The sequence below is a fragment of the Vreelandella nanhaiensis genome, from assembly GCF_003990185.1.
In the GTDB taxonomy this organism is placed as follows: domain Bacteria; phylum Pseudomonadota; class Gammaproteobacteria; order Pseudomonadales; family Halomonadaceae; genus Vreelandella; species Vreelandella nanhaiensis.
Map to the genome: position 1 here is coordinate 146,286 of NZ_RZHF01000006.1, position 112,448 is coordinate 258,733.

The window sequence follows — 112,448 nt, forward strand, 5'->3', positions numbered from 1 at the left end:
TGCCCGCATGCCACAAGGTTATCTGGTAACCGCCTCGGGCCGCGATAAAACCCGCATTCAGGCCGATGACTTGCTGCTTTGCGACCTTGAAGGCCAAGTGCTTGAAGGCAATGGTAAACCCAGCGCTGAGAGCGATCTTCACGCGGCGCTCTACCGCCTGGACCCGACGATTGGCTGTATATTACACACTCACACCGTGGCCAGTACCGTTCTGTCGCGCCGCTTTCCTGAAGGCATCAAGCTAAACGGCTTCGAGATGCAAAAAGCGCTGCAGGGCAATCACACCCACGACGCCACGGTCCACCTGCCGGTTGTACCCAATTCTCAAGATATGAATGAGCTGGCGGATCATGTGCGTACAGGCTGGCCAATGCCGTGGGGCTTTCTTGTGGCTGGACACGGCATCTATGCCGTCGGCGAAACCATTGCCGCCTGCCGCCGTCATCTGGAAGCCATTGAGTTTTTACTTGCCTGTGTACTTGAAGAGAGTCGGTGGTCTAAATGATAAATAATCCAGGTCTTGATAACACAAACATTCGCGCCGTGGTAACCGATATCGAAGGCACCACCACGGATATCAACTTTGTGCATAAGGTGCTGTTTCCCTATGCTCACGACCAGCTTCCCGAATTTGTCTACACTCACTCAGCGCAACCCGATATAGAAGAGCAGATAGCCGCGGTGCGCGATGAGCTAAAGGAACCGGATGCCTCGCTGGATAAAGTGATCGAAACGCTGCTTCATTGGATCGAGACCGATCAGAAGGTCACGCCGCTTAAAGCGCTTCAGGGCATGATGTGGGCCGATGGCTATCAGCGCGGCGCCTTCAAGGGACATTTGTATAAAGATGTCGCCCCACGCCTTCGCCAGTGGGCAGAGGCCGGAAAACAGCTTTACGTCTACTCGTCAGGCTCCATGCAAGCGCAAAAAATGCTGTTTGGCTACAGCACAGAGGGCGATCTAACACCGCTGTTCAGCGGCTATTTCGATACCCATATCGGTCACAAGCGCGAAGCCGAGGCGTATCAGCACATTGTCAGCAAGCTACAGCTCCCCGCCGACGAAATCCTGTTTCTATCCGATGTCGTGGAAGAGCTGGATGCCGCCAAACAGGCGGGCATGCAGACGCTGCAACTGGTGCGTGAAGGTACCCAGGCTGGCACCGAGCACGCTTGCGTGACAAGCTTCGCTGAGATCGATCTTTAACTGTTCAAGCGTTAACTAGTGGAGAGCGCCTTAATGTCACAACTCAAAGTATTTGCCGATCAAGACCCAAACAACGCGCTAATCGATACCACCGATGGCGAGCAGATCAAAGCCGAGCTAAACCGTGTTGGCGTGCTGTTTGAGCGCTGGGCAACACCGGGCGAAATTGCCGATGACGCCACCCAGGACGACATACTGGCGCTCTACCAAGAGGATATCGAGCGGCTAAAGGCCCAGGGTGGTTACCAGACGGTCGATGTGCTGCATATGGTGCCCACGCATCCTGAAAAAGACGCCATGCGCCAGAAATTCCTGAATGAGCACCGCCATCATGAAGACGAAGTACGCTTTTTTGTGAAGGGTCAGGGACTTTTCTGCCTGCATATCGAGGACAAGGTGTACCAAGTACTATGCACCCGCAATGACCTGATCAGCGTACCCGCCAATACGCCGCACTGGTTCGATATGGGACCTAATCCGGAATTCACCGCGCTGCGCTTTTTCGATAACGTGGAAGGCTGGGTACCCCACTGGACCGAGAGCGATATCGCTGGCAGGTTTGATCGTATTGATCAGCTGTAAATATCGGCAATGACTTTAAGGACGCGGGTTCAATTCCCGCGCTCTTTTATTTCTTTCATTTAAACAAATTGGGTGTAGCTTTCCCTGTAAATTTAAGCCAGGATCTTATAGAAACTTAAACCAGATTTTAGCTTTCTCCCTATACAAAAATATCAATATAGCCTTTTATTCACCTCACTGAGCAAACGATCTAAGTCATTTTGAGATTTCTTCAACTCTGTCATAAGATGAAAATTAACGTTCTTACTTTTTATGTTTTTCATAATCAAAATTGGATTAAACTGAGACCAAGCTTCTGGCTAAAAATCTTTTTTAGTTTTTTCTAACGATACTTCCATTTCTTTTATTATAGTCTTTAAATTATCAACCTCATCATTTCCTAATAAACTCTCACCCGTTAGCTCGTAATATTCATTAGCTTTCGTCTGAAAATTATAAAAAGCTCTCTTAAAGCTCTTAAAATCTTTTTCACATGAGTAAACTTGATTCAGAAAACCATCATAAAATGATAAGAAGGAGAAAAAATACCCAACTAAAAGCGATAATATAGCTACTACTAAGGCAATACATGATATTAAAATAGCCATATTAAAACTCCGAAAACCAATAAATAAAGACGCGGGCTTAATTCCCGCGTCACTTTCAAAGCACACCGCTTTATAGAACATCCTGGCGGTTATAGGCCTGGGCTAGATCGATCAGTGCCGATATATCGCAGGCTGCCTCAGGATTCAGAATCAAGGCTTGGCCCATCAGCACGTTGCGGGCTTCAAGCCTGGCGCGTAGCGCAGTGTCTTCGATCTCTTCAAAATCGGCGTTGTGGGCAAGTGAAAGCACCCGGCGGTGCATCTCGATGCCGCAATAAGCCAGCGCATCCAGGCGAATCTCGCCCAGCAGCGCATCACAAGCGTCGTCCGCACTGTTGCCCTGCTCTTCAAACAACGCTCTGGGAAACAGAATGCCAGTGCGCTCGGTTTGCCATAAATGACGGAACTCAGCATCAAAGCTTGTGAAGCACGCCTCAATCACCTCGAGAATCCACGCCTGGTAAGCGGCCAGATCATCTTCTTGACGGTGGGCGGGCTGGCTGAAATACGCCATCAGGAAGTTGGCAACCGCCATCCCCAGGTCAAACGCCATCGGCCCGTACTGGGAAAATTCAGGGTCGATCACGCGCACGTCGGTATCGGTCGCCATGATCGAGCCCGAATGTAAGTCACCGTGGAGCATGGTTTCGGTATTGGCGGTGAACTTCATCAATAGCCGCTGCACCTTGGCTTTTAATGGCGCATTACGGCGCAGCTCATCCACCACCGGCGAAAGCTCCGGCGTATGGTGGTTCATCTCGGCGCCGTAATAGGGGTCAGTGAACACCAGCGATTCGGTAATGGCGGGAATCGCCACGTTGCCGGAAAACAGCCCCACATCCTGCTTTTTCTCAGGGCTTGCCAAGGAAAGCTCCGAGCCGCGAAACGCCGTGCGCGCGCAGAACTGACCGATGGTTTCCCCAAGCTGAGCCACCCGCTCGCCCTTGATCAGCTTGCGTCGTAAAATCGTGTGCGGGTAGAGATACTCCATCACGATCAGGGCCTGGGGCTTATCAAAGTAAAATACTTCAGGCGCAATGCCTGGGGCGCGCTTGGCCTGGCGCACAAGCGCATAGTACTCAAAGTGCGCGCGATAAAGCGGCAGTGGCCAGCTTTCGCCCACCATACGTACGTAGGGCAGTGCCTGCTTGACCACCACGCTGCCCGTGGCGCCTGTCACAATAAACACTAGGTTCAAGTTACCGTCGCCCACCTCGCGAATTTCCCAGCTCGCGGGGTCACCACCTACACGGCTGGCCACTTCGTGTACATCTCCCAGGCGCGCTGCCAAGGTATCGACTGTTAGCGCTGCATAACGCAAGGCCGCTTCTGGTTGACCGTTTTCCACAGCGTGCTCCTCAAGCAGAATTTTTGCGTATTTGTCATCACCAGAGAGCCAATGTCAAATAGATGTTCGAGCATGCGGATTGCCGTTAACCAGCAGATTTTCCGCTTCTCGGTCCTGTCTCGCTTTAGTAGTGCACGCTGCGGTAACGCCACTACACTGTGTGGAAACCGCCAACGTTATTGAAAGGAGGAAGCAATGCAGCGCCAGCAGGACCCTCAAACGCACGACTGGACCTTTACTATCGGGCATCAGGAACTTGTGATTCACCGGCGCTATGAAGCGTTCAGTATGCTCAACGACTTCCTGCTGGGCATCTGGTTTACCTTCGGCAGCATTTGCTTCTTTTTTGAGGGCACCGTAAAAACGGTGGGCGTGTGTCTTTTCGTCGTTGGCAGCCTTCAGCTGTTGATTCGCCCAGCGATTCGCTTGCACCGCTATATTTACTTTAAACAGCTTCCAGATACCGACCAGGACGCTTAGTGTCCTTTTATCCCAGAAACCTGACGCCTCTGGCGGCGAGCGGGCTGCGTAATCGGTCGGGTAAAGGAGCATCGGTCACAACTGCGTCGTAGTCGGCCAGTTGTCCGGCGGCGCAGCGCAGCGGTAAATCGAACTTGGTTTTATCCAGCACCAGGACGCGATAGGCCGCATTGGCCAAGAGCGCTTCGCGGGCCATAACCTCATCGTCGTTGTAATCAAAAAGGCTGCCCTGGGCGTCCATTCCGCCTACCGAGACAATGCCTACATCTACCCGGTAGCGTTGAAAAAAGCGCCACGCGTCACCGCCAATCACGTCCTGATCGCGGCGGCGTACCCGGCCGCCCGCGACCACCAGCTCACATTCCAGGGCGGATAGCTTGATAAGTGCGTGAAGGTTATTGGTCATGATATGCAGCCCCTTTTTATCGTGCAGCGCGTCGGCCAGCTGTTCAACGGTAGTGCCGGTACCTAAAAACAGAGACTGATGGTGCTGAATCAACGAGGCGGCCTGGCGCGCAATATGCCGTTTTCCAGCTTCATTGACGATCTGGCGCTGGTCATAGCCGATATTTTCACGGTCAGGAAACGGCAATACCTCGCCATGGCGACGTAGCACCATCCCCTTTTCGGCAAGAAAGCGGATATCACCTCGCAGCGTTTGTACTGATACACCAAACTGGCTGGCCAGTGCCTCTAGGGAGTGGCGTCCCTCCTGGCGCACCCGCTCAAGCAGTGCCTGGCGACGCTCGTTTAAGCCTTTCATCGTGCTCTCATTCCCCCTCATTTTTTGCTAACGAAAGCCTTGTTGAAGTTTTCGAAAGCTCGACCCCATCAAACGAAAGCGTACTGTCACGATGTTGTAAGGTGATGACAGTAGTGTGAGCAGGGTTAACTCACTGGAGATTTCTGATGTTCAAGCGCTCACTCTGCACCGCTATCGCTCTTACCAGCACGATTGCAAGCCTGGCTATTTCAGCAAATGCCATTGCCGACGATAAGCTCGTGCTCTATACCAGCCAGCCCAACAGCGACGCCCAGCAAACGGTCGATGCTTTCCAGGCGGCTTATCCGGATATCGAGGTGGAGTGGGTACGCGACGGCACCACGCGGTTGATGACCCGCCTGCGCTCCGAGCTTGCCGCCGGGGTCAGTAACCCCGATGTGCTGCTGATTGCCGACAGCATGACCATGGAGTCGCTAAAGCAGGAAGGCCAGCTTCAGGCTTACCTGAGCCCTGAACGCGATGCCTTTGATGCCGAGCTTTTCGACCCGGAAGGTTACTACTACGGCACCAAGCTGATCACCACCGGGATCGTCTATAACACCGGCGCGGAAGAACAGCCGCAAAGCTGGCAGGATCTGCTCAAGCCTGAGTACGAAGGACTGGTCACGATGCCCAGCCCGCTCTACTCGGGTGCAGCGCTGATTCACATGGCGGCGATTAGCGAGAACCCCGCCCTGGGTGAGAGCTATTACGATGCCCTGCATGACAACCGCACCGAAGCCCAGGGTGGTAACGGTGGTGTATTCAACGCAGTGGCGGCTGGCACCAAGCCTTACGGAATCGTAGTGGACTTCCTGCCCATCCGCGAAGCGGCCAAAGGCTCGCCGGTTGAGTTTGTTTTCCCTGAAGAGGGCGTAAGCGCGGTCACCGAGCCCGTCGCTATTATGGCAGGCGCCAAAAACGTCGATGCGGCTCAGAAGTTTGTCGATTTTGTGCTCTCGGAAGAGGGCCAGCAGCTTGTCAGCGAGCAGGGTTATCTACCTGCCCACCCCGATGTTACACCGCCGGAAGGCTTCCCCGCCCGTGACACTATTGAGCTGATGCCCGTCGATATCGCCCAGGCGCTTGAGCAGGAAGAAGCCCTGAAGCAACGTTTCAGCGATCTGTTCGGCGGCTGATTATGTCACCGAGTCTTACCCAAGGCAGCCAGCACCGCTGGCTGCTTACCCTTCTGACGCTTACCGTCGTCCTGCTGAGCCTGGCACCTAGCCTGCGCCTTCTGGTCGAAGCGTTAAGCGATCTGACGCAAGGGGGCAACGCGCCGCTATGGCGTGTGCTCCAATCAGCGAGTACCTGGCGGGCCCTGTCGCACAGTCTCTACACCTCGGGGTTGGGCATGTTGATTGCCCTTACGCTAGGCAGCCTGTTTGCGTTTGTCATCACCCTGACCGACATTCGCGGCAAGGCGTGGCTGGTGTTCTGCTTTATGTTGCCGATGATGATTCCGCCCCAGGTCACGGCGCTTAGCTGGCTACAGCTATTTGGCCCGGCAAGCCCGTTACTCAAAAGCATCGGTATGGCACCGCCGCTGGGCAGCCCGCAGCCGCTCTACTCGGCGGAAGGCATCGCGCTACTGTTAGGTATTCAAAGTGCCCCGCTGGTATTTCTGGCCCTGCGCACCTCGCTACTTTCACTACCCCGCGAACTTGTCGAAGCCGCCCGCATCAGTGGCGCCCGGCAAAACCAGGTATGGCGGCATATCGTACTGCCCGTGACGAGAAGTGGCCTGGTAGCAGGTAGCGCCATGGCGTTTATCTCAAGTCTGGGTAACTTTGGCATTCCGGCCATGCTGGGCATTCCTGCGGGCTATTACGTTCTACCCACGCTGATCTACCAGCGCATGGCCAGTTTTGGCACCGGCGTCCTCGCTGAGATGGCCGCGCTTTCACTATTGATCGGCGTGCTGGCGCTGGCGGGTGTGGCGCTTCAGCAACACTGGATGGGCCGCAGCCGTTTCGGGCTGGTGGGGCATAGCGGGCGCGCCCATGATTTCTCACTCGGCCGCTTTCGCGCGCTGGTCACGGTGCTGCTGGTAAGCGTGTTACTGGTCATTCTTGTCGCGCCGCTGGTGGCACTGGTAGTCAGCTCGCTGGTGCCGGCCATGGGCGTACCGCTTAATGCCGATACCGCCACTCTAAATGCCTACCATGAAGTGATTGGCCGCCAGGGCGCTACGTGGCGCGCCATGCGCAATAGCTTTTGGCTCGCCGGTGGCGCAGCCGTGGTGCTCATGCTGTGCAGTCTGCCGCTGGCGTACCGCCTCCAGCGGCTTCCAGCGCGCCTGCAAAATCTGACGCTGAGTATTATCGAGCTACCTTACGCCCTGCCTGGCGTGGTACTCGCAATTGCCTGCATTCTACTGTTCGTGCGGCCATTGCCCATTATCAACGTCGCACTGTACGGCACGCTGGGGCTGATCTTCGTGGCCTATCTGGCGCGTTTTCTGGTGGTGTGCCTAAAGCCGGTCAGCGCAAGCCTCGCCCAGTTAGACCCTTCCCTTGAAGAAGCCGCCCAGCTCGCCGGTGCCGGCCCGTGGCGCCGCCTTACCACTATCGTCATGCCGCTGATTGCACCCGCGCTGTTTGCTGGCGGGCTTTTGGTGTTTCTGCTGGCTGTCAACGAGCTGACCGTCTCGGCGCTTTTATGGAGTGCGGGCAACGAAACCCTGGGCGTACTGATTTTCAACCTCGATGAAGGTGGCGAAAGCGTGCTGGCCTCAGCGGTGTCCGTGCTGGTCGTGCTGATGGTCGCTTCACTCATGCTCTCGCTTAGCCTTTTGGCCCCGCGTTTACCCAAAGGAGTCGTGCCATGGCAGGGCTAACCCTTAAGCAAGTTACCAAGCAGTTTGGCGAACACAAGGCCGTGGATGGGCTTTCATTAACGGTTGAACCGGGTGAGTTCGTCGCCCTGCTCGGCCCCAGCGGCTGCGGAAAAACCACCATGCTACGTATGCTGGCCGGGTTCGAGCAGGTCAGTGCCGGGGAGATCCACCTGGGCGATACGCTTTTGGCAAGCGCGCAGCACCACGTACTCCCCGAGCAGCGCAACATGGCCATGGTGTTCCAATCCTACGCGTTGTGGCCGCATATGAGCGTCGCGGATAACGTCGGCTACCCACTCAAACTGCGCGGCATGCGCGGGGCAGAATATCAACGCCGTGTTGAGCAAGCGCTTGCCCTGGTGGCGCTTGAACCCTACGCCCAGCGAACGCCTCAGGATTTAAGCGGCGGCCAGCGCCAGCGCGTGGCGCTCGCCCGCTGTCTGGTCACCAACCCATCAGTGGTGCTTCTGGATGAGCCCTTGGCGAACCTGGATCGCCACCTGCGCGCCTCCATGGAGCATAGCTTTGCAGATTTTCACCGCCGCACCGGCGCGACCATGGTGTACGTCACGCACGATCAAAGCGAAGCCATGGCGCTGGCCGACCGTATCGCGGTGATGCAGGCGGGCAAACTGGTGCAGTGGGCCACGCCCGAAACGCTCTACCGCGAACCGCGTACGTCCTGGGTGGCAAGCTTTATCGGCCAAGGCAGCCAACTGATGATAAGCAACGGCGCACCGGGCAGGCGTCTTGGCGGCCATGAGCTGATGCAGGGGCTGACGTCTCCCGCCTCCCAGCGAAACCAGCCAGTACTGGTGCGCCCTGAACACATTCAGGTGCATCCCGAGGCGCCGAGCCAGCAGGATTTAACCGCCCGTGTTGAGCGCCAAACCTTTCGTGGCGAGCGTTACGAGCTTCACCTGCGCATGAGGGACGGCGAAACGCTGCTCACCTATCATTCCCATGCACTGAAAGAGGGCCAGCAGGTGGCGCTAACGCTCTTGGAAGGCTGGTGTCTGGAGCCTGACCAATGAGCGCCAGCATCAACATTTTAAGCGGCCTGGGCGATAAAGGCCCGGCGGCCATTGTGGTGGAGGCCAACGGCAAGCGTCTGCTGCTTGACGCTGGCGGCGCACTGCACCCAGGCGAGCCTACCACCTGGGCACGCGGGCTTGATATCGATGCGGTAATTATCAGCCATGATCATATCGATCATATTGGCGGCGTCAGCGAGCTGCCCGCTACGCTGCCGCTTTACTGCACACCCCTGGTCGCTCAGGCACTTCCCAAAGGGCGAGCCTGGCAGTCGCTGCCTGAACGCAGTACCTGTCAGGTTGCCGGCATTCCGGTGACTACCGGCCAGGCGGGCCATTCATTGGGCGGGGTATGGATTCACCTGGGTATTGAGGGCGGCATTTTCTACAGCGGCGACGCCTGCTTTGAGTCTCGGCTGTTTCCGTTTGATGCACCGCCACCGGCGCGTATTGCGCTGTTGGACGCTTCTTATGGCACCTACGATCAGCCCCAACAGGCATGCGTGGATGCCATTAGCGAACACTTGAACCGCCCGCTGGTTTTCCCGGTTCCTGAATCGGGCCGGGCGCTTGAGATGGCGCTCTGGCTAGCCGAAGAGGCGGACGCTCGTGGGCTTTCGCTCGCCATTGATCCGGTTATTCGAGCCAACCTGAAAACACTGTTGGCACTCCCCTCGACGCTGCGCCGCTCCCATGCGGATGACAACATTAAAACGCTTCTGACTCGCCCTGATGCCTCCCAGCCAACGCTCAAGCTGATCAGCGATCGTGACGATACCGCTGCCATGTGGCCCGGCTTCCACCTGCTGCATACCGGTTATCTGACGCCTTCGCGCTGCGCCGAACTTGCCGCTGGCGACATCCTCTGGCAGCGCTGGAATGTGCACCTGCGCGCCTCGCACTTGGTCGAGCTTGCCGATCAGATACAGGCCGAACGTGTCGTGCCGCTATTTACCCACTTATCCGAACCCGCACTCGGCGCATGGCGAACGTTACTGGGTGCCCGCCTCGCCACGGAAAAGACCCTGTTCTTAAATACTTACGCCTTGAATACTCACACTTTAGATGCCAACGCCTTGAATAACAGGAGCCCTGCATGACCCACGCTGTCATTGTCGATGTCGACGGTACCTTAGCTGAATTCCACCCCACGAAAGTACACGAATGGGTATTAGGCCCCGCAAAACAGTGGGACCCCTTCTTTGCGTATATGGCCGAAGCGCCGGTAATCGAACCGGTTGCCCGGCTGGTGAAATTATTGAAAGCCCAGGGCCAGCAGATCGTCATTTGCAGCGGCCGTCCGGATACCCACCGCGACCATACCCATGAGTGGTTGACGCGCAACGCCATACCGTTTGACGCCATGTACCTGCGCCCGGATGGCCATGATCATGTGGATGACGAAGCGGTCAAAGAAGCCCTGCTCAACACCATGCGTGAAGATGGTTTCGAGCCCTGGCTGGTGCTGGACGACCGCGATGCAGTGGTTGCCCAGTGGCGCGCTCTAGGCCTTACCTGCCTGCAATGCGCCCCGGGTGATTTTTAATCGAGCGCCGGCCAGGCTGCACTTTTGCCAAGTAGTCTACGCGCTACTTATTGAGCTTCTTGAGCCGCTGTTCGGCCCGTTTGATGGTGGAAATTTTTTCGGGCCGCTTCATGGATTTCCAGTGGCGAATCTCTTCGATGCTCCGCCCACAGCCAGTGCACATGCCGCCTTTCAACTGACAGGCGGATATGCAGGGGCTATCGATTTTCTGAGCCATCAATGCCTCGCTGTTCGTGAGCGCAATCGGCGCTGCCAATCACCGTCGTGGGCGCGCTTGCACGCCTGCTCACTATCGAAGTCGATATGATGTGTGACGCTATCAAGCGCCACGCCCGCCTCAGCCAGGGCGCTTGCCGTGAGTTCATACAGGCGCTGCTTGGCATCACCCTTAAGCGCTAAGGCTAGGTGGGCATCGGTATCAAATACCCAGATAACAACCAGGCTTTCGGGAAAGTGCTGGTAGTCCACACAGTGGGTTAGCCAGACGAACCCCGGCACGTCAGCCTTGGCCTGCTCGCAGGCATCGGTCAAAGAAGCCCCGAGCTGGCGCTCCATCTTGCCACGTTCTCGTTTAGCGATCATGCAAGCACCTGATTGAACAAAGAAATGAGTCTTTACAAAAACGCTATAACATTTTAAACATCAAGGCGTGCTTGGCTATTACTGGTAAGAATTAGCGAGAGACAACCCACCTCCCAAGGCAGCTACCCCTTCTGGCTGCGAGCCAGTGGATGGCTCGGCCAGCGCCGTTGCCATGCCAGTAGTAATACCGGCAGTAGCGAGACAGGAATCAGCAGCGCATTAAGCGTCGCCCAGCCTAGGGTATTGACCAACGGCCCCGCTAGCAGCGCCGTCAAGGCAACCGTACCGAACACGAGAAACTCGTTGGCCGCCTGGGTGCGTGCTTTATCCGCCGGTTGATAGCTTTGTGTCAACAAACCGGTGGCGGGCAGGAAGGTAAAATTCCAGCCAAGTCCCAGGAGTATCAGCGCAACGTTAAAGCCTGCAAACCCGGCATCGAACTGTGCGGCGACAGCGCTTGCGACCAGCAGCAAGCAGCCAGCACCAATCATGCCCGGGGCACCAAAGCGCGCCGTCAAATGGCCGGTAAAAAATGAGGGTAGGAACATGGCGACCACATGCCACTGAATGGTCGTGGCGACATGGTTAAAATCGTGCCCGGCCCCTGCCATCGCCAGCGGCGTCGCGGTCATTGCCAGATTCATCACTCCATAGCCAATCGCTGCTGAACTAACAGCGAGCAGGAAAATGGGCTGTCGCAGGATGACTGACAAGGGCTTCTTCTCACCTTCTACTGCTTCCACAAAGGCCACTGGCAACCGCGTACCTAGAAGTATGCCGAGTGCCAGTGCATAGAGTACGCCCAGCCCGACGAAACTGCCCAGAAACGGCGTCTCGCTTAGCTCGCGGCTAAAGCGGGCAAGCCAGGGGCCTGCAAACGCGGCCAGCACCCCGCCGCCCATCACTAAACCAATGGCTTTATCACGCAGGGCTTTAGGAGCTGCCTCGATGGCAGCAAAGCGGTAGAGCTGCCCAAAGCCGATGCCGATTCCAATCAGCCAGGTCGCCAACAAAAAAAGGCCAAAGCTCTGCTGGCGTAGCGCTAGAATGGCCACAGCTGTGCCTATTAAGCCAATAAGATTGCCCAGTACAAAGCCGCGTTTTCGACCCAGACGCCCCATGATCAGGGAGGCGGGAATGGTGGCACACATCAGCCCCAACCATTGGCTGGCCACCGGTGCGGTCGCCCAGTTGGCGGTAGGTGCCAGCGAGGCGCCGATCAGTGGCGATACAGCAATCAGCAGGATATTGCCGCTGACCAAGAGCGCCTGGCAAAGCGATAGCAGCGTGACGGTTAAGGGCATGATAATGGCTCCACAAGAGTAGGTATGGCTGCTGCGCCAAAGCGCTGACGATAAACGGAAGGAGAAACGCCGTAGTAACGCTGAAACTGGCGCCGCAACTGCTCGGCGCCGCCTAAGCGCCAGCGCTCGGCTAACCGTTCAAGCGATATCGCCTGACGCTCATCCAGCAGCGCCAGACGCGCCTGCTCCAGCCGTAACTGAGTCAAGTAAGTACCCGGCGTAGTGGTTAAGTAACGCTTGAACAAGCGAGTAAGATGACGCGGTGACACGGCCATGAGTGCTGCCATACTTTCCAGCGAATGTTCCCCACCGGGGTCGCCATGCAGATGATCCAGCAGACGGCGCAGCGGACCGGCATCTTGCTGGCAGCGCAGAATTTCACTGAACTGCGATTGCCCTCCTGGACGATGCAAAAACATCACCAATTCACGCGCCACCCGCCCGGCAAGGGCTGCGCCGTGGTCGGCTTCTACCAGCGAAAGTGCCAGATCAATACCTGCCGTTATCCCAGCGCTGGTATAGCGATCGCCACTCTGTATATACATCGCATCAGACTCAACGCTAAGCGCCGGATACTCCTCGGCAAGCTGGCTGGCATGACGCCAATGGGTGGTCACCCGCTGGCCATCCAACAGCCCAGCGGCGGCGAGTAAAAAAGCCCCCGAACAGATAGAGCCTAACCGGCGCACTTGAGGCGCTATCTCGCGCAAAAGCGCCAGTACGTGCTGGTCGTGGCGTTTATCCATAACGCCACTGCCGCCCGCAACCAGTAGCGTATCCAACGGCAGTAATTGGGGCATATCGGCATACATGTGGCTTGCATACACTGCCAGCTCACCGTTGGTCATCACCGGTCCTGGCACATCTGCTATCAGAGTTAACCGGTACAACGGTTCCGGGCTTAGCGCATTGGCGCTGGCAAAGACCTGCCAGGGGCCACTGACATCCAGCAGCTGGCAATCAGGGTAAGCCAATAAAGCAATATGGCGCGTCACGTTCTCTCTCCATGTCTCTTCAGCCCTTTTCTTCAGAGCATCGACCTTGAGAGTGTCTGCCGAGAACGGCAGGTCGGCAAGGACCATTACCCCACCGATACGGACATTGCCTAACCCGTTTGGCTGATGGGCGCTTCCATGCGGCGTACGCTGGCCACGAAGTCACTGAATCGCTCGCCCTGTATCAACACATGATCACACAGCGCCTGTTGGGCCAGCGCGGCGTCCCCCTGGGTAATGGCATCGACAATGGTTTGATGTTCGTTAAGTGAGTTATGCATCCGCTGGCGGACCTGCAGCTGCAAACGCCGATAGGGCTTTAAGCGTTGCTTTAGCTGACGGGCTTCGCTGGCCAGAAAGGTATTGTGGCTTGCCGCATAGATGCAGTCATGGAAGGCTTCATTTTCGTAGTAATACTCATCGGTATCACCCGCGAGTGCTGCCGCTTCACAGCGCTGATGAGCCGCCTGAAGTTCTGCCAGTTCCGGCTCGCTAATTCGTCGGGCTGCCAGTCGCCCGCACATGCCTTCAAGCTCAGCCATCACCTCAAACATCTCGATCAGCTGGTCGATGCCCACCTTGGCTACAAAGGTGCCCTTCTTTGGCGAAACGGTGACCAAGCCGCTGGCGACCAACTGCTGAAAGGCCTCGCGTACGGGCGTGCGTGAAACGTTGAATGTACGCCCCAACTCTTCGGGGTCCAGCCGCTCTCCCGGCAAGCGTCGTCCGTTGATAATATCGTCTTCAAGGGAGTCGCGAAGCTTCTGCGCGTTGGAACGTTTGGTATCGGCCATGCTTCACCTCCAAAAAGGCTCGCCATTATACTTATTGTTTGCTGCACTTATTTGACATTAGCACAGCAAACAACTATTGAAATATATATCAGATTTTCTGATGCACATAAAACGCTCTTCCAAACACACAACAACAAAGAGTTGGAGACGCCACATGCAACGCTACCTGTGTACTACCCTGACCGCTCTGGGCTTGGCCATTGCCGTTTCTCATGCCAGTGCCAATACCGTGCTCCGCGCTTCTCATCAGTTCCCCGGTGGGCAGGGCGATGTGCGCGACGAAATGGTACAAATGATGGCCCGCCACGTGGCTGAAGCGGATGTCGGCCTTACCATTGAAGTCTACCCTGGCCAGTCACTGTTCAAAGCCCGTGAGCAGTGGGGCGCGCTTACCCGTGGGCGCCTGGACATTACCTCGCTACCGCTGGATTACGCGAGCGGCCGCCACCCTGAGTTTTCAGCCACCCTGATGCCTGGCCTGGTACGTAACCAGGCGCACGCTCAGCGCCTTAACGACTCAGAATACATGGAGATGATTCATGCAGTGATTCTGGATGGGGGGGCCCGCGTTCTGGCCAATGCCTGGCTTTCAGGCGGCTTCGCATCCAGCGAGCAGTGCATTACCTCACCCGACACCGTATCAGGGCAAAACATTCGCGCAGCGGGCCCGGCGTTTGAAGAGATGCTGGAAGCCGCCGGCGCTTCCATTGCCTCCATGCCCTCCTCTGAAATTTACACCGCCATGCAAACCGGCGTACTGGACGCCGCTAACACCTCTTCCATGTCGTTTATCTCGTTTCGGCTTTACGAACAGGTTGAGTGCATGACCCAGCCAGGCGACTTCGCGCTGTGGTTCATGTATGAGCCGATCCTGATCTCCGAGCAGGTGTGGCAAGGTCTGAATGAAGAGCAGCAGACTGCGCTGATGGAAGCGGGTGAAGCTGCCGAGAAGTTCTTTGCCGAAGAAGCGGCGGCCATCGATCAGGAAATGGCCGATCTTTACCAAGAGAACGGCGTGGAGGTAGTCAGCATGAGCGAGGAGGATTACAACGCCTGGCTCGATATCGCGCGCGAAACCTCCTACAAGAACTTTGCCAATAACGTTCCCAATGGCCAGGCCATCATCGATGCGGCGCTAGCCGTCGAGTAAGCACTTACCCCAGCAACCTGTGGCCACTTGCCTGCATCAGGCGAGTGGCCAGGTTCGATTGACGTCTGCTTAGCTTGATGAGGGAACTATGGTCACTTCAACCACGCACCACCCTGCCGCTCGCGGTGGGGTTATCGGCAGCTACATCCGGCTAATGGACAGGCTTTCACGCCTGTTTGCCTACCTGGCCTGTGCTCTGTTTGTCGCGGGCGTCCTGGTGATTTGCCAGATGGTCTTTATTCGCTACTTACTAGGCATGAGCACCAGCTGGCAAACCGAATTCACCGTTTTCTCAGTGACGGGCGCCATGTTGATGGGTAGCCCTTACGTACTCATGACCGGCGGCCACGTCGCTATTACGATTGTTCCCGATGCGCTAGGCGGTATCGCTCGAAAAGCCATGCGCTTGGTGGCCTCGCTCTTTGGCCTGGGCTTCTGTGCGGTCCTCGCCTATGCCTCCTGGGTGTATGTACTTGAAGCCCTGCATGGCAACTGGACGACCGGCTCGGTATGGAACCCACCGCTTTGGCCCGCGCTTTTGCCCATGGCATTAGGTTCTTCGTTATTGGTACTGCAGTACGTGGCTGAAATCCTGCGCGGGGAGCACTGAATATGGACCCGATTACTTTAGGTATTATTGTCGCCATCGCACTGATTGCACTCATGGCTATCGGTACCCCTATCGCCTTTGCACTGGGGGGCGTATCACTTCTCGCGCTACTTTATGATCGTGGGCTTTCCGAACTTACCTATTTTGGTGAAACGTTTTTTGACCGCATTGCGGAATTTGGCTTTGTGGCAATCCCCATGTTCATCCTCATGGGCGCGGCAGTGGCGTCATCTCCCACTGGGCGCGATCTTTATCGCTCACTCGATTTATGGATGGGCCGCTTACCAGGTGGCCTGGCGGTATCCAATATTGGCGCCTGCTCCATTTTTGCCGCACTTTCCGGGTCGTCTCCGGCTACCTGTGCGGCTATTGGTAAAATGGGTATTCCTGAAATGCGTACACGCGGCTACCCCGATGGCGTGGCGGCGGGGTGTATTGCTGCCGGAGGTACCCTAGGCATTCTTATCCCACCTTCAGTCACCATGATCATCTACGGCATTTCCACCGAGACCTCTATCGGCCGGCTATTCATTGCAGGCGTGGTGCCGGGTTTTATGCTCGCAGGGCTATTTATGATCTGGACGATGATTGCCTGCAAGATGGCCGGTGGCTATAACAATCCGTTGGCAGAGTCTGCCGAGCGCCTAAAGCAGACGGTTAAACACAACGTAGATACCAATTTAAAGGCGTTAGTGCGCGTTCTGCCTTTTCTAGGCGTGGTGGCAGGTATTTTATTCGCGCTGTACGGCGGAGTGGCGACACCCTCGGAAGCGGCGGGCGTAGGCGCCTTCTTATGCTTGGCACTGGCCATTCTTATCTATAGCATGTGGCAGCTGGGCCCGATCAAACTGATCATGCGTGATTCATTGCGTGAAAGTGTGATGATCATGCTGGTTATCGCCACCGCTGAAGTGTTCGCCTACGCGCTCTCCTCCATGTTTATCACCCAAACCGTGGCCGCTGCCATTGCCGACCTGGAGGTAAACCGCTGGGTATTAATGGGGGTTATTAATCTCTTCTTGCTGGTGGCAGGCTTCTTCCTTCCGCCCGTTGCGGTCATCGTCATGACCGCACCAATTCTGCTGCCCATTATCATTGCTGCGGATTTTGACCCCTACTGGTTCGCCGTGATCCTGACCATCAATCTGGAAATTGGTCTGATCACCCCGCCCGTGGGCCTAAACCTGTTCATTATCAAAGGTATCGCACCGGATATTTCGCTGCGCGACATCTTGATGGGCAGCCTGCCCTACGCGCTATGCATGGTGTTGGGTATCTTGCTGCTGTGTCTCTTCCCAGGTATCGCGCTGTGGTTACCTAACTTGATAATGGGTTAAGGAGTGAGACCATGAACATGATGTTTTTGCAGGAACTTTTTAACAATATCACCCAGCGTGATGCGTTATTAAGGCGCCGAAACCCAGAGGCGCTTACCCCGGACCATGGTCATCTGGTGAGCGCCTGTCAGGCACTTTTGGCAAGCGACGGGGAAGCCTCTAGCATTGCCCTGGCAAGCCGGGCATTAGCTATCTACCAGCGCTTATCATCCGCTGAAAAGGCCAACTTTTTTGCGCGCCTGGCCAGCGACTTTGCCGCCGACGCCACGCAAATTGATGAAGCCTACGCGGCCTACTCTGAAGCCCGCGACAACTACACGTTACAAATCCTGTTTGATGCCTGCGAGCCGCGCCGCCAAGAGCTTTTTCGGCGTTTGAACCTGGCCCGCGATGGCACCTATGAGCTGGTCAAGATGCGTGAGGATCTGTTGGAATTACTCCGTGAGCAGCCTGAACTAGGGCCTATTGACGACGACTTTGCGCACCTTTTCAGCTCCTGGTTTAACCGCGGCTTTTTAATGCTTAAACGGATTGACTGGAACACTCCGGCCTCCGTGCTTGAGAAGATCATCCGCTATGAAGCGGTGCATGAAATTCAGGACTGGAACGATCTGCGCCGACGGCTTGATGCCCGCGACCGGCGCTGCTTTGCGTTCTTTCACCCGGCGATTGGCGATGAGCCGTTGATCTTTGTCGAAGTGGCCCTGCATAAAGGACTCCCGAGCCGTATTCAGCCTATTTTAGTGGGCGAAGAAAATGGTGATGATCCCGAAGATGACGATACAGCTGCCTTCTTTGGGATCAGCAACTGCCAAACCGGCCTGCGCGGCATTTCATTTGGTAACTTTCTGATCAAGCAGGTGGTGCAGGAGCTTTCACAGGAACTCCCTCAGCTCAAATACTTCGTAACGTTGTCGCCGGTACCTGGGTTTGCCCAGTGGCTCACCGAGCAGCGCGAGGATGAGCAGTGGCCCGAGGCCCTGCGTAATACGCTTGGTGAACTTGAAACGCCTGACTGGCATCACGATGCGGTACGCGAAGAGCGTTTGAAGACGATTATTCGCCCTCTGGCCGCCCGCTATCTGGTCGAAGCCAAAAATACTAAAGGCTTGCCTCTCAACCCCGTCGCCCGCTTTCACCTGGGCAACGGTGCTGAGCTGCATCGCATTAACTGGCTGGGCGATATCTCGTCGAAAGGCGTTAAGCAAGCGGCAGGACTGATGGTCAACTATCTGTATGTACTCGATGACATCGAACGCAATCACGAGAACTATACCGCCAAGGGCACCGTTGCCTGCTCAAATGAAGTGCGCGACCTTGCTCGTCGCGCCCGCAAGCTGGCCAAGGGAGAGACCGCTAAATGAACCACAACCTGTTTGAAACCTTTGCCGCCAAGATGCGCGAACGCGCTGACGCCAATTTTATCATTACCCGTGAGGGCCGCTATTACACATATCAGGATGCATTACGTATCAGCGCTGAACTGGCCGGCGCTCTTACCGAGCTGGGGGTGACCCAGGGCGCACGCGTCGCCGTACAGGTAAATAAAAGCCCTGAGGCTATCCTGCTTTATCTGGCCTGCTTACGCATTGGCGGCGTCTATCTGCCATTGAACACCGGCTATACCGGCGATGAAATCCGCTACTTTTTAAAAGACGCCGAGCCCGCGCTGTTTGTTTGCCAACCCAGGCTAGAAGATGAGGCGCAAGCACTTGCCGCTGAAACCGGCTGCCCGGCAGTGGCGACGCTCGGCACTGCCGATGACGGTAGCCTGATGGAAAAATCCCGCCGAGCGATACCTTGCGAGGGGATCGCCACTTTAGGTGAAAACGATCTGGCGGCTATTTTATATACCTCCGGCACTACCGGACGCTCTAAAGGCGCCATGCTGACCCACCGCAATCTAGCCTCCAATGCCGAAACGCTGGTGAAGGCGTGGCACTTCAGCGCCAATGATCGCTTGATTCACGCACTGCCTATTTTTCACACCCATGGGCTATTTGTTGCCTGCAATGTGATCTTGATGGCAGGTGCAAGCATGCTGTTTCTGCCCAAGTTTGATGTTGATGTGATCTTCTCGGAGCTGCCCAAGGGCAGCGTGCTGATGGGTGTGCCCACGTTCTATACCCGGCTGGTTCAGGATGAGCGTTTGACGCCGGAGGTGACGGCCCATATGCGTCTGTTCATCTCGGGTTCGGCTCCATTGACGTCTGAAACCCACGAAGCGTTTGAAGCCAAGACCGGCCATGCGATTCTTGAGCGCTACGGCATGACTGAAACCAATATGAATATCTCCAATCCCTATCAAGGGGAGCGTCGTGCAGGCACGGTGGGTATGCCGCTGCCCGGTGTGGATATCCGTATTACGGATCGTGAGTCAGGCCACGAAGTCGCCGAGGGTGACATCGGCATTCTTCAGGTTCGTGGACCTAACGTATTTATCGGCTATTGGCGGATGCCCGAGAAAACCCGTGAAGAGTTACTCGAAGACGGTTTTTTCATCACCGGCGATTTAGCGATGCGCGACGCCCAAGGCTACGTGCACATCGTGGGGCGTGATAAGGATCTGGTGATTTCCGGAGGGTATAACGTCTATCCCAAAGAAGTGGAGCAAATTATCGACGAGCTTGAACAGGTTGAAGAGTCTGCAGTGGTTGGCCTGCCTCACCCGGACCTTGGCGAAGGCGTGACCGCTGTCGTTGTTCTAAAGCAGGGCTGTCATGTAGATGAAGCGGCTATTATCGGCCACTTGCAGCAGCGCTTAGCCAAGTATAAACAGCCCAAGCAGGTATTTTTTGTCGAGGAGCTTCCTCGCAACACCATGGGCAAGGTACAGAAAAACGAATTGCGTAAGCGCTTTGCTGACACATATCGTTCAGCTTAAACTCGCCCCACCTACTGTGATATTCGAGCCACTAACACCGCCGCCTGCTGTTTGAGCTCATCGTGAGCCTCTTGAGCGCGGCGTTTTTCTGCTTCGCTGCCGAGTGAATCAATATTGGCAACCACGTTGAGCAGCACGCTACGCAGCGCCGCAGCGAGCAGCTCACCTCCGGCCTGGGTATCGCTGTTAAACTGGTTTTCACTATAGGACCCGGCACGCTCACCCAGGTTTAACGCTGCCTGGCAAAGCCGTGCCGTTTGTAGCGGCACGTCCACCGCCGTGGTGGCCGCGGCTTGAACCGCGGTGCGCCGGGCCGCTTTCTGTTTATCATTATGCTGGGGCATTTGTAACGCGGCCATCAGCTCTTCAAATGCCGCAACGTCTTTATCCGCCAGCGGGGCCAACTGGTGCTTTAGGCTTTCGCCCTCCGTGATCAATAAAGCCCGCGCCTCACTCGCCTCATGCTGCTGGCTTAAATGTAGACCTTTGAGTATCAACGCCAACCCCATGCTTGCGACCACACTTGAAGCACTGCCACATCCCGGCATCGGCTGGTGGGCAAGCGAGTCGCGAAAGCAGGTAAGGTCTTGTTGCCATATCGGGGCTGAATGCGGTGCTTTAGTGTTTTTCATGAAGGCTCACTCCGTTGATCCTGCTTCCCTGATATCGAACTCATGCTCGCCCAACGGGTCTTATGGCCGGGCATACCCTGCAATTAACGTCACATTGTGAAGGGCGCTGTCGCTAGTATGGCTTACGCTGGCCCGCTCTGCGTGATGACTATACGCGTTGAGACAGCATGTATCAGCAAAGCGCGTTAAGGCGGTACGTCGTGGTAGTGTATCTCCTGGGTTATTAAAACCATTACCGAGCGTAGGGTATTTCTCGTTATCTTTTATTAAGCGTAGCCCACTGTTTTAAATGGCAATGAGTCGTACTTCGCTAGAAGGTTATTTAGCGTCAGTGCTAAACTAAACTTCACTTTGCATAAGGAGCTTGCTGCTTTGACTACTCCACATGAAACGCGCGCCCTGTCTGCGTCCGAACTTTACCGCATTATTACCGATGCCCCGTCGCAACAGGATACCGACGGCCTTGAGTGGCCAGACGCCAATGTCAGCCTGGACGAAGCTAACCAGACGCTTATCTGGGAGCTTCACGATTACGGCAATTTAACCCTGACGCTATCCCGTAGCGACAACGAGTGGATTGCCATGACCGCCATTACCGCCGTCGAGAGCGTTTCTAACCCGACGGAACTCAACGAGGTTCTGCTGCGCCAGGGGCTGGCGCTCCCCTTGGCCTCAGTGGGTATTGTGACGATTGATGAGCGCGATTTTTACGTTGCTTACGGGCAGCTGTTTGGTGATTCAAAATTAGCCTCCATCTGTGCCGAACTGCATGCAACGGCAAGCGCCGCGATGGAAGTGGCAGGTCTAATTCAAGAACACTTTTCTTAATACGCTTCTCAGGAGCAACACTTATGCTAAGCAAAATCATGACCGCGTTACGCGGTAAAGCCAATGAAACCGGCCAAGCGGTCGTTGATTCACAGGCACTGCGTATTCTGGATCAGGAAATTCGTGATTCCGAGCATCACCTTAAACAGTCCAAGACAGAACTGGCGCGCTTGATGGGCCAGCGCCAGCTTAACAGCAATAAAGCCGATACCCTGGAAGGCAAGATCAGCGAGCTTGAGAAAAGCGCTGAAGCCGCGCTGGATAAAGGCGAAGAAGCCCTCGCCGTGGAAGTCGCTGAGCGCATGGTTGCCATGCAGGACGAACTTGACGCCGAGCGTAATATTGTCAGCGAATACGATGCCAGCATTGAAAACCTGCGTGGCGCCATTCGCAACACCGAAAACCAGCTGCGCCAGCTCAAGCAGCAGGTAAGCGTGGTGAAGGCGACGGAATCTGCTCAAAAGGCCCAGTCTGCCGTGGCAGCACGCCATTCCGGGCAAAATAGTGCCATGGGCAGTGCCATGGAGTCTCTTGAGCGCATTCGTGAGCGCCAGCAGCTCAACTCCGCTCAAATGCAGGCTGCAGAGCAAATGGCAGCCGAAGAGTCCGGTTCTTCCTTGGATGCACGTTTGAAAGCGGCCGGTATTGGCGCAAACGACCGCAAGGCTGAAGATGTGCTGGCCCGCCTGAAAGCCAAGAAGAACACCCCGCAAGCTTAAATAAAATAGTGCCCGCCGCCCGGCGGGCCTGTTCTCAAGGAGCGAGCAGTGCCTATTTTCTTGCGTCTTTTGAAGGCGCTTCAGGCCTCTACCATCAACGTTAGCTGGACCTTTCTGTTCTTGATGGTGATCGGGCATTCGGCGCTCTCCTGGGCGATCATGTCCTCTGCCGATGAAACGGTGGCTAGCTCCTTCAGGTTGTGGATGTATTTTTATGTCACCACGACCACCACGGTGGGCTATGGTGACTTTAGCCCTCAAACGCCGCTTGGCCAGTGGGTCGCCACACTTTGGGTAATCCCGGGCGGCATCATCTTGTTTGCGGCGTTTATCGGCAAGGCAACAGCCAATATCAGTTCAACATGGAGAACGCTGGTGCAGGGAAATGCGAACTACGACGGTCTTACCGGCCATACGCTCGTTATTGGTTGGCATGGAGAACCTACGGCCAATATCATTCGTATTCTTCAGGCAGACCCTAATCTGCCGGACGATATTGTGCTGTGCGTAGCGGCTGATATCGACAATCCCTTGCCCGGCAGTATCAAGTTCGTCAAAGGTGAGAGCTTCTCGGATGCTGAACTGCTAACCCGCGCGGGTATCAAGGGCGCCAGCCGTATCATTATCTACGATAAGGTGGATGAGCGCGTAGCAACCATCGCGCTGTCGGTATATGACCAAAAATCCCCGACTTGCCACATGGTCGCGCACTGCGATAACCCTTCTACCGCCAGTATGCTGCGCCGCACGCTGCCAGGTATTGAGTGCACCCAGGGGCTTTCCATCGAAATGCTGGTGCGCTCGGCAACCGATGCCGGAATCAGCCGCGTAGTCAACGAGTTGCTAGCGATTGGCCAGGGCGCTACCCAGTTTCAGGCCTGCTTGCCTGATGCCCTACCAAACGATGAAAGCGTGCGTTATGGCGACCTGCTGATGCTGGCCAAAGATCACTATAACGTAACGTTACTGGGCGTTTGGCGGCCAGCAAGTGACGAACACCAGCTGTTGAATCCACCCTCTGATTTCGCCGTGACCAAAGGCGATACTCTTTACTACATGGGTAGCCAGCGGCTGAGTAATGAAGAGCTTATCGGCCTGTTTCAGTCTGCCCTTGGGAGAGTTACCTGATGTTCAAGACCTTAAAAAGCCTGTTTGGCAACTCAAATGAAGAAGCCCAGGCACAAAGCACGTCAGCCTTTAGCGCTGGACTGCCCAACGGGATGTCACAAGAAGATTTCGAAGGTCTACGACTTGATGGGCGTGTCAAAATACAGCTGTCTGAGTTAAGTGCTTTTCCTGATACGCTTTTTGGCTGGGATAGTGAGACGTTTCATCACATTGCGGCCGTGGGGCATGTTGACCTGGGCCAGGGTGCTCATCTGGTGCGCTTTTATCTGGATAACGACACCTGGCTGCAGGCCAATGTCGAAAACCAGCGCGTGATTGAATACAAGCTGTTCGATTTTTATCGCGTCACCCATTTATCGGATGGGGAATTTGATGCACTGATCAACGCAGACGACAAGAAATCGGGCCAGTTGGGGGCACAGACCATTACCGTTGAAGCCACTGATGCGAGCGGGCGCGAATGCCAGTATCAGCGCGTATGGGGTGATGAGGCGAGCCTCTGGTCGCCGCCTGTTTTGCTTGAAGAGCAGGTAATGACTACAGAAAGCGTCATGACCCGCAGCGTTATCCATCACGCCATGCTCTACGAGCGCGCTATTGGTGGCACTGAGCGTATGGAATACGTGCTGTTAAATGCAGAAAACGACGGCGAAGGCGGTTTCATGCTAGTCCAGAATCTGGGGGTTGATGTTACCTCCGTGGACATTGATGCTATTTAAACGGCGCCAGCCATCTACACTGTTTAACAAGCGTTTCAGGCACGGTTTTACTCACAGGCTCTAGGCAGCGCTTTAACTACCACATTAACTACAATGTTTATTCTCAACCAAGGAAGACTCCACACATGCAGTATTTACATGGCCTCCCTCACTTTTTGGGTTATCTGATTGGCGCGCTGGTACTCCTCGTTGCGTTTATGTACTGCTATAGCAGGATTACGCCCCACCATGAATGGACGCTGATTCGTGAAGGTAACGCAGCGGCCGCCACCGCCTATGCAGGTTCGATCTTGGGTTTCACCCTGCCGCTTTACAGCGCCATGGCTAACTCGGTGAGTTTTATCGATTTTATCTTATGGGGCATCATCGCGTTTGGCGTACAGCTAGTAGCCTTCTTTGGGCTGAAAATGGTGCTGAAAAACCAGGGGGAAAGCCTGTCACTGCACATTACTGAGGGTCATGTGGCGTACGGTATTCTGGTCGGCAGCGTGTCCATTGCGGTAGGTCTGATTAACGCAGCCTCCATGACGTGGTAAGGAGTTCATCAATGGCAAATCACGATCAGACACCCCACCTCCCCCGCCGCAAGCGCAGCGCTCGCCTGTCGCTTGCGATGATGGGGGCTAGTGCCTTCGGTCTTACCGCCTGTGGTCAGCCGGAGCAGACCACTGATGTGAGCTTCGACAGCCCGCGCAGCTACCAGAGCGTGGATGAGTGCGTGGCAGCGGATGTCTATACCCGGAGCGCGTGCGAAGAGGCCTACGAAGCATCCATCAAGGAAGTCCCGCGGTTCAGCACACTTGAAGCCTGTGAAGCGGAACATGGTGAAGGCGCTTGCGTGGCACCCAATGAAGAACAGGCCCAGGCCGCCACCGGCAGCAGTAGCGGTAGCTGGTTCATGCCCGCCATGATGGGCTATATGGTGGGCAATATGATGTCGCGTTCAAGCGGCGGCGCCACTTCGCGTGGGCTCTACCAGGAGCCGGTGTATCGCAACCGTCAGAACCAGGGCAACTGGAACACGGCCACCAATCAGGCAAGCCAGCGTATCAATCAGCGTCAACAGAGCATGCGTACCTCGGCGATGCAAAACCGCCAGGCGGCCACTCAGCGCCGCGGCTTCGGTTCACGTTCATCTGCCCGCGGTGGCTGGGGTTCGTGATCAGCCCTGGATATTCACATGCTTAGAATCGACGTTGCCGAGCGCCCCAACTGGAAAACCCTGGCTCACGAGCTAGGGTTTCATTTTCATACCATTGAAGGCGAGCCTTACTGGAAGGAAAGCGCTTACTATCAGTTTACGCTTGATCAGATTGAACGGGATATCGAGGCGCCCACCGAAGAGCTTCATGAAATGTGCATGGAGCTTGTTGACCGGGTCTGCCACTCCAATGCGCTGATGCAACGCCTCGCGCTTCCTGAATTCATGTGGGACAGCATTCATGACTCGTGGGTGTCCGGCCAGCCACACCTTTACGGGCGCATGGACTTTGCCTATTCAGGCCAGGGTCATGCCAAGCTGCTTGAGCTGAACTACGATACGCCTACCTCGCTTTACGAAGCGGGCTTCTTTCAGTGGGTATGGCTTGAGCAGGCAATTCAACAAGGCATCATCCCGCGCCATGCCGACCAATATAATTCCATTCAAGAGCGCCTGATCAACGCAATGGCGCATATCGACGACCGCCTGGATGGCGCCGCGCTCTATTTCTCCTGTATCAAGAATAACCAGGAGGAGCGGGCAACCGTCCACTATTTGCAGGATGTCGCCGTTCAGGCTGGTTTGAAAGCGCCGTTTATCTATATGGAAGATATCGGTTGTCGCGCGGACAGTGACTATTTTGTCGACCTGGATAATCAGCCGATCAAAGCGCTGTTTAAGCTCTACCCGTGGGAGGAGCTTGCCGACGATGGCTTTGGCGACAAGATCCCCATTCTTGGTACCCACTGGTTTGAGCCACCTTGGAAGGCGATCTTGTCCAACAAGGGTATTCTGCCGCTGCTCTGGGAGCACTTTAAAGACCACCCCAACCTGCTTCCGGCCTACTTTGAAGAGCGCAACCCCGCGCCGCTTACTCCAGGCTGGGTACGCAAGCCCTTCTTTTCGCGCGAAGGCAGTAATATCGAGCTGTTAACGCCGGATGGGCAGCACGAGGCGGTAGACGGCCCCTATACCGATAGCCCTTGGATTCATCAGGCCTATCAGCCCATGCCTCGGTTTGGCCAGCACCATGCCCTGATTGGTAGCTGGGTGGTAGGTGATCGTGCATGCGGTATAGGCGTGCGCGAGGACGTAGGACGGATCACCAAGGACTCCTCCTGCTTTGTGCCTCACGCCATTGTTTAACGGTCAGGAAAACGCGGCAAGTATTTATGCTGCGTCGGCATTTTCGGCGACAAACTGCCCCGGACGTTCAAACAGCTGCTGCATGAAAATGCCATGAGTGACATCTGGTTCATGGCCCGTTGTGAAGTGACGTGCACCTACCCAATGAAGAGGCGCCCCAAGCGACGTCTCCTCAGGTACGCCATTGGCGGTGAGCTGAAGCAGCACATCGTCGCTCTCGGTAGGGTGCCAGTGCGTTAATAGCTCAAAGGGTGTTTCTTGAGAGGTTCGCATCGCCAGGATGCCAGTACTGGGCTGCCCATAAAGCTCGATGATCTGGGCAACGCCGTTAGCCAGCAACGCTTGATACGTTCGTTTATCCAGCGGGGTAGTCGTGACAGCGATAATATTGGCGGGTAACGATGGCAATCGCCCGGTCAGTTGGCCCCAGCGATCACTGCTGGTCACCACAATATCTCCCGCATTAAGCTCCCAAAGCGCATTGGCGTGATCAAACAGCGAACGCGTTTTAAAACCTGCTTCCTGGGGTAATAGCGCGCCTAGCATAAACCCAGATACGGTTTGCAGCGGCAGCCAACTTACCAGCGTACGGTTTGTCATTAGCGGCGAGTCAAATAGCGCCTTGAGTGCCGTAACTTCTTGGGCCAGCGTCTCGGCCCGGCGCCTATACGAGCGCTGCAACTGATGGTTAAAAGCCCCTGAAGAGACCGTATCGAACACGTTGAGGTGGCGAATGCAGGCCGCCTCACTCAACGCATTGGCCCACTCCTCCAACGTAATTGACTCATCAGTCAGAAGTGCGCCGTCGGTTAAACCGAAAAAATGCTGAACAGCTTGTCTAAGGCCGCTACGCTCGGGTGTACCTGCCGAGGGCAGCATATCGGTATGGGCGGGACAATGGTGCGATGCGATATCACGTAGCACATTTAACAACGTAGTGGGGGTAAGAGATAACATGCTGCTTCCTCAGCAAAAGATCGTCAGTTCCGTTGACGCTGAGGTTACGTTTATGTACTAGTTTTGTCAAAAAAAACATCGGCACTTACCGCCAAGCAATAATAATTATTTCAATTTAATTTCAATTAGTTATGAAAAAAAGAACCAATTTCTAGAAACCTCCCAACAATTAATAAATATTAAAATTCATTTTTTATAAATATTTGTATAAAAACTGACATATATTTGGGATACAGCGTTAATACAAAAAACAGGCAGCGCTTATGATGTTAGCCATAAACAGTTGATAACGTCGCCCTGGGCCACCTCATGGTAAGGGGGAATCACCGCTAACGCATCAGCCTTGATACACGATGAGAGCACACCGGAATTCTGGTCGGCAAAGGCGCTGGCTGTAACACCAGTTGGGGTAAAGCGAAGTGCCACGCGCATATAGTGCTGGCGCGGCCCGGTCGAGGTTGCAAACTCGGCCGTTGCCGCAAGCGCGGGTAGTGCCGCAAGCGTAGGACACCTCAAAAGGGCCCCCATCAGCGGGCGCAAAAAAAGCCACGCGCCGACAAACCCCGAGACGGGGTTACCCGGCAGACCGACAAAGCGTGCCTGGCTGCCATCAGCGCGAGGCAGACGGCCCAGCGCCAGAGGTTTGCCCGGACGAATCGCAAGCTTCCACATATCCAGTTGCCCAATTGCTTCCAAAGCCGCTTTGACATGGTCCTCTTCACCAACGCTTACCCCGCCGGTGCTCACTACCACATCGGCTTCGGCGGCCGCCTGGGTCAACAGTGCTAGCGTCTGGGCGAAGTCATCCGGCACGCTGATGACGCGAACCACCTCAGCGCCAAAATTCTCCAGCTGGCGCTTGAGCATCGGACGGTTGGAATTGTACAGCTGGCCCGGTTTTAACGGGGTGCCCGGCTCAACAATCTCGTCGCCCGTGGAAAGCAGCGCCACACGTGGCCGACGCCGCACACTGACATGCGTTATGCCCTGCCCCGCCAGATGGCCAAGCGCTGCAGCTTCCAAACGCTCGCCGGCCACCAGCAGCCGGTCCCCCTGACGGACATCGCGCCCCTTGCGCCGGACATTGTCGCCTTCGGGAATATCAGCGGGTATCAGCGCGCGCTCACCATCAGTATCGACACGCTCCTGCATCACCACGCAGTCGGCTCCGGGTGGAATCTCGCCACCCGTAAATATTCGCGCGCAGGTACCGCTTTCAAGCGGCTGGACCGAGTTGCCTGCGGCAATACGCTGGCTCACTGGCAACCACTTCCCGGCATCAGCGGCGCAAAGCGCATAGCCATCCATGGCGCTGTTATCAAATGGCGGCACATTGCATGTCGCCAGCACGTCTTCGGCCAGCACACGCCCTGCAGCTTCATTCAGCGTTGCTCGCTCGCTCTCTAGCGGTTTGACGCCCTCTAGTAGCGCGTCAAGCGCTGTTTCAATGGGTTGTAGATCAGCCATGCTGACCTCGGCCAGGGATGACCAAATTGGCGAAGTTGCAGGGCTTGTGTCGGCTATCCAGCTGTTCGGCCAGGATACCGTCCCAACCGGTGCGGCAGGCCCCTTTCGAACCGGGCAGGCAGAACACCACCGTGGCGTTAGCAAGCCCGCCCAGGCAACGGCTCTGAATGGTAGAGCTGCCAATTTCATCGCCGCTCAGGCGGCGGAAGTGCTCGCCAAACCCTTCGATACGCTTGTCCAACAGCACCGAAATCGCTTCCGGCGTAGAATCGCGCCCGGTAAAGCCGGTGCCGCCGGTGGTGATGACGACCTGTACGGCCGGATCGGCAATCCACCCGGCCACGACCGCACGAATCTGGTAAACATCGTCGGGCACGATACGCTTTTCAGCCAGTACGTGGCCCGCCTTGGTCAGCCGCTCGACGAGGGCTTGGCCACTGCGGTCCGTCTCTTCCGTCCGGGTATCAGAAATAGTGAGTACCGCGATGTTCAAGGGCACCATTGATTCCATGTCATTACCCTTTGGCTTTTTTCTTGGCTTGGCGAGCTTCCAGCGCGGCCAGCTGCTCAGGCGTTGCTTTTCCCTGATAGTGCTCTTTCCACTCGCTGTAGGGCATGCCGTAAACGTACTCTCGGGCGGCCTCATAATCCAGCGACTTACCGCGCTCTTCCGCCGCGCTTACCATCCACTTTGACAGGCAGTTACGGCAAAAGTCCGCCAGGATCATCAGATCGATATTCTGCACGTCCTTGTTGTCGTCCAGGTGGCTCAGCAAGCGCCGAAAGGCGGCAGCCTCAAGCTCAGTGCGGGTAGCCTGATCAAACTCGTTAAAATCTGACATTAGCGTTCCTTTCATTAAAAGTGACTGTAGTGCAGCATACCAAAAGACACCGCCTGCCGGCGCCGTCTACCTACATAGCGTAGCCAGTTGCATCGGCTGGTTAATGTCGGCCATGGCGTCCATCATCAATGATCTAACGCATAGACAAGTAAGGTACCTGGCCGCCATCATAGCGATAAGGGATCTACACTTAGAAGTGGAGAGGTTGATTGGCCAATCTTGTTAATCCTCGTCCATTGTTACAGGAGACATGCCGATGATCACGACCCAAGCGTTAACCGGCATGGTGCTTGCTGGCGGTGAAGGCCGCCGCATGGGCGGTCGCGATAAGGGCCTGGAGCCTTTTGCAGGACTACCCCTGTTTGCCCACACGGCGGCCAAACTGGAAGGGCAAGTGGCTGAACTGTTGATTAGCGCTAATCGTAATCTTGATGCCTACAGCATGTTTGGCCGTGTGATCAGTGATGTGGAAGCGGGCTTTCAGGGTCCTTTAATGGGTATTTATAGCGGGCTGCAAGCGGCGAACACACCGTGGCTGCTAGTGGTTCCTTGTGATACGCCACTTCTCCCAGACAACTTGGTTGCAAGGATGTGGGCAGGCATCCAAAACGCCGATATCGCAGTGGCTTTCGATGGTCAGCGCATTCATCCTACCGTAGCCTTGATACGCACGGCACTTGCCGATGATCTTCATGCGGCACTTAAAAGCGGTGAGCGCAAAATCCAGCGCTGGTACGAACGCCATTCACCCTGCCAAGTGGATATGTCCGATTGCCCTGATGCCTTTACCAACCTGAATACGCAAGAAGATAAGATCCGCCTGGAAGCGCAGCTCATGGCGCCCAAGGGGGCGCTGTGACGCTCTCCTGCTTTGAGCTTGGCGAACACATGCTAAGCGTGGAAGACGCTCGCCAGGCGTTATCCGCGCTGATTGAAAGGCCCTTGGCCAGTGAAGTTATTGATTTAAGCCAAGCGCATGGCCGACGCTTGGCCCAGAACGTTGTAGCGCCAATTAATGTCCCCCAAAACACCAATGCCGCGATGGATGGCGTGGCGCTTGCCTGGCCTGATACGCCTCAGCACCAATGGTCGCTTATCGGCAACTCGCTCGCCGGACGTCCCTTTGATGCACACGTACCGCCTGGGGCCTGCGTGCGCATCACCACCGGCGCCCCCCTACCGCCAGGTACCGATACGGTCATCATGCGCGAGCAGCTCACCGAGCATGCTCAGCATCTTTCAATCGACACACCTGAGGGGGTTAAGCGTGGCCAGAATGTGCGCAAGGCAGGGGAAGATATCGCCGCAGGCAGCCTGGCGCTGGCTAAGGGGAAACGTTTGGATGCCTCTGCCCTGGGTCTGCTCGCCTCACTAGGGGTGGCCAGCATCTCGGTCGTCAAGCAACCGACCGTCGCGCTGTTCTCCACGGGGGATGAAGTCACGGCCCCTGGCGAGCCCCTTGAAAGCGCCAGCATTTATGATGCCAATCGATTTACCCTGATGGGCTTATTAACCGAGCAGGGAGCGAAGTTTATCGACCTGGGCATTCTTCCGGATAATCCACAGGCCATAGAAGCGGCGCTCTCAGAGGCCGCCCAAGTGAGTGACCTGGTATTGACCAGTGGCGGCGTATCGGCAGGCCAGGCTGACTTTACCCGTGTGGCGCTTGAACAGTTGGGCCAGCTGGCTTTCTGGCGGGTAGCGTTACGCCCAGGACGCCCCTTGGCCTGCGGCTGGCTGGGCGAAACGCGCACTCCCTTTATGGGCTTGCCCGGTAATCCGGTGGCCGTCATGGTAACCTTTTACCAGTTTGTAGTACCGTTATTACGCCACCTGCAGGCATTGGCGATTACCCCGCCACCCAGGCTATACGCTGTCGCTGATGAAGCACTTAAGAGCCGCTACCAGCGCACCGACTTTTTGCGCGGCATTTATCATAGCGATGCACAGGGTGTACTCCACGTACGTACGACCGGTGCTCAGGGGTCAGGCATTTTAAGTTCGATGGTCGCGGCTAACTGTCTGATCGAACTACCCGAGGATCAGAATGGTGCACAAGCTGGCGAGATAGTCTGCATTCAACCACTTTTGAGATGGCAATGACCGAGCAACTGATAGATGACTTTGGTCGCCGTGTTAGCTACGTCCGCATCTCGGTGACCGACCGCTGTGATTTTCGCTGCGTGTACTGCATGAGCGAAGAGATGACCTTTCTTCCCCGTGCGCAGGTGCTCACGCTTGAAGAGATCAGCCAGATTGCCCGCGCGTTTACCGAGCTGGGCGTTGAAAAAATCCGCCTGACCGGTGGCGAGCCTCTGGTGCGCCGCGGCATAGAACAGCTGGTCGAGGAGATTGGCGCGCTGCCAGGGCTTGATGATTTCACCATGACCACCAATGGGGCAAACCTTCGCAAGCACGCTCAAAGGCTCTACAAAGGTGGACTGCGCCGGCTCAATATCAGCCTGGATTCTCTTGATCCCGAACGTTTCAGGCAACTTACGCGGACTGGAGACCTGGCCAAGGTAATTGATGGTATTCACGCAGCCCAGGAAGCCGGTTTCAAACGTATCAAGCTTAACGCGGTCATTTTAAAAGGCCGTAATGACGATGAAGTGCTGGACCTGGTCGATTTTGCGCGTAACGAAGGCCTGGATATCAGCTTTATCGAAGAGATGCCGCTTGGCGATGTGTCTGACCACTCCAGGGCTGAGACATTTTACTCAAGCGATGACGTGCAGGCGTTGATCGAAAAGCGCTACGCGCTAACAGCCACGAAGGAAACCACGCCAGGCCCATCACGCTATTTTAAAATGGCTGATAGTGACAGCCGGGTAGGCTTTATATCTCCCCATAGCCACAACTTTTGCGATACCTGCAATCGCGTGCGCGTTACCGTAGAAGGTCGTTTGCTGCTCTGCCTGGGCAACGAGCACTCGGTGGATCTGCGTGCCGTGCTGCGCCGTTACCCCAGTGATATGCAGCGACTCAAGCAAGCCATCGTCAATGCGCTACCGCTCAAGCCCGAGCGGCATCATTTCACTACTGACGGTGATATTCAGGTAGTACGTTTTATGAACATGACAGGGGGTTAGGCGTGCAAGCCTTGGCAAAAGTGCCAGTTCATATCATTACCGGCTTTCTGGGTAGCGGTAAAACCACGCTTATTCATAGCCTGATCAAGCAGAAGCCGGTGGATGAAAAATGGGCCGTGCTGGTCAACGAGTTTGGTCAGATCGGTATTGACCAGGCCATGTTCGATCAGCGTGACGATGTCGTGGTCAAGGGCCTGCCCGGCGGCTGCCTGTGTTGTCAGCTTGCGTTTGTGCTGCAGGCAGCGCTTGTGAACCTGCTTGCGCGAAGCAAGCCTGACCGCGTAATTATCGAACCCTCAGGCTTGGGACATCCGGCGGGCCTTCTCGATCTTTTACGCGGTGAGGCCTTTCATGAGGTGGTCGAGGTCCGTGATATTATTGCCACGCTGGACCCACGCCGCCTTGACGATGAGCGCGCACGGACCCATGAAACGTTTCAAGATCAGCTAGCCATTGCAGATGCTGTTGCGCTAACCATGCTTGATCAATCAACACCCGAGCAGCAGCAGGCGGCCCAGCAGTTTGCCCAAACGCTATGGCCACCACGCAAATGGATCGAGCCGGTGACTAACGGCGAGCTGGCCCTTGAACGCCTGACGGCCAGCGGCCATAGCCACGCCCGTGATCTGAACATGCCCAAAGCCCACCAGGCCCTGAGCACACTTCCCAGCATTGAAGGCAGCTTTTTCGATCTCCCACCGGCAAAAGGTACCCCACAAGAGGAAACCGGCACCTCGCTTGGCTACGTAAGTCTGGGGCTGCGCTGGCATCCTGAGGAGCGCTTTGACCTGGATAGTCTGGCGCATTATCTGGGTGGGCTTCCTGGCGATGCGCGTATTAAAGGTGTCTTTCATACCTCCAGTGGCTGGCAACGACTTAACCGTGCCGATGGGGCACTGGATATCGAAAGCAGCGCCTGGCGCCAGGATTCCCGCCTGGAAGTCATTATCCCAAACACACTGGCTGCTAACATGCCGGATACATCTACGCTGGCCGAACAGCTGGGGCATGCAGCGCTGCTGTAGCGCCGCTAGTGCTGGACTGAGACAAGCTGCTCTTCAAGGGCATCAACGGGAACCGGGCGGCCCGACAGATCCCCTTGATACGCGTGGCAACCATGTTCCAGGAGCCACGCTTTTTGGGCCTGCGTCTCCACCCCTTCGGCAATCACATCCAGGCCAAGGCTTTCGGCCAGTACAATCGTGCTCTCGACAATGGCCGCATTCGCGCTGCTGGTCAGTACCCGCTGCACAAAGGATTGGTCAATTTTGAGCTGATCCAGCGGCAACTGTGTCAGATACATCAGCGAAGAGTACCCGGTACCAAAGTCATCCAATGAAAAACGTACGCCCAACGCTTTCAGTTCAAGCATCTTGTCGCGTGCGTTATCTCGCGCCTCGACAAAAAGTGACTCTGTCACTTCAAGCTTCAGACGCTGAAGGGGCGCCTTTGTACGCTCGAAGATCGCCTTAATGCGCGTCACGAAATCGGCATCCTGAAACTGCAGCGGGCTTATGTTGACCGATACGGTCAGGTGGCAAAATTCTGGGTACTGGGCCCAGCGAGCTAGCTGATAACAGGCTTTTTCCAGCACCCATTCACCTACTTCGCTAATAAGGCCGGTACTTTCAAGCAGAGGTATAAACTCCCCAGGCGATACCAGCCCACGCTCAGGGTGCTGCCAACGCAATAGCGCTTCCACCCCCGTGGTTTTGCCGTCTACGTTCACTTGGGGCTGGTAGTAAAGCTGCCACTGTTTAAGCGCCAGCGCCTGGCGTAATTCGCGCTCCAAATGTATCGACGTTAACAGGGCTGCCTGGATGGCAGGATCAAAAAAGCAGAGCGTGTCCCGCCCTTTCACTTTGGCTTGAGAAAGGGCCATATCGGCTTGCTGCAGGTACCCTTCCTGATCAATATTTGAATCGCTTAGCAGTGTAATCCCGATACTGGCGCTGATGTTGATCGAATGGTTTATCAGCGCACTGGTACGTCGTATAACGGTCATCAGCTTGTGGGCAATACGTTCAGCCAATTGAGCGGCTTTTACCGGATCAGCGTTAAGTGAGGGCACCAGTACCGCAAACTCATCTCCACCCAAGCAGGCCAACGTATCACTTTCTCTTAACTGCTGAGCAAGCTGACTCGCGACACATTTCAACAAACGATCACCAAGCGGGTGACCATAGACATCATTGATCTGCTTAAAGTGATCAATATCGATAAACAACAGCGCGCCGTAGCTGCGGTAGCGTATAACCTCCTTGAGCGCTACTTCCAGGCGATCCATAAATAAACGGCGGTTAGCCAGCCCCGTTAAGGAATCATAAAACGCCAGTTGATGGATCTCTTGTTCGGCCGATTTCCGCTCGCTGATATCAATGACGGTGGCCACATAGTGGGTTAACTGATCATCGGCATTGGTAATCGAGCTAACTGCCACCCACCCTGGAAACGCTTCGCCATTTTTTCGCTGATTCCATACCTCGCCCTCCCACCGCCCATGTTTTTTTAAGCTGCGCCATAAATGACGGTAGAAACTAGCCCCCTGTTGTTCTGAGCTGAACATGTGCGGGTCATGGCCAATGACTTCCTCCTCGGTATAGCCGGTAATTAGAGTAAACATGGGATTGGCCTTGAGAATAAGACCATGGGCATCGGTGATGATGATACCCAAATGCGCTTGAAAGGCCGCGGCGGCAATATTCAGTTCCACTTCGTTCTGTTTGGCTTCGGTAATATCCCGCGCAACCAACAGCGTTCCCGAGAAACTGCCATCGGTATTTTCAAGGGGGCTAACAACTGCCTGAAAAAACAACTCTCCGCGGCGCACATTAAGCGGATATTCGATAGTGACGGCTTGCCGATACCACCTTACCTGTTCAAAAACAGCATCAAAGCGCTTGGCCAAAGCGTCGGGAAAAATTTCTGTATAATGCTTGCCTATCAGGCTCTCCTCGCCTTCCAGCATCATTTCTTTATGCAGTACATGCATATAGGTAATCTGATCTTGCGTATTAAAAACAAAGATCAAATCCTGGATGGAGTGAATAAGCGCCTGGAGATAGGCCTCGCCTGCCTGAGCCTGGGCACGCGCCTGTTCACGCTCGTCAAGACGTTTTTGCAATAACAGCTCTAGCTTTAAACGCTTGACGTAATGACGTACTCCCCAGCCGCCCAGTAAGACAATAGCGATTAACATCCCCAGCAAAATGGCGGCTCGCTGACGCCATTCTGCCAGCAGTTGCTCCATTTCCATGCCCGCCACGACCCATATCGGAAAATTATCAACGCGTTGGAGCCAAAAAAGTCGTTTGCGATGGTCCAGAAATGAACCCATCACGTTTGACCATGGACTCTGGCCATTATCCAAAATGCCCTGCGTAATAGGGTCAACCAATTGAGTGCCTGTTTGTGTGCGACCACCCAATTGGGAAATTCGGGCAATCAGCCTGAGCGTTGGATCAATCAGGGCAATACTTTCACCGTCTTGAACCTGCATTCGGTTAATCGTATCGACAAATACTTGCGGTGCTATGCGCACCAGCGCTACGCCTGTAAAATTCCCCTCTTGATCGTCTAAACGTAGCGCATGGTGCAGAAAATACGCCTGATCCTCGTCGGACCAGTAAAGCGGCGTTACGATTTCTTGCTGCTGGTTACTGCTAAGGGCGGTAAAAAAATCTGTATTGCTTAAATCTCTACCCTGGTAGCTGCTATTACCACTGCTGACCAAGACATTGCCCTGACTATCCAGCAGGCTAATTTCCTGGATCAACGGTGCATAGCGATGGCGATCACTCAGCTCCACTGCCACGGACATCGCCGTCTCCTCGTCAGGCATGCCTTGAATATCAATAAGCTCAGAAATACTTAGAAGTACCTGATTACTTTGTGAGAAAACGCTTTTCGCCCACTCAACGATAGTACTTGCCCGTGCGGCACTATAGGATTTGGCAGATCTCATTTCCTGTTGATGCTGTTCATAGAGAAACCAGCCGAAAAGGCTACAGAGCAGGAAAGAAGTGATAATATAAAGAAAGTAAACATTACGCCGCTGGCGGCGGAAGGAAGCATACACATATCTTTCATTCTTTTTATCCCTATTATACTTAACCAATACATTGGCGGCGGGCATAGTGCATTGACCTTAAATAAAAAATAAAAAAAGAAACCAATTAAACCGGCGCAATACGCTTCTAAGCAACAGCTGTCTGAGCTACTTTAACAATCTGGCGGGTAAGATAACGGCAATTTCTTTTTGTTCCGTGAATTTATAACGATCAGGCTGGATATTTATTTTTATCATTTCAAGGCTAACCTTTATAATGACCTTATTAATAAAAAATATATCTCATTCATATGCTTAATATCCATAACAAATATTTACGATACACTATAAAGCTGGCTGTTCAATAATATTCCATGCCCGGCTTTATAAGATTCATGTTAAATACTATTTAAATAAAACTTAGTCTACGCATTAAAAACCTCACCTAATTAAGTTACGAAAAAGATGGTTTTATAAAACTTCGCCTGATGGCAAACAACCATACCAGGAAGTTCATCAAGATGAACTTTTTAATACAGATACGCTAGATATCCTCTTGAAAACCTATTTAAAGAGCCAACTCGTAGGTCACATGGGGCATAGCGTTTTTCGCAACACTCTGTTCCACATACGCTTAGTGACAACACTTTTGTTCCTTGAGAATATGAGAAAAAATCTCATATACAAATATTTCTCATGAACGGAGTCGCTATGAAAACTAAGGTATTGGCCACCTCCCTGCTGCTATCTGTTGCAAGTGCTGCCGCCTATGGCGAAGATCGCGTTGCCACTTTTGATCTCGGCAGCCTGGACACGCTGGACGAGTTGGGATTAAGCGAGCAGGTAGTGGGCGTTCCTCAGCAGAACCTTCCCGAATATCTTTCCCAGTATGAAGATGAGCGCTATACCGACATCGGCGGCTTACGTTCGCCTGATATCGAAGCGCTCAATGCTAGCAAGCCGCAACTGATTCTCTTCACCGGCCGCCAAGGTGAATGGCAACAAGAAATGGAAGTGATCGCCCCTATGCTGAATACCAGCGTTCAAGGCGACGACTACCTGACGGCGTTTGACGATAATGTTCACCAGATCGCCAACCGGCTACACGCCGAAGCGCGCGCTGAACAAGCGCTTGAAGAACTGCATGCCCACATCGAGAAACAGCGTCAGGCACTGGCCGACGCGCCGCGTGTACTGGCCGCTACCCACAATCAGGGCGGCCTGACACTTAATACGCACCCGGTAATACACGATGTGCTGGGCCTTGGAACCCTCGACATGCCTGACAGCGTTACCAGCGAAACGCGTAGCAGCCGCACGTTTACGCCGCTGTCCCCGGAAGCTATCGCCGAGATTAAGCCCGACGTAATACTGATTGTTGATCGTAGCGCGGCAATTGGTGATGAGCCTGCGGATATGGAAGCCCTGGAACACATATTGGAGGAGGCAGGCGCCTCAGATGTACGCCTGGTTAGCCTGACCCCAGCGCTTTGGTATCTCTCAGGTGGCGGCCTGCAAAGCTTGAAAATGCAAATCGATGAGGTTGTCGACGCTCTGTAAGCCAATGCAGCTTATGAGTGATCAAGCCCCTGGACTGTTTTTGGCAGCCAGGGGGTTGCAATCAATATCATCGTCCCAGCATATAGAACTCATCGTTTGCCCGCATGTTGGCGACATTGGCCAAGCGGTTGGACATACCGAAAAAAGCCGTGATCGACACAATATCCCACATATCCTCTTCGCTGAAGCCATGTGCTGCCAGGGTAGCAAAATCCTCCTCTCCTATTGCATAGGCCTGTTGGGTTACCTTCAAGGCGAAACCTAGCATTGCCTTTTGCCGCGCTGAAATATCCGCTTTTCGGTAGTTAAGTGCCACCTGATCCGCTACCAGTGGGTTTTTAGCGCGAATACGTAAAATAGCCCCATGTGCAATCACACAGTACTGGCACTGGTTGGCGGCACTGGTTGCCACGACAATCATTTCCCGCTCAGCAAGTGATAGGTTGCCCGGCTTCTCCATCAGCGCATCGTGATACGCGAAGAAAGCTCGGAACTCATCAGGACGGTGTGCCAGGGCAAGAAATACGTTGGGAATAAACCCGGCTTTTTCATGTACTGCCTCAATGCGTTCGCGAATATCAGCGGGCAACTCACCCAAGGGAGGAACGGGAAAGCGGCTGATCGGCTGACTCACCTGACGGCTTTCATGCTGTTCTTTATTCGACTCACTCATCTCTTTATTCGGCCCATTCATCAGGGCCGCCTCATTGTTGTTATTGGGGTGACTACATGCTTAACACTAGGGCGGAAGCTCAAAAGACACAATACGGCATGGGAGCGTAACGTAACGCTCACTTCCCCCCTCATGCCCGTCTGGATTGGCTGACTTGGACAAAGCACGTTAACCTGAAACTAAACTGTTCAAGGAGCCATCTATGAGTTTACTAACCGCTCGCAGTTTTCTGGCAGAGTACGCCCCTGATCTCAAGATTATCGAGCTGGAAAACAGCGTCCCAAACGTACAACAGGCTGCCGACGCCCACGGCATAGTGCCCGGCCAGATAGCCAAGACGCTGGCATTCAAGATCGGTGAGAACCCTTTGCTGGTTGTGGTCAGCGGCGATGTCCAGATTGATAGCGCCAAGTTTCAAGATACCTTTGGCGGCGAGGCGACGCTGCTCGATGACGAAACAGTCATGGAGCTTACCAGCCATCCGGCTGGTGGCGTTTGCCCGTTTGGGTTAGTCACCGACCTACCGATATACTGCGATAAATCGCTTCAGCACTTTGATGAAGTGCTGTCTGCCGCTGGCTCACCTGACAGCGCTGTTCGCATATGCCCTTCGCGGCTGGCTGAGCTGGTCAATGCTGAATGGGTAGACGTGTGCTCTCCCGCTGATGCTCCCTAGACCGGCTTTACGTTTTAGCTTTCAGAGACTCAACGGCCCTCTGGCTGAGCCTTTACAATCAGCGTAAGATAGACAGGTTGATATCCAGCCATAGTGCAGATACAGCAACACGTTCTCAGGGCGGGGTGAAAGTCCCCACCGGCGGTGATGGTGCCTTTCGCTTACGAAAGCGGCCTAAGCCCGCGAGCGCTCAAGGAGTCTACCTCCTCGAGGTCAGCAGATTCGGTGAGAACCCGAAGCCGACGGTGATAGTCCGGATGAAAGAGAACGGCATCGATTAAACGACGCCCTCACGGTGAAAGCCGCCGGGAGCGTGCGTTATGCCTTATGACAGATGCCGCATGCCCTGATTCTGGTACCACTTACCCAAGAGAATGACCATGAATCAGACCTTTCCCTTAGCACTTTCCTCGCATACCACGTCCCAGCGCATCGCGTTTATTCAGGGCCATTGGCACAACGATATCGTTGGTCAAGCCTACCAGGCGTTTATCGAGGAAGTGGAGCGCAACGGCTTAAATGCTGATCAAGTGGATACGTTTACCGTTTCAGGCGCGTATGAAATTCCGCTGCAAGCCAAGGTGCTCGCCGAGAGCGGCCGCTATGGTGCCATCGTAGGAGCCGGCTTTGTGGTAGATGGCGGCATCTATCGCCACGACTTCGTCGCCCACGCGGTGATCGATGGCATGATGCGCGTTCAACTCGATACCCAAGTGCCGGTCATTTCGGTGGTACTCACGCCGCACCACTTCCATGAGCACGGCACCCATCACGACTTCTACTTCCAGCACTTCCTGGCAAAAGGCAAAGAAGCCGCCCAGGCGTGTCTGAACACCATGGAAAACCTGCACCGCGCGCGCAAGCTAAGCGACGCGTGAGTGGCTCGAGCCCGGCAAGCGCCGGGCTCGTCAGACCTTCTGCCGTATGTACTAACAGCCACACTCGGTGAGAGACGCTTTCAACAGCGTACCGCGCGAATCACCTGCTTGCACCGGATGCCCATCGCGACGCCAGAAATCCAAACCGCCTAGCAGCTCTTTTACTTTGAAGCCTGCGCTGGCAAGCTTCCAAGCCCCTTTGGTGGAGCCATTGCAGCCAATTCCATCGCAGTAAGTAATATACACTCGAGAGGCATCAAGCGTTGTTAGCCGTTCAGGTGCCATCTCTCGATGTGGGAAGCTGACCGCCCCGGGAATATGCCCAGCACAATAGTTTTCGAAGCTGCGAGTATCGATTACCACAATTTCGTCAATGCCATTGGCCAGATCCTGCGCTACATCCCAAGCATCCGCGTGGTAGCAGAGCTTGTCGTACATCGCCTGTGCCATACGGACAGGCGTAGCAGGAGGAAAAGCCAATACTGAAGACTTCATTTGCTCGGTCATACTCACCCCTTATTCACATCCAGCAGATAGCTATGAAACGCGGTATTACGCTGCCAGCCAAGTGACTCATACAGGCGTTGCGCGCGTTCATTCTCCACCTGTGTCATCAGCACCAACCGTGCGACGCCATGTTCGCGAGCAAGCGTTGCGGCAGCGTCCATCAGCGCCCGGCCCGCCCCTTGGCCACGGCTTCCAGACGATACGTAAAGATCGTTCAGCGTCCACCGCGCATTGAGACCTACCGTGGATAGGCCGGGATAGAGTTGCACGAAACCACTAACATTCCCCTCCACGTCTTCGCTGACCAAAATAAACGAATCTCCCAACCCGAAACGCTGACTTAAGAAATGGCGAACGCCATTCAGATCGCTTTCCTGCTGATAAAATTGACGATAGTCATCCAGCAGTGCACTAAGCGCATCTAAGTCATCCAGCACAGCAGCCCGAACGTTATGCATGGTGGCACTCCTTAAAAAGATGTTGGTATAGACAGTCTCTCGTTATAGTGGCCCTTATAGAAGAACCACTTTATTCAATAGCGAGGGAACCAGTGAAGCAGCGAACGCCGTCTAGTGAATGGCTCATTGATGCCTTGGCGCTGCGTGTAGATGCCGGAGGAGCAACCTCTTTGGTACACCAGCTTTACAGCACGCTGCGCCGCTGGATTCAGCATGGCGAGCTGGCCGCCGGAAGCGATTTACCTTCCTCACGGCACTTGGCTCGCGGCCTGGGTATTAGCCGTAATACCGTGCTGTCGGCGATGGATCGTCTGTTAGCTGAGGGTTTGGTTGTCTCCCGGCGGGGCGCAGGGATGTACGTGGCCAATCTGCCTACCCTACCGGCTCCTGCCAAGCCGCTTTCTGAAGCCGCGTTTAGCTACTCAGCCCGCGGGCAGGCGTTAATTGATCGTTGCGGTACGCTAAGCCAACACTACCAAGCCTTTGCGCCGGGCGTGCCGGGGCTGGATCTATTTCCCCACGCTCAGTGGCAGCGCCTTTTAAGGCGCCACTATCGCCAGGCCGATACCGCGTGGCTTTCGTATCAAACCGATGGCGGCTTGCCCGCGCTTAAAGAGGCATTGTGCGATTACCTGACGCTTTCCCGCGCGGTGCGCTGTATTCCTGAGCAGATCGTGATCACCCAAGGTGCGCAGCAGGCATTCGAGCTGGTGGCCCAACTGCTGACCGATAGCGGCGATACAGTATGGATGGAAGAACCTGGCTACGGCGGCGCGCAAGCCTGCTTTTTAGCAGCGGGTTTGAATATCGTCCCCGTTCCGGTCGATGAAGAAGGGCTGAACCCTTCACGCTGCCCAGCCAACACACCTTCGCCGCGCTTGATCTACGTGACGCCTTCTCACCAATACCCCAGCGGCGTCACCATGCCGGTTCCCCGGCGCCTGGTGTTACTGGAGCATGCGGCAAGGCACGGCGCCTGGGTAGTTGAGGATGACTACGACAGCGAGTTTCGCTACGACACGCCGCCCACACCGTCGCTTCAGGGCTTATCGGAACAGGCATCCGTCATCTATATCGGCACATTCAGCAAGGTGCTCTACCCGGGGCTTAGGCTGGGTTATATCGTCCTGCCCGCAACATTGGCGAATACGTTCCGACTGGCCCACGCCCGCCTACACCGCGAAGGCAATTACCCGATGCAATCTGCACTGGCGGAGTTTGTTGGCAAAGGTGGGTTTTCACGCCATATCGCCCGGATGCGCATTTGCTATCGCCAGCGCCAAGCCTGCCTGCGTCGCGCGCTGGCCCCCGCCATTGAGGCTGGGCTGAAACTCTCCTCAGGTCATGCCGGCATACATCTGGTCGCTGAGCTTGAGAGTGTGAACCAAGAAGCTCAGCTGGTTGGATTGGCCCAACAGGCCAACATTACCCTCTCCCCGCTATCCCGCTACTATCTGGGGCATCCCCAACGCGCAGGCCTTGTGCTGGGCTATGCGGGAGCGACGGAGGCTGAGCTAATGCGCGCGGGCCGCTGGCTCAGCCACGCATGGCTAAACCTGCAATCTACGTGAACGAATGAAGGAGCCGCTATGCCGAGCGAATATATTGCCCCCGATGGCCAATCACGCTGCTACTGGTGCGGCGGTGCACCGGAGTTTCTGCCTTACCACGATAACGAATGGGGCTTTCCCATTGATAACGACCAGCGCCTGTTCGAAAAGCTTTGCCTGGAGAGCTTCCAGTCGGGCTTAAGCTGGCGGACGATTCTCAACAAACGTGAAAACTTGCGCGCCGCCTTTCATCACTTCGATTTTCATCAGGTAGCACGTTTTGGTGAGCGCGACGTAGAGCGCCTACTGCAAGACGCGGGCATTATTCGTCATCGCGGCAAGATCGAAGCGGCGATCAACAATGCACAGCGAGCGCAGGACCTAGTCGCACAGGAAGGTTCGCTGGCCGCCTTTTTCTGGCGCTTCGAGCCCGCGCCTGATGCGTTAAAAGAGCCGCAGACCCAAACCGTCTCGCCTGAATCCATCGCCCTTTCCAAAGCGTTAAAGAAACGCGGCTGGAAGTTTATTGGCCCCACCACGGCTTTTGCATTGATGCAGGCGATGGGGCTTCTCAATGACCACTCGTACACCTGCATAACGCGTAAACGCGCAGAGCAGGCGCGGCAACAGTTCAAGCGCCCGGTATAAAAATCAGGAAAGCCACCCATTAACGGCTAACCTACCGGCGCATTTTCTGGAAGCATTCCTGTAGTAGTGTATCGTTCTTTAAGGCTTACCAATAAATTCAAAGGAAAGAGAACAACGCGTTCTCTATGGGGTTAATGTGGCTCAACCGATCTCTTCGCACACAGAATCCCGCGCTTCAATATGCAAGGCATGGAGCGTGCATATATTGACGGCCAGCGGGGTACTGCTGGGTACCATGGCACTGCTTGCCCTGATCGACAACAACCCGGTTGCCTGCCTGCTCTGGCTGGGGGCGGCAATGATGGTGGATGGTTTCGATGGCACCCTGGCTCGCAAGTACGAAGTGAAAGCTGTACTGCCCAATTTCGATGGCTCAACGCTGGATATGGTCATCGATTATCTTACCTGGGCATTTATTCCTGCCCTTTTCATCTACTACTTCATTGAATTGCCGCCCAATTCTTCATTGCTTGCAGTGTTCATCATCCTGCTGTCCTCCATGTTCTGCTTCTGCAACACCAATATGAAAAGCCAGGATAATTATTTTGTCGGCTTTCCGGCTGCCTGGAATATCGTCGCTGCCTATTTCTATATTCTCGATTTTCCGCCCTTACTGACATTTGCCACTATCATCTTTCTGGCTATCCTCACCGTGACGCGCATGAAGTTTCTTCACCCTTTCCGGGTGCGCTTGTTCATGCCACTCAACATCGCCGTCACGCTAGTGTGGTGTGTTTGCGCGACGTCGCTAATACTCTCAAGCCCCGAGCACGCCGCCTGGGCACTATGGGGATGGGGGCTTGCATCGGTTTATTTTATCGGTATGTGCCTGTGGCGGACGGCCCAGGAGTGGTTCGATTGAACCAGACGCCCGGTTGCAACAAGGAGTATGCAAAATGCCACTTACCCCACGTCAGCAGGAGAGATTCAAGGCCCTGGCAGCAGAGATCGAGGGAATCGATGTTGAAGTCTACGAGCGCTTCGAGCGCGATCCGCTGGAGCCGATCATCGGGCTTGGCAAGCCGAACCTGCGCATCGGCTTTTTCGGGCGCGACCCGGGTCGCGATGAAGTGCGCCATGGCGAACCCTTTATCGGTGCTGGCGGACAATTGGTCAGAAAGGCGCTTTACGAGCAGCTCTACGGCGAGACGATGCCGGATTTCGAGGCATCAAAAGCGGTGGGCGAGCACTTTTTCTGGATCAATACCGTTCCTTACAAGCCTGTTGGCAACAAGGCGTGGTCAATGAAGATCAAGCGCCACTTTCACGGCCTGATGAACGAGGTGCTGATCTCACGCTGGGAAGGACGAACGTTGATTACGCTAGGACGCGAAGCCTTCCTGTGGTTCGGGATCAATCGCCCAAAAGAGGAGCGCGACAGGCTGGAAGCCTTCTGGAAGCAAGAGGATCGCTTTGAAAGTAGCATCGAGGTGACGCTAGAGGATGATCAGGGTGAAGCGCAAACCTTTACGCTCTATCCGCTGCCGCACCCCTCCCCTCTCAATCAAACCTGGTATGCGCGCTTTCCGGGGCTCTTGAAGCAGCGCCTGGAACAGCTAGATGTTCGTCAGGACAATCTCACCCTGTGACGACAACGCAGAGCAGACACGGCAACCGTTTCAGCGACCAGTTTAAGACAATCAATAAAGGGCACCGCCATGAAACCCAAGATCAGCCTGATTACTCTCGGTGTGCATGACTTAAAGCGTGCCATCCAGTTCTATCGGGATGGCCTGGGGCTACCAGAACATGAGACAGACAGCGACGAAGTAGCCTTTTTCAAGATGGAAGGCGCCTGGTTATCGCTCTTTCCCAGAACGTCATTGGCTAAGGATATCGGCATTGCCGACGACTCAAAAGGTGGTTTTAGTGGTATCACGCTGGCCCACAACGTCGCTAGCCAAGACGCTGTTGATCAGGTGCTCGAACAAGCGATTGCCGCAGGCGCCGAGCTGATCAAACCAGCCGAAAAGGTATTTTGGGGCGGTTATTCCGGTTATTTCCGCGACCCTGAAGGCCACTACTGGGAAGTCGCCTACAACCCCTTTATGGATCTGACGTAAGTCTGCCCAGGCTCACTTCATGCTCCAACGCCTCGTTCACCATCGCCGTGGCAAGCTCGCCCACGCTGCGCACGGCGTCCTCCAAGGCGGGCGTCAGTGTAAAGGCGTAGTTCAAACGCAGACATTGGCGAAACTTGCCCGAAGCGGAAAACAGCGAGCCAGGGGCCACGTGGAGTCTCTTTTGTGCCAGCCGCTCATTAAGGCGCACACAATCCACCGCTGCAGGCAACTCCACCCATAGCAAAAAACTCCCTTGCGGGTAGCTAATCCCCGAGCCTTCAGGGAAATAGCGCTGCACCCAACTGATCATGATGTCCCGTTGGCGCTGGTACTGGCGGGCGGCATAGCGAAGATGGCGCTCGTAGTACCCTTTGGCCACGAACTCCGCCACCGCCAGCTGTGGCAGCGTGGCCGACGCCCCGGTGGAGACGTACTTCATGTGCAGCGCTTGATCACGATAGCGCCCCGGCGCCAGCCAGCCTACCCGCAAGCCTGGCCCCACCGTTTTGGAAAAGCCGCTGCACAGCAGTACGCGCCCGTCGTCATCAAAGGATTTAATGGTGCGTGGTCTGGGCTGGGCGAACGCTAGGTCGCCGTAGATATCATCTTCGATGATCGCGACATCAAAGCGCTGGGCAAGCTGAAACAGCGCCCTCTTACGCGCCTCAGGCATCGTATATCCCAGTGGATTATTGAACGTAGGCGTCACCTGTATCGCGCGAATGGGCCACTGTTCAAGCGCCAGCTCTAACGCCTCCAGGCTGATACCGGTTTGCGGATCAGTAGGTATTTCCAGCGCCTTGAGCCCGTTGGCCTTGAGAATCTGCATGGTGCCGTAGAAGCTGGGTGAATCCACCGCCACCACATCGCCGGGCTGGGTGAGCGTGCGCAGCGAGATCGCAAGCGCCTCCTGACAGCCGGTAGTGACCATGATGTCATCGGGATGGAGTAAACAGCCAGAAGCCACCGCCAGCCGTACCACCTGTTGGCGAAGCTCGGGGCTGCCGCTCAGCTTATCGTAATTAAAGCCATTGAAATCAATACTGCGATGCAGGCCAGCAAGAATCTTCGACAGCGGTTTTAGCGTTTCATAATCAAGGTTTGGCACGCCACGACCCAACAAAAGCCGGTCGTCGTCACGCTGTGTGGCGACAAGCTCCAGCACCTGATCCCATTGAGAAATATCCAACGGCCGCTGGGCGGGGCGAGACACTGACGGCAGTACGTTAGGCACCCGGCTTGGCAGTACGAAATAGCCTGACTTAGGCCGCGACTCGATCAGGGCAGTATCTATTAACTGACGGTAGGCTTCCTGGGCGGTGGAAATACCGACGTCCATCTCCTCACAAACAGCACGAATAGAAGGAAGGCGGTCACCCACACGATAAATGCCGTGTTCGATGCGATCACGCAATACAGCGGCGACCTCCTCATAGCGCGTCATGATACTTCCTCTTTCCAAGCAATACAGTTGATCGTTAAAGCAGGCATACACCGGTATAACATAGGCCATCTGTATCTTTAAAATACATAACTCTATATCTGTATTGCAAATAGCGTACTGAGTACCCTGAACAGGCAAACCACTGGAGGAACCACTATGCCTCGCTTCAGCCTCACTCGGCTTCGCTATCAACTACGTCGCTATCGTGAAGATCGCCGCAGCCGCCGCCAATTGCTAGCACTCGATGACCGGCTACTAAACGATATTGGTGTTACTCGTGCACAGGCGCAAAAAGAGAGCCGAAAAGCGTTTTGGAAACGCGCACCTTTAGAGAGATAGTTAAATGAAAACCACAGAATATTACCTACTGGATGTATTTACCGATCAACCTTTCTCGGGCAATCAGCTGGCCGTCTTTTTAAATGCTGACGGGCTGCCAGCCGCAACCATGCAATCGATTGCCCATGAGCTTAATCTTGCCGAGACGGTGTTCTTAAGTGCGCCCATTGAGCCAAACCACTACCCGATGCGGATATTTACACCCACCTCAGAGTTGCCGTTTGCCGGGCACCCCACGGTCGGTACCGCCCAGCTTCTTGCCAAGCTTGGCTTGGTAAATCGTGAGCAGACGCTGGTGCTCCATCCGCCCGTGGGTGAGCTACCCATTCGTTATTCAGGTGAGAAAGCCGCTTTCACCACCGCCCGACCCGCCAGCATTACACCTAGCCCATTGGATCAGAAAGCGGCGGCCGCATTGCTAGGTCTGCAAAGCCACCAAGTCATCGACAAGCCAGTTATCTCATCCTGTGGGCTGGCTTTCCATCTTATTCAGTTGAGCGACCCAGCGGCCCTAAAAAACATACAAATATCAGCAGCCATATGGGCAGACACCGTTGCTCCGAGCGGTATTGAGCAGATATACCTCTATGTAACGGAGACGTCTGACAGCTCAGAAACAACGCTTCGCAGCCGTATGTTCTCCAGAGAGCATGGCCTGTGTGAAGATCCTGCCACCGGCAGCGCCGCAGCAGCGTTGACTGGGTACTTGGCCTCGACCCAGACAAGCCCCTTATGCTTACAAATCCATCAAGGAGTAGAGATGGGGCGACCCAGTGTTATTTATACTGCGGCCAATGGCGACATCAAGCCTGGTTTTGTTCACGTAGGCGGTAACGCGGTGATAGTGGGTAAGGGTGAGTTTTACGTAGAACAGTAGCCAATAAGGGCATAAAAAAGAGTGCCTACGGAATCGCAAGCACTCTGCTGTTACTCAGGCGCCAATTTTTATGCCGCCTGGACTTCAATACGCCGCGTGCGATGGCTATCCTTTTTGGGCAGCGTTAGCGTCAGCACACCATTGACGATAGTGGCGGTAATAGCATCACTGTCCACTTCGTGACTAAGGCTAAAACGCCGTGCGAAACGCTGGCCCCGTACCTCGGCGTGGAGCGCACTTAGCCCTTCGGTCATATCTAACGCTATCCTTCCTTCCACACTCAGTATGTTGTTGTCGAGCTCTACCTTAAGCGTTTCGTGAGTAACGCCGGGCATATCAGCCACCAGCTTGAGGGCATTGGATTCCTCAACAATATCCACTGCTGGCAGTAGGGCTTCCTGCTCGCGCTTCTCATCACCACGTGGTTGAAGCGAAGAACGGTTAGATGAAAGAACAACGTTATTCATGATTTATTCCTCCTTATCAAGGTTAATAAACATGATTTACGCCGCCTGGACTTCAATACGGCGCGGTTTGAGCTCCTCCCGTTTAGGCAGAACGATCTCGAACACGCCATGCGCATGGCGCGCCTCTGCACGCTCGGCATCCAATCCGTCTGGTAGGGCTATAGACCGTACGAACTCACCACTGGCACGTTCGCGGCGAAACACCGGGCGCGAGCTTCCATCCTCATTGCTACCCATTACGGAGTCGCGCTTGCCACGCAAAGTGAGCACATTGTCCTGGACATCGATGGTCAGATCCGATGGTGCCAAACCCGCAGCAAATACGTATACCCGCACGGTATCGTCGCTACGCGCTACGTTGATCATTGGAAAACTGCCCCGTGGCACCGCGCGAATATCCATCGCATTGCCGTCGGAAAAAAAGCCGTCCAGCAACTGGCGGAGCCAGTCAAACTGCTGGGCAGAGCCAGTTTCAAAACGCTTGAGATCATCGAACATATCGAATACCTCCTACGCTAGGCAGATTATAAGAGGAGGCCGTTACGCCAGAGACGCAGCGCCTCCGCAATTCTCGAAATAGGAGCATTCAACTGACTTTCAAGGGCTCGAATAGCAATTTTTTTGTTTTTTTTAACTGCCTTGCTTGACTGATTAATAGTGTGTCAAAGAGCAGTTTGAGCCGGGTATGTATAGCTTGGTACTAGATTTTTTGAGGGTAAGGAAGCTTGGCGCTAAAGTTGAGCGGTTGGATGGGCAGTCATAGCCGATAATTGACCCAGGCTTTCAAAATATTATTCAACGTAGGCAAGATACCTCGCTTTCTGACTACCTCGCAGCCTGACACAAGCGCAGCGAGCTAGTCACACAGATGGCGGGCTTTCAACAGCGTTTTAATCTTTTGGTACGCCCAGCTGTTGGAGCGCTATTTGCCACCGCCAACGATAGCATCAAACTCAGAATAACCGCCGCGGTTACAGCACCACCTCATAGCCTTCAAACTTGGGCGGGCCAAGGTAGATGCCTTCCGGTGACTTGGCACCAGCGTGGGCTTTGCGGAAAGCTTCCGACTGGGTCCACGCCCGAAAGGCGTCTTCTGACTCCCATACGCTATGGGAAATGAACACCGTGTGATCTTCTTGAGTGGCACCTTGCAGCATCTTGAACTGTTTAAAGCCCGGAACTTCATCAAGGTGGGAGTCGCGGTTACGCCATACTTCCAGAAAGTCCTCTTCGCGGCCTGGAGCAATCCGGAAACGGTTCATCGCGATATACATTATGACTCTCCTGTTAAGTTGGTTATGAAGCGACAACTTGATAATAACGTCACGGTTTAGCGACGCATAGCCCTCAACCGCTATGGTACGGTATGGCTAAGGCACCCATTCAGTTCGTTTGGTTCAAACGAAATTTATCTACGCGTACTTGCATTGCCTAGCGAAGGGTGCCTAAACCAGAAGCCCGCCAGTCGCCAGCACTTTCGCTGTTTGACGATGGCGGGCTTGTTGAGGCCTGGTAGGCAGTATTAACCAAGCGCTTCCAGGGACTGCTCAATAATGTTTAAGCCCTCTTCCAGCACCTCTGAAGATACGGTCAGCGGCACTAGAATGCGGATGCTGTTGCCGTAGAAGCCGCAGGAAAGCAGGATCAGTCCCTTTTCACGTGCCTTGGCACACACTTGTTGGGTTAACTCGGGAGAAGGCTTGCCCTCCCCATCAAGCAGCTCAAAGGCCGCCATGGCACCCAGCTGGCGGCCATGAGCAACCGCGGGGAAGCGCTCTTCCCATACGCCAAAACGTTCAGCCAAGAGGCGACCCATCTGCTCGCTGCGCTCAAGGATACTTTCTTCCTCGATCACTTCAATGACCGCCAGCGCCGCCGCACAGGAGAGCGGGTTACCGCTGTAGGTGCCGCCCAGCGAGTTGGGGCCGGAGGCGTCCATCACGCAGGCACTGCCCACCACCGCGGAAAGCGGCATACCGTTGGCCAGGCTCTTGGCGGTGGTCAGAATATCCGCCTCGATGCCGCTATGTTCCAGCGCAAACAGCTTGCCAGTGCGCGCAAAGCCCGACTGCACTTCATCGGCGATCAACAGAATGCCGTGCTCATCACACAACGCGCGCAGCGCTTTCAGGTAATCCGGTGAGGCGATGTAGAAACCGCCTTCGCCCTGAACCGGCTCAATCACAATCGCCGCCGTGCGGTGTGGGGCGATGTCGGTCTTAAATAGCGTGCGAATGGCATTGAGTGAGGCTTCTTCACTGATGCCGTGCAAGGGGTTCGGGAATGGCGCGCGGAACACATCACCCGGCATCGGGCCGAAGTCATTCTTGTAGGGCAGCACCTTGCCAGTCATGGCGAGTGTCATCATGGTGCGGCCGTGGAAGGCGCCGTCAAAGGTGATGATGCCAGAGCGGCCAGTGGCGGCGCGCGCGATTTTCACGGCGTTTTCCAGCGCCTCAGCACCGGTGTTGACCAGCATGGCTTTACGCTCGGGTCCACGCACTGGGGTCAGTTCACAAAGCTTCTGGCACAGCTGAACATAAGGCGCGTAGGAAATTACCGCCGCACTGGTGTGCATAACCTTTTGCAGCTGAGCTTCGACCGCCGCGACGATTTTCGGATGACGGTGGCCCAGGTTGAGTACGCCGATACCGCCGGCGAAGTCGATCCAGCGGTTGCCATCGGCATCCCACAGCTCGGCGTTTTCAGCGCGCTCGGCAAAGGCGGTGTTGGAAGTTGCCGCGCCGTTGGCCACATAACGGTTTTTCAATTCGTTCAATTCGTGATTAGTCATGCCACTTCTCCTTATAGACCGCCGACGCAGACATATTTCAATTCAGTAAATTCATCAAGACCGTGGTGGGAGCCTTCGCGGCCAAGGCCGGACTCCTTCACGCCGCCGAACGGAGCCAGCTCAGTGGAAATCAGTCCTTCATTCACGCCGACCATGCCGTACTCAAGCGCTTCCATGGTGCGCCAGATGCGGCGATAGTCGGTGGCGTAGAAGTAGGCCGCCAAACCAAACGGCGTATCGTTGGCCATCTGGATGGCCTCTTCGTCCTGCTTGAAACGGAACACAGGCGCAACTGGGCCGAAGGTCTCTTCATCTGCCACGGCCATGGCGGTAGTGACATCAGCAAGTACGGTGGGCGTGAAGAAGCGTTCACCGGCGGCGTGGGGCTTGCCACCACACACAAGACGAGCACCGTGGCTCATGGCGTCATCCACATGGCGTTGTACTTTATCGACCGCAGCCTGATTGATCAGCGGGCCAATCACGCTACCGTCCGCCAGGCCATCACCCACCTTCAGTGCTTTCACCCGCTCGGTGAGCTTACTGACAAACGCATCGTAAATGCCGTCCTGTACCAGAAAGCGGTTGGTACATACACAGGTTTGCCCGGCGTTGCGGAATTTGGAGGCAATTGCGCCATCCACGGCAGCGTCCACATCGGCATCATCAAACACGATGAACGGCGCGTTGCCACCCAGCTCCATGGCAGTTTTCTTGACGGTGCTCGCACACTGGGCAAGCAGGCGCTTGCCCACCGGCGTGGAGCCGGTAAACGACACCTTGCGTACGCGTGGATCAGTAGTCAGCACCTCGCCCACGTCCGCCGGTTTCGAGGCGGTCACCACGTTGATAGTACCCGCCGGCAGGCCCGCTTCCAGCGCCAGGTAAGCAGCAGCTAATGCGGTAAGCGGCGTGGCTTCGGCGGGTTTGATGACCACAGTGCAGCCTGCGGCAAGTGCCGGAGCGCACTTGCGGGTAATCATCGCCAACGGGAAGTTCCACGGCGTAATAGCGGCGACTACCCCTACCGGCTCGCGCAGCACTAAAAGGCGCTTGTCGGCGCCGTGGCTAGGCAGGGTTTCCCCCGCCATGCGCTTGGCTTCTTCAGCAAAAAATTCGATAAACGAGGCACCGTAGGTGACTTCGCCTTTGGCTTCCGCCAGCGGCTTGCCCTGCTCCAAGGTCATCAGTCGGGCAAGGTCGTCGGCGTGCTCAATGATTAGTTCAAACCAGCGGCGCAGCAGAGCCGAGCGTTGTTTGACCGGCGTGGCGCGCCAGGCAACGCCAGCGTTGTAGGCAGCGGTCACGGCATCGCGGGTATCTTCTGCGCCAAGCTCTGCCACGCGGGCAATAGTTTCGCCGGTTGCGGGGTTGTCCACGGCAAAGGTTTGCTGACCGGTACGCCATTCGCTGCCGATCAGTGCGGGGACGGCTTCGTACAACCACTGTTCGATAAAGCTCATACAATGCTCCTCTATCTCAGGCTCATAGGCTCGTAGGATGGCTTACAGATCCGCCATCATGTGCTGGTCGCTATAGGCGCGGCCGTAGGTGCGCAGTGCGTGGATATAAAGTGCAATGCCCAGCACCGACCAACCGGCAAAGATGCTCCATTCCGCGGTACTTAGTGCTGCGGGGCTTCCCGGCAGGTAAAGGCAGGCCATACCAAAAGAGAGAACGATCGCCAGGGTGCCGCACAGCTTGCCGTGGCGAATGCGGAACGGACGGGGCATATCCGGTTCGCGCACGCGTAGCACCACAAATGAGATCGCTACAAACAGGTAGGCAATCACGATACCCAGACCACCGGCGTTAACGATCCACACCAACGCCGGGCGCCCAAAGAATGGCGCGATGCAGGAAAGAAAGCCCATCAGGAAGATAGCGTTGGTGGGCGTTTTATAGCGCGGATGCAGCTTGCCAAACGGGGCAGGTAACATGCCGGCTTTAGCCAAGGCATAAATGGCCCGCGAACCGCCAATGTAGAACGCATTCCAGCTGGTAATAATGCCTGCGATACCCGCCATGACCATCAGATTGCTGGCCCAGGAAGCGTTGAACAGCGCGCCCATGGCGTCCGGCACGCTCAAGGAACTCGCAGCAAGCTCGGTGCTGTTAAGTGCCAAGCTGGTGGCCAGAATGATCAGCGCGTACCACACTACCGCCAGAATGACCGAGAGCATCAACACCTTACCAATGGCCTTATAAGGCAGATTGATCTCTTCTGCGGCCTGGGGAATAACGTCAAAGCCCACAAACAGGAAAGGTACCATGACCAACACCGCAATGATCCCAGCCATGGTGCCGTTATCGCCATGGGCAAAAAGCGGCATCATGTTGATAGCTTCACCCTCAAACAGGGAACCTGTCACAAACATAACGCCGACCAGCAGAATCAGGCCGGTTACCACCTTTTGCAGCAGTGCCGCGGTGGTCACCCCAAAATAGTTGATCAGCATCATGACCAACGAGCCGCCTACACCTACGGCCACCCAGGTAGCTTTTACTTCCCAGCCGGCGATGGTCCACAGGTGCCCGACGGCGTAGTTAGGTGCCAAGTGTTCGATAACCGTAGGCAGTGCAACGGCTTCAAAAGCAACCACGCTCAAGTAGCCGAGAATGATCGCCCAGGTACATAAAAAGGAGGGTAAATGGCCCAGCGCGCGGTAGCTGTAGACGTGCTCACCGCCTACCTTGGGCATGGCGGAGGCGAGTTCGGCGTAAGTAAGGCCCACCATTACAATGGCTAAACCGCCCACAATAAAGGCTAGAATAGCGCCCAGGCTGCCAGCGGATTGGATGGCAGTTCCGGTAAGTACGATCCAGCCCCAGCCGATCATGGCCCCAAACGCGAGGGCGAGTACATCGCCACGGGCCAGTACCCGGACGAGTTTATCTTGTTCAGAGGAGGGAGTGCTCATGGCAAAGTATCCTGCAGGTTATTGGATGTTGTCATTGGCGCTCTATGGCGCAGTATCCTTATCCCTTTATAGGGCATTTAGACACGCTAGCAGGCTGAAGGTAGAACGCGTATGCACCACTTTCCTGTTTAACTAGACCACTTTTTCAATGCACCAATGTTGTGCGAACAATGTATTGATAATTGCCTGACAGTTCGCGCTGTTAGCACCTTCAGTTAAGTAAAAGGGAGCTTTGCATGAACCGTGAGCTGGTTTTGCACCAACTTGGACATCTTTATGCACTCCAACCTGAACGGCTAAGCAAGCAGGTCCGTATTGAACAAGCACTGCGTTCTGCCATTACTCAGCAGTGGCCCGTCGGGCTACGCTTGCCTTCTCATCGAGTATTGGCACAAGCACTAGGAGTAGCACGCCAGACCTTGGCGCTGGCGATTAGCACACTGCTTGAAGAAGGCTTGCTTAAAACGGCGCATGGCCAAGGCACCTGGACCAGCAAACCTTCCATCACCCCCGCCCCACCTTATAACCGTCCGCTTTCCAAACGCGCACAGAAAGTATTGCAAGGGCCAGGTGCCAGCCTGATTCAGAGCGGGGCCTTTGTACCGGGCATTCCAGATATCGCCCAGTTTCCGATGCGTAAATGGCGACAGCTTTATGCCAGCGTGACAGTGCCGCAAAACGCGCTGCTGCTCTCCTACTCGACCGGCGGCTATGGGCCATTAAAGCGAGCCATACGCGATTTTCTTGAGCGTTGGCGCAATATCCGCTGCGATACCGAGCAGATCATCATTACCGATGGCACCCATAACGGCCTTGAGCTTTGCGCCATGGCACTTGCGGATGTAGGCGATACGGTTGCCATGGAGTCGCCCTGCTACTGGGGCGCGCGCAATGTATTTACCGCCACGGGGATGAACATTGAGATGTTGCCTTGGCACCCCGATCACGGCCATACCTTGCCCGCCTCATCAGCCCCCGTTCAGTTGGCGTATCTGACCGGCTCCCACCACTACCCGCTCAGCGTACCCACCCGCCTTCATGATAAGCAGCGCCTGTGCGATGCCCTGGCGCCTGCCTACATTGTTGAAGATGACTACGAGTTCAACCGCAATGACCATTCGAATCTGCTGTTTGATCCAGAATCCGGACATCACTTACTGGTCGGCTCTTTTTCCAAGATGATGTTCCCCGGACTGCGATTGGGGTACCTGGTGGTGCCCCGCCAACTATCCGGGCCCATCAACCGACTGCGCAGCGAGCTGTTTCGTGAGGGGCGCATGCTGGACCAGGCCGTGCTTGCACAATTTATTTTCGACGGTGACCTTGATGCCTGGTGCCGACGTATTCAGCGAGACTACCTAGGCCGTCAACAGGTGATGCATGACCAGCTGCGTGCCCTTCCCTTTGTAAAGCGCATCTCGCCGCCAAGCAGTGCCATTAGCCTGTGCATCGAATTTGCGCCACACATCAACGATGTTCAACTTGCCCAGGCGCTACTTAAAGAGCACTTGATCGTACGCCCGCTAAGTCCGGTATGTGCAGAACATGACCCGCGCTCGGGCCTGGTAATGGGGGTAGGTATGCTTTCCGGTGAGACGCTGGCCCGTGAGGCTCAGCGGCTACGCCGCTGCCTTGAAAACCTGTTACGCTAGCGGTCAACAAGAAACTGATTTTACTCGGTATAAAATATCGGTGACGGCACTTTTATCCACAAGGAACTCGTCATGCTTTGCCCTGTTGATAGTTTTCCCACGAGATACTTGTCGTGGTTTATGACACTGCGTACGTGGGGGTTAATCAGCGCTGTCCTATTACTCTCAGGGTGCGCCACTTTTGCCCCTAACCCACCTCAGGATCAAAGCAATATTTGCGAAATTTTCCGTGAACAGCCCACCTGGTACGACTACGCACGGGATTCTCAAAAAAAGTGGGGTACGCCGATTGCCACGCAAATGGCGTTTATTCAGCAGGAATCCTCCTTTAGAAGCCATATCCGCCCGGATCGTAAGTACTATCTAGGCTTTATCCCTGGCCCCCGCCCCTCTTCGGCAAAAGGTTATGCCCAGGCGCAGGACCCCGTATGGGGAGAATATCGTGATCAGGCGGGCAGTTTTTTTGCCAGGCGCACCAGCATGAAACACGCCACCGATTTTATCGGCTGGTATAACTCTCGCTCCCAGCAGCAGGCCGGCATTTCGTTAACCAACCCCGAGCATCTCTACTACGCCTACCACGAAGGCGCTGGCGGATACCGGCGCGGCACGTACCGGAATAAGCCCCATGTGATAAACGCAGCGAGACAAATAGCCGCTCGCTCGAACCGCTATCAAGCCCAGCTCAATGCCTGTGAAGCCGAATTTCAATGCCGCCGTTTCTATCAGGTATGGCCCTTTTGTCGTAGCTAAGAAGTCCTAACATGTCACTACTCATCGGTTCAGCGTTTGTCTTTATTGTCTTTTTGACTTCTATGCTTTCAGGCATCTTTGGGATGGCAGGCGGTCTGGTGCTGCTGTGGTTTCTGCTTCTGCTATTTCCGGCAGGCACTGCCATGGCCGTGCATGGGGTTATCCAGCTCACCGCCAACGGGTCGCGCGCGTGGCTGTCGCGGCGGTTTATTGTCTGGCGGATCGTTGCATTTATGACGTTGGGCGTGCTGAGTGCGGCAGGGCTACTACTACTGTTCAATTACAGCCCCAATGCGGCCACCGTCTCGATCCTGATTGGCCTGATGCCGATTTTGGTGTGGATGCCCAAGCGCTGGTTTCATCTTGATGCTAATCGCAAAAGCCACGCGCTGTGCTGCGGTATGGCTTCTGGCGGGCTAACCATTGCCGCTGGTGTATCCGGACCACTGATCGATATCTTTTTTGTACGCTCGCAAATGGACCGCCGGCAGGTCGTGGCCACCAAGGCGATGATCCAAGTGGTTGCCCATAGCATTAAAATTCTTTTCTACCTGGGCGCAGCACTTTCGCTTAGCACTGGAGAGTGGGGCATGGTACTGCTGGCAGCCCCCTTTGCCATTTTGGGTACCCAAACCGGTACGCGTATTTTACACCGCCTGACCGATGCCAATTTTCGTACCTGGACGCGCTGGATCGTTACGGGCATTGGGGTTTTCTATTTCATACAAGGGATAGTACTGCTTATCTATTGAGGGTTGCTTTCTTGGCTTTTGATGTGCGTAAACATCCATAGCTTTTCTATTGACACTGCGATTGGCCGAGGCTATCGTCACAAAGATGGTAATGAGAACCAATTTCTTTTAGTGACAATCAGCAGGATAGCCAATGACCAGTGAGCAGCGGCAGCTTCGCCAGACTCTTGTGTTTCTGCGAACCTCGTTTGAAGCGGTTCAGCACTCCATTGCTGTCCGCCGGGACGACCCGCTGCCCTGCTGGCTGGATACCACGATGCTTTCAATGCTTGCGCGCGAGTTAAACCGTTGCAGCCAAGAGGCCAAGCCGCTGTTAACCCCTCAGGCAGCTGAGCAGATATTCCTGGCTTCCCAACAATGCGAGCTGCTCCTTAAACAGTGCCCTGGCGTTCTCAGCAGCGCTGTCTGCTATCGCCAGCTAGCCGCTATCATGTTGCCGCTTACCAGCGCCATTGGACAAGTCGATACCCCTGCCAGACGGCGCTGGCCCTGGCAACGTGAATAAATGGTCTTCCATGCACTACCTGCCCCCGCCTTGTTTTCCAGGTGGGGTTTTAGTTTGCGCCTAGCGGTCTCATAGAAACCGATAAAGAGAAACACTGCTTATACTGTGACGGTTGATACTCAGTTGGTTGGCGCATAGTAGTAAACTGGTCTATTCTCCACTTCATCGTGATCCAATCGCATAAGAGGAGTTAGCTGAATGGCATTTGAAACGCTTTTTCAATCGCTGGAACTGGGCAGCCTGTCTATTCCTAACCGCATTATCATGGCGCCGCTGACCCGCTCGCGCACCCCGGACAGCGTGCCAGGTAAAATGCAAGAGGCCTACTATGGGCAACGCGCAGGTGCTGGGCTGATCATCAGCGAAGCGACCAATATTTCACCCACCGCTCGCGGTTATGTGTATACACCAGGTATCTGGACCGATGAGCAGGAAGCTGGCTGGCAAGGCGTCGTGAATGCGGTTCACGCCAAGGGCGGGCGTATTGCCCTGCAGCTATGGCACGTTGGGCGCGTTTCCCATGAAATGGTTCAACCCAATGGTGAACAGCCGGTCGCACCCAGCGCGCTGAAGGGCGAAGGTGCCCAATGTTTTGTCGAGTTTGAAGACGGCACGGCAGGCCAGCACCCTACCAGCACGCCCCGCGCGCTTGAAACCGATGAGATTCCCGGCATCGTGGACGACTATCGCCAGGCCGCCATCCGCGCCAAGCGTGCCGGTTTCGATATGGTGGAAGTGCACGCTGCCAACGCTTATCTGCTCAACCAGTTTTTGGCAACGGGCACCAACCAGCGCACCGACCAATACGGTGGGTCAATCGAGAATCGTGCCCGCTTCCCGCTGGAAGTAGTTGATGCCGTTATCGAGGTATTTGGCGCCGACCGCGTGGGTATTCGCATGACGCCCTTTATCGAACTGTTCGGCTTGACCGATGATGAGCCGAAAGAGATGGCCTTCTACATGGCGGAGCAGCTTTCCAAGCGCGGCCTTGCCTACCTGCATCTGAACGAGCCCAATTGGGCCGGTGGCGACATTCAATTCCCCAACGGTTTCCGCGAGCAGATGCGCGAGCGCTTTAACGGCTGCCTGATCTACTGCGGTAACTACGATGCCGAGCATGCCGAGGCCCGTATCAAGGATAAGACAGCGGACGTTATCGCCTTTGGCCGCCCGTATATCGCTAATCCGGACCTGGCCGAGCGTTTTCGCGTCAACGCGTCGCTCAACGAACCCAACCATGACACCTTCTACGGCGGTGATGAAAAGGGCTACACCGACTATCCGTTCATGGATAACGGGTATGACCGCATGGGCTAAGCCTAGCTGCCGTTTGGCAGTTTACTGATCGAAAAGCACTACTCCGGTAGTGCTTTTTTTGTGCTTTGATAAAAGTAAAGACTGGTAGCCTAGTACGTTGCAAAATGCAGAGATGGTAGGTTGCATTCACCAGTAGCGTTTTTAATTTCGCTGGGCCTTATCGGGCTTGCAGCCAGCACGGGCATGAAATTTCGCCCGAAAAAAAGGTACTGCAACCTATAAAAGCCTTTTTGGACTCCATCAGATATCGCGTTTCCCATCGCCTGGAGCTTATTGTATCTGCTGATGGCAATAGCGGCATGCTCCTAGCTATTCTCGGCCGTCGGCAGATAGGCATTACGTTGGCCGATATCGTGCCAGGTAAACGCTCTCGCTGTTGGTGCCTTACTGGCTGTGGGTGCCGCTGGCATCGAAAGCGGTAGCTCTACGGTAAAGTAACACTGAGTCAAGAATTAAAAAGGATTTTAAGAATATGGATCGTACGACTGCCATTTTAATGTTGGCATTAATATCGTTGGTATTCGGGGGATTAGCGACAGCAATATTCGTCTACATCATTATTCCATGGCGACGGCGGCGAGCAAAAAATAGAGCGGCTAAATTAGCGCCGCTATCTGCCAGTGTTGTTGAGCCACCCATCGAGACGCCTGTAACAACCCCACCTGCCGCCAAGGTTTCCCAGCACTCTTTATTTATCATTTTTGCTGAACCGGGGCAGGCCACCGAGCAAACGCTTACTCAGTGGCTTCAAAAGATCAAGGCCGACTACGATCCGCTTAAAAAAGTGTTTCTGGTGGCGGGCCAACAGCCTGCTAACCCGATTACGATTGCCAACGCTTTCCTGCCTGGCGAGCTCCCCGATCTGTACAGAAACGAAAGCGCCGATGAAGAAATCAAAGGCATCAGCCTGATCGTCAAACCGCCCCTACACAAACGCCGCAATCAACAGATGATTGCCTTTGTGGCACTTGCCAAAGAGGCGGCAACGCTATTTAACGCCGACGTGCTGGATACCCAGCATCAAAATGCCACGGAAGACACCTACACCCAGATTATCGGCTGAGTGTTACGCCACCCCTTGGCTGCGCAGATAGTCATCGTAACTGCCGCTGAAATCGACAATGCCGTCAGGCTGCATATCAATGATGCGTGTGGCCAGACTGGAGACAAACTCGCGGTCGTGGCTGACAAACAGCAGCGTGCCCGGGTAATTTTCCAGCGCCAGGTTAAGCGCCTCAATGGATTCCATATCCAAGTGGTTAGTTGGCTCGTCCATCAGCAGCACGTTGGGGTTAGTGAGCGTTAACTTACCGAATAACATACGCCCCTGCTCGCCTCCGGAAATCACTTTGACTGATTTACCGATGTCGTCACTTGAGAACAGCATTCGGCCAAGCGCTCCACGCACCACCTGCTCGCCTCCCTGGGTCCACTGCGCCATCCACTCGAACAGCGTGGCATCAACGGCAAAGTCGTCGGCATGATCCTGGGCAAACACGCCAAGCTCGGCCGCGTCGGTCCATTTCACTTCGCCTTTATCCGGGCGTAGATCACCCGCCAGCGTTTTCAGCAGGGTCGTCTTGCCGATGCCGTTGGGGCCGATGATGGCGATACGCTCACCGGCTTCAACCGTCATGGAAAACCGCTCGAACAGCGGCGCGCCGTCGTAGCCCTTGGTAATGGCATCAACATTCACCGCGTTACGGTGAATCTTCTTGTTTTGATCAAAGCGGATAAACGGGCTAACACGACTTGAGGGCTTAATGTCTTCAAGCTTGATCTTGTCGATCTGGCGCGCACGCGAAGTCGCCTGCTTGGCTTTCGAGGCGTTTGCCGAGAAACGGCTGACAAATTGCTGGAGCTCGGCAATCTGGGCTTTTTTCTTGGCGTTATCGGCATGCTGACGCTCACGTGCAGCGGTAGCCGCCGTCATGTAGTCGTCATAGTTACCCGGGAACAGAGTAATCTCGCCGTAGTCCAGATCCGCCATGTGGGTGCACACGCTGTTCAGGAAGTGGCGGTCGTGGGAAATGATGATCATGGTGCTGCTGCGCGCGGTCAGGATATCTTCAAGCCAGCGGATGGTGTTGATATCCAGGTGGTTGGTCGGCTCGTCGAGCAGCAGTACATCAGGGTCGGAAAACAGCGCCTGGGCCAAGAGCACACGCAGTTTCCAGCCTGGGGCCACTTCACTCATCGGCCCGGTATGCTGCTCGATGGGAATGCCCAGACCCAGCAGAAGCTCACCCGCGCGGGATTCGGCGGTATAGCCATCGAGTTCGGCAAAGCGTACTTCAAGGTCAGCGACCGCCATGCCGTCCTCTTCGCTCATTTCCGGCAAGCTATAGATGCGTTCGCGCTCAGCGGCCACCTTCCAAAGCTCGGTATTGCCCATGATCACAGTGTCGATTACTCGCTCATTTTCATAAGCGAACTGATCCTGACGCAGCTTCCCCAGCCGCGTGCTACTATCCAGCATGACCTGACCCGATGACGGCTCAAGCTCGCCGCCCAGAATCTTCATAAAGGTCGATTTGCCGCAACCGTTGGCGCCAATCAGACCGTAGCGATTGCCGTTATTGAATTTGACGGAAACGTTTTCAAACAGGGGCTTGGCCCCGAACTGCATGGTGATATTGGCGGTTGCGATCAAGATGTGGGCCCTGGTTAGCGTATAAAGTGCGCGTGCAAAGGCCCGCGATTCTACGCGCTCTTGAGCGTTGTTACACCTATCGCCTAGCGTTGCGCATCGCCGGATGCTGGCAGGTCGAGTAGAAAGCGTTCGTCATCAATCGCTTGGCGTAGCCGGGAATGCAAGATATCAACGACCCCGTCGTGTTCGCCGACGAGTTTCGTGGTTATTACTTTAAGAGTTGAATGGCGCTTTTCCGCCGCGCGGCAAATCCCATCGATATCACCGCCTTCGCCTGCGTGGCGGCCTGGTGAGAGAAACAGCATGGCCAACACCACCGGCCCAGCATAAAACTCTGGATTACCCAGCAGATTTTCCAACAGCGGCTCGTTAAAGCGGTATTCATCGCCCTCACGACGCTCCATGGATGCCGCTGCTACACAGACGACCTCCTCTTCCAGCAGAACACTCAACTGCCCGGCCAGCCGATTGCGAACGGCCGTTACTTCGGGGATGGGGCTGCCGTGGTCCACCAGGGCAACGCGAGGCCGCTCACCGGTGAGCTGCTCGCGTACATTATCGGCCAACAGGCGGGCAAGGCGCAGGTCGTTCCCCCCCAGCTCGTCTACCAGGGGCTGAGCTACACGCACGTTAACGCCTGGAAATTTTGCCTGCAGTGCAACCATCCGTTCGGGTAGGTAGCCGGTCAAGGCTTTGCTCGGGCCAAAAAAGAATGGCACCACGATAATCTCGGTGGCCCCTTGCTCAGCGCTGCGCTCAGCAGCAGGGCCAAAGGTCAGCGCGGGTGTACCCTCAAGCTGGTCAGCGGGGATTTTATTGGAGTGGAGTAGTGACGCAGCCTGTACCATTTCACCTGTTTGCTGGCTGAGCGCGGCCGCCACTCGACGTAAATTTAGCGTGGCCGCCGGACGTAATGAGCCGTTATCGACGAGAAAAATAGCGCGCATGATCGCTCCAGAAGAGTATGCCTTAGCATGTTACCATGGCCTTTTAAGCCACATTTGCCTTGCCCATGTTGATTGATACCACGGCCATTAACCAGCAGCGTAACCACTTCGATGATAGCGCCGATATCTGGGTCTTCGGGTACGGATCACTGATCTGGAAAGCGGATTTTGCGTATCTGGAAAGGCGCAGCGCCTACATTACCGGCTGGGAGCGCCGTTTTTGGCAGGGCTCTCACGACCATCGCGGCACGCTAAGCGCCCCAGGCCGGGTGGTCACGCTTACGCCCGTGGAGGGCGCCATTTGCCACGGCATGGCCTACCGCATTACCCCCGATACTCTCGCCCCGCTGGACCATCGCGAGAAAAATGGCTACCTGCGTGAAATCACACCCATGCACTTTGCCGACGGCAGCCAAGCGCAAGGGCTTGTCTATATGGCAACCGAAGATAACCCAGCCTTTTTAGGCCCGGCTCCCCTTGACGCTATGGCTCTCCAGATTGCCAGTGCCGTTGGGCCTAGCGGCCCGAACCGCGATTATCTGACCAATCTGGCGAGCGCGCTGCGTGATCTGCAGGTCGACGATGCGCATATCTTTGCTTTGGAACAGCAGCTACATCGCCTTTAAACATGCTGGCGGAGTGTCACCAGTAGCGTGGGTAGCGACGGTGCCGTGCCAGGTTGTTGACCAGAATGGCGATTATCAGCATGACCACGCAGCCCATGCCAATAGGCAATAGCGGATACCACCATCCCAATTGATGCACGCTAGTCCCGCCGCCTACAGCAATCAAGGCTGCCGCCGCGCCCGGTGGGTGTACTGTATGCGTGAGCTGCATCACCAGAATTGACAGAGAAACCGAAAGCGCCATGGAAATCGGTGTTGCCCCCAAAAGCTGGTAGCAGCCTACGCCTATGCAAGCCGACAGCACGCTGCCAAACAGTACATGGCTGGGTTGGGCAAATGGGCTTTCAGGGGCGGCATAAATAAGGACGGACGTTGCCCCAAATGAGCCCACAATCAGTAGCTGCTGGGAAAGCCAGAAGGCGCTTAACCAGCAGATGACCGCCATGCCGGTAAAAGCACCCACCCAGGACCACACGGCATCTTGCCAGCCTACCCTGTTACGCTGGATCGACTCGCCACGCATTTTGCCAAGATAAGTCTTCATCTCGTTCACTTTGCACTAAAGAAGTGCAAAAGAATGGCAAATTGCACCAAATAGGCAAATGATAAATGGTCATAGCGTTATGAATTGGGTTCACGCCTCAGCTACAGGCGTGAATTAACACTATAAATACAATTACTTAGCACGCTTAATTATATGCCGCTATTGATAGACTGATTACATAATTAGCCAGGAAAGGATAAATAGCGCCAGCACAATTCGGAAAATAGCCCCGAACAGCGCCCCACGTAGTAGTGCTTTTACACCTCCCCACAACAAGCAAAGCCCGATAACCAGCACCAAGATACTGAAAAAAGAAGCATTGATCCCCAGCGAGCGGCTTAACCCATCGACAAATTCCTCCAATGCGCCGAAGAAGTTGGTAAAAATGGCCAGCAGAAACTCGACCATCGTACGAATTACATCGCCAATAGTGGCCCCTACCGTGTCAAAAAATCCATTTGTCTGCATGCAAGGCCCTCAGCTCGACAGTCGTGTGGTTTTGCATTGTCGGCTAAAACACAGCGGTGGGCAAAGCAAATGCTCGGTGCTCTCTTTGCCTACTGGCATCACGTTTTTCTACGCTGTTTGCGCTTTTGACTTGCGTGGTATTTGATAAGCTGCTTGGCATATCATTAAATATTTTCCTTTATGGCCATCAGCTTATGCTCAACCAGCGCGCTTTGACGTATCTTAACGAAGTGCTCCGGCGTGGATCGCTGCGTCGGGCGGCGGCACATCTGGATGTCGATGCTTCAGCCCTTAGCCGCCAGATCAAAGCGCTGGAGGAGGAACTGAACATAAAGTTGTGTGAGCGCCACGGGGGTGGCATGCGCGCCACTCAGGCCGGGCAGCTTCTGGTCCACCACTTTCATACCCAGCGGGCTCAGGAAGAGGCCGTGCTGTCGCAGTTGATGGAGCTTCAGGGGCTGGCGCGCGGAGATGTGCGGATCGCCGTGGGCGAAGGGTTTATCGCCGACTTGATCGCCAAACCTTTAGGCGATTTCATGTCGACGTTCAGTGGTATCAACGTTGAGATTCGCATGGCCGGCGTTAACGAAGCCATATCCTTGCTGAAAGACCGTGAGGTAGAACTGGGGCTACTTTATGCGCCGCCCGTTGATCCCGCGCTCGTTTGCCACGTTGAGACCTGCCAGCCGCTGGATCTGATTGTTCCTCCCGGTCATCCCTTATGTGCGCTACACCGTCCCATCAACTTGAACGATTTACGCATCTGGCCGCTCGGCCTGATGGATAACCCCTTTGGCATGCGTCAAATGGTCAATATGGTGGCTCAACACGAGCGCATTCATCTTGAGGCGCGCCTTCATACCAACTCAGTGGCCGTGCTGAAGAATTTTGTGCGCTCAGGGATTGGCGTCACCTTTATGCCCGAGCTCACTATCATCGATGAAATCGAACGCCAGGAAATTACCACGCTACCGATGAAGTATTCGCTAATGAATAGCGCACGGGCGCAAATTGTCAGCCTTAAAAGCCAGGAGCTTACCGTAGCTGCCCACGCCTGCGTTGAGTACTTGCACCAAGGGATGCGTTTCTTTTCTGCCAACGCGCCACGCCTGTTGTCGTAAATGCAATGCTTTAGGTATTGCATAGTCAACACCTCAATGCATAGTCTCCTAATGTAATGATAAAAACCATGAGCAGGTGTGCCTTAAAACTGCCCTTTAGAAAAATAAGTCAGGAGATCTTCATGTTATCGTCTCGTTTTATGCCCAAATTACTTACCGGTGCCTGTCTGGTTGGTTCTGCCCTGGTGGCGGGCAGCGCCTTCGCTGCAACCACCATCAATTTGAGCTACAACGGTGCACCGGACGCAGAAAAGAACGCAGTCCACGTGTTTGCCACGAACTTAAAAGAGCTGGTTGCCGAAAAGACGGATAACGAAATCGAGTTACGTCTTTTCCCCAACAGCATGCTGGGCAGCGAAGAAGACCGCATGGAACAGACCATGAACACGCCCATGCTCAATGTGGCCTCGTTCGCGGGCGTTTCTCCACTGGTTGCAGAGCTGTTCGTAAGCGCCATTCCGTTTCTGTTTGAAGACTTCGATACAGCGCGCACCTTCTTTGATGAAGGCAAGTACTGGCAGGAACTGAGTAATACGCTAAAAGAGCGTGCCGGTGTTGAGATGTTGGCGGTCGTTGAAGAAGGCGGCTTTTTAGCCTTTACCAATAATGAGCGCCCCATCAGCCATCCCGATGATTTTGAAGGCCTGCGCTTTCGGGCGATGGACCCAAGCCAGGTAGCGCTATATGAATCCTTCGGTGCGTCCGGCACGCCCATTCCTTGGACCGAAACCTACATGGCTCTACGTACCGGCGTTGCCAACGGCCAGATGAACCCGCCGATGTATATCGTTCTGGGCAGCCTATATGAAGTGCAGAAGTACCTCACGCTTGCCAATATCCAATACTCCAACCAGTTCCTGGTAGGCAATAGCGAGATGATTGCAAGCTGGGATGATGAGCTTCGCGACGCGTTTATGGAAGCGGTTGCCGAGGCCAACCAAAATGCCCGTGAAACCAACGAATCTCAGGTAGAGTCGCGTATTGACTACCTGGAAGCGCAGGGTATGGAAGTTATTCGCCCCTCCCACGATGAGCTGGAAGCGTTTCGCAGCATTGGTCAACCCGCCTACCTTGAGTGGCTGGCCGAGCGCGGTATCGAGCAGAAATGGATTGATATGGCGCTTGACGATGCTGGCGTGGAAGAGCTGGCTCACTAATCAGCCCCTGATTGATGCGCCATCATTAGGGCCGATTAACGTCGGCCCTTGCCATTCGTGCTTTCGGGAATACGATCATGCTGACCACCCTTCGCCACCGTCTGCTGGCGATCAGTCGTCCGGTAACCCTTACTCTTGCAGGCCTTTTACTGTCCGTTAATGCGCTCGCTATTCTTTACGGCGTATTTATGCGCTATATCGCTGGCGGCGCACCTATCTGGACCGATGAGCTGTCACGCTTTTTAATTATTGGCACCGTCATGCTGGCAGCGGGTGCCGTGTGGTCTGAAGGAGGGCATATGCGCATTGGCCTGCTGGAGCGGCTTTTGCCTGTGCCACTGGCCCGCCTGTTAAACCTATATCAGTGGCTGCTTACGCTGTTTCTGGCCCTGGGCGGCGCCTGGGTCAGCTATCGCTATGCGCTGTCAGTCAGTATGTTCACCACATCAGGTCTGGGCATCAGCCGCTCGGTGCCGTTACTTTCACTGCCACTAGGGTTTGCCCTGCTCACCTGGCATGTCCTGCTGTACGGGCCAGCTCCGCTTAAAACCGTGGAGGAAGTCGCATGATTCTCACCATGCTGGGCGTTTTTCTAGCACATGTGCTGCTCGGTTTGCCGCTATTTATCTCGCTTTTGGTTACGGCGCTAGTCGGCTTTATGTTTGTCGACCCGGCGATGATCGCTCGCATGATACCGCAGCAGTTCTTTGGTGGTATCAACGTGTTTTCCCTAATGGCCATTCCGCTGTTTATTCTGGCGGGCAACCTGATGAATGCAAGTGGTCTCACCGAGCGCTTAATGGGCTTTGCGCGCCTTATTGTCGGTCACCTTCGCGGCGGCATGGGGCATGTCAACGTGGTATCCAGCGTTTTTTTTGCCGGCGTTAACGGTTCGGCCGTGGCCGATACATCCGCACTTGGCTCGCTGTTGGTACCAGCCATGGAAAAAGAGGGTTATTCACGGGCGTTTGCGGCAGGCTTGACCGCAGGCAGTTCGCTGATTGGGCCTATCATTCCGCCCAGTATTTTCATGATTCTGTATGCCTCACTGACTAATACCTCGGTCGGCGACCTGTTCCTTGCCGGCATTATCCCCGGCCTGTTGCTGGGCGTCGCCTTTATGGGCATGAATGCCTGGTACGCCTGGCGCCATCAACTGCCCAAAAGTGGACAACTGCCCACCCTAAAACAACTAGCCGTTGCGTTTGTGGCCGCCACGCCCGCGCTGGTCGCGCCGTTTATTATTGTGGCTGGGATTGTACTGGGGTTTGTAACACCCACCGAGTCGGGCGCTCTCACGGCGTTGTATGTGGCGCTATGCGGTGTAGTGTTAGGTGGTCTACGCCTACGTCATTGCTGGAAGGCGATTGTGGATACTGCTCGACTCACGTGCGCTATTTTCCTGATCATGGCGGCATCAGCGACTATCAGCTGGCTGCTCTCCTACGCCCAAGTGCCGGCGCAGTTTGTCTCGCTGCTCTCACCGCATATCGACAACGCTATTATTATTTTACTGTTACTCAGCGCCATTACTTTCCTGACCGGCATGTTCATGGAAGAAGTATCGGCACTGATGCTGCTCACACCGATCTTTGCCCCGGTGGCCATGATGGCGGGTATCGACCCGGTGCATCTAGGCGTGATTATCACGCTCAATATTACGATCGCCTTGATTACGCCGCCCTTGGGCGCCTGTGTGTTCGTGGCGGCCGCCGTAAGTCGGCTCGAGATCGTCTCGCTGTTCAAAACCATCTGGCCATTCGTACTGACCGCCATTGCGGTGCTGTTACTGATTATTTTCTTCCCGGCACTAGCGCTCTGGTTGCCCTCTATTTTTGGATAAGACAATGCCTGCATGTTCGACGTCTGATAAGGCCTTGTCGCCTATACCCAGCCACCCAGCTCCACAATGGGACAGCGTCAGTCGCCTGCCCATTATCGACAATGGAGAACGGCTGCTACCCATGAGTCTGGCACCGGCACCTATTCGGGTGTTTCCGGCCTATTCCCGGCTGGGAATCCCTGGCGCCGTTAACGAATGCTTCGTACGCGAAGGCGTTTACCGGGCGCTGGTGGCCGCAGCATGCAGCCTGCCTGACGATATTGGGCTGATTGTGCTGGACGGCTGGCGCCCATGGCGGGTCCAGCAATATCTGTTTGAGACCCTTCAGGCAGCCATTCAGCACCGCCAGCCCGAACTGACGGAGAGCGACCTTTTAGCACGTACCCGCGAGTTTGTGTCGGTACCCAGCCAAGACCCTAGCGCCCCAAGCCCTCATCTGACGGGCGGCGCGGTGGATGTCACCCTATGTGACCGTGATGGCGTGCCACTTGATATGGGCACCCTGTTCGATGAAACGCTGCCCGCCTCGCATACAGATCACTTTGAGCAACTGGATAGCCTGACAACGGCCCAGCGCCAGGCTCGTGACCATCGCCGTTTGCTCTACCACACCATGTGCGAGCAAGGATTCACCAATCTCCCCAGCGAATGGTGGCATTACGATTTGGGCGATCAGCTTTGGGGACATTACGCAGGCAAGAGCAGCGTACATTATGGCCCAGCAGAGCTCGATACCATTGAGAACCGCTGGCGGCGTCAGCTGGGATAGCCACCAGCCGTGCCGGGCAAATAGTCACTAAGCCTTCATTAAATACGCCGAAACAGGCTACATTAGGGCTGTGCTATTTGCCCACCACACAGGAGTCATCGCGATGCCTAGCGTTTTAATTACTGGCGCCACTTCGGGTTTTGGGAAGGCCGCCGCCATGCGTTTTGCCAAGGCTGGTTGGTCGTTGATCTTGACCGGTCGCCGGGAGGAGCGCCTGAAGGCGCTTGAAAGCGAGCTTTCCAAACAAGTGCCGGTACTCACTCTGACGCTGGACGTTCGCGATAGTGATGCCGTGACCAAGGCACTTGGCGAGCTGCCTGAACAGTTTTTACCCCTCACCTGCCTGATCAACAACGCAGGTCTGGCCTTGGCCCCGGAACCCGCGCAGAAGGTCGATCTTAAAGACTGGCATACCATGATTGATACCAACATCACGGGCCTGGTGAACGTGACCCACGCAGCACTTCCGTTGCTGCTTGCGCAGGGTGAAGGCGCCAGCATTCTTAATCTTGGCTCTGTAGCGGGCCAATGGCCCTATCCTGGCGGCCATGTGTATGGCGCATCCAAGGCGTTTGTTCAGCAGTTCAGCTATAACCTGCGCTGTGATTTGCTGGGCACCGGCGTACGCGTTACCGATCTGGCCCCCGGCATGGCGGAAACCGAGTTCACCCTGGTGCGCACCAAAGGCAATCAGGAGGCGTCTGACGCCCTTTACCGCGGCACCACGCCGTTGCAGGCCGAGGATATTGCCGAGCAGCTCTACTATCTCGCCACGCTGCCTGCGCATATCAATATCAACCGATTGGAAATCATGCCCGTACGTCAGGCATGGTCGCCGTTTAACATTAATCGCGACCCTGAGTGATAACTGAACGTCGGTAAACCACTTAAGTCTTTTGAGCTGCTGCATGCAAACCCGTCATCGACACCCGTTTGCATCACCGCCTGAGCGTGCAGCAGCTTCAATGCCCGCCTAAAACGCCTAAACTTTATTCTATACCGCCCTTCTATACCGCCCTTTTTATCTGTCCTTGCATTCAATCTTATTGACGTAGCCCCACCCGATTGCCGCCTTCAGCGCCGTCTTCACCCTATGTCTAACCCGCATCTATTGACCTATATATCGTAAACCTCTATTTGTTATATATAACAACGCATCTGATAAATCTCTCTAGCATCATAAAGCGTGCGCTGCTAGGGAACCGTCCATCCAGAGGTCGATGTGCATGAATATGAACATGACGTTTCTTCAAGGACTACTCTCCAGCATCAGCACACGTACTCGCCTATTGGGCAACGCCTCGAACGCCGTGCAAGGGAGCGATGCGCATCTGCATGCTCTCGCCTCCGCCTGCGAAACACTGATGCAACGTGGAGGGGAAGCCTCTCAGATAATGACCGCACAGCGCGCCCTGACCCATTATCAGCAGTTGGAACCAGAAGAGCGCCAAGCCTTTTTCAAACTGCTCGCCGATGAGTATGCCGCCGAGCCGCAAGCCATTCACGCCGCCTATCAGGCCTACTGCGAGTCTGAAGATAACGCGGCGCTTGAGAAACTGTTCAATGCCTGTGAACCACGCCGCCAGGATTTATTGCGTCGCTTGAATCTTTGCCCAGGCGGTACCTTCGAGCTGGTAAAAATGCGCGCCGACTTGCTCAAGCAGCTGCGTCATGCTCCTGATCTTGCCGCACTGAATAGCGATTTTTCTCATTTATTCAACTCCTGGTTCAATCGGGGCTTTCTGGTGCTGGAAAGCATTGACTGGAACACACCCGCTGCCGTGCTGGAAAAGCTGATCCAATACGAAGCAGTGCATGCCATCAGCGACTGGCGCGACCTGCGTCGTCGGCTGGACCCCGAAGATCGTCGCTGCTATGCCTTTTTCCACCCGGCGACCGGAGATGAACCGCTTATCTTTGTGGAAGTGGCGCTATGCAAAGGCATCCCCGACAACGTTCAGCGCATTCTGGAGCACGGTGAAGAAGTGCCCATGGATGAGGCCGATACCGCAGTGTTTTACAGCATCAGCAACTGCCAGGCGGGACTCAAGGGCGTGTCGTTCGGCAACTTTCTGATCAAGCAGGTGGTGCAGGAGCTAAGCCGCGAGCTTCCCCAGCTCAAGAACTTCGTCACGCTTTCACCGGTACCGGGCTTTGCCGACTGGCTTGCCGAGCAGCGCACCTCTCAGTCAGTAACCCTTTCCCAACCGCTGCAGACCTTTCTCGAGTCAGGCGAAAGCAGTGGCCTTCCGGCCGCCGTGCACAAGGAATTCATGCGCCTGGCGGCTCACTACCTGGTGGAGGCCAAGCACCGCAGCGGTCAGCCGCTCAATCCTGTTGCGCGTTTTCATCTAGGCAACGGCGCCAGCCTCCACCGGCTCAACTGGCTGGGGGATATCTCATCCAAAGGCATGCAGCAAGCGCACGGACTGATGGTCAACTATCTCTATCAACTTGATCGTATTGAACAAAACCATGAAGCCTACACCCGCAATTACAGCGTGGTATGTGCCAATGATATTCGCCGCCTGGCAGGCCAGGCCGACCAGTACTTTAGTACCGAAGCGAACGCTTAGTCGTTACTGCGTTTGTAAAATAATAAGGAATTGTTATGAACCATAATCTCTATCTGCAGTTCTACCCGCATTTTGAACGCCAGCCCAACAAGGTATTGATGGATACCCTGGACGGTCAACGCTACCGGTATGCCGACGTGCTCGCTACCAGCCGCAAAATGGCCAGTGTTTTGCTTGAATTGGGCGTTTCCCCCGGCGACCGGGTTGCCGTGCAAGTTGATAAGAGTCCTGAAATTGTCATGCTGTATCTTGCCTGCCTACAGGTAGGCGCGGTCTATCTGCCGCTCAATACGGCATATACAGACAGCGAAATTGGCTATTTTCTACAAGATGCCGAGCCTCACCTTTACGTCTGTCGGCCACAGGTACTTACAGAGGCCAAACACAATGCGGGCGCGTCCAGCGTGGCCCAAGTGGAAAGCCTTGGCACTCAGGCCGACGGCAGCTTGATGGACAAAGTCGTAAGCGCCCAGGAAATGGAAACGGTCTGTGAGGTGGGCGAAGACGACCTGGCAGCGATTTTGTATACCTCCGGCACTACCGGACGTTCCAAGGGCGCCATGCTCAGCCATAAGAACCTGGCTTCCAACAGCCGGGCGCTGAGCGAGGCATGGCACTATACCGAGCAGGACCATCTGATTCACGCGCTGCCGATTTTCCATACCCACGGTCTGTTTGTGGCATGCAACATCACGTTGATCAACGGTGCTTCAATGACGTTCCTGCCCAAACTGGACGTTGACGAACTGCTGGATCTCATGCCCCATGCTACCGTGCTGATGGGCGTGCCCACTTTCTATACCCGCCTGCTTGCCTCCGAGCGCCTGAACCGCGAGGTGGTTGCCAATATGCGCCTGTTCATTTCCGGCTCGGCGCCGCTGCTGGCCGAGACTCACGAGGCGTTCGAAGCACGTACCGGTCATGCCATCCTCGAGCGCTACGGCATGACCGAAACCAACATGAACACCTCCAACCCCTACGACGGCAAGCGCCGCCCGGGCACGGTGGGCTTACCGCTTCCCGGGGTGGAAGTACGTATTGCGGATCGTGAAAGTGGTAAAGAAGTTGCCCAGGGCGAAACCGGTATGGTCGAGATGCGCGGGCCCAACGTGTTTCAAGGTTACTGGCGCATGCCCGAAAAAACCCAAGCCGAATTCCGCGACGACGGCTTTTTCATTACTGGCGATCTGGGCCTTATTGACGAACATGGCTATCTGAATATAGTGGGTCGCGACAAGGATCTGGTGATCTCCGGTGGCTATAACGTTTATCCCAAGGAGGTAGAGCAGTTGATCGACGAGCTGCCGGGCGTGGTCGAGTCTGCGGTCATCGGCGTGCCCCATACCGACCTTGGCGAAGGCGTGGTCGCAGTGGTGGTACCTGCTGCGTCTAAAGGCGTAACGGAAGCCCAGGTACTGGCCGCACTCAAAGATCAGCTCGCCCGCTATAAACAGCCCAAGCGGGTCTTCTTTGCCGATGCCCTGCCGCGTAACGTCATGGGCAAGGTGCAGAAGAACCAGCTGCGCAGTACCTATACGGATACCTTCAAAACACAACCGGCCACTGCCAGCGCGTGATCAAACGTGCGCCGCAGGCAAGGCACGAGCCTGCCTGCGGCGTACCATCGAACTAGACCACTTCCAACAACGATAATACAGGAAGGTTGCCATGGTAATTTACGGTGTTGCTCTTTTGGCCGGCTGCATGCTGGTGGGCCTGTGGGCCGGTGATGTGTTAGGCATACTGCTCGGTGTGGACTCCAACGTAGGCGGCGTGGGCATTGCAATGCTGATGCTGATTTTTCTGGGCGGTTATCTGATGGACAAGAACAAGATGCCTGCCAGTACCGAAGACGGCATCAAGTTCTGGAATGGCATGTATATTCCTATCGTGGTGGCCATGGCCGCAAGTCAAGATGTGGCGGCGGCGTTTGATGGCGGCATGATTGCCCTGCTGGCAGCCCTTTTGGCGGTCATCGTAAGCTTTGCCCTGATCCCTTTTCTCAATCGGCTCGGCCGCGCCAACCCAGCTGAAAAGAAAGTCAGCGAAACCAAGGGCATCGTGCCCGTACCGTCACAAGGCGCTAAAAAATCCTTGACCGCCTCATCGCCTTCTCATGTCAGCGCTCGCGCGCGTCATGCCCGCTAACAAGAGGCCGCTATCATGATTGAATCATTGGTTACGCAACTTGAAAAACAGCACCTGATCGCCGCTTTTGCCTTGGTGGGCGGTGCCATGTACATCTCCTATCTGGTCAGCGACAAACTGACCAAAGGGCGCGTTCACGGCTCGGCGATTGCCATTATGGTGGGATTGGCACTGGCTTATTTCGGCGGTATTTATACCGGTGGCAGTAAAGGGCTTGCCGATATCAGCCTGTTTGCCGGACTAGGCCTGATGGGCGGCGGTATGCTGCGCGATCTGGCGATTATTGCCACCGCCTATGGCGTTCGTTTTCAGGAAATTCGTGAAGCAGGCATCAGTGGCATTATTGCGCTGTTTTTGGGGGTGATCGTGTCCTTTGTGGCAGGCGTTGCCGTGGCCTACGCGTTCGGCTATCGCGACCCGGCTTCCCTGACCACCATCGGCGCCGGTACCGTTACCTATATCGTTGGCCCCATCGCGGGCGCTTCGATTGGTGCACCTTCCGATATCATCGCGCTCTCGATTGCCGCCGGCCTGTTCAAGTCGATCCTGGTGATGATTCTCACCCCGGTCGCCGCGCGGCACATCGGCCTGGACAACCCTCGTTCGGCGATGATCTTCGGCGGTTTGATGGGTACCACCAGCGGCGTCGCCGCCGGGCTTGCCGCCACCGACCCCAAGCTTGTGCCCTATGGCGCCATGACGGCTACCTTCTACACCGGCCTGGGCGCGCTACTGGCCCCTTCGGTGCTCTATATTGCCGTACGTGCCGTGTTTTAAACCTAGCTATATACCTTAAAGCGGCACTAGTGCCGCTTGCGCTTCACGGCGGAGGTGCTGGGTCAAACCTATCAATAAGCGGCCGCCGTTACGCCAGTAGTGCCAGTAAAGCGGTACATGGATGGCACGCCCGGGTATCAGCTCTACCAGCTTGCCTTGAGCCAATTCATCACGCACCTGCAGTTCCGGCACCATCCCCCAGCCGAGCCCGCTTTCAAGTAAACGTACAAAGCCTTCAGATGAAGGGCACAGGTGATAGGCAAAGCTGCCTGTTATACCCAGCTCCGCTAAATAGCGGTGCTGAAGTTGGTCATCTTCGCCAAATACAACGGCAGGCGCCTGGGGCAGTAAGGTTTCATTAATGCCGTCAAAAAAACAGCGCGCCATAAAGGCCGGACTGGCTACCGCCAGATACGGCATGGCCCCTAAGGCCACACTATTGGCCCCTGCGACAGGGCGCTCGGCAGCACATACGCACCCTGCCACCTCCCCTGCCCGCATACGTTTTAATCCGACCTCCTGATCCTCGACGACCAGCTCCAGCAATACATTTTGATGGGTGCAAAAACCACTCACCGCCGAGGGCCACCAGGTGGCTAGACTGTCTGCATTAATTGCCAGGCGCAGGCGCTCCGGCACCGCGTCATCCAATGCGGGCACTTGGCGCGTGAGATCACGCTCGAGTAAGCGCACCTGCTGTACATGGTTCAGCAACCGACGGCCTATTTCGGTGGGAGCGGGTGGCGTTGCGCGCACTAACACCGGCTGGCCAATACGCGCTTCTAACAGTTTGACCCGCTGCGATACCGCCGACTGGGATAGCCCCAGTATATTCGCAGCACGCTCAAAACCGCCCTGTTCTACCACGGCGGCCAGGGCCGCCAACAATTTATAGTCGAGCAAGCAGTTTTCCTTATAGGGCATCAGGAGTATTCGTTTTTCTTATGAAGTTGATTCTAGCAAACTGCGTTTCTCTTGAGCGGCGTAACGCTCATTGAAAAGCTATTTATAGGGAGCGAAAGAATGTGGCAAAGTTATAGCAATGGCCTGCTCATGGCCATTGGATTAATCATGGCGATTGGCGCACAAAACGCTTTCGTTTTATCGCAAAGCTTGCGACGCGAGCATCATGTAGCGGTCGCGTTACTATGTATTCTATGTGATGCGACGCTAATAACTGCGGGTGTATTTGGTCTGGCAAGTATATTAACCCAAAGCCCCTTTCTGCTTGCCATTGCACGTTGGGGCGGTATTGCGTTTTTACTTTGGTATGGCAGCCAGGCGTTATATCGCGTCTGCCGCCCTCAAGCACTTCAAGCTACCAGCACCTCGTCCCGCTCGTTAAGCGCCGTGCTGCTGGCCGCGCTGGCTGTCACGCTGCTTAACCCCCATGTCTACCTGGATACCGTATTGTTGATTGGCTCACTCGGTGCCCAGCAGCCGATGCCTGGCGTCTACGCCTTGGGGGCTACCAGCGGCTCGCTTATATGGTTCAGCGCTCTGGCCTTGGGTGGCGCCAGTCTTGCTCCCTGGCTTGCCCGCCCGCTTACTTGGCGTCTGATTGATATCGTTGTAGCCCTCATGATGTTTTTCATTGCTCTTCAGCTGCTTATGGGTATCTTATAACTTTCTGCTACTCTTTATATACTGATTAATATTAACCTTAATCAAGTTTCATTTGCTTATTTCAGTAATAAGTAAATGAACAAATGGCGCCTGCCCTAGAAGCTTAACTTACATAAATTTGTCCTGTGTAAATTCCCTGCTAGCTTTAAAGGGCTGAAGACGTTTATTACGGATGATCCTTTTATTAATCAAGCAGGAGTAACACGATGGTTATTAAAAACGCCAAGGAGCTTTTCACCCACCTTCTTTCTGATACAAATAATGCTGAAAAGCAAATTACAAAGGCATTACCCAAACTGGCTCGGGCAGCTGATGACCCTCAACTGGCTGAGGCGTTCAAACATCACCTGGAAGAAACTCAAGGCCAGTTGGAAAGACTTGAAAAGGTAGCCGACAGCCTTCCCGATATCCGTATCAAGCGCATGAAGTGCCATGCAATGGAGGGCCTGATCGAAGAGGGCCAGGAACTGATTGATGCGACCGAAAAAGGTCCGGTGCGTGATGCTGGTCTGATTGGCGCTGCGCAAAAAGTGGAGCATTATGAAATAGCCACTTACGGCACACTCTGTGCGCTTGCCGAGCAGTTAGGCTTTACCGAAGCGAAAAACCTTCTAGCTGAAACGCTTAAAGAAGAAAAAAGTACCGATGATAAGCTCACCCAACTGGCTGAAACGCTTGTTAACAAGAAAGCGGGCTAACACCTACTTGGCAAAGTAGCCATCAATGGCTAGGCCGTATTGGAAGTGCTTTATTAAATGACCCGTTCATTACATATAGCAATCCAATACGGCCAACTTCGTTGTAAAACAGCAAGGTCGTTACGTTAAGTGGCCAACACTAAATCGTTGTCTAATATTTTTAACTTTCGCATTGCATTTTAACGAATGACATAAATTATCTTTTATTGCCAATACTTTCCTTAAATCTCCTTTTCCATGCTCAATCAGGTTCCTGTGTCATTAGGGCGCTGAACCTACGCAGGAGTTGCCGGACTTTGACTGACAAATCGACGAACTTATCTGCCTAGTCAGCAATCCCTAGCGATTACTGGCCAGCGAACCACTTAATGCCCCGGCACTGGCTCTTCCTGTCAAATGTTGTGCTCTGCCCTATCTGGCGAAGAACGCCAACGTGTAATGCTGCAGTACCTTTTCTCACCCTAGCGTCTTAAAACGATTTAACCGCACTTTTCCCAGCATCATTATTCTTAGATTGGGTAGTATGCTGGAGACGCTTCCAAGCCAAGCGTCTTTGCTTAGGGCAATAATACTCATTAAAACTATCGTCTTGCTCTGTTATAGCCATTGGTGGCCGCTCATGAGAAGCTCTATTAATGAAAGAGAAAACGTCCGTCAACGTGCCGCCTGAGCAGGGTCTTCAAAACCAGCCAATGACGCTAACGCGTGCTTTATGGGTGGGCATGGCAGCGCTGAGCTTTGGCATAGGCGTGCTGGGCATATTTCTTCCGTTACTACCCACCACCGAGTTTATGCTGGGGGCCGTTTATTGCGCTTCAAAAGGATCGCCGCGCTTTGAGTCCTGGATCCGCTCGCGACGCTATGTCGGGCCACTGATCAAGAACTGGGAGTGCGAGCGAGCGATCTCACGGCGCGCCAAATTTGTTGCCGTAAGCATGATTAGCGCAAGCGCGCTATTTATTCTGCTGCATCTGAGTAATAGCTGGTTACGGTGGAGTCTTATCGCACTATTGATAGGCGTGGCAATATGGCTAATCACACGGCCGGAACCTACGCTAAACGACTAACGTATACGTGGAACCGGCCGTTGAACTCAACGCTTGTTAATGATGCGAGGTGTTCGGCAAGTATGTCTGCTCGGTACGTGAGTTGAGACTATGATGGTTAGCCAGCTTAAATCGCTCGACGGCGGTAACCAGCAGCTGCGCCTGACTCTTGAGGCTAGCAGCAGCAGCGGCAGACTCCTCAACTAGAGCGGCGTTTTGCTGAGTCGTCTGGTCGATCTGATTGACCGCCTCACTTACTTGACTAACTGCGGTACTTTGTTCGTTGCTTGCATCGCTGATTTCACTGACGATATCACTGACTCGCTGAATCGACGTGACGATCTCCTGCATGGTAGTGCCTGCCTGGTCAACCAACACTGATCCTTTCTCGACACGCTCAACGCTGGCGCCGATCAACTCCTTGATTTCCTTTGCAGCTCCGGCGCTACGCTGAGCCAAATTGCGCACTTCACTGGCCACAACCGCAAAACCACGGCCTTGTTCGCCCGCCCGGGCCGCCTCAACTGAAGCGTTCAGCGCCAGAATATTGGTCTGGAACGCAATACTATCAATAACACCAACAATATCATTGATCTGTCGGCTGCTGTCGTTGATATCTCGCATGGTATGTACCACCTTTTCAACCACATCACCGCCCTGCTTCGCCACGTGACTGGCGCTGATGGCCAATTGACTAGCGGTATGCGCATTGTCCGCATTTTGCGTAGCGCTTGATCCCATCTGCTCTATAGAAGCTGACGTTTCTTCAAGTGCCGAAGCTTGCACTTCAGTTCGCTGGCTCAAATCATTATTGCCCAGCGCTATTTGAACACTGGCCGTTGCCACATTCTCTGCATTGCTACGCACTTCTGAAACGACCCTGGCCAAGCTATTGACCATGGTTTTCTGAGCCATCAGCAGCTGGCCAATCTCGTTATCTGAGAGTGACTCGATACTGCCAGACAGATCACCTTCCGCTACGGCTTGCGCCTGGTTGACCGCTTGGCCCAATGGACGGGTAATACCTCGTGTAATAACAATAGCGACCCATATTGATATCAGTATAGCTGCCGCTCCTAGTCCAATCGTTTCCATCATGGACGTACGATACTGAGCATCACTACGCTCCATACCCTGCTTGGCCTCAATAAGCTGCAAGTCAATAAGTTCGCTGATGATGCTGCTAATAGGGTCAATAGATGAATAGAGCTGTCCGTTGTACGCATTCAACTGACCGCCGATCATACCGGAGTAGGTTTGTAGCGTGTTCTCCAACGCGCTTAAAGCGCTGTTGGCAGGGCCAAATCGCTTTTGCGCCTCAGAAGCTATACTTGCTTCTTCAGGAGTAAGCGACGTCGCCATGTAAGACGCCCACTCGTGATCAATGACTTCACGTGCGTTATGTACTGCGTGCAATGCCTCCTCAGCGGTAATTAATCCTTCATTGGCTTTATTAACAGCATCAATCACATTGACCGCGTAAGCATCGGAAATAACCTTGAGCCCTCGTAATGGAACCACGCGATCTTCATATAGGGATTGCATGGTTTGATTGACGTTTCGAAGGCTGAACGAACTCAACAGACTGCTAAGGACCAAAAACAGGACAGCGACCAGGAAGCCCAGCCCAATCTGTTTGCTGATAGAGAAATGTCTAAACTGCATTTTTAAGCTCCGGGATGCAACAAGGATAAGCAATTGTCTCAAGCCAGCCCAAAGGGGTTGTCATGGCGTTCCAGGGGAGGCGTCGCCATGTTGAGCAGGCTCAACTTTTCGTCGGACTTATCTGAGCGAAGGGGGGAAAGCAAATCAACTGTTCATATACGTGAGCCAAGGCTAAAAGTATGCCTTTCAGCAGCACTTACTGGATCATCATAAGTACCACTCATGCGATACCTTACCCATCGTCACGGTAGTTGATAGAGCGCGAGTAATATCGGCACCACAAACGGATACTTTAGGTGGGTTGACGTTTGATGAAGCGCCGATGGTAACAGGAGGGGCATATTCAGTAGAGCATCACCGTGCAATGAGATGGTTAGCTTACCCATAAAAACGTGGTTTGCTGATCCGCTCTTTTTATACGCCTTTTCCTGATATTTAAATAGCTAGCCGGTTACCTGCTCGCCGTTGGCGTATTTTATCCAGGTTTTGCCTAAATGGTTGCGCAACTCGCGCCCAACGCGTACGCCATCACGCGCTTCCAGCGCCTCTAGAATGGCCTCGTGCTCTTCCATGGCAGTTGCCCATTTCTCATTTTTCTGATTAGAAAGATAGCGCACCCGATATAGCTGCCGACTAAGTGTGGCATGCATGTCAATAAGCGTCGTATTACCTGACAGAGCCACAATCCGGTTGTGGATATCCTGATTCAAACGAAAGTAGTTTTGTCGGTCACGCCTTAGAAACGCTGCTTTCATTTCATAATGTAGCGCTTGTAACTCATCAATATCCTCATCACTGGCAATAACGCAGGTGAGTTCGGCTGCCGCCTGTTCAAGCACGCTCAAAACATACGCTTTTTCTTTCATATCAGCCGCGCTGACCTCTGCCACCACCGCACCTCGGTTAGGCGAAATCACCACCAGCCCTTCGGTGGCCAGAATCTTGAGCGCCTCGCGCAGTGGCGTGCGTGAAACCTGTAGCTCAACAGCCAATGTACGTTCGGGCAGCCGTTGCCCCGGCTGAAAATGATCCATCACGATGTGTTCACGTAAATAATTCGCGACTTTTTCAACAAGTCCAGCATGGCCGGGTTGAGCAACTTCTTGCATAGGTTTATTCACGTTAGTTAGCAGTTACAAAGAATGGCATACCAAAAATATCCTTTCAAACAGGAAGACATAGCAACAAAGTATTCTTTAAATCAGTATATTCATGTACTTAATAAAATATACTCTAACAATAATACCAAAGTATTATACTGATTTTATTGACCCGTAAAATGGTATACCACAACATTTCCAGCATCTGTATACTATGCCGCCGTGGCAAAGAAGCATTAATGTGTTAGCGGTCACCCTGCAAGCACTTTGACCCAAACAGGGAATACCCTTTATCTATGAATTACTTACAACACTTTGATTCAACCAAGGTAGTTGAAGCCTGTATCGCGGGCGCTGGTGATTTTGGCCGTGGCGTGCTGCGCCAGGCACGCCAAATGTCAGGATTGTCGGCTCGTATTGCGATCGACATCAATGCTGAAAAGGCAGCTGAAGCCTTGCGTCATGCGGGTATTCCCGACACCCAAATAATGGTATGCCATTCCTCAAGCGGTGCTGAGGCTGCCTGGCAAAATGGCTTTTATATTGCTACGGCCTCATTCGATACGGTAAAAGCACTCCCCTTTGACATTCTCGTCGAGTCTACGGGTATTCCCGATGTAGGCGCCCGTTATTCTGAAGCTGCCTTATTGGCGGGCAAGCATGTGGGTATCGCCACCAAAGAAACCGAATCGGTAGTGGGCCCTTATCTGACGCGTCTAGCCGAAAATCAGGGGCGTTTGTTCACCCCGCTTGATGGCGATCAGCCAAGCCTTCTTATCGGTCTGATTACCTGGGCAAGAACGCTGGGGTTTGAGGTTGTTTCGGCAGGAAAAAGCAGCGAATACGACTTTATCTGGGATGAAGCACAAGGCACCGTGACCTGTAACGGCACCCAATACGATGCCTCTGAAATGGCCGCGCTCTGGAAGCTTGACGATAACGATGCGCGCGCAACGGTAAAAGCCCGTGGCGAGGTTCTATCCGCCATTCCGCAGATTTCAGTGCCTGACTTATGTGAAATGGTGAACGTTGCCAACGCCACAGGCCTGCAGCCAGACCTGCCCGAATTCCATGCCATGGTGCTTAGAACCATAGAAGTCCCAACGCTTCTGGATACCCAGGCTGAAGGCGGCGTACTGGAAGGTAACGAGCGTCTTGAGGTTTTTAACTGCCTGCGCCGTCCAGACGAACTGAGCTTTGCCGGTGGCGTGTTTGTAGTGGTGCGCTGCGAAGACCCGCATGTATGGACATTGCTGCGTGATAAAGGCCATGTATTAAGCCGCAGTGGCAATAGCGCCATGGTATATCTACCGCGTCATTTACTGGGTCTGGAAGCGCCTATCTCGCTGCTAGATACCGTGCTGAAAGGTTTAACGTCCGGCGGGGGCCATGCCACCACCCCCAAATTCGACTTGACCGCACGCGCCACCCAAGCGATCAAAGCAGGGCAACGGCTTGAGATGAAAGGTCATCATCGGCACATCGAAGGGCTGCGTCCGGAAATCCATCCCGCCGCCGCTCTTTCAGCAGGCGCAAAAGTACCGTTTTACCTTTTGCCAGGGGCCGAAGTTATCCGAGATATCGCGCCTAATCAACCGATTACCCTTGCCGATGTCACGCTACCATCCTCTCGGCTACATGACCTCCGTCTTAAACAGGATGATCTGTTTTACGCAGCAGGTAGCCAATAACTAATGGCACAGCGCTTTTAAGGTACTTTGCTTCCTATATTGATGGGCCCTAAAAGCAACAATAATCACCATGGAGAAAATTATGGTTACTAAACATACTATTAAATATGCCGCTCTAGGTCTTGCAATGCTTGGTGCTACCACCGGCGCAAGCGCCAGTGATGCAGATAACTTCCCCAGCAAACCGATTCAGTTCCTGGTGGCGGCAGGTGCCGGTGGTGGTACTGATAACTTCGCGCGGGTCGTTCGCCCGATGTTTGAAGAAGCAATGGGTGGCGCTCGTATTACGGTGGTTAACCTGCCGGCGGCCTCTGGTGCGTTGGCTCACCAGCGTACCGCGACAAGCGCGGCTGACGGCCATACGCTGGACTTTGCCTCCACCACGCTTGTGACCTCACTTGCGGCGGGCCAAAATCCCGTGGGTCTGGATCAATTAACGCCGGTTGCACGTATGCAGTCTGACGTGATGGCGCTTTTTGTGAACCCTGAGCGTTTTCCTGATTTTGAATCCTTCGTGAAATATGCTGAGGAAAACCCCGGCAAAGTCACCGTTGGGGGCACGCATACAGCAAGCCCTGACCATGTGACTTTCCTGTCGCTGCGTGATGCGTCAGGCCTGGACATGAACTTTATCCCTTACGACAGCACCGGCAACGCCACTGCCAACGTGCTAGGCGGTAACATTGATGCGACTACCACCTCGCTAAGTCCGCTGCTGAGCTACATCGAAGCAGGCCAGATGATGCCGATTCTGGTCTTCAGCGATGAGCGTCTTGAAGACTATCCAGATGTGCCGACCACGGTTGAAAACAACTGGGATCTGACCGACGGCAACGACCGGGCCATCTTTGTACACGCCGATACGCCTGCGCCGATCCTGCAACGTTTGGAAAAAGCCTTCAAAGAGGTGTACGACTCTGAAGATTATCAGAGCTACGCTGAGCGTGTGAACCTTGACTACCGCGAAGGCTGGATGGGTAGCGACGAGTACCGTCAACGTCTTGAGAACAACTACGAGCTTTACTCACGCTTGCTGCAAAACGACTAAACCAGCAGCTGCTGGTTGGTGGAGGGGCATGTCCCCTCCTGTATCCATTTGAGAGATCGGCCTTGCGGGGCCGGTCTTCCACTATCCCCTTCAGGGTTTACCATGCACGCCAGGATCACTCTTTTTGCGCTGGGGGTCGTGTCACTTGCGGTGGTGAGTCTATACCCCACACTGCAATTCCCAAGCTCTGCGCAAGTATCCACGTTTATCGGCCCTCGCGTTTGGCCACTGACACTGCTGATCATTCTGTTTACGCTGGGCATTGTACTGATCGCTATCACGTGGCGTGACCGCAAACAGGTACTGATCACCGAGCCCCAAGCCACCCCGGATACCCCCGTTGAAACGGAAATACCTTCGGCACGTTTCTCCCTTAACCGCACCCGTCACTGGTGGTTTATAGCGACTGCCATCGCCTACACGCTATTGATGCAAAGCGTCGGTTTTTTAATCGCCAGCCTGATATTTACGTTTATCGGCACGCTGATGCTGGGCGCCCGTTCGTGGATGACCATTGCGATTACGTTAGTCATTGCTGCCGTACTGATGCAGGGCGTTTTCGTTTCTCTGCTAGGTATCCCCATGCCGTAAGGCTGACCCATAACAGACCCAACCTTCTAGGGAGTCAACCATGCTAGAACATTTTTTGGGCGGGTTAGCCGTGGTGATGCAGCCACTCAACCTGCTGCTCTTAATCTCTGCTGTCTTTATCGGCTTTATCGGCGGCGCACTACCCGGCATTAGCGGCGTTATTCTGGTGGTTATTCTGCTGCCCGTTACTTATGGCATGGAGCCGACCACGGCTTTTATGGTGCTGACCGCCATCTATGGCGCCACGGTCTTTTCAGGCCTTATCACGGCCATTTTGTACCGGGCCCCCGGCACGCCTGAAGCGGTAATGACGGCATTTGACGGCTACCCCATGACGCAGCGTGGCGAGGCAGGAAAAGCCTTGGGCATCGGTGTTTTAAGCTCGGCTATCGGCGGGCTTGTGGGTACCGTCGCGCTGATTATATTCACGCCCATGCTGGCCAAGATGGCTTTGAAGTTTTCATCTCCTGAGTACTTTGCCTTGGCGGTACTCGGTTTAACCGTGGTCGCATCCCTGGGCGGTCGCCTCATATTTGGCTTGATTGGTGCTGCTTTAGGTTTATTCATTGCGACCATCGGTATTGACCCGCTCACCGGCACCAGCCGCTTTACCTTTGGCAATCTCAACCTGGCAGAAGGCGTGGGCTTGATTCCGGTTATTGTCGGCCTGTTTGCCGTTTCAGAAGTCATGAAACGTACGCTGGACCACGAGAGCCATCAGCCCTTGAAAAAGGTGAAGGTAAAGATTTTCGACCTTCCCATTCTGCGCCAGATCGGCATGACCCTGTCACGCTCTTCCATTATAGGGGTCATCATCGGCATCCTGCCGGGTATCGGCGCCAGCACCGCAGCCATGGTGAGCTACAGCGAAACGGTCCGCTGGTCCAAGCATCCTGAGAAATTCGGCAAGGGCGCGCCAGAAGGCATCGCCGCACCAGAGTCTGCCAATAACGCAGCGGCCATGGGCGCGCTAGTACCGCTTTTTGCGCTAGGTATACCTGGCAGCGGCACTACGGCCGTTATTCTGGGCGCGTTTATCATGCACGGCCTGCAGCCCGGGCCAATGTTCATGCTGACCAGCAGTGACTTGATCTACGCCGTCTTTGCCGGACTATTCATCGTCAACTTCATGATTCTGCTTTTCTCAAAGCCTTTCATCGTGTTGTTTACCAAGTTGTTGAACGTACCTTATTCCGCACTCGGCCCCATCATTATCATGTGCTGCATCGTGGGTACCTATTCGGTACGCAACTCTATGTTTGATGTATGGTTGATGATGGGTTTTGGCGTACTGGGTTATCTGCTTGAGAAAATCAACTTTCCCCTGGTATCCATCATCTTGGGATTGGTATTGGGTCCCATTGCAGAAAGCGAGCTTCGCCGTACGTTATCCATGTCACAAGGCGACTTCAGCATCTTTCTTGAGCGTCCTATCAGCGCCACGCTGCTGAGCATTGCTTTCCTTCTGCTGGCCGTCACGCTGATTACGCCGCTGATCAAGCGCGCACGCCGCAAAACCGCTGCTACCTGAAGGCCGTATCCTGGAGAATGCTATGACCATCGTACTGGGCGCTATCGCCGACGATTTCACCGGTGCCACTGACCTTGCCAATAACCTGGTACGCGGCGGCATGCGCTGTGTGCAGGTAATCGGCGTACCCAACACCCCGCTCGACTTAAGCAATGTGGATGCCGTGATTGTGGCGCTTAAGTCACGCTCCTGCCCGGTTGAAGAGGCCACTGCCGATTCGCTGGCAGCTCTTGAGTGGCTACGTGAACAGGGTGCCCGGCAGATATTTTTTAAATACTGCTCGACCTTTGATTCAACCGATAAGGGCAACATCGGCCCGGTTGCCGATGCGCTACTTGATCGACTAGGCGTCACGCAAACTGTAATGGTACCCGCGTTTCCGATTAATGGCCGTACGGTATATCAAGGGCACCTGTTCGTTGGCGACCGCCTGCTTAACGATAGTGGTATGCAGCATCACCCGCTGACGCCCATGACCGATGCGGATCTGGTACGCGTACTCTCACGCCAGACCTCCCACACCGTTGGCTTGGCCAGCCGTACCACGCTAGCCAAGGGAGCCGAGGCCACTCGCCAACACCTTGACGCCTTGGCAGCTAAAAACGTACGCCATGTAATCTGCGATACCGTCGATGACAGCGACTTGGACGTATTGGCAGAGGCAACGGTGGAAATGCCCTTGGTAACCGGCGGCTCTGGACTTGGCCAGGCCCTGCCTGCCCAGTACCGCAAACAAGGCTGGCTTGCCGAGATCGCGGAACCGGGACGCTTACAGCCAGCCTCTGGCAGCACATTGGTGGTTTCAGGCAGCTGTTCGCGAGCAACACTTGCACAGGTAGCAGATTTCCTGGAACGCCATCCTGGCGCTGGCTTTGCCCTTGACCCTGTAGCGCTTGCTGAAGGCGATAAACAGTGGGAACAAGCATTGGCCTTCTCCTTCGAGCGCCTTGAAAAAAATGCACCTGTCTTGATCTATGCCTCTGCCGATCCTGAAAAGGTCAAGGCCGCTCAGGCTGAGTTGGGCGTCGATAGAGCTGGCCTTCTAGTCGAAGAAGCGTTAAGCCAGCTTGCCGTTACTCTGGTTAATGAAGGTGTAGGCCGCCTGGTAGTCGCCGGTGGCGAAACCTCTGGCGCGGTGGTGTCTGCTCTGGGTATTTCAGCGCTACGTATCGGCGAGCAAATTGACCCCGGCGTGCCCTGGACACAAGCGACACTGGCCAACCGCGAGGCGCCGCTTTCACTGGCGCTTAAGTCAGGCAACTTTGGCAGTGTGGATTTCTTTACCCGAGCGTTTGAGGTATTGGCATGAGTACTCACGACCAAAACCGCCTGCGCGAACAGATCAGCACGCTGGGCAAATCATTGTTTGATCGTGGTCTGACCATGGGTTCCAGCGGCAATATCAGCGTGCGCCTGGATGACGGTGGCTGGCTGATGACCCCAACCAATGCTTGCCTTGGACGCTTGGATCCTGCACGCATCTCACACCTAGACACCCAAGGCCAACTGATTAGCGGTGATAAACCCACCAAAGAGCAGTTTCTGCATATGGCCATGTACGACGAGCGGCCGCAGTCAGGCGCTATCGTTCATCTTCACTCCACGCATTCGGTCGCGGTTTCCTGCCTGCCGGGCATCAACCCCTGCGACTGCATTCCGCCCCTCACCGCCTATTACGCCATGCGCGTGGGCAAACTTCCCCTGGTTCCTTACCATATCCCGGGCGACCAACAGCTAGGCGAAGCGGTACGCGGCCTGGCAGGCAAGCACAGCGCCGTGCTGCTTGCCAACCACGGCCCGGTCGTTGCCGGTAAAAACCTCGAAGCGGCGGTGTATGCCACCGAAGAGCTGGAGGAAACGGCGAAGCTATTTTTGCTGCTGCGCGGCGAAAACCCGCGCGCGCTTACGCCTGAACAGGTTGCCGAGCTGGAAGCCCGGTTTCCAAGGGATTGAGCTATTCAGTAAGCGCACTTAAAACATAAGGGCAAAGCTCATTGAGCTTTGCCCTTATCGATGATTCCCCGTATCAACGACTATCCTTAATTCATCACCATGGTCAGGATTCAGTGCGCGTCTCAAGCAGGCGAATTAGCTCCGGTACCGCCATAGTCTGATCTTCCACACTTGCATACAGAGCCGCCACAGCGCCGGCCACGCCTCGCGTTGTGTTAAGCTCATCGGTCATGGTGTGATAGTAGCCAAGGTCTTTATGGGCGTTGGCCACGCTAAAGCGAAACCCCGAAGCATCGCCTGATTCAATAAAGGGGCGTAGCCGCTCCAAAACTACGCCGCCCCCACCGCCCTTGCTTAAAACTTCCAGAAAAGCGTGATCATCGATACCCGCTCGCCGGGAAGCTGCGGTCGCCTCGGCCAATACGGCTGAAAAGCCCAACGATACATAGTTATGCAGCAGCTTAAGGGTGTGCCCTGACCCTACGGCTCCCGCGTGGGTAATAACCTCAGCGAAGCTTTCGAGTAGCGGGCGCAACGCTTCGAACAGCGTCTCATCTGCGCCGACAATAAGGTTTAATCGCCCCTCTTCTGCTTCTTTGGGGGTGCGTGTCATCGCCGCGTCGACCAAGTGGCCACCCGCTTCTTCTACCCTGGCGGCGACCTTAGCCGTGGAGCTTGGCAACGAGGTAGAGCAATCCACCACGATAGTGCCCTGAGCCAGCCCCTCCAGCACACCATCAGGCTCAAAAAGCACGGCCTCCACCTGGGGCGACCCCGTTACACACAGCAATACCACATCGGCTTTTTCGGCCACTTCCCGGGCGCTCGAACACGGCACGGCTCCCGCCGCCAGTAGATCATCCACAGGTTGATTTCCAGAGTGGTCAAGAAAGGCTAAGGAATAACCCGCGCTGAGAATATTCTTGGCGATGCCGTGGCCCATTAAGCCTACGCCCACCATGCCGATGCGATGCTCTGTACGAACGGATTGATTCATGAATAAGCTCCTAGCCTAATGTAGTTATGATTTTGTTCTAGCCATGGCGAATGGCGACTGTTTTTATCCGTGTATAGCTGCGCAGCCCCTCGAAGCCCTTTTCCCGCCCGAAGCCCGAGCGCCCGACACCGCCGAAAGGCAGCTCAATGCCGCCGCCCGCGCCATAGTTATTCACAAATACCTGGCCGCTGCGAATGCCTCTTGCCAAGCGCAATTGACGGCCACCGTCGCGCGTCCAAACACCGGCACACAGCCCGAAATCGGTCGCATTCGCCAGGCGCAGTGCCTGTGCTTCATCGTCAAATATCTGTACGGCCAGCACAGGGCCAAACAGCTCCTCACGCAGCACCTCATGGTCATCGGGAATGTCTGTAAGCAGATGCGGGACGATGAAATGCCCGGCCGGTGAGGCATTTTTAGCTAACTTCCCTTTCGCCGCGACTCGAATACCGTCCGCTTCGGCCGTGGCAAGCCGTTTATCAAGCTGCGATTTTTGGCGGGCATTGATCAGTGGACCGCAGTCAGCGTCCTCCTCGCCCGATGCACACTGCAGCGCCGAGAAGCGTTCTATTAGCCGGTCAGTAAACGCTTGCGATATATCGCGCTGTATCAACAGCCGGCTGCCCGCCGAGCAGGTCTGACCTGCATTCTGGACAATTCCACGCACCACTGCTTCGAAAGCCGCATCCAGGTCAGCATCTGCAAAGACAATCTGCGGTGACTTGCCACCCAACTCTAACGTGACAGGCACGTGATGCTCCGCCGCGGCCTGTGTTACCCGGGTGCCGGTTACGGGCGAGCCGGTGAAAGAGAGATGGTCAATACCCGGGTGCGCGGCCAGGGCAGCGCCAGCCTCATGCCCAAGCCCCGGTACCACATTGAGCACCCCCGTCGGCAAGCCGCTAGATACCGCCAGCTTTGCCAAACTCAAGACACTCAAACAGGCATCTTCGGCAGGCTTGAGCACTATGGTATTGCCAGCAGCCAGGGCGGCTGCCACGCAGCGGCCAAAAATCTGGGCCGGGTAATTCCAAGGAATGATCTGGGCGCAGACACCATACGGCTCACGTAGCGTCATGACGGTGTAGCCCTCTTCATAGGGCAGGGTTTCACCATGTAATTTATCGGCGCCTCCGCCGTAAAAGCGAAAGTAATGTGCGCAGGCTTTAATATCCGCACGCGCCTGGGTTAAGGGTTTACCCGTGTCCAGGCACTCTAAAGCCGATAGATGCTCATGGTTGGCCTCGATGGCATCGGCAAAACCAAATAGCCAAGCGCTGCGCTGCCTTGCACTCCACTGAGCCCACTCCCCCAGCTCACCGGCAAAGGCGCGCCGCGCCATGATGACGGCATCATCAACGTGCTCGGTTGTACAGCGGGCAATGTGCGTGACGACCTCTCCACGAGCGGGTGCCTCTACCGGTAGCGTCGCGTCGGTATCGACCCAGGCATTGCCTATCAACGCCGCTTGGGGTGGAAATTCGGGCAAATCAATCATCAACATACTCCTTATCCATACAGCAGGTTAACCAGGCCCATGGAGATCCAGGGCATATAGGTAATCGCCAGCAGACACACCAGCACCACCAGCACAAACCGCATTAGCCAGGGCAGCATCTGATCAATGGAAATCTTCGCCACCGCACATGCGGCAAACAGGTTCACGCCCAGCGGCGGGGTAATCATTCCCAGGGCCAGATTGACCACCATGATCAGCCCAAAATGCACCGGATGAACCCCAAACTGTATGGCAATCGGGGTAAGAATCGGGGCCAGTACCAGGATGGCGGCACCAGTCTCAATAAACATCCCCACCACAAGAAGCAGCGCATTGACCGCCAGCAAGAAAGCCCAGGGGCTTTCAAATACAGCCGTTACCCAAGCGGCGACGTTGGCCGGGAGACCAGAGCGGCTAATTAAGAAGCTGAACAACGCTGCGGCCGAGATAATCAGCATCACAGCAGCAGTTGAGATAACACTTTGGCGCAGCACAGGCATCAGGTCGGCAAGCTTAAGTTCACGGTAGCAAGCGCCGACGACCAGGGCATAAAACACCGCCACCGCCGAGGCCTCGGTGGGCGTAAAAATACCGCCATAGATGCCGCCGATGACCACCACTGGCATTAACATCGCCGCCCAGGCGCGCTGGAAGGCTGTCGTGAAACACGTGCGGTCCTGGCTGTCCTGAAGGCCGAAACCACGCAACTTGCAAAAGACGTACAGAAAAATCAGTAAGGCGAAGCCAATCAAAAACCCGGGGCCAATGCCCGCAATGAATAGCTGGCCAATCGAGGTATCGGTGCTCACCCCAAATAGAATCAGCGGGATGGAGGGAGGAATCAGCACCCCAAGCTCTGCTGAGGAGGCCTGAATGGACGCTGCCAGGGGCTTGGGGTAACCGTGCTTGACCATTGCCGGAATCAGGATCGCGCCAATAGCAAAGGTGGTCGCCACGCTGGAGCCTGACACCGCCGCGAACATCATGCAGGTAAGGACGCAGGTCATCGCCAGCCCCCCCTGGACGCCGCCCACAATCGACTTGGCCAGATCAACCAGTCGGTTGGAGATGCCACCGGCCGCCATCAGGTTTCCTGCCAGGATAAAAAAAGGAATCGCCATCAGCGGGAAGTTATCCAGCCCTACAAACAATTGCTGGGGCACCATCACCAAAGGAAAACGTGAGAAAAACTCAATACCGATGATCGATGCCAGCAAAATGGAGATCGCGATCGGCACGCCGGTGGCGAACAAAATCAATAGCGAAAGACCAATGGCGAGGTTCATAAGCGAGACTCTTTATGAGTAGTAACGGGAACCTCGGATGAGCTTCCTGAGGATGGCGTATCGGGCATGGCTACCACCTCCGGTTCCGCTGCCTCATCGTGCATCGGCCCCAGGGCCTCAAGGCCGCAGCTTTGGGCCAACAGCCGCGCCATGACAGCCAGCATCGCAAAGGCGCTGCCTGCCGGAATGGCCGCGTATGCCCAGGCCATCGAGACCTCCAGGGCTGACAGCGTCTGGTTGCTGACCCGCTGGGTCATTTGAATGCCGTAGTACACCAATACAGAGAGCACCAGAAGGCAACACAGTCCGATAAACCACTCAAGCGCCAGCAGCGTGGGCTTGGGCACGAGCTTGTAGATCACCTCCACGGCCATCATGAAGCCGCCGCGGAACGTGGCAGCCGCCGCCATAAACACACACCAGATCATCGTCGCCCGTGACAGCGTCTCCGACCAGGTTGAGGGCGCATTGAAGAGAAATCGCGTGAGCACTTGATAGAACCCCAGCGACACTGAAACGATCAACATCAGAATAGCGATCGTGAGTGCCAACCGAGTCAATACATGTTCGACACGCAGAAACCAGGACACCATGAGTCACCTCATCCGCCAGGTAATAGGAAGGTGGCGCCCAGAGGCGCCACGGGATGGGCTCAGCAGCTGCTATTGCGAATGCGCTCTAGCATCTCATCGCCATACTGCTCGATAAAACTAGCGTGAATGGCCTCTACCGCCTCCTGGAACGGTGCAGGATCAATGTTATCGGTGACCGTCATACCTTGCTCTTGCAGGAATGCTACCCCCTCCTCTTCCAAGCGTGACACCTCAGCACGAGTAGCTTCGGTAGCGGCTTGGGCAGCTTCATCAAACCAGGCGCGCTCCTCCTCGCTCAGTCCATCAATCAGAACCGGCGAGCCGAGCAGAATAGCCGGTGAATAGACGTGACCGGTCAGCGATAGTTGGTCCTGAACCTCGTAGAGGTTCGCGGCCACAATCACCGCAATGGGGTTTTCCTGGCCGTCCACCGTACCCTGCTGAAGGGCGGTAAACAGCTCCGGCATGGCCATGGGCGTCGGGCTTGCCCCTAACCCTTCAAAGGCCTGCTGGTGGATACGGTTCTCCATGGTGCGGATTTTCAGACCACGAACATCCTCGGGCTTTTCAATGGCTTTTTGGCTATTGGTGATATGGCGAAAACCGTTTTCCGACCAGGACAGGCCAACCAGGTCGTGGTCGTCCATCTTATCGAGCAGCTCCTGGCCGATCTCACCATCAAGCACACAGCGGGCCTGCTCATAGCTGGTAAACAAGAATGGCAGATCGAGGACATAGGTCTCCGGAACAAAGTTACCCAGCGGCCCGGTGGAGGTGATCACCACATCGACGGTGCCGATCTGCAGTCCTTCGATCATGGCCCGCTCTCCACCCAGCGAGCCACTGGGGTGATCCGTCACGGTAAAGGCACCGTCAGAGAGGCGTTCGAGGGTCTCTTTAAAGGCCTTGGAACCAGCGCCGTAGTGAGAGTTGCTGGAGATGGCGTAGCCCACGCTGACTTCTGTCGCGGCCTGGGCCTGAAATGCCAGGCCCGCCAGGGCCAGAGTGGTAGCAGTGCCGATGGCGGTCGCAAGCGTACGCCGAGCGAAACGAGTGGTCATGGTGATACTCCTGATTGTATTTATTAGTAAGAACGACTGGGGTAGTAGCCCCTTATTGCTCGCCCGCCAGGCAGGCGAAGATTCATTAGCGATGCTCTGCCACATAGGCATCGATAATCTGCTTGAAGTCCCGGTCCCCGACAAAACCCAGCTGGTTCGCTTTAGCGGTTTCAAAGCGAGCAGGCCAGCTAGCCACCAAAGGTTCAATGCGCGCATCGGGTTCATGGCGTACACGTGCTACGGCTTCAGCGCCTGCCACCTCACGCAACGCCTCCAGCATCTCAGCAACATGGGTGGTGATACCCGGTAGGATGAACGCGCGGAATTTACCCAGCGCCTCTTCCTGCACTTCAGCGCCATGTACCAGCGCTTCAATCACCTTATCCGGCGACATCACAAATAGCGCCTGATCCAACGGCACGGGGCAAATGGCCTCTTCTCCGTTTAAGGGTTCGCGTAGAATGCTGGACGCAAAGCTGGAAGCCGCGGCGTTGGGCCGCCCCGGGCGAATCACAATGGTCGGCAAACGCAGTACCCTGCCGTCAATCAGGCCTCTTCGGCTGTAGTCGTTGATTAAGAACTCGCACATCGCTTTTTGTGTGCCGTAGGACGTTTGCGGCTGCAAAGCCGTCATGTCATCCAACACATCGGGCAGATCCCCGCCGTAAGCCGCCACAGAGCTTGCCATGACCAGGCGAGTCTTATTCAAACGACGGGTACGGCAACCTTCCAGCAGGGCGCGAGTGGCATCAAAATTGACCGCCATCCCTAGATCCAGATCAGCTTCAGCCGCGGAGCTGACCACCGCTGCCAAGTGGAAGATGACATCGGGCTTTCGATCAAGCACACCGTCGAGCGCATTCGGAGCAGTAATATCCACGGCATCGTTGTGGATCGTTATATCAGGCGCGTCGGGTACGGCGGCCTGGGTTTGATCGACCAAGGTTAAATGCGTGATCGGCTGACCGCACAACTCTTTACGGCTAATCAGTCGATGTAAAAGACGCTGACCCAGAAAACCGGCGGCGCCTGTTATTAAGATATGCATGATTAAGGTGTCCTCGCTTTATTGTAGGTTGTTAGCGCTTGAGACTATTTTCTCGCTACCCGTTACTCGCTATCCATTACCCGCTCTTCGTTACAAATTCAGGGGCACAGACCATAATTTCGCCCCCAGCTTAGACCTTGGCGCGTATCGCCGGCTGGTCTATATTCGCAGCCAACCCAACCGCTATAGCCCAGCGTTTCGAGCTTGGCAAACAGCGCCGGATAATTGACCTCGCCAACATCAGGCTCATGCCGTTCAGGCACTCCCGCCACTTGAACATGACCGATAGCACTAAACTGCCGCTCAAGATGGCGAATGAGATCCCCTTCCATAATCTGGCAATGGTAAAGATCAAACTGTAGCTTCAGATTGTTCGCTCCCAGCTCTTTCAATACCGCCATGGCTTGTACCTGTCTCGACAAGAAGTAATTGGGCATATCACGGGTATTGATAGGCTCGATTAATATCTCCTTGCCCAGTTTGGCGGCCTCATTAGTGGCATAACGCAGGTTACGCAGGTAGGTAGCCTGATGATCAGCTTGGGTCGTGTCATCGGCATCCTCAGGTAGTAACCCGGCCATGGCGTGAACGCGGGGGCAATTCAGCATCTCGGCATAACGTAACGCCTCAACGACCGAATCACGAAACTCAGCTTCGTGCCCAGGCAAGCTGGCAAGCCCTCTTTCACCTGACTCCCAATCACCCGGCGGCAGATTAAACAGCACTTGCTCCAACTGTGTTTCTTCAAGCGCCTGACGCAGTTCCTTAGCGCTATAGGCGTAGGGAAACAGGTATTCAACCCCTTTAAACCCTGCATTTGCAGCCGCCGAAAAACGGTCCATAAAGTCGTGCTCGTTAAACAGCATGCTAAGGTTGGCGGCTAATCGAATCATGACGTATCGGTACCTCTTTTTTGTCGCAATGCGGACTAATCCCAGGGAAATTGCGCCTTAGGTTCCACGATTTGTTCAGGCGTTAATCCTCGCGGGTTTTCGCCGTGTAATTGCAAGAAAAGTTTGGTCGTATCTATGCATGAACAGCACCTTAGTGGGCTTATTGCCGCTAAGCAGGTGGCGGTCGTTGTCATTCAGATGGGAAATCCGCAATGGGCCTACTCGGGCCAGGCAGGCGTGCGTAGACGTTATCAAGCAATTGCCATCCTCCAAACACACACTGACATTGCCGCTGGAGTTCATGACTTGACCGGCTTTCACTCTCTTTGAGTCTGAAGAGGTATAGATCAGTACGGAGACGTTTTGCTCTAAATGTTCAAGAGCGAAGACCAGCACGCCCTCATGCTGTGTATCACTTGCCGCAGGCTGCAAGCGACCCAGTTCGGCGATACCCTGCATAATGCCCATGCTTAGGTTCCCTGAGCATCGTTAGCCGCTTCAGGCAACGTAATACCTGATAGCCGCTGGTAGACTTTGATAACGGCGGAATCATCCTCTCGACCAAAGCCTGCCCCACTGGCCGAGGTAAACTGCTGCAGCGCGCTGGCGGCAACCGGCGTTGCCATCGAAAGCTCGCGCCCGGTCTGATGCACGATATTGAGGTCTTTAATAAAGATATCCACCGCCGAAAGCGGCGTGTAGTCGCCACTCAGAATATGCGGCACACGGTTCTCAAACATCCATGAGTTGCCCGCTGAGTGGGTAATCACCTCAAAAATGACCTCGGGATCCAGCCCCATCCGGATACCCAGTGCCATAGCTTCAGCAGCCGTCGCGATATGTACGCCTGCAAGCAATTGATTTACCAGCTTCATACTTGACCCGACGCCAGGGGCATCGCCTAGGCGATAGACATTGGCCGCCATGGTATCAAGCACTGGTTGGGCTTTAGTAAACGCCTCAGGCGCCCCGGAAGCCATCACCGATAATTCACCGCTTTTTGCTTTCGCAGCGCCCCCGCTAATCGGCGCATCCAACATCAGTAAATTTGCTGCTGCCAAGCGCTCACTGAGCGTTCTTGCCTGGCTAGGTGCGATGGTCGCACACTGGATAATCAGGCTATCAGGGGCTAGATGCGCAGCCACGCCCTGATCTCCAAATAGCACCTGCTCAACCTGATTACCGTTCACAACCACGACCAGCACAACATCACAGTGAGAAAGTTCTGCAGGCGTTGCGACACTGCACCCACCAGAGGCGACAAAAGAAGCGCGAGCTTCATCAGAAATATCGCAACCAACAACATCAAGCCCTGTTTGCGAAAGGCTGCGCGCTATTCCCATGCCCATAGCACCAAGGCCGATAACGCCAATATGAAGAAGTTGTTCACTCTGGCTGCTCACCTGGTGATACCTCACTTAGTTGTTGTTATTCGTTATCGTCGCGGTGTTTGATCATCAATTAACCATCAAATGGTAGCGCTGTCATGATAGCGCTACCATTACTTCTAGATTACTCTCTGCGTATCGACAAGTTGAACATCAAGGACGTGTGACTAATGTCTAAAGACCTCCCGACTAATGCCAAGTCACGTCGTCGTCCCGAGCAAGTTACACTCAGCCAAGTGGCCCAAGCAGCGGGGGTCTCCCCGATTACGGCGTCGCGGGCACTGAATCACCCCGATAAGGTGAGCACCAGTACACGCCAAAGCGTTTTGCAAAGTGTGGAGCGCTTGGGTTATGTGCCTAACTTGGTAGCAGGAAGCTTAGCGTCCTCCCGTTCCCGGCTAATTGCCATTATCGTGCCTTCACTGATCAATAGCGTATTTGTAGAAATCATTAAAGGCCTGCAGGAAACGCTAGAAGCACAGGGGTATCAGATACTGCTCGGCAATACCGATTACGACCTGGACCGTGAATATCAGCTGGTGCGTACGTTTTTAGGCTGGTCGTGCTCGGCCTTGGTTACCGCCGGGCTACGTCATAACGATGCATGCCGAACGCTATTGGCTAACTGGGGCCATCCCATTATGGAAGTGATGGAACTAGGCAAAGGGATGGACCTAAACATAGGCCTCGACCATACGGCTGCCGGGCGCTGTATGGCGAACCACCTTATCGACAGAGGCTACCAGCGAATTGTGTATGTTGGCGCGCGACTTTCTCACGATTATCGCGCAGGGATGCGCTACCTGGGGCACAAAAAAATGCTGAAGGCGAAGGGGCTTGAGGCACCCTTGTTAGAACTGAACACTTTGGGCAGCCTGCAGGCAGGCGCGGAAAGTCTAGCCCAGGTTTTAAAAGACTACCCCGCCACACAGGCTATCCATTTTGCCAATGACGACCTTGCTGCAGGGGCTTTGCTAGCTGCTCAGCGTCAGGGGCTAAGCGTGCCAGATGATATTGCTATTGCAGGTTTCAATGGTTTACCGCTCGGCCAACATATCACGCCGAAACTCACTACCATTCTCTCCCCACGAGAAGCCATGGGCCGCCTGGCGGCCCAAGAACTCATTCGCAGGCTAAGCGGAAAGAGTGTCTATCGTCGCCAGCACGATGTAGGCTTCACGCTTCAGGTCGGTGAGAGTACGTAAGATATGGCAGGCCGTTTTTTTGCTAACTCCGCCCCGCTCATCATGATTAAAAATCCGAATGCAGTATCGCGGGTGACGATGCCGTGCTGAACACTTACCTGGCGACCTGGCATATACCCTGCCCACACGAGGCTTTTCGCGTTACGCTCTTCGACGACTGGTTTCCAAGGAATCGCCATGCTCCCTGACTACCCCCTCATCGCGTGGCTGTTGATTGTGTTTTCCGTTTACCTAACCGGTGTCTCTAAAGGCGGGTTTGCCGGGGGATTTGGCACGCTGTCGGTGCCGCTTATGGCACTGGTTATTAGTCCCACCCAAGCCGCGGGACTACTGCTGCCGCTTCTGCTGGTGATGGATGGATTTGCGGTAAAAGCGTGGTGGGGAAAGCAAGCAAATGCGGAGGTGTGGCGCTTTGTGCCGGGGCTATTGGCTGGCGTTACGGTAGGCACGCTGCTGTTCGGCAGCTTAAGCGAGCAGGAGGTTCGCTTGGTACTTGGTGGTATTTCTCTCGTATTTGCCGCCTATATGCTATTTAAACCGGTAGCCCAAAAGCCTATCTCAACACGTTGGGCGCTACCTGCCGCCAGTGTATGTGGCTTCACAAGCTTCATTGCCCATGCTGGCGCCCCACCGCTCAATCTTTACCTGCTGCCACGCAAACTATCCAAAGAGACCTTTATCGCCACCTGCGCCATTTCGTTTGCGATTGTTAACGTGATCAAGCTAGGTCCCTATCTATGGCTTGGCGAGGTGAACGTCACCAGTGCCTGGGTCTCCCTGTTGCTGGTGCCCGTTGCTTGGCTCGGCGTGCACAACGGCTTTTGGCTGCAACATCGTGTTAATGAAAGACTGTTTTATCGGCTGGTGATTTTTGCCATGTTCTTGGTGGGCATCAATTTAATCTGGCAAGCCCTAACGCCTTAAGACATGGGCGCCTTGAACTATGACGATTATGTATGCGGATTGTCGCGTCGTAACCCTAGAATTTTCAAGCGGGAAAGACCGCTAATCTAAACGTCACCACTCTTCAGGCTCCCTTCTCAGCCAACGCATGATTTAAACTGTCAGCGCGTAGAATAACCAGAAAAAGTGCCAAAAAGACGACTTTTTCGCCTAGAGAAACCTATTGGTAGCCTAATCATTAGTCGTAAAATTTTTTTCATTAACAAGCTGAGAAGACGTTAGCCTCTAGGGAGTATATGATATTAGAACGACCTAAACGCCGCCCGCTACGCTGACAGTATATGAGGAGATCCATGACGGGCTCTTTAGCATCAGACAATACGCTCTACATGACACTGACTAACGAGCTACCGGCGTTTTTGAACCAATCGCTTTTACAGTGCAAAAATCTCCCTTCACTACCTTCTGTTGCGCTTCGGGTGCTTGAAGTAGCTCGTTCATCAAGATCGACCTTAAATGATTATGTCAAAGCAATTGAGCATGACCCAGCTTTAACGCTGCGTTTGATTGCGTTTGCAAATAGCGCGTATTACGCACAAGCATCCTCATCCGCTCAGACCTGTTTGGACGCAGTACAGCGTCTAGGTTTAGATGCAACCCTTGCCGTTATATTGGGGTTTAGTTTATTCCAGCATGCCACAGAGGCGCCTTACCATAACCGAACATGGCAACGTGCCATCACCGCCGCTCTGATAGCACGTTATCTTGCTGAGCAGGAATGTCCGGAACAAAGTGGAAGCGCCTTTACCACAGCCTTATTGCAAGATATTGGCATACTGGCGCTTCAATCCGTCTACCCTGATGAGGCAAAGACACTGTATGCTGAATCTCCTCTATCCGAACCTCATGCAGGGTTATCTCGCCCAGACCTGCTTAAAGATGCTTTTCATACAGAGCCTCCTTATGCTGAAAGCCCACATGCAGAATTAGTGCGCGCAGAGCAGCGCTATTTTGGCTGTGATCATGCATTAGTCGGCGCGTGGCTGGCAGCTAAGTGGGGAGTCCCTGATAACATAGTGAATGCAATACATCAGAGCCATGAAAGCTTCTTATTGAACGATAAGCTACTACTCTGTATTCGCTTGTCTGGGCCTATTGCTGATGCTTGGTTATCAAGAAATCCAGCTTCTCAGCTGGCTGCTTTGTTATATCAGTTAAAGACGGTTAGCTATACCTATGCACTAAGAATTAATGAAGTACTTCATAACGTTCAAAAGCAAACCGATATAATCGCCAATGCGTTGAATATGACCGCCCCCGTCAAGGTCGATAGCACTACCCTGTTGGCTGACGCTCACCAGTTGCTCTTCCAGCATACGCTAACACTGAGTTCTCAATTAGAGGACCAAAAACAAGCGCTAGTCTCTTTACGCTGCCCTGATGTAAATCAAAAAGAGCATAGCCTGCGGGATGCTTCTCTTCATATTCATCGTTCAGGATTAATCAGCAAACCGAAAAATAGATAATCATACTCCGACCTCGCCCGTATTCACCAACAGGCCGCGCGGTCGCGGCCTGTTGAGACTAGTTATTCATTGCATAAGGCAGATAAAGCGCGATCGCCGGGAAGAAGTGCATCAAGGCAATTGCCAAAAGCATTAACAAAAAGAAAGGCAGGGTCGCCTTGGTGATAGTCAAAATATCCTTGCCGGTCAGCCCCTGAATGACAAACAGGTTAAAGCCTACCGGCGGGGTAATTTGCGACATTTCCACCACGACCACCAGATAGATGCCGAACCAGATCAGATCAAACCCCGCCGCGTTTACCACTGGCATAATCACCGCGGTTACCAGCAGGATAAGCGAGATACCGTCCAAGAAGCAGCCCATGATCAACAAGAGCGCTGTCAGGGCGATAAGCAGCATGGTGGGTGATAAGCCCATCTCACTGATCGCGCGTGCCAACTGCATAGGCACTTGAGTAAAGCCCATCGCCGAGGTAAGAAACGATGCGCCAGCGATAATAAACGCGATCATGCAGGCCGTACGAATTGCCGCAAATAGCGAGCTTTTGAATATCTTAAGAGTGAAGTGGCCATTCCATCGTGCAATCACCATAGAGAGCACTACCCCGACCGCTGCCGCTTCCGTAGGCGATGCTAGCCCGCCGTAAATAGAAATAATAATGCCGCCGATCAGCGTCAGAATGGGTGCCAGTGCCCAGGTATTACGCAACTTCTCAGAGAAGCTCATGGATGATTCATCTTCCCCGGTCAGCCCCGCTCGATCACCCTTGATGAGCGCCCAGAGAATCAGATAAGACATAAACAGCGCCAGAATCATAAGGCCCGGTCCGACGCCTGCCATAAACAGGCGCGAAATGGACTGCTCGGTCACCACACCATAAACAATCAGCATGATGGAGGGCGGAATCAGCAAACCTAGCGTCGAGGCACTGGCTAACGTACCGATAGCCATATTGCTGTCGTAGCCGCGCCGCTCAAGCTCTGGCAGGGTCATTTTACCTACGGTGGCGCAAGTGGCCGCCGACGAGCCGCATACGGCTGCAAACATACCGCTGCCAATAATATTGGTATGCAGCAAACGACCGGGTAAGCGGTTGAGCCAAGGCGAAAGCCCACGGAACATATTGTCGGCAAGCCCGGAGCGAAAGAGTATTTCGCCCATCCAGATAAACATCGGTAGTGCCGTTAAATCCCAGCCATAACTCGCTCCCCAGAAGTCTGAAGCCAGAATCGGACCAGGCGCAAATGGGCTAAAGAATTGCAGCGCCACCCAGGCGGTACCGATCAAGGCAAAGGCGATCCAGACGCCCCCGCCGAGCAAAAGCACCAAGGTGAAAATAGTTGCCAAACTGAGTGTTAACACGGTTTTTCTCCAACATAACGTGGCCAAGCAGTGTCGGCAGGGAATCAGTGCATTTCGCTATCATCGGTGGATGTCGCTTCGCGAAATCTGGACGGGTCACGTACGGCGATGCGCATTGCAATCACTAGCGCCTCTATCAAGGCAAGGCTGAGCAGGCCTACACTGATCACCAAAACACTTTGAGGTATCCACAGCGGTATGGATAAAAAGCCTGATGACACATCGTTGTATTGCAGGCTCTCTCTTGTCAGCTCAATCAGGCCATACCCGAGTATCAGACTAATCGCTAAAGCAATAAGCAGAGCAGCCACCTCAAACCATACCCGGATGGCAGAAGGCAGCCGCGAAATTAACAGCGTCACACGAATATGAGCGTGATGAACAAAGGTATAGGCCAGACCAAGAAAGGTGGCACCCACCAATAGATAGGCGGCCATCTCGGAAACGCCCGTGATACTGATACCCAGGCGGCTCAGGCCCACCAGGATCAGTAGCGCATCGATCGCGCGAAAAGCAACCTGCAGTGCAATCAGCGCGCAAATCGCGATCATGCAGGCCGCCGCCCCCCACGCACCAAGGCGGTAGAGCTTGTCGAATTTAAACGTCATGTTCGTATCTCACCGAGTGGCTGGGCGAAAAGAGGCGGCTAATGCCGCCTCTGAAGAACGTTCCTGGCTTAGTTAGCCTGTTGTTCCCGGTAAGCTTCAAGCGCTGCTTCTGCTTCATCATCAGCGCGGCTCAGCCAATCCTGGAAGAGCTTGTCACCCGCTTCCTGGAGCGCAGCAGCGACCTCTTGATTCGGGGTCGATACGGTGATGCCGTTCTCTTCTAGAGCGGCGAGGCTCGCATCGTTATCTTCACGGCTTAACTGCCAGCCACGTTCTTCCGCACGCTCGGCGGCCTCCATCAAGGCATCCTGAGTCGCCTCATCCAGACGATCAAAACTGCGCTGGCTGATAAACACGATGTTTTTGGGAAGCCACAGGTTGGCGTCGGTGTAGTAAGACACGTAGTCCCAGGCCGTCATGGCGTTACCGGTAGAACTCGAGGTAATCATGGCGTCCACGCGCCCAGTGCTAAAGGCAGTGGGAATATCCGACTCTTCGGTTTCCGTGGGGCTGCCGCCCAGGTTGTTCACGAACCGCTGGGTATTGATATTGGGCGCGCGCACCCGCAAGCCCTCAAACTGGGCGGGATCCGTCAACTCCTGAGCGGTATAAATCCCTTGCGCCGGCCAGGCAACCGCATAAAGTGGAATCAGCCCCTCCTGAGCGAACAGCTCAGTAATTATGGGCTTGGTGGCCTGCCACAATGCAAAGGCATCCTCGTAGCTACCAGCTACGCCGGGCAGCGTATCGATTTCGAAGATAGGGTCATCATTAGAGAGGACCGACATGAATACCTCACCAGCATCAATGGTGCCGCGACGTACCGATGGCTTGATCTCACCATGAGAGACAAGCGAGCCCCCGCTATGCACGGTGATCGTTAGTTCGCCATCCGTCATCTCAGCCACATCTTCTGCAAACTGCTTGGTATTCTGAGTATGAAAGCTGGCATCTCCATAGGGAGTGGCCATGGTCCATTGAGCTGCCTGGACGGAAGCTGTCGTTACCAAGCCATAAGCCGTTGCCAGAAGTAGTGGGGTCACGATGCGCATACGCATGAGTAAATCCTCTTGTTTATATTAGTGGAGTTGATGCGTCTGGGGTGGTAAGAGAGACACTCGGCTGTACCCAGTGCCCGTTGAATAGTGCGCTGGTCATCTCGACACGACGTTCCTGCGCGTAGGCGTTGGCCGTTTTTTGGGCTAAACGGCCAACGCCTCTACAAAAGCGGGGATGATTGGCGCGACGCCATATCACATCATAGTTCATCGCGGGTAGCGGCACCGGCAGCGCCAGACGTAAAAGCTCGCCACGCCGCCACTCATCAAGCACCGTGGCCACCGGCAACGCACCGATACCCAAGCCTTCCATCGTCATGCGTACAATTGTCATCAAGGTGCTAACGCTATGGATACGCGGGCTGGTAACGCCCTGCTCGGCCAGATACTGAACCAGCTCTTCGTAAGGCCGAGCCAGTTTTCCAAACGAAATAAACGGCAGCTTTTTGCACCAGGCTTCAGTGTTTTCACTGAGCATCTCTGCATGGCGTGGAGATACGAACATACCCATTTCGTAAGGGCTTAACGCTTCGTATTCGATCTGCTTGGGCGGCAGGTAGCCATTCATGGCCAGTAAGATATCCAGCTCGTTACTCATCAGCCGCTCGTTGAGCGCCGGCGAGTAATCCACCGTAAGCTCGATGGTTAAACGCGGATAACGTTCGGTAAGCTGGCGCATGAATTCAGGAAACCAGCTGTGGGCAATGGTTTCGATCGTGCCTAGCCTGAGAGGTGCCGAGTACTCTTCTTCACTGTCGAAGAGTTTCATGGCTTCATCGCGTTGGCTGAGCATGCGCTCGGCATGCAGGAAAAATTCTCGCCCACGCATCGTGGGCTGCACCGGGCGAGCCGAGCGCTCCAGCAGCAGTTCGCCTACCGTCGCTTCTAAGCGCGAAATGCGTTCTGAGACCGATGGTTGAGTCAAATGCAGACGTACGGCCGCCTTGCGAAAGGACCCCAATTTGACGGCCCAGACAAACGCTTCAAGTTCTTTGAAATCGAGCATAATGTTGCCTAATCCACGCGTGCAATGACCAAAAGATATCGGCGCTATCTATTGATGAGCGTCGACTCACAGAGCAGCTGTTTGGCCCACAGAGCGAGTTATCACTGCAATGTAATTTCAAGTCCAACGGAGGTAGTAAAGCGCCTCGTTGGTGGTGCGTGGCTGGCAAGCGCATGATTCACCCCGGAAAACGCTTTTTGTTGACCCATTATTGTGAGTAGCTTGAGTCATGTGCGCGTTTCTCTTTATCTTTTATTGAGTGCTTTTATTTAGTTGATAATAGCATTACTCCCTATCGTCAACTATTTTTCTAAGAAATAACAATACGATAGAAGTTACCGATATTAAGTATCGTGAAAAACGATTGGTAAGTGAAAGCGCCTCTCCCTTATATTAGTTTGAATTTAATAACGCATCCCAAATAACACCTGTAATAATAATTGGAGTCGTTATGGCTATCCCTCTACTCAACTGCGACATGGGCGAAAGCTTCGGTAACTGGACACTTGGCCTTGATGCTGAGGTCATGCCTTACGTTGACTGTGCCAATATCGCCTGTGGCTATCACGCCTCCGACCCCCACGTCATGCGCCATACTGTTGCACTAGCGGCCAAGCACGGCGTGCGCATTGGTGCTCATCCAGGCTATCCCGATTTAATGGGTTTTGGTCGGCGCTCCATGGCCTGCTCGGCGGCTGAAGTCGAAGACATGATCCTTTATCAGGCGGGGGCGCTTGCGGGCATTTGCCGCGCGGAAGGCGCCGAACTTGCCTATATCAAGCCGCACGGGGCCATGTATAACGATATGGCTGCCAACCTCGAGCTGCTGGAAGGCGCGATGCGCGCTGTGCGTGCGTTTGACACCAGCCTCCCGCTGATGGTGATGGCTACCGCTGATCCCGAGCCGCATCGCGAACTGGCCGCCAGAATGGGCATCACGCTCTGGTTTGAGACCTTTGCCGACCGCGCTTATGAGGCCAACGGCCATCTGGCATCGCGCCGCTTGGCGGGTGCGGTGCATCACGATCAGGCGACCATCGTGGCCCAGGCCATTGCGCTGGCCAAGGGGGAAGCCCTGACCGCCCGCGACGGCACCGCGCTTCACCTTCCCTGCGACACGCTCTGTGTCCATGGTGACAATCCCGAATCAATCGCGGCCGTACGTGCCATCCGTGATGCCTTCAAAGCGTTGGAGTCCGCGTGAAACTGCGTCTTGAAACCGCTGCCATGGATGCGCTGACAGTACGACTGTTCGATGTCATCGACGAGCGCAACATGGCCTGGATCATGGCGGCCGACACCGCCTTGCGTCACGCTTTCGGCGATGCGCTGATCGACCTTGTCCCCTCTTACACGACGCTGTTGATTCATTATGATTGTCGGGCCATGGCCTTTGTCGAGGCCACGTCCCTCGCCCGCGATGCGCTTAAAGACTTACAGCCTGCCGATACTCAAAACGGCCAGCTGCATGAAATTCCGGTATGGTACGACGAGAGCGTTGGCCCGGAGCTTCCGCAGGTGGCCAAGCGCGCGGGGTTAAGCGTTGAGCAGTTGATCGAGCGTCATTGTGGCCACGACTATTGCGTGTTCGCCCTCGGCTTTGCTCCTGGCTACGGATTTATGGGGCTGGTGGATGAAGACCTAGCCACGCCGCGCTTGAAGACACCACGACGTCGCGTAGCCGCCGGAAGCGTGGGCATCGCCGATCGGCAGACGGCCATCTACCCGCTGCTCTCACCCGGTGGCTGGAATATCCTGGGCCGCACGGCAGTCCCCCTGTTTGAATACGCCCGGCGCGGAGAACCGCTATTCCGCCCCGGTGACAAGGTACGCTTCATGTCCATCTCCAAAGCTGAGTTCGAAGCCGCCGGCGGCGATACTACACCACTGGAGGAGCGCGCATGAGCCAGGGCAGCATCACCGTCAAACAGGCCGGGCCGCTGGCTCTGATTCAGGACGCGGGGCGCTTCGGCGTGGGGCATCTGGGCGTCACCCAAAGCGGCGCTGCCGACTGGATCTCGTTTCGCTGGGCCAACTGGCTGCTGGGCAACCCGATAAATAGCGCGGCGCTGGAAATCGTCATGGGCGGCAACCTGACGTTAGAAGCAGGCAGCGACGTCTGCCTTGCCCTTGCCGGGGCCGATCTCGATGCTCGTATTGACGGCGAACCGCTCGCTCCTAATGCGTGCTTTACCCTCAAAGCCGGGCAGTGCCTGACGTTTCGCCAACCGCGCGCCGGGCTCCGCGCTTATCTGGCATTTCCGGGCGGACTGCAGGCCCCCGAGGTTCTCGGTAGCCGTGCCTGCACCGCGCGGGAAATGATCGGTGGCCTGCATGAAGACGGCAAGCCACTGCAAACCGGTGACCAGCTGAGTTGGCAAGGTGATACGTCATCGCCCCGCCGAATGCCTGACAATGCCGGTTTGCCCATGCCTCAAAAGCGCTGCCATCTTCCGCTGGTGCTGGGCTCCCAGATAGCCCACTTTACCGGGCGTAGCCTTTATCAGGCATTCAACCAACCCTGGACAGTCGACCAACGCGCCGACCGTATGGGCATTCGGCTAACCGGCCAAGCACTTGATAGCAAACTGGAAGGGATGATTTCGGAAGGCATTCCTCTGGGTGCAGTACAAATACCCCCCGATGGCCAACCGATTGTGCTGATGAATGACCGCCAGACAATTGGCGGCTATCCGCGTATCGGCGCACTCACCCCTAGTGCCTGCGCGCTGCTTTCTCAGTGCCTTCCCGGCACCGAAGTCAGGCTACATCCGGTGAGTGCCACCCAGGCCCAGGTTACTCATCGCCGTCAGTTGGCTGTGTGGGAGTGAGCCTTTGAGAAGGGTTCAAGCGCTAAAAGGCACCCATGAGGTGCCTTTTGCATTGAAATGCCGCTAATAGTCAGTTTCGAAGCATCTGTATATCCTTCACAACGATATCGCCCTCAACGACGACAGGCTCATCGTCCAAAAATAGAGAGCAATTGCGCATGGGGATATCCAGATGGCAAGCCGTATCGTTGGGCCCGCCCAATTCATTATTGGGGCCGGTGGAGAACATCACATTGCCATAAAAACTGCGCGGCTCCATGCCCATCCCACCGGGGAACTCACCGGGTACCATGCGGTGCCACTTGGCATCAGGGTTCATGCCCCAGCCAACATGGCTCATGCCCAGGCCACGCTTGTCGTTGAAGCTATCCATGTAGGATTTAACCAGCTCGGCATCCAGACCACCCCGAATATCGGTAATCCAGCCCTTCTTGATAGTGTAGGTGATCGGCTCGCGGACATACATGTTCTGAGGCAACAGGACATCGCCGGGCGCCACGACGATGGTGCCGTCTACACCATCATCATCACCGCCTGTAAACACAAAACCGGACGGCCAATGGTCCCAACGGCCAGGTTCATCGGTACACGCATATTCGGCAACTGTCGGGTAGGTATTCAGCTGGTAAGTAACGTCGGTGCCATGGGCGGAGGTGATGCGCATTACCTTGGCCTTGGCTAGTAGCTCGGCGGCGATCTCGACCTTCTCTCTCAGCTCCTGGGTCGGCAGCATACGCGCCAGCAGTTCAGGCGGTTCCACCGCGGTAAGAATCCGCGTGCCTGCTGCCTGAATGGCCATCTGTTCAGGGGAGAACAACAGGAAAATGCAGTCTATGAGCATGTCGCAGTTCTTGAGCGCCTCCACCGCCTCAGGCATGGCGGCAAGCCCTGTAGAGCCAACGTTCCACCCTCCCATAAGCGGCGGTGACGGCAGGCGCATATGGTACATATTGGCGCCCAAACGTTGCCCGGCGGCCATGAAAGCATCGGCATAATCGAGCCGGTCGTTGCCCTGGGTCAGCACGATGAGTCTTTCATCGGACTGGACGCCAGACATTTTCAACTGGTGAAGACAGATTTCCGTAAAGCTTGCGTGATCCATAACGACTCCTGCATATCGTCAGCATGACGTTGAAGGCGGTAGCCTCTGCCCCGACGCTGGCTGTATTTACCAGCCCAGCATCGAGGCAGACGGTTATCAAGAGATAGCATCGGTAGGAATAGTCCTACACAGCGGCTTTCTGAGATGACGGCGCACTGACCGGAGCGCGCTTCTTACGTCCCAGCTCTTCGGAAATAGCGCTCAGGAAGACATCGGCCGAAGCCTTGTGCGGCTTGGTGGCAAGGCTTACGCCCACAAAAAGGAACGTCGAGACAAAGATGCCCCAAATACCGGCGGGTAAACCCAGCAGGGAGTTACCCGTAGCATACATAACCAGCACGAACACACTGGTACCCACGACGCTTGCCAGCGCACCGGCAGCAGTGCCACGCTTCCAGTAGAAAGCCCCGATAATGGCGGGCACCATGGCGACCAGGCCTGATGAAGCCGCCACTGAAAGTACGGCAATCAAATCCAGCTGCAGCTCAGCGAAGCCTAATGCCAGCAACGCAATAACCGGGACGACGATCTTGCCCATCAGCAGCTGGCGCTTTTCATCCACCCCTGTTTTGGCGTTGGCATAGACATCCCGGGACAGCATGGAGGCCAAGGTCAGCATGATCGAATCGATCGTTGAGACGGCAGCGGCCATGATACCGATCATAACGATGACACCCAGCACCGGCGGGATAAAGTCAGATGCAAGCAGTGCCGGTGTTGCAAGGTCGGCGCGCGCAAGATCGGGAAACGCAGCAAGCGCCGAGAAGCCCCACAGCACGGATACCAGTGTATAAATGAAGCCGAATACCAGAAAACCGATTAGCATCTGACGCATGGAGCGCAAGGAAGACGGCATGAAAAGACGCTGGCTTACCTGCGGATTGGATAGACTGAAGAAGAACCAGGGAATGCTCAAGCCCAGGAAGGTGACCAGGCTAAAAAGCCCCGGCCCCGGCACGCTGAGCGAGGCGGGATGCTCGGTTGCAAGCGTGCCGAACAGGCCGCTAAAGCCACCCAGCCCCTGGATGACCAGAAAGGCCACCAGCGTCGAGGCAACGATCATCATCAAAGCCTGTAACGAGTCGGTCCACATCACTGAACGAATACCGGCAATATAGGAGAAGAAAACCGCTATCACCGTTGCCATTACCACCCCCGTGGTAAACGTGATGGCACCATCGGTCATGCCTTCCAGAAGGTAGCCCACCCCAGCGAGCTGAACGGCAGAGTAAGGGATCAGAAAGATACAGCTGGCAATCGAGACAGCCATCGCCACATGCTTGCTGTTATAGCGATGTCCCAACATTTCACTGGGAGTGACGAAGCCAAACTTTTTGCCGACCGCCCAAAAACGCGGGCCAAAAACGGCCACCAGCGAAACACCAGCAAAATAGATGATCTCAAAACCCAGCGCGCCGACGCCGCCGGCATAGGTTAAACCCGCCAAGCCCACCATCATGAAAGCGCTATAGGTTGTCGCGCTGTAGCTCAGCGCCGACACAAAACCATTCATCTGCCGGTTGCCAAGGAAGTAGCCCGACATACTTTCCGCTGGCCCCTGACGGGAGAGGAAGGCAATACCGACCGCGATCAGCAGATAGATGGCAATTGACCACCAGATCATTGACTCAGTCATGGTCGTGCTCCTCGAAATCCTTAGTAATGAAGATGTTAAGTGCAATAACCACAAGCCCCGCACAGGTCCAGAAGAGGAAACTGCCGTACCAGGCCGCGACATTCGTTAGTAGGGTGTAGGGCACAAGACAGCTCAAAAGAACCACTATCCAGACTGTCCATATCCACTTGCTGCGTTTCATGATCCACCTCGTTTTGTAGTGTCAGAGAGAAGAGGGCGTATTGTTGTGATGAGGCTGGCGTATTGCGGCAACGCGTTGTTCAAGTTGTTGCCAGGGAGGTGCCTCGGGCGCGAAGCGTGCCCGTAGATAGGTTGCCAGGGTAGCGACTTGCGTGTCGCTGAAGCTGTCGGCAAACCCCGGCATGTTACCTACACCAGGGACGGTGTCAGCATGCACACCGCCTAAAATCGATTGAATAACGTTATCGGGACGATCGCTGTGCAGATTGGTATTCAGCGCAAGCGACGTTCGGGCTCGGGTAAACGATGGCAAGCCATTATCCAAGTGACAGGCTGCGCAGGCACCTTCAAATAAACGCTCCCCTTCCTCCATGCCGCTGGGACTAACCGCCGCTGCGGCCAAGCGGCGCTGGGCTTCGGCTTGCTGTGTCTCACTGTCTCCAGACGGCGCTTCCATCTGCTGCGCTACATAATGGGCAATGGCGCGAACGTCATACTCGGGCAGTTCGCTCAACCCGGCAACCACGGGTGCCATAGGCCCCGAAGCCACGCCATGCAATGCCGATTCGCCGTGGCGTAAATAGTCGTATAGCGAGCTCTCGCTCCAGCCAACGGGTGATCGCGAAAGCGTGTTCAAGGCAGGCGCTTCCCATCCATCCACTACGGCACCGGCAAAGTAGTACTTGCCGCCCTTTTCCGCACCCATCGCATTGCGCGGACTATGGCAGGCACTGCAATGCCCGAGCCCTTCAGCGAGATAAGCGCCGCGATTGTAGAGTTCGCTTTGCGCAGGGTCCGGCTGAAAAGGTTTTGGATCGTGATAAAGCGCATTCCAGGGCGCCATGAGCGCACGCACATTGAAAGGAAACGATAGATCATTTTTGGGCACTGGCGCCGATACAGCAGGCTGGGCCATCAGGTAAGCATAAAGCGCCTGAAGGTCGGCATCGCTGGTCTTGGCAAATGCCGTGTAGGGGAATGCAGGATACAGATGACGGCCATCACGGCTGATCCCGTGGCGCATCGCGCGTTCGAACGCAGCGTACGACCACCGGCCAATTCCCGTCGCCTCATCAGGCGTAATGTTCGTGCTATAAAGCGTGCCGAACGGCGTATCAAAAGCGTGACCGCCGGTATTTACCGCGCCACCTTCGACGGTGTGGCAAGCGGCACAATCGCCTGCCGCCGCCACCAGCCGCCCACGTTCGATAGTTTCAGCAGAATAAAGAGTCGCTACCGGTCGGGAGACCGGTGCAACCGCCCCTTTCCAGGGCCAGGCCATGGCCGCACTACCGGCAACCGTCATAAAAGCAGCGGCCGCTAGCCATTTACGACGTGGCGATCTGTCTTTTCGGGATAAAAGCAGGCTATCGCGGCCTGTGGATGCATCCATACCCTGCTCTTGCAGCGCCTGCCGCACCCGGCTAGCCGTGAAAGGCGGCTGTCGAAAACGTATACCTGTGGCATCGAACAACGCATTGGCGATGACGGCGACACCCGGCGAAAACTCGGTATCCTCCAGAGTAGCTGGCAATGTAGAAGAAGTTTCATTTGACGTCATCGCCTGCCTTTCAAACAAAGGCTGGCGCCTCGCCAATGGCGTATTTTGCTTATCCTTCAGGCGGCCATCGCCCCACTCATCGAAAGCCGGCTCACTTCCCAGCAGTGGGCTCGCTTCACCTAATACACGCGCTTGAAGCGTGTGTTGCAAATGCGTTGTATCAACTTCGATGCCCGAATCCTGACCTACGACCAGACGCGTCAACTGCACAGTTCCCGTGACCCGGTTGACCTCGACGTCGGCAATCCAGGCAGAGCGTACGCCACTGTCCAGACGCTGTTGACGGTCGGGTAGCTGTGCATAGGCCAAACCACGCCCCTGTAACAGGTCACTCGACGCTGCTCGAGAAGGAGTATTTGTCTGCCAGTCAGCTCGCTTGGCAACCGATTCAATAAGCTCGCGACCTCGCGCATCGCCAAGATAACGCAGGCGTAACGCTAGCGGGTTCTGGCCGCGTGCATGAGCGACTT

At 54.9% G+C, this 112,448-nt stretch carries 114 protein-coding genes, 1 pseudogene and 1 riboswitch (2 of these 116 cut by a window edge); of the genes and pseudogenes, 68 read left to right on the forward strand and 47 right to left on the reverse strand.

The genetic code is table 11. The annotated features are described in order from the left end of the window. The 3 genes in view from mtnB to ELY38_RS05940 are tightly spaced (at most 33 nt apart) and all read left to right on the forward strand, a layout consistent with a single transcriptional unit that may run on beyond the window. Positions 1 to 505, forward strand: the 3' portion of a protein-coding gene (gene mtnB, locus ELY38_RS05930; RefSeq protein WP_127060586.1) for a methylthioribulose 1-phosphate dehydratase. The gene continues 83 nt to the left of window position 1, outside the view; only the last 505 of its 588 coding nucleotides appear in the window; the start codon falls outside the window, past its left edge; it ends in the stop codon at positions 503 to 505. Beyond that, positions 502 to 1,206 (forward strand): acireductone synthase, encoded by a 705-nt coding sequence (mtnC, locus tag ELY38_RS05935; RefSeq protein ID WP_127060587.1) that lies wholly within the window; start codon positions 502 to 504, stop codon positions 1,204 to 1,206. The genes mtnB and mtnC overlap by 4 nt, the downstream gene beginning before the upstream one ends. 33 nt (positions 1,207 to 1,239) lie before the next feature. Beyond that, entirely contained in the window at positions 1,240 to 1,788 is a 549-nt protein-coding gene (locus ELY38_RS05940; RefSeq protein ID WP_127060588.1) for a 1,2-dihydroxy-3-keto-5-methylthiopentene dioxygenase, read from the forward strand. 299 nt (positions 1,789 to 2,087) lie between these two features. Here the strand turns inward: ELY38_RS05940 and ELY38_RS05945 are convergent, their stop codons facing one another. Both ELY38_RS05945 and mtnK read right to left on the reverse strand, forming a co-directional pair. Beyond that, positions 2,088 to 2,375 carry a hypothetical protein gene (locus ELY38_RS05945; protein ID WP_127060589.1) on the reverse strand — a complete coding sequence of 96 codons (288 nt, stop codon included), beginning with the start codon at positions 2,373 to 2,375 and terminating at the stop codon, positions 2,088 to 2,090. A gap of 70 nt (positions 2,376 to 2,445) precedes the next feature. Beyond that, the gene (gene mtnK, locus ELY38_RS05950; protein ID WP_185858918.1) at positions 2,446 to 3,723 is read right to left on the reverse strand and encodes an S-methyl-5-thioribose kinase; all 1,278 of its coding nucleotides are present in this window, start codon (positions 3,721 to 3,723) and stop codon (positions 2,446 to 2,448) included. Positions 3,724 to 3,918: 195 nt separating this feature from the next. On the opposite strand from mtnK, the gene ELY38_RS05955 reads away from it, so the two are divergent. Next, complete coding sequence (locus ELY38_RS05955; RefSeq protein ID WP_127060590.1) at positions 3,919 to 4,203, forward strand: YrhK family protein; 285 nt, start codon at positions 3,919 to 3,921, stop codon at positions 4,201 to 4,203. Positions 4,204 to 4,210: 7 nt separating this feature from the next. Here ELY38_RS05955 and ELY38_RS05960 read toward each other — a convergent pair whose 3' ends face one another. Beyond that, positions 4,211 to 4,966 (reverse strand): DeoR/GlpR family DNA-binding transcription regulator, encoded by a 756-nt coding sequence (locus tag ELY38_RS05960; RefSeq protein WP_127060591.1) that lies wholly within the window; start codon positions 4,964 to 4,966, stop codon positions 4,211 to 4,213. 146 nt (positions 4,967 to 5,112) lie between these two features. Between ELY38_RS05960 and ELY38_RS05965 the strand changes: the two genes are divergently transcribed. From ELY38_RS05965 to ELY38_RS05985, 5 genes are read left to right on the forward strand one after another with little or no spacing between them, the layout of a single operon-like run. Next, positions 5,113 to 6,105, forward strand: coding sequence for an ABC transporter substrate-binding protein (locus tag ELY38_RS05965; RefSeq protein WP_127060592.1), 993 nt, complete (start codon positions 5,113 to 5,115; stop codon positions 6,103 to 6,105). A gap of 2 nt (positions 6,106 to 6,107) precedes the next feature. After that, positions 6,108 to 7,808 carry an ABC transporter permease gene (locus tag ELY38_RS05970; RefSeq protein WP_127060593.1) on the forward strand — a complete coding sequence of 567 codons (1,701 nt, stop codon included), beginning with the start codon at positions 6,108 to 6,110 and terminating at the stop codon, positions 7,806 to 7,808. Next, positions 7,796 to 8,842 carry an ABC transporter ATP-binding protein gene (locus ELY38_RS05975; protein WP_127060594.1) on the forward strand — a complete coding sequence of 349 codons (1,047 nt, stop codon included), beginning with the start codon at positions 7,796 to 7,798 and terminating at the stop codon, positions 8,840 to 8,842. The genes ELY38_RS05970 and ELY38_RS05975 overlap by 13 nt, the downstream gene beginning before the upstream one ends. After that, positions 8,839 to 9,942, forward strand: a complete 1,104-nt coding sequence (locus ELY38_RS05980; protein WP_127060595.1) for an MBL fold metallo-hydrolase — start codon at positions 8,839 to 8,841, stop codon at positions 9,940 to 9,942. The genes ELY38_RS05975 and ELY38_RS05980 overlap by 4 nt, the downstream gene beginning before the upstream one ends. Continuing rightward, the gene (locus ELY38_RS05985; RefSeq protein WP_127060596.1) at positions 9,939 to 10,388 is read left to right on the forward strand and encodes a phosphatase domain-containing protein; all 450 of its coding nucleotides are present in this window, start codon (positions 9,939 to 9,941) and stop codon (positions 10,386 to 10,388) included. Before ELY38_RS05980 ends, ELY38_RS05985 begins: the two co-directional genes overlap by 4 nt. Positions 10,389 to 10,431: 43 nt before the next feature. Here the strand turns inward: ELY38_RS05985 and ELY38_RS05990 are convergent, their stop codons facing one another. From ELY38_RS05990 to ELY38_RS06010, 5 genes are all read right to left on the reverse strand, one after another. Continuing rightward, entirely contained in the window at positions 10,432 to 10,605 is a 174-nt protein-coding gene (locus ELY38_RS05990) for a DUF1289 domain-containing protein (RefSeq protein ID WP_127060597.1), read from the reverse strand. Then, the gene (locus ELY38_RS05995) at positions 10,605 to 10,970 is read right to left on the reverse strand and encodes a hypothetical protein (protein ID WP_127060598.1); all 366 of its coding nucleotides are present in this window, start codon (positions 10,968 to 10,970) and stop codon (positions 10,605 to 10,607) included. Before ELY38_RS05995 ends, ELY38_RS05990 begins: the two co-directional genes overlap by 1 nt. Positions 10,971 to 11,092: 122 nt before the next feature. Continuing rightward, entirely contained in the window at positions 11,093 to 12,274 is a 1,182-nt protein-coding gene (locus tag ELY38_RS06000; protein WP_127060599.1) for an MFS transporter, read from the reverse strand. Continuing rightward, entirely contained in the window at positions 12,265 to 13,269 is a 1,005-nt protein-coding gene (locus ELY38_RS06005; RefSeq protein WP_127060748.1) for a GlxA family transcriptional regulator, read from the reverse strand. Before ELY38_RS06005 ends, ELY38_RS06000 begins: the two co-directional genes overlap by 10 nt. A gap of 110 nt (positions 13,270 to 13,379) precedes the next feature. Continuing rightward, positions 13,380 to 14,063, reverse strand: a complete 684-nt coding sequence (locus ELY38_RS06010; protein WP_127060600.1) for a GntR family transcriptional regulator — start codon at positions 14,061 to 14,063, stop codon at positions 13,380 to 13,382. A gap of 154 nt (positions 14,064 to 14,217) precedes the next feature. Between ELY38_RS06010 and ELY38_RS06015 the strand changes: the two genes are divergently transcribed. The 5 genes from ELY38_RS06015 (at position 14,218) to ELY38_RS06035 (ending at position 20,044) form a co-directional block, all read left to right on the forward strand. Next, the gene (locus tag ELY38_RS06015) at positions 14,218 to 15,213 is read left to right on the forward strand and encodes a TRAP transporter substrate-binding protein (RefSeq protein WP_127060601.1); all 996 of its coding nucleotides are present in this window, start codon (positions 14,218 to 14,220) and stop codon (positions 15,211 to 15,213) included. 88 nt (positions 15,214 to 15,301) lie between these two features. After that, positions 15,302 to 15,823 (forward strand): TRAP transporter small permease subunit, encoded by a 522-nt coding sequence (locus tag ELY38_RS06020; RefSeq protein WP_127060602.1) that lies wholly within the window; start codon positions 15,302 to 15,304, stop codon positions 15,821 to 15,823. Between the two features lie 2 nt (positions 15,824 to 15,825). Next, positions 15,826 to 17,160 (forward strand): TRAP transporter large permease, encoded by a 1,335-nt coding sequence (locus tag ELY38_RS06025; protein ID WP_127060603.1) that lies wholly within the window; start codon positions 15,826 to 15,828, stop codon positions 17,158 to 17,160. A gap of 11 nt (positions 17,161 to 17,171) precedes the next feature. Next, positions 17,172 to 18,524: a malonyl-CoA decarboxylase gene (locus ELY38_RS06030; RefSeq protein WP_127060604.1), complete on the forward strand. Its 1,353-nt coding sequence runs from the start codon at positions 17,172 to 17,174 to the stop codon at positions 18,522 to 18,524. Beyond that, a complete protein-coding gene (locus ELY38_RS06035; protein WP_127060605.1) occupies positions 18,521 to 20,044 on the forward strand; it encodes a malonate--CoA ligase in 1,524 nt (507 codons plus the stop codon). Before ELY38_RS06030 ends, ELY38_RS06035 begins: the two co-directional genes overlap by 4 nt. A gap of 11 nt (positions 20,045 to 20,055) precedes the next feature. Here ELY38_RS06035 and ELY38_RS06040 read toward each other — a convergent pair whose 3' ends face one another. Further along, positions 20,056 to 20,676, reverse strand: a complete 621-nt coding sequence (locus ELY38_RS06040; protein WP_127060606.1) for a cyclodeaminase/cyclohydrolase family protein — start codon at positions 20,674 to 20,676, stop codon at positions 20,056 to 20,058. Between the two features lie 372 nt (positions 20,677 to 21,048). Here ELY38_RS06040 and ELY38_RS06045 point away from each other — a divergent pair, with 372 nt between their 5' ends. The 7 genes from ELY38_RS06045 to ELY38_RS06075 all read left to right on the forward strand — a co-directional run bounded on the left by ELY38_RS06045 (position 21,049) and on the right by ELY38_RS06075 (position 26,417). Further along, positions 21,049 to 21,504: a DUF2170 family protein gene (locus tag ELY38_RS06045; protein ID WP_127060607.1), complete on the forward strand. Its 456-nt coding sequence runs from the start codon at positions 21,049 to 21,051 to the stop codon at positions 21,502 to 21,504. Between the two features lie 23 nt (positions 21,505 to 21,527). Next, positions 21,528 to 22,223 carry a PspA/IM30 family protein gene (locus ELY38_RS06050; RefSeq protein ID WP_127060608.1) on the forward strand — a complete coding sequence of 232 codons (696 nt, stop codon included), beginning with the start codon at positions 21,528 to 21,530 and terminating at the stop codon, positions 22,221 to 22,223. A 48-nt stretch (positions 22,224 to 22,271) separates the two neighbouring features. Further along, positions 22,272 to 23,351 (forward strand): ion channel, encoded by a 1,080-nt coding sequence (locus ELY38_RS06055; RefSeq protein WP_127060609.1) that lies wholly within the window; start codon positions 22,272 to 22,274, stop codon positions 23,349 to 23,351. Continuing rightward, positions 23,351 to 24,070 (forward strand): DUF2491 family protein, encoded by a 720-nt coding sequence (locus ELY38_RS06060; RefSeq protein ID WP_127060610.1) that lies wholly within the window; start codon positions 23,351 to 23,353, stop codon positions 24,068 to 24,070. The genes ELY38_RS06055 and ELY38_RS06060 overlap by 1 nt, the downstream gene beginning before the upstream one ends. A gap of 125 nt (positions 24,071 to 24,195) precedes the next feature. Next, entirely contained in the window at positions 24,196 to 24,606 is a 411-nt protein-coding gene (locus ELY38_RS06065; RefSeq protein ID WP_127060611.1) for a DUF350 domain-containing protein, read from the forward strand. An 11-nt stretch (positions 24,607 to 24,617) separates the two neighbouring features. Next, complete coding sequence (locus ELY38_RS06070) at positions 24,618 to 25,232, forward strand: DUF1190 domain-containing protein (RefSeq protein ID WP_127060612.1); 615 nt, start codon at positions 24,618 to 24,620, stop codon at positions 25,230 to 25,232. Positions 25,233 to 25,250: 18 nt separating this feature from the next. Then, positions 25,251 to 26,417 carry a glutathionylspermidine synthase family protein gene (locus tag ELY38_RS06075; RefSeq protein WP_127060613.1) on the forward strand — a complete coding sequence of 389 codons (1,167 nt, stop codon included), beginning with the start codon at positions 25,251 to 25,253 and terminating at the stop codon, positions 26,415 to 26,417. Between the two features lie 24 nt (positions 26,418 to 26,441). Here ELY38_RS06075 and ELY38_RS06080 read toward each other — a convergent pair whose 3' ends face one another. The 4 genes from ELY38_RS06080 to ELY38_RS06095 form a co-directional block, all read right to left on the reverse strand. Continuing rightward, a complete protein-coding gene (locus ELY38_RS06080) occupies positions 26,442 to 27,374 on the reverse strand; it encodes a hypothetical protein (protein ID WP_127060614.1) in 933 nt (310 codons plus the stop codon). 261 nt (positions 27,375 to 27,635) lie between these two features. Beyond that, positions 27,636 to 28,841: a molybdopterin molybdotransferase MoeA gene (locus ELY38_RS06085; RefSeq protein WP_127060615.1), complete on the reverse strand. Its 1,206-nt coding sequence runs from the start codon at positions 28,839 to 28,841 to the stop codon at positions 27,636 to 27,638. After that, a complete protein-coding gene (gene moaB, locus ELY38_RS06090) occupies positions 28,834 to 29,352 on the reverse strand; it encodes a molybdenum cofactor biosynthesis protein B (RefSeq protein ID WP_127060616.1) in 519 nt (172 codons plus the stop codon). The genes ELY38_RS06085 and moaB overlap by 8 nt, the downstream gene beginning before the upstream one ends. A gap of 4 nt (positions 29,353 to 29,356) precedes the next feature. Next, entirely contained in the window at positions 29,357 to 29,683 is a 327-nt protein-coding gene (locus ELY38_RS06095; protein ID WP_127060617.1) for a DUF1244 domain-containing protein, read from the reverse strand. A gap of 256 nt (positions 29,684 to 29,939) precedes the next feature. On the opposite strand from ELY38_RS06095, the gene mobA reads away from it, so the two are divergent. From mobA to ELY38_RS06115, 4 genes are read left to right on the forward strand one after another with little or no spacing between them, the layout of a single operon-like run. Beyond that, positions 29,940 to 30,542 carry a molybdenum cofactor guanylyltransferase MobA gene (gene mobA, locus ELY38_RS06100; RefSeq protein WP_127060618.1) on the forward strand — a complete coding sequence of 201 codons (603 nt, stop codon included), beginning with the start codon at positions 29,940 to 29,942 and terminating at the stop codon, positions 30,540 to 30,542. Beyond that, on the forward strand, positions 30,539 to 31,786 hold the full coding sequence (gene moeA / locus ELY38_RS06105; protein WP_127060619.1) for a molybdopterin molybdotransferase MoeA: 1,248 nt from the start codon (positions 30,539 to 30,541) through the stop codon (positions 31,784 to 31,786). The genes mobA and moeA overlap by 4 nt, the downstream gene beginning before the upstream one ends. Continuing rightward, on the forward strand, positions 31,783 to 32,775 hold the full coding sequence (gene moaA, locus ELY38_RS06110) for a GTP 3',8-cyclase MoaA (protein ID WP_127060620.1): 993 nt from the start codon (positions 31,783 to 31,785) through the stop codon (positions 32,773 to 32,775). Before moeA ends, moaA begins: the two co-directional genes overlap by 4 nt. A 2-nt stretch (positions 32,776 to 32,777) precedes the next feature. Then, complete coding sequence (locus tag ELY38_RS06115) at positions 32,778 to 33,800, forward strand: CobW family GTP-binding protein (RefSeq protein ID WP_127060621.1); 1,023 nt, start codon at positions 32,778 to 32,780, stop codon at positions 33,798 to 33,800. A gap of 5 nt (positions 33,801 to 33,805) precedes the next feature. Here the strand turns inward: ELY38_RS06115 and ELY38_RS06120 are convergent, their stop codons facing one another. Continuing rightward, a complete protein-coding gene (locus tag ELY38_RS06120; protein ID WP_246009076.1) occupies positions 33,806 to 36,739 on the reverse strand; it encodes a bifunctional diguanylate cyclase/phosphodiesterase in 2,934 nt (977 codons plus the stop codon). A 795-nt stretch (positions 36,740 to 37,534) separates the two neighbouring features. On the opposite strand from ELY38_RS06120, the gene ELY38_RS06125 reads away from it, so the two are divergent. Continuing rightward, positions 37,535 to 38,383, forward strand: coding sequence for an ABC transporter substrate-binding protein (locus tag ELY38_RS06125; RefSeq protein ID WP_127060623.1), 849 nt, complete (start codon positions 37,535 to 37,537; stop codon positions 38,381 to 38,383). 67 nt (positions 38,384 to 38,450) lie between these two features. Here the strand turns inward: ELY38_RS06125 and ELY38_RS06130 are convergent, their stop codons facing one another. Beyond that, entirely contained in the window at positions 38,451 to 39,077 is a 627-nt protein-coding gene (locus ELY38_RS06130) for a peroxidase-related enzyme (RefSeq protein ID WP_246009077.1), read from the reverse strand. A 181-nt stretch (positions 39,078 to 39,258) separates the two neighbouring features. Here ELY38_RS06130 and ELY38_RS06135 point away from each other — a divergent pair, with 181 nt between their 5' ends. Beyond that, complete coding sequence (locus ELY38_RS06135; protein ID WP_127060624.1) at positions 39,259 to 39,732, forward strand: YbaK/EbsC family protein; 474 nt, start codon at positions 39,259 to 39,261, stop codon at positions 39,730 to 39,732. Positions 39,733 to 39,839: 107 nt separating this feature from the next. Then, positions 39,840 to 40,005, forward strand: a riboswitch (FMN riboswitch). Between the two features lie 107 nt (positions 40,006 to 40,112). Continuing rightward, positions 40,113 to 40,610 (forward strand): 6,7-dimethyl-8-ribityllumazine synthase, encoded by a 498-nt coding sequence (locus ELY38_RS06140; RefSeq protein WP_127060625.1) that lies wholly within the window; start codon positions 40,113 to 40,115, stop codon positions 40,608 to 40,610. 51 nt (positions 40,611 to 40,661) lie between these two features. Here the strand turns inward: ELY38_RS06140 and ELY38_RS06145 are convergent, their stop codons facing one another. Both ELY38_RS06145 and ELY38_RS06150 read right to left on the reverse strand, forming a co-directional pair. Then, positions 40,662 to 41,117 (reverse strand): rhodanese-like domain-containing protein, encoded by a 456-nt coding sequence (locus ELY38_RS06145; protein WP_127060626.1) that lies wholly within the window; start codon positions 41,115 to 41,117, stop codon positions 40,662 to 40,664. A gap of 2 nt (positions 41,118 to 41,119) precedes the next feature. Continuing rightward, entirely contained in the window at positions 41,120 to 41,575 is a 456-nt protein-coding gene (locus tag ELY38_RS06150; RefSeq protein ID WP_127060627.1) for a GNAT family N-acetyltransferase, read from the reverse strand. A 92-nt stretch (positions 41,576 to 41,667) separates the two neighbouring features. On the opposite strand from ELY38_RS06150, the gene pdxR reads away from it, so the two are divergent. From pdxR to ELY38_RS06175, 5 genes are all read left to right on the forward strand, one after another. After that, the gene (gene pdxR, locus ELY38_RS06155; RefSeq protein ID WP_127060628.1) at positions 41,668 to 43,146 is read left to right on the forward strand and encodes a MocR-like pyridoxine biosynthesis transcription factor PdxR; all 1,479 of its coding nucleotides are present in this window, start codon (positions 41,668 to 41,670) and stop codon (positions 43,144 to 43,146) included. Positions 43,147 to 43,164: 18 nt separating this feature from the next. Further along, positions 43,165 to 43,773, forward strand: coding sequence for a DNA-3-methyladenine glycosylase I (locus ELY38_RS06160; protein ID WP_127060629.1), 609 nt, complete (start codon positions 43,165 to 43,167; stop codon positions 43,771 to 43,773). A gap of 178 nt (positions 43,774 to 43,951) precedes the next feature. Then, complete coding sequence (gene pcsA, locus ELY38_RS06165) at positions 43,952 to 44,635, forward strand: phosphatidylcholine synthase (RefSeq protein ID WP_422822314.1); 684 nt, start codon at positions 43,952 to 43,954, stop codon at positions 44,633 to 44,635. Positions 44,636 to 44,669: 34 nt separating this feature from the next. After that, positions 44,670 to 45,362: a uracil-DNA glycosylase family protein gene (locus ELY38_RS06170; protein ID WP_127060631.1), complete on the forward strand. Its 693-nt coding sequence runs from the start codon at positions 44,670 to 44,672 to the stop codon at positions 45,360 to 45,362. Positions 45,363 to 45,431: 69 nt separating this feature from the next. Next, the gene (locus ELY38_RS06175) at positions 45,432 to 45,836 is read left to right on the forward strand and encodes a VOC family protein (protein ID WP_127060632.1); all 405 of its coding nucleotides are present in this window, start codon (positions 45,432 to 45,434) and stop codon (positions 45,834 to 45,836) included. Here ELY38_RS06175 and ELY38_RS06180 read toward each other — a convergent pair. After that, positions 45,820 to 47,280: an aminotransferase-like domain-containing protein gene (locus ELY38_RS06180; protein ID WP_127060633.1), complete on the reverse strand. Its 1,461-nt coding sequence runs from the start codon at positions 47,278 to 47,280 to the stop codon at positions 45,820 to 45,822. The genes ELY38_RS06175 and ELY38_RS06180 overlap by 17 nt on opposite strands. A 156-nt stretch (positions 47,281 to 47,436) precedes the next feature. Here ELY38_RS06180 and ELY38_RS06185 point away from each other — a divergent pair, with 156 nt between their 5' ends. Together ELY38_RS06185 and ELY38_RS06190 are read left to right on the forward strand one after the other, a co-directional pair. After that, positions 47,437 to 47,619 carry a DUF1127 domain-containing protein gene (locus ELY38_RS06185; RefSeq protein WP_127060634.1) on the forward strand — a complete coding sequence of 61 codons (183 nt, stop codon included), beginning with the start codon at positions 47,437 to 47,439 and terminating at the stop codon, positions 47,617 to 47,619. Positions 47,620 to 47,623: 4 nt separating this feature from the next. After that, entirely contained in the window at positions 47,624 to 48,496 is an 873-nt protein-coding gene (locus ELY38_RS06190) for a PhzF family phenazine biosynthesis protein (RefSeq protein WP_127060635.1), read from the forward strand. 68 nt (positions 48,497 to 48,564) lie between these two features. Here ELY38_RS06190 and ELY38_RS06195 read toward each other — a convergent pair whose 3' ends face one another. The 6 genes from ELY38_RS06195 to ELY38_RS06220 form a co-directional block, all read right to left on the reverse strand. Beyond that, positions 48,565 to 48,963, reverse strand: coding sequence for an Hsp20/alpha crystallin family protein (locus ELY38_RS06195; protein ID WP_127060636.1), 399 nt, complete (start codon positions 48,961 to 48,963; stop codon positions 48,565 to 48,567). 36 nt (positions 48,964 to 48,999) lie between these two features. Beyond that, the gene (locus ELY38_RS06200) at positions 49,000 to 49,461 is read right to left on the reverse strand and encodes an Hsp20/alpha crystallin family protein (protein WP_127060637.1); all 462 of its coding nucleotides are present in this window, start codon (positions 49,459 to 49,461) and stop codon (positions 49,000 to 49,002) included. A 473-nt stretch (positions 49,462 to 49,934) separates the two neighbouring features. After that, positions 49,935 to 50,237 carry a heme-degrading protein HmuQ gene (gene hmuQ / locus ELY38_RS06205; RefSeq protein ID WP_127060638.1) on the reverse strand — a complete coding sequence of 101 codons (303 nt, stop codon included), beginning with the start codon at positions 50,235 to 50,237 and terminating at the stop codon, positions 49,935 to 49,937. 248 nt (positions 50,238 to 50,485) lie between these two features. Further along, entirely contained in the window at positions 50,486 to 51,757 is a 1,272-nt protein-coding gene (gene gabT, locus ELY38_RS06210) for a 4-aminobutyrate--2-oxoglutarate transaminase (RefSeq protein ID WP_127060639.1), read from the reverse strand. A gap of 11 nt (positions 51,758 to 51,768) precedes the next feature. After that, positions 51,769 to 53,220, reverse strand: coding sequence for an NAD-dependent succinate-semialdehyde dehydrogenase (locus ELY38_RS06215; RefSeq protein WP_127060640.1), 1,452 nt, complete (start codon positions 53,218 to 53,220; stop codon positions 51,769 to 51,771). A gap of 42 nt (positions 53,221 to 53,262) precedes the next feature. Continuing rightward, positions 53,263 to 54,678: an APC family permease gene (locus ELY38_RS06220; RefSeq protein ID WP_127060641.1), complete on the reverse strand. Its 1,416-nt coding sequence runs from the start codon at positions 54,676 to 54,678 to the stop codon at positions 53,263 to 53,265. Between the two features lie 236 nt (positions 54,679 to 54,914). Between ELY38_RS06220 and ELY38_RS06225 the strand changes: the two genes are divergently transcribed. The 7 genes and pseudogenes from ELY38_RS06225 to ELY38_RS06255 all read left to right on the forward strand — a co-directional run bounded on the left by ELY38_RS06225 (position 54,915) and on the right by ELY38_RS06255 (position 60,720). Further along, the gene (locus ELY38_RS06225; protein ID WP_127060642.1) at positions 54,915 to 56,330 is read left to right on the forward strand and encodes an aminotransferase-like domain-containing protein; all 1,416 of its coding nucleotides are present in this window, start codon (positions 54,915 to 54,917) and stop codon (positions 56,328 to 56,330) included. Between the two features lie 72 nt (positions 56,331 to 56,402). Beyond that, on the forward strand, positions 56,403 to 57,083 hold the full coding sequence (locus ELY38_RS06230) for a transglycosylase SLT domain-containing protein (RefSeq protein WP_222845110.1): 681 nt from the start codon (positions 56,403 to 56,405) through the stop codon (positions 57,081 to 57,083). 11 nt (positions 57,084 to 57,094) lie between these two features. Next, on the forward strand, positions 57,095 to 57,835 hold the full coding sequence (locus tag ELY38_RS06235; RefSeq protein ID WP_127060644.1) for a sulfite exporter TauE/SafE family protein: 741 nt from the start codon (positions 57,095 to 57,097) through the stop codon (positions 57,833 to 57,835). A gap of 133 nt (positions 57,836 to 57,968) precedes the next feature. Then, complete coding sequence (locus tag ELY38_RS06240) at positions 57,969 to 58,340, forward strand: hypothetical protein (protein ID WP_127060645.1); 372 nt, start codon at positions 57,969 to 57,971, stop codon at positions 58,338 to 58,340. Positions 58,341 to 58,538: 198 nt separating this feature from the next. Next, entirely contained in the window at positions 58,539 to 59,657 is a 1,119-nt protein-coding gene (locus ELY38_RS06245; RefSeq protein WP_127060646.1) for an alkene reductase, read from the forward strand. A gap of 234 nt (positions 59,658 to 59,891) precedes the next feature. Continuing rightward, positions 59,892 to 59,966 (forward strand): annotated as a pseudogene (locus tag ELY38_RS19325) (sensory protein TspO); the annotation flags it as partial. Positions 59,967 to 60,129: 163 nt separating this feature from the next. Then, the gene (locus ELY38_RS06255; RefSeq protein ID WP_127060647.1) at positions 60,130 to 60,720 is read left to right on the forward strand and encodes a cell division protein ZipA C-terminal FtsZ-binding domain-containing protein; all 591 of its coding nucleotides are present in this window, start codon (positions 60,130 to 60,132) and stop codon (positions 60,718 to 60,720) included. Between the two features lie 3 nt (positions 60,721 to 60,723). Here the strand turns inward: ELY38_RS06255 and ELY38_RS06260 are convergent, their stop codons facing one another. Together ELY38_RS06260 and ELY38_RS06265 are read right to left on the reverse strand one after the other, a co-directional pair. Next, a complete protein-coding gene (locus tag ELY38_RS06260) occupies positions 60,724 to 62,310 on the reverse strand; it encodes an ABC-F family ATPase (RefSeq protein ID WP_127060648.1) in 1,587 nt (528 codons plus the stop codon). A gap of 83 nt (positions 62,311 to 62,393) precedes the next feature. Next, a complete protein-coding gene (locus ELY38_RS06265) occupies positions 62,394 to 63,257 on the reverse strand; it encodes a sirohydrochlorin chelatase (RefSeq protein ID WP_127060649.1) in 864 nt (287 codons plus the stop codon). Positions 63,258 to 63,322: 65 nt separating this feature from the next. On the opposite strand from ELY38_RS06265, the gene ELY38_RS06270 reads away from it, so the two are divergent. Continuing rightward, complete coding sequence (locus tag ELY38_RS06270; RefSeq protein ID WP_127060650.1) at positions 63,323 to 63,883, forward strand: gamma-glutamylcyclotransferase; 561 nt, start codon at positions 63,323 to 63,325, stop codon at positions 63,881 to 63,883. A 16-nt stretch (positions 63,884 to 63,899) separates the two neighbouring features. Here ELY38_RS06270 and ELY38_RS06275 read toward each other — a convergent pair whose 3' ends face one another. Together ELY38_RS06275 and ELY38_RS06280 are read right to left on the reverse strand one after the other, a co-directional pair. After that, complete coding sequence (locus ELY38_RS06275; protein ID WP_127060651.1) at positions 63,900 to 64,427, reverse strand: HPP family protein; 528 nt, start codon at positions 64,425 to 64,427, stop codon at positions 63,900 to 63,902. A 174-nt stretch (positions 64,428 to 64,601) separates the two neighbouring features. Beyond that, a complete protein-coding gene (locus tag ELY38_RS06280; protein ID WP_127060652.1) occupies positions 64,602 to 64,895 on the reverse strand; it encodes a hypothetical protein in 294 nt (97 codons plus the stop codon). 194 nt (positions 64,896 to 65,089) lie between these two features. Between ELY38_RS06280 and ELY38_RS06285 the strand changes: the two genes are divergently transcribed. The 10 genes from ELY38_RS06285 to madM all read left to right on the forward strand — a co-directional run bounded on the left by ELY38_RS06285 (position 65,090) and on the right by madM (position 75,286). Then, positions 65,090 to 66,016: a LysR family transcriptional regulator gene (locus ELY38_RS06285; protein WP_127060653.1), complete on the forward strand. Its 927-nt coding sequence runs from the start codon at positions 65,090 to 65,092 to the stop codon at positions 66,014 to 66,016. A 122-nt stretch (positions 66,017 to 66,138) separates the two neighbouring features. Further along, the gene (gene dctP, locus ELY38_RS06290; protein WP_127060654.1) at positions 66,139 to 67,173 is read left to right on the forward strand and encodes a TRAP transporter substrate-binding protein DctP; all 1,035 of its coding nucleotides are present in this window, start codon (positions 66,139 to 66,141) and stop codon (positions 67,171 to 67,173) included. Between the two features lie 77 nt (positions 67,174 to 67,250). Continuing rightward, complete coding sequence (locus ELY38_RS06295; protein WP_127060655.1) at positions 67,251 to 67,742, forward strand: TRAP transporter small permease; 492 nt, start codon at positions 67,251 to 67,253, stop codon at positions 67,740 to 67,742. Further along, positions 67,739 to 69,016, forward strand: a complete 1,278-nt coding sequence (locus tag ELY38_RS06300) for a TRAP transporter large permease (RefSeq protein WP_127060656.1) — start codon at positions 67,739 to 67,741, stop codon at positions 69,014 to 69,016. The genes ELY38_RS06295 and ELY38_RS06300 overlap by 4 nt, the downstream gene beginning before the upstream one ends. Positions 69,017 to 69,020: 4 nt before the next feature. Continuing rightward, positions 69,021 to 69,785 carry a M15 family metallopeptidase gene (locus tag ELY38_RS06305; protein ID WP_185858919.1) on the forward strand — a complete coding sequence of 255 codons (765 nt, stop codon included), beginning with the start codon at positions 69,021 to 69,023 and terminating at the stop codon, positions 69,783 to 69,785. 103 nt (positions 69,786 to 69,888) lie between these two features. Beyond that, the gene (locus ELY38_RS06310) at positions 69,889 to 70,650 is read left to right on the forward strand and encodes an SDR family NAD(P)-dependent oxidoreductase (protein ID WP_127060657.1); all 762 of its coding nucleotides are present in this window, start codon (positions 69,889 to 69,891) and stop codon (positions 70,648 to 70,650) included. Positions 70,651 to 71,017: 367 nt separating this feature from the next. Further along, positions 71,018 to 72,361, forward strand: coding sequence for a malonyl-CoA decarboxylase (locus ELY38_RS06315; RefSeq protein WP_185858926.1), 1,344 nt, complete (start codon positions 71,018 to 71,020; stop codon positions 72,359 to 72,361). Positions 72,362 to 72,396: 35 nt separating this feature from the next. After that, positions 72,397 to 73,938 (forward strand): malonate--CoA ligase, encoded by a 1,542-nt coding sequence (locus ELY38_RS06320; protein ID WP_127060659.1) that lies wholly within the window; start codon positions 72,397 to 72,399, stop codon positions 73,936 to 73,938. 91 nt (positions 73,939 to 74,029) lie between these two features. Further along, a complete protein-coding gene (gene madL / locus ELY38_RS06325) occupies positions 74,030 to 74,509 on the forward strand; it encodes a malonate transporter subunit MadL (RefSeq protein WP_127060660.1) in 480 nt (159 codons plus the stop codon). 15 nt (positions 74,510 to 74,524) lie between these two features. Next, a complete protein-coding gene (madM, locus tag ELY38_RS06330) occupies positions 74,525 to 75,286 on the forward strand; it encodes a malonate transporter subunit MadM (RefSeq protein WP_127060661.1) in 762 nt (253 codons plus the stop codon). Positions 75,287 to 75,301: 15 nt separating this feature from the next. Here madM and ELY38_RS06335 read toward each other — a convergent pair whose 3' ends face one another. Further along, positions 75,302 to 76,189: a LysR family transcriptional regulator ArgP gene (locus tag ELY38_RS06335; protein ID WP_127060662.1), complete on the reverse strand. Its 888-nt coding sequence runs from the start codon at positions 76,187 to 76,189 to the stop codon at positions 75,302 to 75,304. A gap of 120 nt (positions 76,190 to 76,309) precedes the next feature. Here ELY38_RS06335 and ELY38_RS06340 point away from each other — a divergent pair, with 120 nt between their 5' ends. The 3 genes from ELY38_RS06340 (at position 76,310) to ELY38_RS06350 (ending at position 78,677) form a co-directional block, all read left to right on the forward strand. After that, positions 76,310 to 76,912, forward strand: a complete 603-nt coding sequence (locus tag ELY38_RS06340; RefSeq protein ID WP_127060663.1) for a LysE/ArgO family amino acid transporter — start codon at positions 76,310 to 76,312, stop codon at positions 76,910 to 76,912. A 206-nt stretch (positions 76,913 to 77,118) separates the two neighbouring features. Beyond that, positions 77,119 to 77,610, forward strand: coding sequence for a YciE/YciF ferroxidase family protein (locus ELY38_RS06345; protein WP_127060664.1), 492 nt, complete (start codon positions 77,119 to 77,121; stop codon positions 77,608 to 77,610). A gap of 635 nt (positions 77,611 to 78,245) precedes the next feature. Then, positions 78,246 to 78,677: a YbaN family protein gene (locus tag ELY38_RS06350; protein WP_127060665.1), complete on the forward strand. Its 432-nt coding sequence runs from the start codon at positions 78,246 to 78,248 to the stop codon at positions 78,675 to 78,677. A gap of 36 nt (positions 78,678 to 78,713) precedes the next feature. On the opposite strand, the gene ELY38_RS19515 is transcribed toward ELY38_RS06350, so the two are convergent. Continuing rightward, positions 78,714 to 80,321 carry a methyl-accepting chemotaxis protein gene (locus ELY38_RS19515; protein ID WP_127060666.1) on the reverse strand — a complete coding sequence of 536 codons (1,608 nt, stop codon included), beginning with the start codon at positions 80,319 to 80,321 and terminating at the stop codon, positions 78,714 to 78,716. A 443-nt stretch (positions 80,322 to 80,764) separates the two neighbouring features. Next, positions 80,765 to 81,430, reverse strand: coding sequence for a GntR family transcriptional regulator (locus ELY38_RS06360; RefSeq protein ID WP_127060667.1), 666 nt, complete (start codon positions 81,428 to 81,430; stop codon positions 80,765 to 80,767). Positions 81,431 to 81,717: 287 nt separating this feature from the next. Between ELY38_RS06360 and ELY38_RS06365 the strand changes: the two genes are divergently transcribed. The 6 genes from ELY38_RS06365 to otnC all read left to right on the forward strand — a co-directional run bounded on the left by ELY38_RS06365 (position 81,718) and on the right by otnC (position 88,235). Further along, positions 81,718 to 83,112, forward strand: a complete 1,395-nt coding sequence (locus tag ELY38_RS06365; RefSeq protein WP_127060668.1) for a flagellar biosynthesis protein FlgA — start codon at positions 81,718 to 81,720, stop codon at positions 83,110 to 83,112. 82 nt (positions 83,113 to 83,194) lie between these two features. Beyond that, on the forward strand, positions 83,195 to 84,160 hold the full coding sequence (locus ELY38_RS06370; RefSeq protein ID WP_127060669.1) for a Bug family tripartite tricarboxylate transporter substrate binding protein: 966 nt from the start codon (positions 83,195 to 83,197) through the stop codon (positions 84,158 to 84,160). A gap of 102 nt (positions 84,161 to 84,262) precedes the next feature. Further along, the gene (locus ELY38_RS06375) at positions 84,263 to 84,751 is read left to right on the forward strand and encodes a tripartite tricarboxylate transporter TctB family protein (protein ID WP_127060670.1); all 489 of its coding nucleotides are present in this window, start codon (positions 84,263 to 84,265) and stop codon (positions 84,749 to 84,751) included. A gap of 40 nt (positions 84,752 to 84,791) precedes the next feature. Continuing rightward, a complete protein-coding gene (locus ELY38_RS06380) occupies positions 84,792 to 86,282 on the forward strand; it encodes a tripartite tricarboxylate transporter permease (protein WP_127060671.1) in 1,491 nt (496 codons plus the stop codon). A gap of 22 nt (positions 86,283 to 86,304) precedes the next feature. Then, the gene (gene otnK / locus ELY38_RS06385) at positions 86,305 to 87,591 is read left to right on the forward strand and encodes a 3-oxo-tetronate kinase (RefSeq protein ID WP_127060672.1); all 1,287 of its coding nucleotides are present in this window, start codon (positions 86,305 to 86,307) and stop codon (positions 87,589 to 87,591) included. Continuing rightward, complete coding sequence (gene otnC, locus ELY38_RS06390) at positions 87,588 to 88,235, forward strand: 3-oxo-tetronate 4-phosphate decarboxylase (protein WP_126952172.1); 648 nt, start codon at positions 87,588 to 87,590, stop codon at positions 88,233 to 88,235. The genes otnK and otnC overlap by 4 nt, the downstream gene beginning before the upstream one ends. 103 nt (positions 88,236 to 88,338) lie before the next feature. Here otnC and ELY38_RS06395 read toward each other — a convergent pair whose 3' ends face one another. From ELY38_RS06395 to ltnD, 9 genes are all read right to left on the reverse strand, one after another. Continuing rightward, entirely contained in the window at positions 88,339 to 89,232 is an 894-nt protein-coding gene (locus ELY38_RS06395) for an NAD(P)-dependent oxidoreductase (RefSeq protein ID WP_127060673.1), read from the reverse strand. Between the two features lie 37 nt (positions 89,233 to 89,269). After that, positions 89,270 to 90,730: an aldehyde dehydrogenase family protein gene (locus tag ELY38_RS06400; RefSeq protein WP_185858920.1), complete on the reverse strand. Its 1,461-nt coding sequence runs from the start codon at positions 90,728 to 90,730 to the stop codon at positions 89,270 to 89,272. 11 nt (positions 90,731 to 90,741) lie between these two features. After that, positions 90,742 to 92,016, reverse strand: coding sequence for a TRAP transporter large permease (locus ELY38_RS06405; protein ID WP_127060674.1), 1,275 nt, complete (start codon positions 92,014 to 92,016; stop codon positions 90,742 to 90,744). Then, positions 92,013 to 92,609, reverse strand: coding sequence for a TRAP transporter small permease (locus ELY38_RS06410; RefSeq protein ID WP_246009078.1), 597 nt, complete (start codon positions 92,607 to 92,609; stop codon positions 92,013 to 92,015). Before ELY38_RS06410 ends, ELY38_RS06405 begins: the two co-directional genes overlap by 4 nt. Positions 92,610 to 92,668: 59 nt before the next feature. Next, positions 92,669 to 93,670 carry a TRAP transporter substrate-binding protein gene (locus tag ELY38_RS06415; RefSeq protein ID WP_185858921.1) on the reverse strand — a complete coding sequence of 334 codons (1,002 nt, stop codon included), beginning with the start codon at positions 93,668 to 93,670 and terminating at the stop codon, positions 92,669 to 92,671. An 85-nt stretch (positions 93,671 to 93,755) separates the two neighbouring features. Further along, on the reverse strand, positions 93,756 to 94,718 hold the full coding sequence (denD, locus tag ELY38_RS06420; protein WP_127060675.1) for a D-erythronate dehydrogenase: 963 nt from the start codon (positions 94,716 to 94,718) through the stop codon (positions 93,756 to 93,758). A gap of 98 nt (positions 94,719 to 94,816) precedes the next feature. Then, positions 94,817 to 95,611, reverse strand: a complete 795-nt coding sequence (otnI, locus tag ELY38_RS06425; protein ID WP_127060676.1) for a 2-oxo-tetronate isomerase — start codon at positions 95,609 to 95,611, stop codon at positions 94,817 to 94,819. Between the two features lie 75 nt (positions 95,612 to 95,686). Next, on the reverse strand, positions 95,687 to 96,079 hold the full coding sequence (locus ELY38_RS06430) for a class II aldolase/adducin head domain-containing protein (protein ID WP_127060677.1): 393 nt from the start codon (positions 96,077 to 96,079) through the stop codon (positions 95,687 to 95,689). Between the two features lie 2 nt (positions 96,080 to 96,081). Next, positions 96,082 to 97,014, reverse strand: coding sequence for an L-threonate dehydrogenase (gene ltnD / locus ELY38_RS06435; RefSeq protein WP_127060678.1), 933 nt, complete (start codon positions 97,012 to 97,014; stop codon positions 96,082 to 96,084). 155 nt (positions 97,015 to 97,169) lie between these two features. Here ltnD and ELY38_RS06440 point away from each other — a divergent pair, with 155 nt between their 5' ends. From ELY38_RS06440 to ELY38_RS06450, 3 genes are all read left to right on the forward strand, one after another. Then, entirely contained in the window at positions 97,170 to 98,204 is a 1,035-nt protein-coding gene (locus tag ELY38_RS06440; RefSeq protein ID WP_127060679.1) for a LacI family DNA-binding transcriptional regulator, read from the forward strand. A gap of 177 nt (positions 98,205 to 98,381) precedes the next feature. Next, positions 98,382 to 99,128 carry a sulfite exporter TauE/SafE family protein gene (locus ELY38_RS06445; RefSeq protein ID WP_127060680.1) on the forward strand — a complete coding sequence of 249 codons (747 nt, stop codon included), beginning with the start codon at positions 98,382 to 98,384 and terminating at the stop codon, positions 99,126 to 99,128. Between the two features lie 332 nt (positions 99,129 to 99,460). Continuing rightward, positions 99,461 to 100,633 carry an HDOD domain-containing protein gene (locus ELY38_RS06450; protein ID WP_127060681.1) on the forward strand — a complete coding sequence of 391 codons (1,173 nt, stop codon included), beginning with the start codon at positions 99,461 to 99,463 and terminating at the stop codon, positions 100,631 to 100,633. A gap of 58 nt (positions 100,634 to 100,691) precedes the next feature. Here ELY38_RS06450 and ELY38_RS06455 read toward each other — a convergent pair whose 3' ends face one another. The 4 genes from ELY38_RS06455 to ELY38_RS06470 form a co-directional block, all read right to left on the reverse strand. Beyond that, complete coding sequence (locus ELY38_RS06455) at positions 100,692 to 101,996, reverse strand: TRAP transporter large permease (protein WP_127060682.1); 1,305 nt, start codon at positions 101,994 to 101,996, stop codon at positions 100,692 to 100,694. 44 nt (positions 101,997 to 102,040) lie between these two features. Beyond that, positions 102,041 to 102,604: a TRAP transporter small permease gene (locus ELY38_RS06460; RefSeq protein ID WP_127060683.1), complete on the reverse strand. Its 564-nt coding sequence runs from the start codon at positions 102,602 to 102,604 to the stop codon at positions 102,041 to 102,043. A gap of 68 nt (positions 102,605 to 102,672) precedes the next feature. Further along, positions 102,673 to 103,662, reverse strand: coding sequence for a TRAP transporter substrate-binding protein (locus ELY38_RS06465; protein ID WP_127060684.1), 990 nt, complete (start codon positions 103,660 to 103,662; stop codon positions 102,673 to 102,675). Positions 103,663 to 103,678: 16 nt separating this feature from the next. Then, complete coding sequence (locus ELY38_RS06470; RefSeq protein ID WP_127060685.1) at positions 103,679 to 104,668, reverse strand: LysR family transcriptional regulator; 990 nt, start codon at positions 104,666 to 104,668, stop codon at positions 103,679 to 103,681. A 451-nt stretch (positions 104,669 to 105,119) separates the two neighbouring features. Here ELY38_RS06470 and ELY38_RS06475 point away from each other — a divergent pair, with 451 nt between their 5' ends. Genes ELY38_RS06475 through ELY38_RS06485 form a run of 3 tightly spaced genes read left to right on the forward strand, consistent with a single transcriptional unit; the run spans position 105,120 to position 107,499 of the window. Then, positions 105,120 to 105,872, forward strand: coding sequence for a 5-oxoprolinase subunit PxpA (locus ELY38_RS06475; protein WP_127060686.1), 753 nt, complete (start codon positions 105,120 to 105,122; stop codon positions 105,870 to 105,872). Then, positions 105,869 to 106,573 (forward strand): 5-oxoprolinase subunit PxpB, encoded by a 705-nt coding sequence (gene pxpB / locus ELY38_RS06480; RefSeq protein WP_127060687.1) that lies wholly within the window; start codon positions 105,869 to 105,871, stop codon positions 106,571 to 106,573. The genes ELY38_RS06475 and pxpB overlap by 4 nt, the downstream gene beginning before the upstream one ends. Further along, entirely contained in the window at positions 106,570 to 107,499 is a 930-nt protein-coding gene (locus tag ELY38_RS06485) for a 5-oxoprolinase subunit C family protein (protein ID WP_127060688.1), read from the forward strand. Before pxpB ends, ELY38_RS06485 begins: the two co-directional genes overlap by 4 nt. A 70-nt stretch (positions 107,500 to 107,569) precedes the next feature. Here ELY38_RS06485 and ELY38_RS06490 read toward each other — a convergent pair whose 3' ends face one another. From ELY38_RS06490 to ELY38_RS06505, 3 genes are all read right to left on the reverse strand, one after another. Further along, complete coding sequence (locus ELY38_RS06490) at positions 107,570 to 108,601, reverse strand: 2,5-dihydroxypyridine 5,6-dioxygenase NicX family protein (protein WP_127060689.1); 1,032 nt, start codon at positions 108,599 to 108,601, stop codon at positions 107,570 to 107,572. Positions 108,602 to 108,725: 124 nt separating this feature from the next. Beyond that, positions 108,726 to 110,237: a sodium:solute symporter family protein gene (locus ELY38_RS06495; protein ID WP_127060690.1), complete on the reverse strand. Its 1,512-nt coding sequence runs from the start codon at positions 110,235 to 110,237 to the stop codon at positions 108,726 to 108,728. 202 nt (positions 110,238 to 110,439) lie between these two features. After that, a protein-coding gene (locus tag ELY38_RS06505; RefSeq protein ID WP_127060692.1) for a c-type cytochrome crosses the window boundary here: on the reverse strand, positions 110,440 to 112,448 show its 3' portion. Its footprint extends 1,015 nt past the window's final position; only the last 2,009 of its 3,024 coding nucleotides appear in the window; its start codon lies beyond the right edge, outside the window; the stop codon is at positions 110,440 to 110,442.

Excerpts from the sequence above, each read along its gene's own strand:
- denD (WP_127060675.1), bottom strand. The coding sequence starts at position 94,718 with ATGCATATCTTAATAACAGGCGCCGCCGGTTTTCTGGGTCAGCGTCTT.
- ELY38_RS06475 (WP_127060686.1), top strand. The coding sequence starts at position 105,120 with ATGGCTATCCCTCTACTCAACTGCGACATGGGCGAAAGCTTCGGTAAC.
- ELY38_RS05965 (WP_127060592.1), top strand. The coding sequence starts at position 5,113 with ATGTTCAAGCGCTCACTCTGCACCGCTATCGCTCTTACCAGCACGATT.
- ELY38_RS06220 (WP_127060641.1), bottom strand. The coding sequence starts at position 54,678 with ATGAGCACTCCCTCCTCTGAACAAGATAAACTCGTCCGGGTACTGGCC.
- ELY38_RS06075 (WP_127060613.1), top strand. The coding sequence starts at position 25,251 with ATGCTTAGAATCGACGTTGCCGAGCGCCCCAACTGGAAAACCCTGGCT.
- madM (WP_127060661.1), top strand. The coding sequence starts at position 74,525 with ATGATTGAATCATTGGTTACGCAACTTGAAAAACAGCACCTGATCGCC.
- ELY38_RS06345 (WP_127060664.1), top strand. The coding sequence starts at position 77,119 with ATGGTTATTAAAAACGCCAAGGAGCTTTTCACCCACCTTCTTTCTGAT.
- mtnC (WP_127060587.1), top strand. The coding sequence starts at position 502 with ATGATAAATAATCCAGGTCTTGATAACACAAACATTCGCGCCGTGGTA.
- ELY38_RS05955 (WP_127060590.1), top strand. The coding sequence starts at position 3,919 with ATGCAGCGCCAGCAGGACCCTCAAACGCACGACTGGACCTTTACTATC.
- gabT (WP_127060639.1), bottom strand. The coding sequence starts at position 51,757 with ATGACTAATCACGAATTGAACGAATTGAAAAACCGTTATGTGGCCAAC.
- ELY38_RS06080 (WP_127060614.1), bottom strand. The coding sequence starts at position 27,374 with ATGTTATCTCTTACCCCCACTACGTTGTTAAATGTGCTACGTGATATC.
- ELY38_RS06035 (WP_127060605.1), top strand. The coding sequence starts at position 18,521 with ATGAACCACAACCTGTTTGAAACCTTTGCCGCCAAGATGCGCGAACGC.
- ELY38_RS05990 (WP_127060597.1), bottom strand. The coding sequence starts at position 10,605 with ATGGCTCAGAAAATCGATAGCCCCTGCATATCCGCCTGTCAGTTGAAA.
- ELY38_RS06040 (WP_127060606.1), bottom strand. The coding sequence starts at position 20,676 with ATGAAAAACACTAAAGCACCGCATTCAGCCCCGATATGGCAACAAGAC.
- ELY38_RS06300 (WP_127060656.1), top strand. The coding sequence starts at position 67,739 with ATGATTCTCACCATGCTGGGCGTTTTTCTAGCACATGTGCTGCTCGGT.
- ELY38_RS06415 (WP_185858921.1), bottom strand. The coding sequence starts at position 93,670 with ATGACCACTCGTTTCGCTCGGCGTACGCTTGCGACCGCCATCGGCACT.
- ELY38_RS06340 (WP_127060663.1), top strand. The coding sequence starts at position 76,310 with ATGTGGCAAAGTTATAGCAATGGCCTGCTCATGGCCATTGGATTAATC.
- ELY38_RS06230 (WP_222845110.1), top strand. The coding sequence starts at position 56,403 with ATGCTTTGCCCTGTTGATAGTTTTCCCACGAGATACTTGTCGTGGTTT.
- ELY38_RS06270 (WP_127060650.1), top strand. The coding sequence starts at position 63,323 with ATGTTGATTGATACCACGGCCATTAACCAGCAGCGTAACCACTTCGAT.
- ELY38_RS06450 (WP_127060681.1), top strand. The coding sequence starts at position 99,461 with ATGACGGGCTCTTTAGCATCAGACAATACGCTCTACATGACACTGACT.
- ELY38_RS06020 (WP_127060602.1), top strand. The coding sequence starts at position 15,302 with ATGGTCACTTCAACCACGCACCACCCTGCCGCTCGCGGTGGGGTTATC.
- ELY38_RS06470 (WP_127060685.1), bottom strand. The coding sequence starts at position 104,668 with ATGCTCGATTTCAAAGAACTTGAAGCGTTTGTCTGGGCCGTCAAATTG.
- ELY38_RS06460 (WP_127060683.1), bottom strand. The coding sequence starts at position 102,604 with ATGACGTTTAAATTCGACAAGCTCTACCGCCTTGGTGCGTGGGGGGCG.
- ELY38_RS06370 (WP_127060669.1), top strand. The coding sequence starts at position 83,195 with ATGGTTACTAAACATACTATTAAATATGCCGCTCTAGGTCTTGCAATG.
- ELY38_RS06175 (WP_127060632.1), top strand. The coding sequence starts at position 45,432 with ATGAAACCCAAGATCAGCCTGATTACTCTCGGTGTGCATGACTTAAAG.
- ELY38_RS06190 (WP_127060635.1), top strand. The coding sequence starts at position 47,624 with ATGAAAACCACAGAATATTACCTACTGGATGTATTTACCGATCAACCT.
- ELY38_RS06050 (WP_127060608.1), top strand. The coding sequence starts at position 21,528 with ATGCTAAGCAAAATCATGACCGCGTTACGCGGTAAAGCCAATGAAACC.
- ELY38_RS06280 (WP_127060652.1), bottom strand. The coding sequence starts at position 64,895 with ATGCAGACAAATGGATTTTTTGACACGGTAGGGGCCACTATTGGCGAT.
- ELY38_RS05980 (WP_127060595.1), top strand. The coding sequence starts at position 8,839 with ATGAGCGCCAGCATCAACATTTTAAGCGGCCTGGGCGATAAAGGCCCG.
- ELY38_RS06195 (WP_127060636.1), bottom strand. The coding sequence starts at position 48,963 with ATGAATAACGTTGTTCTTTCATCTAACCGTTCTTCGCTTCAACCACGT.
- ELY38_RS06400 (WP_185858920.1), bottom strand. The coding sequence starts at position 90,730 with ATGATTGATTTGCCCGAATTTCCACCCCAAGCGGCGTTGATAGGCAAT.
- ELY38_RS06065 (WP_127060611.1), top strand. The coding sequence starts at position 24,196 with ATGCAGTATTTACATGGCCTCCCTCACTTTTTGGGTTATCTGATTGGC.
- ELY38_RS06360 (WP_127060667.1), bottom strand. The coding sequence starts at position 81,430 with ATGCAAGAAGTTGCTCAACCCGGCCATGCTGGACTTGTTGAAAAAGTC.
- ELY38_RS06275 (WP_127060651.1), bottom strand. The coding sequence starts at position 64,427 with ATGAAGACTTATCTTGGCAAAATGCGTGGCGAGTCGATCCAGCGTAAC.
- dctP (WP_127060654.1), top strand. The coding sequence starts at position 66,139 with ATGTTATCGTCTCGTTTTATGCCCAAATTACTTACCGGTGCCTGTCTG.
- ELY38_RS06030 (WP_127060604.1), top strand. The coding sequence starts at position 17,172 with ATGAACATGATGTTTTTGCAGGAACTTTTTAACAATATCACCCAGCGT.
- ELY38_RS06350 (WP_127060665.1), top strand. The coding sequence starts at position 78,246 with ATGAAAGAGAAAACGTCCGTCAACGTGCCGCCTGAGCAGGGTCTTCAA.
- ELY38_RS05945 (WP_127060589.1), bottom strand. The coding sequence starts at position 2,375 with ATGGCTATTTTAATATCATGTATTGCCTTAGTAGTAGCTATATTATCG.
- ELY38_RS06245 (WP_127060646.1), top strand. The coding sequence starts at position 58,539 with ATGGCATTTGAAACGCTTTTTCAATCGCTGGAACTGGGCAGCCTGTCT.
- ELY38_RS06170 (WP_127060631.1), top strand. The coding sequence starts at position 44,670 with ATGCCACTTACCCCACGTCAGCAGGAGAGATTCAAGGCCCTGGCAGCA.
- ELY38_RS05985 (WP_127060596.1), top strand. The coding sequence starts at position 9,939 with ATGACCCACGCTGTCATTGTCGATGTCGACGGTACCTTAGCTGAATTC.
- ELY38_RS19515 (WP_127060666.1), bottom strand. The coding sequence starts at position 80,321 with ATGCAGTTTAGACATTTCTCTATCAGCAAACAGATTGGGCTGGGCTTC.
- ELY38_RS06085 (WP_127060615.1), bottom strand. The coding sequence starts at position 28,841 with ATGGCTGATCTACAACCCATTGAAACAGCGCTTGACGCGCTACTAGAG.
- moaA (WP_127060620.1), top strand. The coding sequence starts at position 31,783 with ATGACCGAGCAACTGATAGATGACTTTGGTCGCCGTGTTAGCTACGTC.
- ELY38_RS06485 (WP_127060688.1), top strand. The coding sequence starts at position 106,570 with ATGAGCCAGGGCAGCATCACCGTCAAACAGGCCGGGCCGCTGGCTCTG.
- ELY38_RS06285 (WP_127060653.1), top strand. The coding sequence starts at position 65,090 with ATGCTCAACCAGCGCGCTTTGACGTATCTTAACGAAGTGCTCCGGCGT.
- ELY38_RS06070 (WP_127060612.1), top strand. The coding sequence starts at position 24,618 with ATGGCAAATCACGATCAGACACCCCACCTCCCCCGCCGCAAGCGCAGC.
- ELY38_RS06095 (WP_127060617.1), bottom strand. The coding sequence starts at position 29,683 with ATGTCAGATTTTAACGAGTTTGATCAGGCTACCCGCACTGAGCTTGAG.
- ELY38_RS06215 (WP_127060640.1), bottom strand. The coding sequence starts at position 53,220 with ATGAGCTTTATCGAACAGTGGTTGTACGAAGCCGTCCCCGCACTGATC.
- madL (WP_127060660.1), top strand. The coding sequence starts at position 74,030 with ATGGTAATTTACGGTGTTGCTCTTTTGGCCGGCTGCATGCTGGTGGGC.
- moaB (WP_127060616.1), bottom strand. The coding sequence starts at position 29,352 with ATGGAATCAATGGTGCCCTTGAACATCGCGGTACTCACTATTTCTGAT.
- ELY38_RS06295 (WP_127060655.1), top strand. The coding sequence starts at position 67,251 with ATGCTGACCACCCTTCGCCACCGTCTGCTGGCGATCAGTCGTCCGGTA.
- ELY38_RS06240 (WP_127060645.1), top strand. The coding sequence starts at position 57,969 with ATGACCAGTGAGCAGCGGCAGCTTCGCCAGACTCTTGTGTTTCTGCGA.
- ELY38_RS06185 (WP_127060634.1), top strand. The coding sequence starts at position 47,437 with ATGCCTCGCTTCAGCCTCACTCGGCTTCGCTATCAACTACGTCGCTAT.
- ELY38_RS06160 (WP_127060629.1), top strand. The coding sequence starts at position 43,165 with ATGCCGAGCGAATATATTGCCCCCGATGGCCAATCACGCTGCTACTGG.
- ELY38_RS06320 (WP_127060659.1), top strand. The coding sequence starts at position 72,397 with ATGAACCATAATCTCTATCTGCAGTTCTACCCGCATTTTGAACGCCAG.
- ELY38_RS06265 (WP_127060649.1), bottom strand. The coding sequence starts at position 63,257 with ATGCGCGCTATTTTTCTCGTCGATAACGGCTCATTACGTCCGGCGGCC.
- ELY38_RS06140 (WP_127060625.1), top strand. The coding sequence starts at position 40,113 with ATGAATCAGACCTTTCCCTTAGCACTTTCCTCGCATACCACGTCCCAG.
- ELY38_RS05970 (WP_127060593.1), top strand. The coding sequence starts at position 6,108 with ATGTCACCGAGTCTTACCCAAGGCAGCCAGCACCGCTGGCTGCTTACC.
- mobA (WP_127060618.1), top strand. The coding sequence starts at position 29,940 with ATGATCACGACCCAAGCGTTAACCGGCATGGTGCTTGCTGGCGGTGAA.
- ELY38_RS06315 (WP_185858926.1), top strand. The coding sequence starts at position 71,018 with ATGAACATGACGTTTCTTCAAGGACTACTCTCCAGCATCAGCACACGT.
- ELY38_RS06305 (WP_185858919.1), top strand. The coding sequence starts at position 69,021 with ATGCCTGCATGTTCGACGTCTGATAAGGCCTTGTCGCCTATACCCAGC.
- ELY38_RS06310 (WP_127060657.1), top strand. The coding sequence starts at position 69,889 with ATGCCTAGCGTTTTAATTACTGGCGCCACTTCGGGTTTTGGGAAGGCC.
- ELY38_RS06440 (WP_127060679.1), top strand. The coding sequence starts at position 97,170 with ATGTCTAAAGACCTCCCGACTAATGCCAAGTCACGTCGTCGTCCCGAG.
- ELY38_RS06130 (WP_246009077.1), bottom strand. The coding sequence starts at position 39,077 with ATGAATGGGCCGAATAAAGAGATGAGTGAGTCGAATAAAGAACAGCAT.
- ELY38_RS06255 (WP_127060647.1), top strand. The coding sequence starts at position 60,130 with ATGGATCGTACGACTGCCATTTTAATGTTGGCATTAATATCGTTGGTA.
- ELY38_RS06235 (WP_127060644.1), top strand. The coding sequence starts at position 57,095 with ATGTCACTACTCATCGGTTCAGCGTTTGTCTTTATTGTCTTTTTGACT.
- otnI (WP_127060676.1), bottom strand. The coding sequence starts at position 95,611 with ATGATTCGATTAGCCGCCAACCTTAGCATGCTGTTTAACGAGCACGAC.
- ELY38_RS06025 (WP_127060603.1), top strand. The coding sequence starts at position 15,826 with ATGGACCCGATTACTTTAGGTATTATTGTCGCCATCGCACTGATTGCA.
- ELY38_RS06405 (WP_127060674.1), bottom strand. The coding sequence starts at position 92,016 with ATGAACCTCGCCATTGGTCTTTCGCTATTGATTTTGTTCGCCACCGGC.
- ELY38_RS05960 (WP_127060591.1), bottom strand. The coding sequence starts at position 4,966 with ATGAAAGGCTTAAACGAGCGTCGCCAGGCACTGCTTGAGCGGGTGCGC.
- ELY38_RS06225 (WP_127060642.1), top strand. The coding sequence starts at position 54,915 with ATGAACCGTGAGCTGGTTTTGCACCAACTTGGACATCTTTATGCACTC.
- otnC (WP_126952172.1), top strand. The coding sequence starts at position 87,588 with ATGAGTACTCACGACCAAAACCGCCTGCGCGAACAGATCAGCACGCTG.
- ELY38_RS05940 (WP_127060588.1), top strand. The coding sequence starts at position 1,240 with ATGTCACAACTCAAAGTATTTGCCGATCAAGACCCAAACAACGCGCTA.
- ELY38_RS06145 (WP_127060626.1), bottom strand. The coding sequence starts at position 41,117 with ATGACCGAGCAAATGAAGTCTTCAGTATTGGCTTTTCCTCCTGCTACG.
- ELY38_RS06375 (WP_127060670.1), top strand. The coding sequence starts at position 84,263 with ATGCACGCCAGGATCACTCTTTTTGCGCTGGGGGTCGTGTCACTTGCG.
- ELY38_RS06495 (WP_127060690.1), bottom strand. The coding sequence starts at position 110,237 with ATGACTGAGTCAATGATCTGGTGGTCAATTGCCATCTATCTGCTGATC.
- otnK (WP_127060672.1), top strand. The coding sequence starts at position 86,305 with ATGACCATCGTACTGGGCGCTATCGCCGACGATTTCACCGGTGCCACT.
- ELY38_RS06380 (WP_127060671.1), top strand. The coding sequence starts at position 84,792 with ATGCTAGAACATTTTTTGGGCGGGTTAGCCGTGGTGATGCAGCCACTC.
- ELY38_RS06430 (WP_127060677.1), bottom strand. The coding sequence starts at position 96,079 with ATGGGCATTATGCAGGGTATCGCCGAACTGGGTCGCTTGCAGCCTGCG.
- ELY38_RS06490 (WP_127060689.1), bottom strand. The coding sequence starts at position 108,601 with ATGGATCACGCAAGCTTTACGGAAATCTGTCTTCACCAGTTGAAAATG.
- ELY38_RS06060 (WP_127060610.1), top strand. The coding sequence starts at position 23,351 with ATGTTCAAGACCTTAAAAAGCCTGTTTGGCAACTCAAATGAAGAAGCC.
- ELY38_RS06445 (WP_127060680.1), top strand. The coding sequence starts at position 98,382 with ATGCTCCCTGACTACCCCCTCATCGCGTGGCTGTTGATTGTGTTTTCC.
- ELY38_RS05995 (WP_127060598.1), bottom strand. The coding sequence starts at position 10,970 with ATGATCGCTAAACGAGAACGTGGCAAGATGGAGCGCCAGCTCGGGGCT.
- ELY38_RS06410 (WP_246009078.1), bottom strand. The coding sequence starts at position 92,609 with ATGGTGTCCTGGTTTCTGCGTGTCGAACATGTATTGACTCGGTTGGCA.
- ELY38_RS05975 (WP_127060594.1), top strand. The coding sequence starts at position 7,796 with ATGGCAGGGCTAACCCTTAAGCAAGTTACCAAGCAGTTTGGCGAACAC.
- ELY38_RS06120 (WP_246009076.1), bottom strand. The coding sequence starts at position 36,739 with ATGAGATCTGCCAAATCCTATAGTGCCGCACGGGCAAGTACTATCGTT.
- ELY38_RS06010 (WP_127060600.1), bottom strand. The coding sequence starts at position 14,063 with ATGGCCGATACCAAACGTTCCAACGCGCAGAAGCTTCGCGACTCCCTT.
- ELY38_RS06135 (WP_127060624.1), top strand. The coding sequence starts at position 39,259 with ATGAGTTTACTAACCGCTCGCAGTTTTCTGGCAGAGTACGCCCCTGAT.
- ELY38_RS06125 (WP_127060623.1), top strand. The coding sequence starts at position 37,535 with ATGAAAACTAAGGTATTGGCCACCTCCCTGCTGCTATCTGTTGCAAGT.
- ELY38_RS06200 (WP_127060637.1), bottom strand. The coding sequence starts at position 49,461 with ATGTTCGATGATCTCAAGCGTTTTGAAACTGGCTCTGCCCAGCAGTTT.
- ELY38_RS06180 (WP_127060633.1), bottom strand. The coding sequence starts at position 47,280 with ATGACGCGCTATGAGGAGGTCGCCGCTGTATTGCGTGATCGCATCGAA.
- ELY38_RS06365 (WP_127060668.1), top strand. The coding sequence starts at position 81,718 with ATGAATTACTTACAACACTTTGATTCAACCAAGGTAGTTGAAGCCTGT.
- ELY38_RS06150 (WP_127060627.1), bottom strand. The coding sequence starts at position 41,575 with ATGCATAACGTTCGGGCTGCTGTGCTGGATGACTTAGATGCGCTTAGT.
- ELY38_RS06465 (WP_127060684.1), bottom strand. The coding sequence starts at position 103,662 with ATGCGTATGCGCATCGTGACCCCACTACTTCTGGCAACGGCTTATGGC.
- ELY38_RS06015 (WP_127060601.1), top strand. The coding sequence starts at position 14,218 with ATGCAACGCTACCTGTGTACTACCCTGACCGCTCTGGGCTTGGCCATT.
- ELY38_RS06000 (WP_127060599.1), bottom strand. The coding sequence starts at position 12,274 with ATGCCCTTAACCGTCACGCTGCTATCGCTTTGCCAGGCGCTCTTGGTC.
- ELY38_RS06395 (WP_127060673.1), bottom strand. The coding sequence starts at position 89,232 with ATGAATCAATCCGTTCGTACAGAGCATCGCATCGGCATGGTGGGCGTA.
- hmuQ (WP_127060638.1), bottom strand. The coding sequence starts at position 50,237 with ATGTATATCGCGATGAACCGTTTCCGGATTGCTCCAGGCCGCGAAGAG.